We start from the raw sequence: 115,343 nt of genomic DNA on the forward strand, positions 1-115,343 counted from the left end.
ACAACGAGAACAACGTGGGCTTTGTGATTGATCGCTACTCGAAAGGCATCATTGAAGGCCTGACCAACGCTATTAACCTGTTGCGCGCCAGCGCCTGACGCTCTTCCGGGGTGAGCGGCCAGCTCACCCCAGCCAAATCCCTCCCCCGGTTGATACCGGTCAGCATGACAAAACACTTTCCCCGGTATACTCTCGGTACTATTCTGAACATATTCCCCAAGTACGAAGGAGCGCTAAGTTATGTCCACCTATAAGAAAATGCTGGTTGCCATTGATCTGACCGAAGAGGCACCACAGGTTCTGAACAAAGCCAAGGCAATGTGTGATGCCCAGGGAGCGGAGTTGCTGCTGGTTCACGTTGTTGAGCCGGTCGGCTACGCCTATGGTGGCGATATTCCTATGGATCTGTCTGAACTGCAGGATCAGTTGGACAAAGCCGCTCGTGAACAGCTGGGCAAGTATGGGGATGAATATGGTATTGCGGCGGCCAACCAGGTGGTAACCGTCGGCCGGCCAGAATCGGAAATCCACCGGCTGGCCAAGGAGCACAACGTTGATCTGGTGATCGTGGGAAGCCATGGCCGTAAAGGCTTTCAGTTACTGCTTGGCTCAACTGCCAACGGTGTTCTTCACGGCACGGAGTGCGATGTACTGGCCATTCGTATTCATTGATACTCGTGATGGGAGGGGGAAGGCTCTAGCCCTCCCCCTTCATTCTGGCCTGAAGCTTCCTGAGCTGGCTTTCCAGAGAAACGCTGACACTGGAGGCCATTGAGAAAAAGTTGAGCAGTGCTTTCAGATTACTGTCGCCCTTGCAAACAGCGTGTATCCGCTGCCAGAGCGCCTGATTCACCAGCTGCAATCGCTGGTTACGCTCCACCAGACCTTTCAGTTCCCAGTCCGCTTCCTGCTGATTCCGCTTTGCGAAAAGCTGTTGAAGCAGATAATACCCCACACTGCGCATCACAAATTCGTCACTGTTGGCAAACGGCAGGTGGTGGAGTGCCATCGGCTTGAGCTCCGAAAGCACAGGACAGCCACTGGTAGCCATCTTGAGCCCCAGCAGAGAACGCAACGCCTCTTCCAACGTCGTCTGCTTGAAATAGGAGCGGCGCTCGTCCGTCACGGTTACATCCACTTTCTGATACGCGTCTTCCGCCTGAAACGCCTCTACGACCGGCAGAATCTCGGTTGCCGCCGGGCAATATGGGGTCTCGCCAGGCTTCAGCGGGCAGTTCGAACACTGACAATGTTCGAGACGAACCCAGGCCGGCAGTGACTGACCCTGTGGCGGCGAGGAGGACTCCCCACTTACCTTGAACTCGATATCGCGGCCATCCTGAAATTTGAAATTGTAATTTATGTTCATTGGTTCGCCTGTTCTTCCAGCTCCATCCACCGTTCAATCACCGACTCCAGGCGAGACTCCGTTTCCGCCAGTTGTTCCAGAGTGGCCGATACATCTTCCGGTGGGCCTGAATAAAAATCCGGTTCAGAAATTTTATCCTGAAGCTTAGCTACCTGCTGCTCCAGTTGTTCGATTTTGCCGGGCAATTGTTCCAGCTCAAGTTTAAGCTTGTAGCTCAGTTTGACGGGCTTTGATTTTGCCGACTGCCCCACAGTACCGCCATCCTGACCTGGCTTTTTACCGGAACTGTCGGGCTTATCACGCTTATCCTGTTTGTCCAGTCGGCTTCCCGATGTTTCAGAGGGAAAACGACCACCTTGCCGACGCCAATCGGTGTATCCACCCACGTATTCCATCACTGCCCCGGAACCATCCAGGAAGATGGTGTCGGTCACCACGTTATCGAGAAATTCACGGTCGTGGCTGATAACAATCACGGTGCCCTTGAACTCTGAAAGCTGCTCTTCCAGCAATTCCAGGGTTTCGACGTCAAGATCGTTGGTAGGCTCGTCCAGTACCAGAATATTGGCTGGCTTACTGAACAACTTGGCCAGCAAAAGCCTCGCACGCTCACCACCGGAGAACACACGCACAGGAGAGCGTGCCCGTTCCGGGGTAAACAGAAATTCCTGCAAATAACCCAAAACATGCTTGCTCTGACCATTGATATCGATGAATTCCCGGCCCTCAGCCAGGTTATCCAACGCATTTCTCTGGAGATCCAGCTCTCCCCGCAGCTGGTCAAAGTAGGCGACCTGAAGATTCGTTCCCAGCCGGATACTACCCTCAGTGGGTGTCAGCTCACCTAACAACAGGCGTACGAGGGTAGTCTTGCCCGTGCCATTCTCACCAACCAGTCCGATCTTGTCGCCCCGGAGAACGGTGAGATCCATATTGCGAACCACCGGCTCGCCATCGACATAAGAGAATCCGGCATTGCTCGCTTCCGCAACCAGCTTGCCCGAAATATCCGCCTGCTCCACGGCAAAACTGGCGGTGCCACCCCTCACCCGGCGTTGCCTGTGCTCTTCACGCATCGCTTTGAGCGCCCTCACCCGCCCCATATTCCGGGTGCGTCGAGCCTTGATCCCCTGTCGGATCCAGGCTTCTTCCTGCTTCAGGCGTTTGTCAAAAAGCGCGTTCTGGCGCTCCTCTTCTTCCAGCGCTTTTTCCTTCAACTCCAGATACCGGTCATAGCTGGCAGCAAAACTCACCAGCTGCCCCCGGTCCAGCTCCACAACGCGAGTGGCCATTCGCCGGATAAAGGCACGGTCATGACTGACAAACAACATGGCCCCCCGGAACTGCGATAACGCCTCTTCCAGCCAGGCAATGGCGGGCACATCCAGATGGTTGGTTGGCTCATCCAGCAACAGAATATCCGGGTCTGCCACCAACGCCCTGGCCAGAAGCACTCGCCGCTGCCACCCCCCGGAAAGCGTATTCAGTACCCGATCCGGACCCACTCCATACTGCCCCAGAATCGTGGTTACCTTCTGGTCAAGCCGCCAGCCATCCAGAGATTCCAGCCGTTCCTGAACCTTCATCAAACGCTCAAGACTGGATTCGTCCGCCCTTTGAGACAGCCGGTGGAATTCCGCCAACAGGTCACCGGTTTCCGGAAATGCAGAAGCCACCACATCATAGGCCGTACGAGTGTCGTCCGATGGCAAACTCTGAGGCAACACCGACAGCACTGAGCCATCTTCCAGGCGCACCACACCGCCGTCCGGCGTCACTTCCCCGCTGACGATCTTCAGCAGCGTGGATTTCCCCTCACCGTTTCGCCCCAACAGACACACCCGTTCACCGGGCTCGATGGTCAGGCTGGCCTCATCCAGCAATGGATGCATGCCATAGGCGAGCGAAATCCTGTCTAGCGTTAACAGTGGCACTGTATCAATTCTCCTGATTCAAAACGGTTACCTCATCGCCCACAGATATCTCGCCGGGCTTCTGGTGCACGGCATTTTGCCCAAAAATAACGCCGTCCCGGGTCTTTCGATAGCTGGCCAGAGTCTTGAGGGGCTGAGTGGCGGAATCTTTCTCGCCAGTATCCGGGTTGACCGTGGTCATCACACAACGGGAGCAGGGTTTGACAAGATCCAGCCGGCTTTCACCAACGCTGACGCTCCGCCAGGTGTCTTCCGCCCAGGCCCCCGCCCCCTCAACCACAATGTTCGGCCTGAAGCGACGCATATCAACCGGGGATTCGAGACGGGAATTGAGCTCATCCAGAGACGACTGGTTAACCACCAGCAACGGGAAGCCATCGGCAAAACCCACTCGGCGTTCAGCACTGACACGATCAGGATCCACCCTCCGGAAACAGCTATCAGGCATATAAACCAGCCTGAGCGTTTCTCCGCAATAGCGGCTCAAAGCCTCACCAGCGCGGCCGGCTCCGGCAGTGGCAACCAACTGATCACGCCAGACCGTCACTTCCACAGCGTCAGAGCCCACCTCGAGAGGGAAAATCCCCTCGCCAGGCACATCAATAACGACCACTCCCTCTTGCAGATCCGTTGTAACATTGGCGAGCTGAGGCAGCCGACGCTGAGTGACGAAGCGGTTATCCCCATCAACAATCATCCAGCGGCGATCACCTTGCGGGCCGAAATCATCCAAGCTGAAGCGGGACACGTCGATTCCAGCCAACGACTTGACCGGGTAGATATAGAGGGATTTCACCTTCATGGCTTCGCCTTCCTCAGTTGCCGGATTATTCAGGAAATGGCTGCCGAGTATAACTGACGAGACAGAGGTAGTGAGTGATTTTGCGAGGCTATAAACGAAGAAACCCGGCCTGAGGCCGGGTTTCCGAATTCTGGAGCGGGAAACGAGATTCGAACTCGCGACCCCAACCTTGGCAAGGTTGTGCTCTACCAACTGAGCTATTCCCGCTGATTGCTATCGGGCGTTGCCTGACAACGGATGCGTATTCTACTGATAACTCGGGGGCCGTCAACACTTTCGTGAAAAAATCTCACAGCCGCTGATAATCATGGTGCTCGCAGGTCTTCAGGCTCCACCCCTAGGGCCAACTGCACAATTCTGGCCACGGATGCACTCAATACCTCAGCCTCGGTGCCGGGCACTTCCAGCAGCAGATCGTAGCTCATACCCAGCACTACATTGACGATCAGGGTACCGTCCTGACGAGGGCACGGCGAATCCAGTCGTACCAGGAGCTGCTCGAGACCATCAATCCAGGACTGCCGATACCGACGAGCCACCCTGGCCAGACGGCCATCTCTGAGGGCCTCCATCAGAAACACCTGCTCTGCCAGTACCTGCTCCCTCCGGCGTGTAAACTGCTCCTGCATCCAGGCCCGGGCAAAGTCGGTCAGGCGCTGACACAGCTCCGGACGGAACTCAGCGCCGCGGCGCAATTGTTCCGCAGGCACACCATCGAGCACCAGATTCAGGGTGTCGTGGAAGGCTTTCAGTTCCGCACCGGCTTCCTTCGCGTACAGCATGAAGGCATCGCTGATCAACTCGTTGATGTCTCGGAAATAATAGGTGGTTGCTGCCAGGGGTACGCCTGCTTCCCTGGCGACGGAACGATGCTTGATACCTTTGATACCGTCCTTCGCCGCTACCCGGATGGTTGCCTTGAGAATGGCATGACGCCGGATTTCACTTTTCGCACGAGTGGTTCTGCCACCCCGCCCTGGGGCCCTGTTATTGTTGGAGATAGGTTTATTGGCGCCCGGGTTATCGCTCACCGCCGGGTTGGTAGATGACATCCTGTTCTTGCTCCGCTGCTTTTCTTGTTATCGCTGTAAGGGAGTGTGCACGTTATCGACAGTCAATTCGTTGAACCGATCATCAAACTGGCAAGCTCTACTGGCCAAAGCGCGGCCCGCCCTCAAGATAAGCCTGTTCATCCTGCGACGACGCGCGCTTCAGGGCTTTGTTGCGATGAGGAAATCGGCCAAAACGGGCAATAATATCCCGATGATCGCGAGCCGACTGAAGAAAACTGCCCAGAAAGTCTCCCAGAACGCCATCGGTGGTGGCAGACAATTGCTGATAGCATTCTACCGAAAGATCCTGATCCGCCAGCTTTTCGGAATGTTGTAACGGCATATAGAGGAAAGCACGCTGAACCGGCGGCAACTCCAGATCCTGTCCTCGCTGCATCGCGCCGCGACACAATTGCCGGGCCAGACGGTCGTTATCGAAGGCCATGGCGCCCCCGCGAAAAATATTGCGGGTGAACTGATCCAGCAGAAGAATCTCAGCAAGCGAGCCTCCGGCGGCTTTGCGCCAGTGATCCAACCCCTGCTCAGAGGCAAACAGCACCAGAGACAGAAACCTGCGCCGGATTTCCTGATCGAAGGCACGGTCACTGCGAAACCAACGGTTGCGATGATCGCGATCAGGAATACCGTTTTCATCTAATTCACCGAACCAGAAATCCAGAAGCTCTTTCCAATCGAACATCTGACAACTCCCTGATACATTGATTGTCAGGATCACTTTAAACGACCCACTGTCGTCAAGTTTACGGTCGCACCGACACAAACGACCAGATCGGAGATGTTATGACCCAACCACACCAGATTATTTTACTGGCCCACGGCAGCAGCGACGCACGCTGGTGCGAAACCTTCGAGAAACTGGCCGAACCGACCGTAGAGTCAATCAAGAATGCAGCCATTGCCTACATGGAACTGGCAGAACCCTCACTGGATACCATTGTGAACCGGGCCAAAGGGCAAGGCGTGGAGCAATTCACGGTCGTCCCGTTATTTCTCGCTGCGGGCCGCCACTTGCGAAAAGATGTCCCGGCCATGATCGAAAGGCTGGAGGCGGAACACGGCGTTACCATCCGCCTGGCTGAACCAATCGGGAAAAATCCGAGGCTTGGACTGGCCATCCGTGATGTGGTTAATGAGGAACTCGAGCGCTCTGAACACTGACAAAGAACCAACCACGGATTCCGATCGCAGGAGGGAACCCATGGACAAACGTATATTGGTTACCGGCGCCACAGGGTTTATCGGCCACATACTGTGCCGGGAGTTGATTGAACGCGGTTATGGGCTAACGGTTCTCAGCCGTCAGAAGCCGGATTCCGTGCGCTCCATCTGCGGCCGGGCAGAAGTCACGGATGATCTGGAAAAGTTGCGCGCACACCCGGGCTTCGATGCAGTTATCAACCTGGCCGGGGAAGGCATTGCCGACAAACGGTGGAGCCATGCCCGCAAGGAACAGCTGCGTGCCAGCCGCATTGATCTCACCCGCACCCTGGTCGGAGTGGTCAGAACCTGGAGCAACATGCCGGAGGTTCTGGTATCCGGCTCTGCCGTTGGCTTTTATGGTAACCAGGGGGATCACCTGGTTACCGAAGACACAAAACCCCATGATGAGTTCACACACCAACTGTGCCGGGACTGGGAACAGGAGGCGCTGAAGCTTGAAACTGATGGCGTACGCGTTTGCCTGTCCCGCACCGGCGTGGTGGCCGGCCGTAACGGCGGTTTTCTGCAACGCATGATCCTGCCCTTCAAGCTCGGACTTGGCGGAAAACTGGGCTCCGGACGGCAATACATGCCCTGGGTTCACAGGGACGACGTGGTTTCCGGCCTGCTCTGGATGCTGGATACGCCAACGGCAAGCGGCCCCTACAATATGGTCAGCCCGAACCCGGTCACCAATGCGGAATTCACCAGAACGCTTGCACAGGTTCTACACCGCCCTGCCGTTATACCGGCTCCAGCGCCTGCACTGAAACTGATGCTGGGGGAAATCGCCGGGCTGTTACTGACCGGTCAGAAGGCGATACCGGAACGGCTCAAACGTGAGGGTTTTGAATTCCGGCTTGCGGAACTGGAAGCCGCGTTGAGGGAAAGTGTGGGAACATAATTTTTTTAAGAAAAAGCGTTGACAGCCCCAGGCACCTTACTTAATATACGCGCCACCTCGACGAGGCAAGCTTTTGAAAACGTTGCGTCCCCTTCGTCTAGTGGCCTAGGACTCCGCCCTTTCACGGCGGCAACAGGGGTTCGAACCCCCTAGGGGACGCCAATTTCAAAGCTGTCTGCTCGTCAGCTGCCATGACCACCCTGGTGGTGTTTTCCTCCTTTAGCAGCATGGCTCTTCTGATCCTTCATGACGAAGATGCCGACTCCGACGAAGAAGCCAATCATCAGCAATACTGTGGCGATTCCGGCGATTACAACTGCGTCCATATACATGGCTATGTCTCCTGTACCTGTAAAACTTGATTAAGCTCAGGTTACGCCGGCACCGCCTGCCCCGTATTGATCTGCATCAAGCTCATTTCGTCATTGCAATAATTGCCAAAGTGAGACGCCCTGCCCCATTTCTCTCGGTTTATCCTGAGTTTGCAGCGCATTTGCCGTAAACTGCTGCTATAGTCGTAGGCAAGGGAATACAGGTAACAACGTCAGGGATCGCTTCTGTAATTGCTATGTCCGATACTTCCTTGGATGGTCGAAAAATCAAAGACATGCCAGACATTGCGACGCGTTTGAAACGTTTTCGTGCAGCCTCTCCTTTATCATTCCGGCTGGTGGCATGGATCCTTCTGTTCAGCTCTGCCTTTACATTGCTCGCGTCCGGCATTCAGATCTACTCAGACTACCGCGAGGACCTGTCCAAGATAGAACAGCGGATGCAGGTAATTGAGTCCGGTTACCGCTCCAGTCTTGCCCAGAGTCTGTGGGCGCTGGATCAAAAACACCTGCAAACCCAGATGGACGGCATTCTCAGCCTGCCCGATATCGAACATCTACGGCTCCGAATTGAACCAGACTCCGAACTGGTCATGGGCGAACTCCCACGAGACACCGATACCCTCACCCACAGTTTCGAGCTGATCTACCGGGACGATGCGGAATTCCGGCTGGGCGAGCTCACCATCACCGCCAGTCTGCAACGGGTGTATGATGAACTAAGGCGCCGGGTGGGCTTCATTCTTGCCACTCAGTTCCTGATCATATTTGTTGTTTCCATTCTGATTCTGTGGATATTCCGCCATCTGGTCACTCGCCACCTGGCGGACATGGCCGACTACACCCGGGATCTGTCATTGCGAAATCTTTCACGCCCGCTGGAGCTGGATAGGCCGGATACTCCTGCTTACCAGCGCGATGAGTTGGGTATGGTGACCGAAGCCATCAACCAGATGCGCGAACGGCTCACCGATGACGTTGCAAGGCGGGAACGGGATGAAGCCGAAATCCGGAAATTCTCCAAAGCCATCGACCAGAGCCCATCTTCGGTTCTGATCTGCGACCGGCAATGGCGCATTGAATATGCAAACCGGAAATTCAGCCAACTGACGGGGAACAGCCCGTCTGAAATCATCGGCAAGCATCCCTCGTCACTTATTGACCCCGGTGTGGATTCCCACGAAGCCAGACAACTATGGAAATCCATCAGGCTTCAGGTACAGCGCGTGGGCGTTTGGCAAGGCGAAGTCAATAGCACACGGAAAAATGGCGAGCGCTACTGGGAGCAGCTTGTGGTCACCCCTATCAAGGACAATAACGGTGAAACCACCGGTTACCTGATACTCGGTGAAGACATCAGCATCCGAAAACGTTACGAGCAACAGCTGTTGCGGCAAGCGAATTACGACATCCTGACCGGGCTTCCCAACCGCATGCTTGCGCTGGACCGCCTGAAACTGGCGCTGGCCCAGGCAAGGCGTGATGAGTCCAAGGTTGGGGTAATGTTCCTGGATCTGGACAACTTCAAGCACATCAACGATACCCTCGGCCACGACGCCGGTGACACCCTGCTGATTGAAGCCGCACGCCGGATCTCCAGCTGCCTGCGCGGCACCAGTACCGTTGCGCGGCTGGGCGGTGATGAGTTCCTTGTGGTGCTGCCGGGGCTGAACGGGCCGGACGCCTCTTCCCAGGTTGCCGAACGTATTCTGAAAACCTTCGCACCGCCGTTCATGCTCAGCGGCCAGGAAGTGTTTGTCACAACCAGTATTGGCATCGCCACCTTCCCGGACGACTCGGATAACAGCGGCACCCTGCTCCAGCACGCCGATGCGGCCATGTACGAGGCGAAACACAAAGGCAAGAGCGCCTATGCCCGTTTTACTCCGGAGATGAGCGAGGTTTCTCACGAGCGTCTGCAAATGGAATCTCACATGCGCAAGGCCCTGGAGCTGGGTGAATTCGAGCTCTATTTCCAGCCCATTGTCGACACCGCCAGTGGTGGCCTGGTGGCGGCTGAAGCCCTGCTTCGCTGGAACAATCCGGCCATGGGCATGGTGATGCCAGATCGCTTTATTCCGCTGGCCGAGGAAACCGGCCTGATCATTCCGATCGGCGAATGGGTCGTCAAGGAAGCCTGTCAAGCCGCGTACTGTTGGCAGGCGATGACCGGGCGTGAGATCAGCATTGCCGTCAATGTATCACCACGCCAGTTCCGGGACCCCGGGTTTACCGACGCCATCATGCGCGCGCTGAACGACAGCAATTTACGGCCGGAACTGCTGGAACTGGAAATCACGGAACGGCTGATTCTGGACAATTCCATCGAAACCGCTGATATCCTCAAACAACTCGACAAAGTTGGAATCCGCTTGTCGGTCGACGATTTCGGAACTGGCTATTCGGCACTCAGCTATCTGAAAAGCTATCCGTTCGATACCCTGAAAATCGACAAGTCATTTGTTCAGGATGTCCTGAAAGAAAACGAAGATGCTTCCCTTGTCCGCGCGATCATCAACATGGCCCACAGCCTAGGCCTGAAAGTGGTTGCCGAAGGGGTTGAGGAAGAGGACCAGACTCACTTCCTGAAAGCGGAGCATTGCGACTACTCCCAGGGTTACTTCTATAGTCGCCCCCTGCCCGAGCAGGACTTCATTCACTGGCTCGAAACCAATGAGCGGGCCAATCTAAAGTAATCAATACGGCACAACCATGGACGACTCAATCCTGGTCGTAAACTGCGGCAGTTCATCACTGAAACTCGCCCTGTTTGATCACGACCACCAGAAAATCACCTCTGCCCTGGCGGAAAGACTTAACCAATCCGATGCCTTTGCTCGCATCAACGGCGATGAAACACCGGTTCACTTACCTTCCGGTGCCAGCCACAGCCAGGCGCTGGCAGCACTGGTCAACGCATTTAATGACCGGGCTCTGATGACGGGCGAACCCAAGGCTGTTGGCCATCGAGTGGTGCATGGGGGCGAAACCTTCCGTGAGGCTTCGTTGATTGATGATCAAACAGTGTCCGCCATTGAAGCCTGCGCAGCGCTGGCCCCCCTGCATAATCCGGTAAACCTCGCGGGCATTCGCGCCATGCAGGCGCTGTTCCCGAACGTTCCACAGATCGCGGTATTCGATACCGCTTACCATCAGACCCTGCCCGAGCGCGCTTACCGATACGCACTACCGGAACGGTTCTACAGCGACTGGGGAGTGCGTCGTTACGGCTTCCACGGCACCAGTCATTATTTCATGGCACACGAGGCCGCTCGTCTGCTGGACAAGACACCGGCCACCACCTCAATTATCTCTGCCCATCTGGGTAACGGTTGTAGCATCACAGCGATCCAGAATGGGCTCAGCGTCGATACCAGCATGGGCCTGACTCCGCTTGAGGGACTCGTGATGGGCACCCGCAGCGGGGATGTCGATCCCGGGCTGTTCGACTACCTCGCAAGTCGGGGTATGAGTGCCGGTGACGTTCACGAGATGCTGAATAGAGAAAGCGGATTACAGGGACTCTCAGGCCAGACAAACGACATGCGAACCTTGTGTGAGCTGGCTGACCATGGCCACGAACCCTCACAGCTGGCAATTGACGTATTCTGCTTCCGCCTGGCGCGGTATATTGGAGCAATGACCGCGTCCCTGACAAAACTGGACGCTCTGGTCTTTACTGGCGGCATCGGTGAAAACAGTGCCCGCATTCGCCAGGACACAACCCGACATCTGCACCTGCTTGGGATTGAGCTGGATCCGGACCTCAACGAGCATCACGGGCGCTGGAGTGATGGCCGCATCAGTTCCCCGGACTCGCGTTATCCGGCGCTGGTCATTCCCACAAATGAAGAACTGGTGATTGCCCGAGAAGCCGCCCGCCTGGCCGCTGCCGGCACCGAACACTCCGAAGAATGAAACCTGGAACAATCATGGCAAAAAGTCTTTTCATAGCCCCAACCTCTCTTGACTCAGGCCTGACATCCGTATGCCTTGGTCTTCTGCGTGCCCTGGAACGGGAAGGAGTGAGCGTCGGCTTTTACAAACCATTCAGTCAGTCCGTACACAGAGGCGAAGCGCTTCATAACGACGGCAAGGATTCTTCGGTGGCCTTTGTGCGTGCCCGCAGCCACCTCGAACCACCCGACCCGATTCCTCTGAAACAAGCCCAGCAACTGTTGAACCACGGCAAAGCCGACCTGCTGATGGAGAACGTCGTCGGTGAATACCAGAAAGTCGCCAACGAAGCGGATGTGGTCATCATTGAAGGATTGGTTCCGGACAGAACCGAAGCCTATATCGCGCGGCTGAACGTGGAAGTCGCCCGCAATCTCGGTTCCGAAGTGATCCTGGTGAGCACACCGAAGAGCTGCACTGCCAGCGAGCTCGATGATGACCTGGATTTCTCCTCGCGCCTGTTTGCTGCACCGTCGGATCCGGACGTGATTGCGGTCATTCTTAACAAGGTGGGAGAACCACAGAAGTCCGGTATGGCACTGGATCATCCGCCGGCAAGTGAAGCCACCGAAACCGATTATCACACCTCCTGCAAAGTATTCGCGAACGGCCGCTTCCAGTTGCTGGCGCAGATTCCCTGGCAACCCCAACTGCTGGCACCCCGGGTCTCTGATGTGGCGCGAGAGCTTGGTGTTCCGGTACTGCACGATGGGCAAATGCACTCACGGCGGGTGCAGCGGGTATCAGTGTGCGCCAGATCCATCCGCAACATGACCGACACCCTCAAGCCAGGCACTCTGATGGTCACGCCTGGTGATCGCGAGGATATTGTGGTGGCCACGGCCGTTGCCGCCCTCAATGGTGTCCCGCTTGCCGGACTGATGCTGACAGGCGGCCTGATGCCGGACGAACGGGTTATAGAGTTGTGTCGGCGAGCACTGGACACCGGTTTGCCAGTGCTGAGCTCGGAAACCAATACCTACGAGAGCGCCCACCTTTTGGCAAATCTGTCTTCAGCCATTCCCATTGACGACCCGGAGCGTATTGAAGAAGCCATGGAATCTGTGGCCCGGCGAATCAACACCCAGTGGCTGCAGGAGCACCTGAAAGTTCAGCGCCAACGTCGGCTCTCGCCTCCGGCATTCCGTTATCAGCTATCGGAGAGAGCCCGGGCTGCAGCCAAGCGGATCGTCTTGCCAGAAGGCAGTGAACCCAGAACCATTCAGGCAGCCATTATCTGCCATCAACGTAACCTCGCTCATTGCGCGCTGATCGGTGATCCACACGAAATTCGCTCAGTCGCCGCCTCCCAGGGCGTGGAACTGCCAAATGACCTGGAAATCATAGACCCGCAATCGGTGCGCGAGCGTTACGTGGCACCCATGGTGGAGCTGAGAAAGCATAAAGGCCTGACACCGGATATGGCCGAAGCCATGCTGGAGGATAACGTCGTTCTGGGTACCATGATGGTGGCCATGGACGAAGCCGACGGACTGGTATCCGGCGCTATTCATACCACGGCCAACACCGTGCGCCCTGCCCTCCAGCTGATCAAGACCCATGACAACGCCAAGGTGGTGTCATCGGTGTTCTTCATGTTGTTACCGCAACAGGTGCTGGTATATGGCGACTGCGCCATCAACCCAGACCCGAATGCCGAGGAACTGGCCGATATTGCCATACAGAGTGCGGAATCTGCTGAAGCCTTTGGTATTGAACCTGTGGTTGCGATGATCAGCTACAGTACCGGCGAGTCCGGCAGCGGTGAGGATGTCGACAAGGTTCGCGAAGCCACCCGCATTGCCCGGGAACGGCGCCCGGATCTGCTCATTGACGGACCACTGCAATACGATGCTGCGGCGATTGAGAGCGTGGCAAAATCCAAAGCCCCGGGCAGCAAGGTAGCCGGCAAGGCTACCGTGTTTGTGTTCCCGGACCTGAACACGGGCAACACCACCTACAAGGCGGTGCAGCGCAGTGCCAATGTCGTCAGCGTGGGGCCCATGCTCCAGGGCTTGCGAAAACCGGTAAACGACCTGTCCCGCGGGGCCCTGGTGGAAGACATTGTCTTCACCATTGCCCTGACGGCAGTGCAGGCAAAACAGGTCGCGGATGCAGGAGCCGCCTGATCAGGGCTCCTGGCAGGGACTAGCCCCGGCAGATCAGCGTTTAACGCTTTTCTGCCGGGTCTTCTTGATCCGACGGCCTTTCTTCAGGTCGTTGTCCTTCTTGACCTTTTGCCGAGGCGTCAGACGGTCGACCTTGGTTGCAAAGGGGTTCTCGCCTGACTTGAATTCAAACCGTATCGGCGCGCCCACGACTTTCAGCACCTTTCTGAAGGTGTTTTCAAGGTAACGCTTGTAAGCACCGGGCAGTGAATCCACCTGATTACCATGCACCACCACAACCGGCGGGTTGGAGCCACCCTGGTGAGCGTATCGCAGCTTGATGCGGCGACCATGAACCATCGGCGGCTGGTGTTGAGCAACGGCATCCTGAAGGATTGCAGTCAACCGGTTGGTTGGCCACTTTGACATCGCGGATTCATAGCAGGCCTGGACCGACTCATACATGGTTCCCACGCCCGTGCCGTGCAGTGCCGAGATATAATACTTGTCCGCGTAATCTAGGAAATCCAGGCGCCTGGCCACTTGCTCTTTTACCCGGTCACGGTCTTCCGGATCCATGCCGTCCCATTTGTTGATGGCGATCACCAGTGAGCGGCCCGCATCCAGTACAAACCCGATCAGGTGCAAATCCTGGTCTACCAGTCCCTCCCGGGCATCGATCACCAGAATCACGACGTGGGCATCATCAATCGCCTGCAGTGTCTTGATAATGGAGAACTTCTCCACCGCCTCGCGAACATTCTTTCGGCGACGAACCCCGGCAGTGTCAATCAAGGTATACTCATGGCCCTGGCGCTCATAGGGAATGTAAACGCTGTCGCGGGTAGTGCCCGGCATGTCGTACACCACCACCCGATCTTCACCGAGCATGCGGTTAACCAGGGTAGACTTGCCCACATTCGGCCGTCCCACCACACCAATCCGGATACCCGGGTAACGATCCGCCCGGTCCTGGTCTTCCGGATTTTCCGGTTCCGGCAGCAGCGCTTCCAGCAAAGACAGGATGCCGCGGTTATGGGCCGCCGCAATCAGAAACGTGGATTCAAACCCCAGACTGTAGAAGTCCGCTGCCGCCACGTCCGGATCCTGGCCATCGGTCTTGTTAACCACCAGATGAGCCTGTTTGCCCGATTTGCGCAGATAATCCGCGATCATTTCATCGCCGGCGGTCAGTCCTGCCCGACCGTCCACAAGAAACAGGACAATGTCCGCTTCTTCTACCGCCTGCATTGACTGGCGAGCCATTTCGGCGTCAATACCGGCTTCGTCACCGGTCAGGCCGCCCGTATCGATAACGATGAACTTCTGGCCTTCGTAGTTGCCCTCACCGTATTTACGGTCCCGGGTCAGCCCGGGGAAGTCCGCTACGAGAGCATCCCTGGAGCGGGTCATCTGGTTAAACAACGTGGACTTACCAACGTTGGGGCGGCCTACAAGGGCGATAACTGGGGTCATATTGATCTGCTATTCAAGAAACCAGAAACCCGGCACGCAGGCTAAAGCCTGGGCCGGGCATAAACTTGTCGGAGCGTACTCAGTCGTCCTGTTCAATTCTCAGGACGGCCATCTTTCCGCCATTTCCATAAACCAGCAGGTTACCATCTTCGATCACCTGAACTGGTACGCGGATACCGTCACTATCGAACTCACGCTGGCCCTGCAGACTGCCATCGGAGGTCGACAGCACGTGCAGGTAGCCTTCAAAGTCGCCTACCACGAGGTAATCACCGGAGACAGCCGGCCGGGTCAGCTGGCGCCAGGACAGGCTATCCTGAACCCAAAGCTCTCGCCGGTCGCTGCCACGGAGCGCTACGATATCGCCATTGGCGGAGGACAGAAAGATATTGCCGTTACCAATCGCAGGCGAGTAGAAGCTTGATGCCCGGCGGCTCCAGATTTCCTGCCCGGAACGAATATCCACCAGTGCCAGCTTACCCTGATAACCGACGACCATAATGGCCGAATCCAGAACCAGCGGCTGGCCGCCGATATCCACCAGGCGTTCCAGTTCGGTACGACCCTGGGGCTGACCGACCTCATACTGCCACACTGGCTGCCCGTCCGAGGCGGTGAGTGCAATGACACGACCGTTGGCAAACGAGGAGATCACAATGTCGCCGCCCACCAACGGTGCAGCCGCGGTGCGCACGGTCAGTACCGGCACTTGAGCCTCGTATTGCCAGCGGCGTTCTCCGGTCGCTGCGTCGTGGGCAATCACACGACCATCGGTGGTTTGCACCACCACGAGGTTACCGTTGGATTGAGGCGCAGCCAGAACCTCGGTGGGCAGAGGTACCCGCCAGGCCTCGGTACCGTCCTCCGACGACACGGCCACCAGTTCCGCATCCCGGGTGACCAGGTAAAGGTGCCGGGCATCAGCGCCCGGTCCGGCAAAAAACCGTTCATCGTAGTCTTTCTGCCAGATAACCTCACCATCCGCCGGCCTGACCGTCGCAACAATCCCGTCTGCGGAAGCCGCGTAAATCACGTCGCCGGCGTAAAGAGGCGCGATCTGAAGCAGCTGATCGTCATGACCATCACCAACAGACATGCTCCATACCGTATCCAGCTCAACGGTTTCGGTGATTTCAGGTACCGGAGCGGGTTGCTCAAAAGTGTCTGTACTACTGCACCCGGCGATTCCGACCAACAGACCACAAAAAACCGAGCCAAGCCCGACCTTGAGCGCGCGCCCAACGAACATCAAGCGTCCTCCCCGACACCGAGGTCTGACAGCTTCAGTTCAAGAACACCGCTACGACCCTGCTGGCTCTGCTCACGTGCCGCCAGGTACGCCTCACGCGCACCGTCCCGGTCGCCCTTGGCCAACAGAACATCGCCTTTCAGCTCGGAGAAGATGGCCGCGAAGGCATCCGCGTCTGTGGCATTGTCCAGGGTGGCAAGCGCGGCATCGTGTTCGCCAGCGGCAAACTGGGCTCGGGCAAGACGGTTACGAATCACCAGCTCCAGAGCCGGATGACCGGCCGATTTTTCCAGCGCCCAGTTCAGTGATTCAACAGCGGCCGCGGGATCCTCACCTTCAACCATCTGCTGCCGTGCCAGAACCAGATTGCCATAGATGGCATAGGCGCTGTCGCCGTGTTCATCTCGCAGTGTCTCCGCCACAAAACCTACAGTGTCGGCCGACTCATCATCTGCAGAGGAGAACGCGTTCAGCAGGTTGGCAAACTGGTTAGCGGCTTCGGCGCGTTGTTGCGCCTGATGGTTCTGCCAGGCCTGCCATCCAAAGACGATGGCCAGAGCCGCACCAATACCGATGAGCAGCGAGCTTCCGTTATTTTTCCACCAGTCCTTGATTGCCTGGACCTGTTCTTCTTCGGTGCGCAACTCCGCCATGAAAACTCCTGTTATTCGTTAAAACTGCCTGTTTATATAGACTCTGCTTACAACAAACCGGCAAGCACAGCTGCCAGGTCTGCCTGAGCGATTTCCTGCTGGGGCTGATCGTCACGTAACGGTTTAAGCCCCGCCGTGGCCTGAGCGACTTCGTTTTCACCCAGAATCACCGCAAAGCGTGCGCCACTGCGGTCTGCCTTTTTCATCTGACTCTTGAAGCTGCCGCCACCGCAGTGTGAGACGACAATCCGGCCCGGCAATTCATTTCGTAGCGTTTCTGCCAACGCCATCGCCGGTGCTACCGCCTGGTCCCCCATGGCTGTAACGTAAACATCGGCTTGATTGTTCACATGTTCGGGGACCAGTTCCAGGGTTTCCAGTAACAGAATCAGTCGCTCCAGCCCCATGGCGAAGCCCACCGCTACGGTGGGTTTGCCTCCAAGTTGCTCCACCAGACCATCGTAACGGCCACCGGCACAGATCGTGCCTTGGGCACCCAGGCTGTCGGTAATCCACTCGAACACGGTTTTGCCGTAATAGTCCAGTCCGCGCACCAGGGCCGGGTTTACCGTGTAGGCAACGCCTGCCGCATCCAGCATCGCTTTCAGTTGTTCAAAATGCTGGCGCGATTCATCATCCAGATAGTCGTCCAGGCTCGGTGCGCCCTGCAAAATCTCCCGCGTGGCCGGATCCTTGCTGTCCAGTATCCGCAAAGGATTCGTGGTTAACCGGCGTTTGCTGTCATCGTCGAGCTTATCCTGATATTGCTCCAGATAGGCAACCAGGGCCTGACGGTAGACTTTCCGGGAGTCGCTGGTACCGATGGAGTTGATCTCGAGTCTGGCATGGTCGGACAACCCCAGGGCGCTCCACAGGCGCGCCGTCAGGATCAACAGCTCAGCATCAATGTCAGGGCCGGCCATACCGAAGCATTCCACACCAATCTGATGAAACTGGCGGTAACGGCCTTTCTGTGGCCGCTCATGCCGGAACATCGGACCGGTGTACCAAAGCCGCCGGGTCTGATTAAAGAGCAGCCCATGCTCTTCCGCTGCGCGCACGCACCCGGCCGTACCTTCGGGCCGCAGTGTAAGGCTATCGCCGTTGCGGTCTTCAAAGGTATACATCTCTTTTTCGACGATGTCAGTGACTTCACCGATCGATCGTTTGAACAACTCGGTATGTTCGACCACTGGCATACGGATTTCCTGATAGCCGTACTGCCCGAGAACCCGTCGAACGGTGGATTCAACGTACTGCCAGACCGGTGTCTGGTCCGGGAGAATATCGTTCATCCCCCGGATTGCCTGAATCTTTGCCAAAATAATATCCTGATAGGTTTCTGAAATCGGTTCTGATCAGTCTGAGGACTTGGCGATGACTGCGCTGTCCTGGTCCTCGCGCCGTGACACTTCCTCGCGAATCAGGCGCTCAAGGTCGTCCACCAGCGTCGCGTTGTCCAGCTTCTGGTTTGGCTTTCCGGCCATATAGAACAGATTTTTCGGTGTGCCACCGGTCAGACCGATATCCGCTACCTTTGCCTCACCGGGACCATTAACAATACAGCCAATAATGGCCACATCCATGGAGGTGTTCACATCCTCAAGCCGGGCCTCCAGATCATTCATGGTCTGGATAACATCGAAGTTCTGACGGGAACAGCTTGGGCAGGCGATAAAGTTAATGCCGCGGCTGCGTAACCGAAGACTTTTGAGAATGTCGAAGCCGACTTTGATTTCCTGAACCGGGTCGGCGGCAAGGGAAACCCGAATGGTGTCCCCAATGCCATCCATCAACAGCATGCCCAGGCCAATGGAGGACTTGACCGTACCAGAGCGGAATCCACCGGCCTCAGTGATACCCAGGTGCAGCGGTTGCTCAATCTGGGAGGCGATAAGGCGGTAGGCCGCGACGGTCATGAACACTTCAGACGCTTTCAGGCTGACCTTGAAGTCCTGAAAATCGTGTTTGTCCAGGATGTCGATATGACGCATGGCCGACTCTACCAGCGCTTCCGGCGTGGGCTCGCCGTATTTGCGTTGAAGCGCTTTTTCCAGTGAACCTGCGTTTACGCCGATCCTGATCGGAATGTTGCGGTCCCGGGCAGCACTGATTACCGCACTGACCCGATCGTCCCGGCCAATGTTACCGGGATTGATGCGCAGGCAGTCCACACCAAGCTCTGCAACTCGGAGCGCTATCTTGTAGTCAAAATGGATATCGGCCACCAACGGTAACGAGACCTGCTGGCGAATCTTGCCAAAGGCCTCAGCCGCCTCCATGGACGGAACCGACACCCGCACGATATCCGCTCCGGCCTCCTGGATAGCCTTGATCTGTGTGACTGTTGCGTCTACGTCGCAGGTATTGGTATTGGTCATGCTCTGCACCGCAATGGGCGCATCGCCGCCAACGGGAACATTACCTACCATGATCTGACGGGATTTACGTCTTTTGATCGGAGACTCTTGTTTCATGGGATTCAACCAGAAATCTTTGGGAAGAAAATTCTGCTCAGGGCTCGAGCGTAAACTCTGACCGGTTATTTACGACGCGAAAATTACCAAGATCCATCGGTTCGCCCTGAAACTCCAGGGACTCCACCGCGCTCATGGCGCCCACCACAACTCTGAGCGGTGGCTGTCCGCTCACGTCCAGGGCATCGCCCTCTCGGCGTAATGCACTGGCCAGTCGATTGCCCGCACCATCTGTGACCTGAATCCAGCAGTCGTCGCTGAACGTCATGGCCAACCTCACGGTTTCAACCGGGTCCTCCATCACTTCAGACTCGGTCAGAGCGGGATCCGGGGATTGCGCAACAACGGGCGGCTGTTCCACCGAAGGCTGCTCTGACAGCAACTCTTCCTGGCCGAGGCCTCCACTGGCGGTCGGTTCGCTCAGAGCTTCAGTATCCGTCACGGCGCCGTTCTCTGTTTCAACGTTTCCGACTGAACCGGTGCCGGAATCCATCTGTTCCGGTTCGGCCGGCTGTTCAGCCTCTTCGATAACGGAGGGCGCATCTTCCGGTCTAGCACTGGCATCGCTAACGGCCTCGCCACTCCGTGCTTCCAGAGACTCCGAGATACCGTCGGCATTACTTTGAACCGGCTCCGACACCGGTTTTACGAGATAGCTATACGCCAGAAAGCCAACTACCCCGAGGAATGCCAGCAACACAACCAGTTTGGCAATCTGCCGCTTTCGTTTTTTCTTGCGCTCGATATCAACCAGAGGATTGGACTGGTGCTCCTGCTCCCGCTGCTGACGCAGGGGCTCAAGTTCCGAGTCGAGCGCTGCAATCAGGGCGTCTGCATTCAGTTGCACCTGGCGGGCATAGGTTCGAACATACCCTTTGAGAAACAACTCGGTATCAACCTTGCTGTAATCACCTTCCTCGATGGACTGGATTACCGAAGGGCGCAGGTGTTGCTGATCTGCAATGTCTGAAACGCTGAGCCCGAGCTTTTCCCGGGCGCGCCTTAGCTGCTGGCCAACCGAGGCCTCGGAAGCTGGCTGTGACTGCTCCTCACCGGTCATTGGCAATCAGTACCTTATATTGTTGATATTCGACAGATTCCGGATACTCGTTTCTGAGCAATAGTGCCAGGCTCGCTTCCTGATCCCTGTCCTGGAAATGCCGGGCAATCCGGATACCGGTATACAGACTCTCCGGTGAATGCGTCAACCGGGTATTGCGCTGTATCATGGTCTGAAGACGGCTGTAGTATCGAGAGGCCTGAGAAAAGTTATCCTGCTCAACCAGCACCCGAGAGAGAGACAACAGGGTGCGGGCTTCGCCCCGCGTAAGCTCCACGGCACGCCGATAGGCAGCTTCGGCCGATTCCAGCGACCCAAGCCGTTCTTCTGTCAGCCCGAGGTTATAAAAAACGGCTCCCCGGTCTTTGTACTCCGTATCACGTGAGGCTATCCGGAACTGGTCCCGGGCCTCCTCAAACCGTTTGAGGCTATACAGGAAAGCACCGTAATACACTCTTCCGCGGGTATAGTCTCCATCTGAGGCAATGGCATCCCGGAAGCTTTTTTCCGCCAGGCTTTCCTCACCCTCCGCGCTCAGCACCAGGCCCCGGGCAGCAAGTGCCGGTGCGCTTCGGCTGTCGATTTCTAACGCCCGCTCCAGGTGGTCACGGGCACGATCCAGATTCCCCTGACCAATGTAGGCAGTCGCCAGTTGAACATAATTGTTGAGGGCTTTCTGTCGGTCGGCTTCACGGCTGAACCGGCTATCGGTGGTGGTGACACAGCCCGATAACATGACCCCGATAACCAGAACCACAGCGGAAACGAGTTTCACGGTAACGTCCTTTGCCATCAACAAACACCTTCTCCTGTTGTCTCCACCCGACGGTTATCAGGGGTTGACCTGTTGTACTGCGATATAACGTTGGCTTCTGCGCGTCCGGTCTTCGACCCGCCCTACCAACTGACCGCAGGCGGCATCGATATCGTCTCCGCGGGTGGTGCGGATTGTCGTGACATAACCGGCCTCGTTGAGCACGGTCTGGAACCTCCGGGTTGCGTTCATGCTTGGCCGGCGGAAATCACTTTCCGGAAACGGATTGAACGGAATCAGGTTGATCTTGCAGGGCAACCCTTTTAACAACACCACCAGCTCCCGGGCATGTTCCGGTTGATCATTCACTCCCTCAATCACCGTGTACTCAATCGTGGCCTTGCGCTTGTCCGGCAGTCGTGAAAGGTAGCGCCGGGTCGCGGCCAGCAGTTCGGCAATCGGGTATTTCTTGTTCAGAGGAACCAACTGGTTTCTCAATTCATCATTAGGTGCATGGAGTGAGATGGCCAGTGAAACATCGGTAACTTCGCCGAGACGATCCAGTGCTGGCACCACTCCGGATGTACTGAGCGTCACCCGACGCTTTGAGATGCCGTAAGCGAGATCTTCCATCATGAGATTCATGGCATCGACCACGTTCTCAAAATTAAGCAGGGGCTCGCCCATCCCCATCATCACCACGTTGGTGATAGGCCGGTCATTGGGATCGAACGGCATGAACGCCCGTCGTGCAACCCACACCTGGCCAATGATCTCGGCGGCCGTCAGATTGCGGTTAAAACCACGCTTGCCGGTGGAGCAGAAGGTACAGTCGAGACTGCAACCGATTTGCGAGGACACGCAGAGGGTTCCACGCTCGCCATCCGGAATCAGGACGGTTTCAACGCTGTTGCCGTTATCCATGCGCATGACCCATTTCCGGGTACCGTCTTTTGATGTCTCATCATAGACGACCTCGGGGCCACGAATCTCGGCAACTTCCTTGAGCTGTTCGCGCAGCGACTTGCTCATATTGGTCATTTGATCGAAGTCATCAACACCACGCTGATGCATCCACTGGAGAACCTGCTGGGCACGGAAACGCTTTTCCCCCAGGGTTTCAAAAAACGCCTCCAGTTTTGCCTTGGGCATTCCCAGAAGATTGACTTTTTCGGCGGCGCCCGTCATCACATAACCTCGATCAGATAACCAATTCAGGGGCACCCTGCCGGGCACCCCTGAAACAACAACCTCAGCCGCGCGGGCAGATTTCGTTGTCGTTGAAGAAATAAGCCACTTCACGCTCAGCGGAGGCAGCAGAGTCAGAACCATGGACAGCGTTGGCGTCGATGGAGGAAGCAAAATCCGCACGAATGGTGCCAGCTTCCGCTTCTTTAGGGTTGGTAGCACCCATCAGCTCACGATTCTTCAGGATAGCGCCCTCGCCTTCCAGCACCTGAACCACAACCGGGCCAGAGGTCATGAATGCAACCAGATCATTAAAGAACGGGCGCTCTTTGTGCTCGGCGTAAAAGCCCTCAGCCTGCTCCTGAGTAAGGTGCATCATCTTGGCAGCAACGATTTTCAGGTCCGCCTTCTCGAAACGGCTGTAGATTTCGCCGATCACGTTCTTGGCGACTGCGTCGGGCTTGATAATGGAGAGCGTGCGCTCGTTTGCCATGGTATTTCTCCAGTTAGTTCAGGGTTGAAAATTCAGAGGTGGGATTATACGCAGTCAGGGTGCAACTGCCTACCGCACCGAGCGAAGTCGCTCCACAACTTCAACAATCTGGGAACAGGCAAATGCAACCTCCTCTTCGGTGGTGAACCTGCCAAAGGAGAACCTGAGCGCCCGGTGAGCCAGCTCATCGCTGACGCCTATTCCTCGCAATACATAAGAAGGCTCGACCGTTGCTGAAGCGCAGGCGGAGCCCGAGGACACCGCAAGGTTGCGAAGGCCGAGCATCAACGACTCGGCTTCAACACCCTCAAACGACAGATTGACAATACCCGGCACACGATGTTCCCGACTGCCATTAAAGTGAACTCCATCAAGCCCCTCAAGCCCGTCCAGGAACGCCGCGCGCATCTGTTCCAGTTTACTTATTTCGGCATCAAGCCCGGTACGTGCCAGCTCGAAGGCCCGCCCCATGCCCACGATCTGATGCGTGGCCAGTGTGCCCGATCGCATGCCGCGCTCATGTCCGCCGCCATGCATCTGTGCTGCAATGCGAACCTCCGGCGCTCGCCGGACATACAGCGCCCCTACGCCTTTCGGGCCATAAACCTTGTGAGCCGAAAGAGAGAGCAAATCCACCTCAAGATCCGCAACATCCACTGGCAGCTTGCCGGCGGCCTGGGCGGCATCAACATGAAACAGCACGCCACGCTTTCTCAAGCACCGGCCGATTGCGCGGATGTCGGTCAGCGACCCAAGCTCATTGTTGACCATCATCAGGCTGACCAGGGCCGTATTATCCCGAAGGGCGGATTCGACCGCCTCAACGGACACCCTGCCATCAACTCCCGGCTCCAGCCAGGTAACCTCAATGCCCTGCTGCTCCAGCCACTTACAGGTATCAATGACAGCCTTGTGCTCAATGCGGGATGTCACGATATGGGGATTATCGCGTAGCTCCGCCACACCCTTGATGGCAAGATTGTCAGATTCTGTGGCTCCGGAAGTCCAGACAATCTCCCGGGGGTCTGCGTGGATCAGATCCGCCACCTGTCGACGAGCATTTTCAACGGCGGCTTCGGCCTGCCAGCCATAACCATGAGAGCGGGAAGCCGGATTGCCAAACACCCCATCCAGGGTCAGGTACTTCATCATGTCTTCAGCAACGGCGGGATCAACGGGCGTCGTCGCCGCATAGTCCAGATAGACGGGCTTTTTCATAGGCAAAAGAGGTCGGGTTATCAGGCCGTGGCCTGGTCAGTCAGTCTTTGGGTATTGATAGCGTCGGCACTTTCATCAGACTGCTTGCGGTTCTGACGATCAGCCACTTGCCGGATTTCGTGTTTGCGCATCAGATCCCCGAGACTGATTTCACTCAGGAATTGATGAATCTGGTCACTGAGATCAGACCAGAGATGGTGGGTAAGGCATTTCTCGCCGTTCTGGCAGTCACCTTTGTTACCGCAACGCGTAGTATCAAGGGACTCACTCACAGCGTCGACCACTTCGGCCACGAAAACCTCATCTGCGGAGCGACTCAGGCGATAACCGCCACCGGGGCCGCGTACACTTACCACCAATTTCTGCCTGCGCAGTCGAGAGAACAGCTGCTCCAGGTAAGAAAGGGATATTTCCTGTCGGGCTGAAATATCCGCCAGACTCACCGGCCCCTGCCCTGCATGCAGCGCAAGATCCAGCATTGCCGTAACGGCATAGCGGCCTTTCGTGGTCAGTTTCATAACCTCAGCCCCAATGATGGGATTGAATCTCGATTCACTGGAGCGAGTATGAATTGACCAACTAAAACAGTCAAGTATTCAGCCACGCTCCCGCTCATCAGACTCATCGCGAACGCAGTCGAAATCCTCATCATGCAAGGGAGGCAGCTCGCCATTCTGATACTCGGCGTTCACCTTGCGAAGCGCCTTGCACATATTCTCAATCCGATCATCCACCGCATGCATGTGGTCCAGCAATGCCCTGACCGATCTTGCGACCGGGTCCGGCATTTCCTCGGTTACGCCGTAGGCGTCGAAGCCCATACGCTCCTCCATCTCCTTGCGGCGCACGTCGTCTTCACCTTTACGCTTGACGATGACCCTTCCCGGGATGCCTACCACGGTTGCGCCAGGCGGAACCGCCTTAGTTACCACAGAGTTGGAGCCGATCTTCGCACCCTCACCCACTTCAAATGGCCCAAGAATCTTTGCGCCGGCACCCACTACCACACCATTACCGATGGTTGGATGCCGCTTGCCCTTGTTCCAGCTGGTGCCGCCAAGCGTGACGCCCTGGTAGAGCGTGACATCGTCTCCAATCACCGTGGTTTCACCAATCACCACACCCATGCCATGGTCGATAAAGAAGCGGCGACCAATGGTTGCGCCAGGATGAATCTCGATACCGGTAAACCATCTCGCCAGCGTAGAAATCGTCCGCGCCAGCCACTTCAGCCCCATGCTCCACAGCCAGTGGGAGAAGCGATGAAACAACAGCGCGTGCAATCCCGGGTAGTTGGTTAACACCTCAAAGGTGTTCCTGGCCGCCGGATCACGGTGAAATACGCTTTTTACATCTTCCCGTAAACGCTCAAACATGACGTTATTCCTGCCCCTCATCCACGGCACCAGCCGCTGTCGTGTTCCTGCCAACCCCTTCGCGGGCAACGGTGGCCTTCTGAACCGATGTCAGAATACCCCGGAGAATATTGATTTCCATCTGGTCCAGCTTTGCCCGCTGAAACAACCGGCGCAACCGTGTCATCAACTGCCTGGGATTCTCCCGGCGGTGAAAATCCACATCCTGCAATACCTGCTCGAGATGACCGAAAAATCCTTCAACATCATTCACCGTTGCGGGCGGCACATCCCATCCGCGGTCCCCGGGTTCGACCATGGACTCAAGGTAGGGACTGCTTTCCACCTCTTCAAGCCCACGAAGATAATGCATCCGCAATTCATAACAAACCACCTGCACCGCCATTGCCAGATTCAGTGAGCTGTAGTCCGGGTTCGAGGGGATATGGATGTGATAATGGCAGCGCTGAAGCTCTTCATTGGACAACCCATTGCTCTCACGCCCAAACACCAGGGCGACAGGACCACGAGCACTGTTTTCCGCCGCGGTGACGGCAGCCTGGGGCGGGGAAATAACGGGCCAGGGAACCTTCCGCCCGCGTGCACTGGTACCCATCACCAGGACACAGTCTGACAACGCCTCGTCAAGACTGGAAACCACCTGAGCCCGATCCAGCACATCCGACGCCGATGAAGCCCGGGCATAAGAGGCTTCGTCCGGAAACGACTTTGGGTTAACCAGCCATAGATTTCCAAGCCCCATGTTTTTCATGGCGCGGGCGACGGCGCCAATATTGCCCGAGTGGGTAGTTTCCACCAGGACGATGCGAACCTGATCATGGTAGGTATCAGTGCTTTCCACCGGCAGCGCGGGCTTGTTCATGGTCATCGGGCCTGTTACTTCAAGAAAAGTGATAAAAGAGCGGCATGATACCAGAATTACCGGCCAACCTGCTCTCCGGAAATGCCGCAACCCCGTGGTATCCGTGCTTTTGCTAAGCCAAAAAACGTACAAGGCGGGGCAGTTTTTGCTATCATGGCCGGCCTTCACACACCCGGATAATGAACACTCAGATGCAACCAGCAATTAAAATGGCCCTGCGCGTTGCCCGCCAGGGATCTGACTACCTGAAAGCCCATTTCGAGCGCCAGGAGCCTAACGGTAAGGACGAGTCCGAACGCCACCGGCAACTGGAGCGAGTGGAGCAGTCCATTTACGACAACTTCACCGAACAACTGGAAAAGGCCTACAAGGATCATGTGATCGCGCCTCTGGGCGAGTCCGACGCCGGCAACCACGATAAAAGCTGGCACATATTCCCGGTTCTCGGCCGCGACAATTTTGTGCGAGGCATTCCCGAATTTGTTCTTGCCCTGGCCCAGAAAAAGAACAACCGCACCGAAAACCTGCTGCTGGTTAACCCGATTACCGGCGAAGAGTACTCTGCCAGCCGAGGCCACGGCGCTGTCCTGAACAGCCGCCGCGTGCGCACGTCCGAAGTAAAAGTGCCCGCCAAGGCAGCACTGGCCACCAACCTCCTCGACCAGGCCCGCCAGGGCGATGACCCCATGATCTGGGGCGAGATGGCAGCCGTCCTGGCTCGCGACACCGCCATGTTCCGTACCTCGGGCTGCGTGACACTCGATATCGCGCGAGTGTCTGCTGGCCTGCTGGATGCGGCCGTGATCTTCCGACCACAGGCAGCAGATTTTGATCTCGGCGTAACACTGGCCATGGAGTCCGGCGCCCTGACCGGTGACTTCTCCGGCAACCCCGCGGTTGGAGCCGCCAGACAACTGGTCGTCGCCAATCCAAAGCTGTTCCGGGAACTGCTCAAAACGCTGCACCCCTTCCGGGGTCGACTGCCGCGTTAAGAAAGACAGGGCCACAAAAAAACCGCCACTCCTCACGGATGGCGGTTTTTTTGTGGCCTGGAAAAGACCCGGAGCTTACATCCGGTTCAACCACTCCGGCGGCTGCTCCTCTTCTTCCTCACCGGTACCCTCTTTCGCGGGAACCATCAGATCTTCGCGGGTCACGCCCATCACCATCAACATATTCGCGGACACGTAGATGGACGAATAGGTACCGACAACAACACCGATAATCAAGGCAAGCGCAAAGTTATTGATCGCTTCGCCACCCAGGAAATACAGCGCCAGCAACACAACCAGCGTGGTACCAGAAGTATTAATGGTTCGGGTAATGGTCTCGTGGATCGACTGGTTGATAATGTCCCAAGCCTCACCTACGCGCATTTTTCGGAAGTTCTCCCGAATCCGGTCAGCAACAACGATGGTATCGTTCAGGGAATACCCGATAACCGCCAGCAACGCCGCCAGCACCGTCAGGTCGAAGGTCCACTGAAACAGCGCGAACACCCCCAGAACAATGATGACGTCGTGCGCCAGAGGAATCACCGAGGCGATACCAAACTTGAACTGGAAGCGCATACCCACGTAGATCAGTACCACCGCGAGGGCGATCAGCAGCCCCAGCCCACTGTCTTCTTTGAGCTCTTCGCCCACCTGAGAACCGACAAATTCAGAGCTGACCAACTCAAGGTCAGCTCCGTCCGCCGCCAGCACGCCGGCCACTTCCAGCGCCAGTTCGTCATTCCCGGCCTCGGCCATCCGGATCAGTACCGTAGTATCGGCTCCGAAATTCTGAACCGCAAACTGCTCGTACCCCGCCTCGGTAAGGGTGTTTCTGATTCCGTCCAGGCTAGGAGCTTCAGCGTATTCGAGCTCCACCGAGGTTCCCCCGGTAAAGTCCATACCCAGATTCAGGCCACGCACCCCCAACAGCGCAATGGAGGCCACCACCAAAACAATAGAAAGTACGGAAGCTATCTTCCGCAAGCCCATGAAATCAAACGGCTGCTTTTCCATATCAGGCATTTTCAAGCTTCCCCCCGATGGACAATTTCTCGACCCTGCGACCGCCATAAACCAGATTCACTATGCCGCGGCTCACCATCAGGCCCGAGAACATGGAAGTGAGAATACCGATACACAGGGTAACTGCGAAGCCCTTCACCGGTCCGGAGCCCATGGCAAACAGAATGACGGCAACCAGAAGGGTTGTGATATTGGCATCGAAAATCGACACAAAGGCGCGACCATAACCGGCATTAATGGCGCTTTGTGGCGGCACCCCCGCCTTCAGCTCTTCCTTGATACGCTCAAAGATCAGAACGTTCGCATCAACGGCCATACCCACCGTAAGAACGATACCCGCGATACCCGGCAACGTCAGCGTGGCAGATAGGATTGACATGCATGCAACCAGCAACATCAGGTTAAGCGTCAGCGCAACATTGGCCACCAATCCGAAGCCGCGGTAGAACACCAGCATGTAAAGCAACACCAGCCCGAAGCCGAGCATCACCGACATCATCCCGGCATCGATATTCTTCTGCCCCAGGCTTGGCCCGATGGTGCGCTCCTGCACAAAGTACATGGGCGCAGCCAGAGCACCGGCCCTCAGCAGCAGTGCGAGCTCAGCCGCTTCGGGGATGGAATCCAGACCAGTAATCCGGAAGCTGCTCCCCAGCGCTGACTGCACTGTCGCCAGGCTGATAATGCCTTTTTCCACGACCCGGTTTTCAGTTTCAACGATTTCTCCGTTAACTTCCCGGGTCTCGGTTTCGGTGCGGTATTCAATGAACAACACTGCCATACGGCGGCCGATGCTATTGCGTGTCGCCCGATTCATCAGGTCACCACCAACGGAGTCCATGGTGATATTGACCTGCGGCTGGCCATTCTCATCGAACGCCTGCTGGGCATTGGCAACGTTGTTACCAGTGGCAATCACATCCCGCTCAAGACGAGCGGTACGCTGTGGATTATCCCGGAAAGGAAACTGTTCGGTCTCGGCGGACGGCGCATCCTGCCGAGCTTCCATCCGGAATTCCAGGTTAGCCGTCGCGCCAAGTACACGCTTGGCCTGAGCGGTATCCTGCACACCTGGCAGCTCTACAATAATGCGGTCTGCCCCCTGACGCTGAACCAGCGGCTCGGCCACGCCCAGTTCATTCACCCGGTTGCGGATGGTGGTCAGGTTCTGTTCAAGAGCGTATTCCTGGATGTTCCGAACTTCTGCTTCGGACAGTGTCAGCGTCAGCAGAAATTCTTCACCTTCTGTTGTCTCATCCAACAGGAACTCGTTGTACTGATCGCGAACCAGCTCAAACGCCTCGCTACGTGCAGCTTCGTCACGGAAGCTCAGTACAATGCGGGCCTGATCCTCAATGTCGCCACCGCGGTAGCGGATGCGCTCTTCCCTCAGCTCTCGCTTGATCTGACCAGACAACGCTTCCAGACGCTGATTCAAAGCCGTTTCCATATCCACCTCCAACAGGAAGTGAACACCACCACGTAAATCCAGCCCCAGTTTCATTGGGCCTGCTCCAAGGCTACGCAGCCAGCCCGGCGTTGACGGCGCCATATTCAGGGCCACCAGGTATTCGTTGCCAAGAGCCGCCTGAACAGCGGGGCGTGCCCGCAGCTGGTCATCAGAGCTGGTGAGGCGGATCAGCGCGTCACGCTCTTCCAACAGGCTTGATTTTACTTCGATACCTTCCTGCTCAAGCTTGGCAAGGGCGCGATCAAGCACTCGCTGCTCAACTTCGGTGCTGCCACGGGCGCCGGTGATCTGGATAGCGTAATCGTCAGGGAAAAAGTTCGGTAAGGCGTAGATAAAACCAATCACCAGTGCGAACACGATGACCAGGTTTTTCCAGAGAGGATACTTGTTCAGCATGAGAATCCTTCGAGCCGGCAGAAGTGCCGGTCTTGGTGTTTCAGCCAGTCAGAAAATGAACAGGCGCATCTTGGATGCGCCTGGAAACCAGCTCAGATGTCCTTGAGAGTGCCTTTCGGCAGAGCCGCAGCAACGGCAACTTTCTGAACCTTCATTTCAACGTTATCTGCTACTTCCAGAACAATGAAGTCGTCGGTTACTTTGGTAATCTTGCCAGCGACGCCACCAGAGGTAACCACTTCATCACCCTTGTTCAGGCCGGACATCAGGGCCTTATGCTCTTTTGCACGCTTGGACTGCGGACGCCAGATCAGGAAATAGAAAATCAGGATGAAGCCGGCGAAAAAGATGATCTGACCCATCACGCTCATTCCCTGGGCACCCGCTTCCTGAGCCGAGGCCAGAGCAGGCATCAGAGACAGCAAGCCAGCGATGAGCAATTTGACTGATTTCATTCAGGTTCTCCGTTTATTGACAGATTTAAAGCAAAATTTGTTCAGGAATCGCCCAGAGGCGGAACGGTTTCGCCCCGTAAGGCATAGAATTCGCTTACAAAGTCCGACAATGTACCTGCTTCAATGGCCCCACGCAATCCACTCATCAGGTTCTGATAGAACCTCAGGTTATGAATGGTATTGAGCTGCGACCCGAGCATTTCTCCGCACTTATCAAGATGATGCAGGTAGCTCTTGGAAAAATGCTTACAGGTATAGCAGTCACAACGCTCGTCCAGCGGTCCGGTGTCGTGACGGTTTTTGGCATTGCGGATTTTGACAATACCGGTGGAGGTAAACAGATAGCCATTGCGTGCATTACGGGTTGGCATCACACAGTCGAACATATCGACACCGCGGCGCACCGCCTCAACGATATCCTCAGGGCGACCAACGCCCATCAGGTAGCGTGGCTTGTCTTCCGGCATCTTCGGCGGCAGGTGATCCAGGATCCGGATCATGTCTTCTTTCGGCTCGCCCACCGACAGGCCGCCAATGGCATAGCCATCGAAACCAATCTTTTCCAGACCCTCCAGGGACTGATCCCGGAGCGACTCATACATACCGCCCTGTACGATGCCAAACAGCGCCGCCGGATTGCCCTCGTGGGCTCTCTTACTGCGCTCGGCCCAGCGCAGCGAGAGTTCCATGGACTCTTTCGCCTGCTTTTCCGTTGCCGGATACGGCGTGCATTCGTCGAAAATCATCACGATGTCAGAGCCCAGATCACGCTGAACCTGAATCGCGATTTCCGGTGACAGCTCGACTTTGGAACCATCAACCGGAGACCGGAAAGTCACACCCTGCTCGGTAATCTTGCGCATCTCGCCCAGACTGAAAACCTGGAAACCGCCGGAATCCGTCAGAATTGGCCCCTGCCACTGGGTGAAGTCGTGCAGGTCGCCGTGGGCTTTGACCACTTCCGTGCCGGGGCGCAGCATCAGGTGAAACGTATTGCCCAGAATAATATGGGCACCGATTTCCTCGATGTCCCGGGGCAGCATTCCCTTTACAGTGCCATAGGTGCCTACCGGCATGAATGCCGGAGTCTCCACTACGCCTCGGGGAAACGTCAGTCGGCCACGACGGGCCTTGCCATCTTCTCCGAGTTTCTCGAAGGACATAAAACAGGATTCACTCACTGTGATTCTCCACGGGATTCGGTTTGATGTGGCTCGGCGGAATCCGTTCCCAGCATCATGCCCCGGCTGGGCTCCTGAGCGGTAAGAAACATGGCATCGCCGTAGCTGAAAAACCGGTACTTTTGCTCCACCGCCTCGCGATACGCAGACATGATGTTGTTATAGCCTGCAAACGCACTGACCAGCATGATCAGTGTGGACTCCGGCAAATGGAAGTTGGTGATCATGGCGTCCACGGTCTGGAAACGGTAACCAGGGTAGATGAAGATATCCGTATCGCCCCGGAACTCCTGCAAACGCCCTGCCCGGCTGGCCGACTCCAGAGAGCGGACGGAAGTGGTACCCACGGCAACGACCCGGCCACCCCGAGCGCGGGCCTCATTGACGGCGTTTACCGTCTCTTCCGGCACATGGGCGATTTCACTGTGCATGACATGATCTTCGATCTTGTCGACCCGTACCGGCTGAAAGGTGCCAGCGCCAACGTGCAACGTAACGTATGCAAACTCAATGCCCTTCGCTTTCAGGGCAGACAGCACGACATCATCAAAGTGCAGCCCGGCAGTGGGTGCAGCCACGGCGCCCGCCTCCTTGGCATAGACGGTCTGATAGCGCTCACGATCCGACTGCTCATCTTCCCGTTCCATGTAAGGCGGTAAAGGCATGTGACCGATACGCTCGAGCACATCCAGAAACGCCTCATCACCTTCATAGACGAAATGAAAGAGCGCATCTTCCCGCGCCAGCATTCGCAGTGCGGTTCCATCTTCCAGCAATAGTCGCTGGCCTTCCTTGGGAGATTTGGAAGAACGGGTATGGGCGAGCAATTCCTTTTCACCCAGTAAACGCTCAACCAGTATTTCAACTTTGCCACCGGTTTCCTTCTGGCCAAACAACCGGGCCGGAATAACACGGGTATTGTTGAATACCAGGAGGTCCCCGGGCTGGAGCAGATCCGGAAGGTCAGTAAATTTCAGATGACTGGTCTGGCCGGAAAGGCCGTCAAGACTGAGCAGGCGTGAGGCACTGCGTTCTTTAAGCGGATAACGGGCGATAAGCTCGTCCGGCAGATCAAAATGAAAATCGGAGACGTTCATGGGCCGGGCTATTCACGATGCCGCAGGTTGCGGCCTATAAGTGGTAGCGGCGGGCGGACTCGAACCGCCACGGGTTTTACCCCAACGGATTTTGAATCCGTCGTGTCTACCAATTTCACCACGCCGCCATCGGAGAGTGGGAGGGATTATACTGAGCCAGAGCCCGAAAGCAACCAGCCGGCAGGCAAAAATCACCCGCCGGCACAGTGAATTAGAGTCGATCGAACAGGGACAGCTGGGAAACCTGTGCAAACGACTGCTGAGCAGCCTGCAATACGAAGCTCTGGAAACTGAGGTTGCTGATGGCCTCGGCGTAATCGACATCCTGTAGCTGGGAACGAATCTCTTTGGTGTAGAGTTCCGAATCCTCAAGAAACGCGGTGGTGGACTCCACTGCGTTGAGCCGGCCACCAAGCTCGGTTTGCTTGAGAATGATCGACTCCTGGGCGTTATCGAGATTGACCAGGGTTTCGGCGATCAGCGCATCGTACTCGGCACTGCTCTTGGGCGTTGTTTTGGAAATTCCGTCCAGGCCGGCAATCAGGTTCTCGATGGTACCAAAGACAGATTGTTTATCATTCACGCCCAGCGTAAACGTATCGCCATCCTGCGCATCGTTAATCGTTAACTTCACCCCTGCAACCTGAAACTCGTCGCCAACCAGGGCGCCCGCTGGCTCAACGGCCAAAGGATAGGTGGTTCCACCTCGTGTATAGGAGGCTGATATTTCCAGGTCGCCCGCTCCATTGGCGGTGACGGCGATATCAAAATCGTCAGGCACCCTGGGGCTGAAAGCGTCTGTCATATCCTTGGGTGCAACAAACTCGAGATCGGATATATATCCATCCACAGAGGTTGATCCTTTAGCGAAAACCCCTTTGGCTACGTCTACGAAGATGCCTTTACCGTGATCACTGATGGGAACGGTCACACCATCATCAATTTCCAGAACCCGCTGCCCTTCGTCTCCCTGGTAAACCCATTTGCCATCGTCATTCTGGGCAAAGGCGGGAGTGCTGCCCTGGAAGCCACTGAAGATATACTCTCCTGACGCATCCCGGGTATTCGCAATATTGGCGAGCTGACCCAGACGCTCCTTGAGTTCGGCAGAGATGGACTGCCGATCATTGGCAGACAGAGAACCATTACCGGCCTGAACCGTCAGCTCCCTCACCCTCTGGATAATGTCCACGGCGCTGGCCAGGGTGCTTTCTTCCTGCTTCAGCCGGTTATCGGCAAGATTGGCATTCCGACCATAGGTTTCCGAACGCTGAAGCTCCTGGTCAAGCTTCAGAATGCGAGCGGCCGCCACCGGATCATCCGACGGTTTGTTCACTTTCTTACCGGTCGATAGCTGTTGCTGCGTATCAATCAGGTTGCTGTTGATGTCCTGCAGACGATTAATGCCGCCGGAGAAAATCTGTTGTGATGATATTCTGATCATGTGACATCACCTCGCCTTAACGGAAGCTCTGCAGCAACGTGTTAAAAAGATCCTGCGCCACAGACATAACCTGGGCCGATGCGTTGTACGCAGCCTGGTACTGAATCAGCTTGCCAGCCTCTTCGTCCAGATTGACGCCCGAGACCGATTCTCGCTGATTGGTGGACTGCTCCAGCAGCGTTGCACCGGCATCTTTATCCAACTGGCTCTGACGGGTTTTCACCCCGATATCCTCTACCAGGCCGGCATAGCCCTCGGTAAAGTTCTGGGAACCGCCATTCAGGGTATTCTTGGTACCAAGGGCCGCCATCAGCTCGGCGTTTCGGTTATCAGAAACGCCATTGCGGTTGAAGTCGATGGTGAATACATCACCGTCTGCGGGCTCACCTGTTATCTCGAAAACGAAACCCCGATACTGACCATTGGATTCGTCTTCCGGACGAGTACTGAAAATCTGATTGATCTTCTGGGGATCATAGACATCCGGTGTTCCATCCCCATCGTTGTCCACCGCGGCACTGGTAAACAGTACGCCGCTATCGTTGGCAACTTCATAGGTAATATTGCCCGCACCATCATTACTGAAGGTTACGGTAATCGGACCATCTGCAAACTGACCGGAATTCTGGAAGTCATCCAGCAAAGCACCGGTATTGGGATTACGGACATTAAGCATGTTGCCCTGGTTGATCGTGCCGGTGCCCAGATTGCCATCATCGGAACTCGCACGAACGGGGCTGGCAAAAGCAAGATCCTCCTCCCGCCGAATGTTCAATTGCATGTTTTCGGCAGCATTGCGACTAGGCTGAATCAGGTACTTGTCACCTGCGTTGAATTCGCCACCTTCAACACGAATGTTAAAGCCCGGCATGTTGATTTCAGACTGCACCGGGTCTGGAAGCCGGCCCTGTTTCACCGTGTCGCCCGAGATGGTATCGATCAACTCGTAGCTGCGCCCATCACCACTGAACTGCAGCTCCCAGGTACCAGCCGGCAACTGGGAACTGTCGGTAATCTCAACGGCCAGTTGGCCGGTGGTTGTGCGGTCGTTATTGCCGTTCGGCACCACCCTGCTGCGTTGTACGGCGAGGCTGTTCACATCACTGAAGAAGTTACCGCCGAGATCGCCTTCGAGGTCCATCCCGATCTCATGCTGATGGTTTATGGCCGAGGAGATGGCAATCGCCAGCCGGCCGAGCTCATCGAAGGCGGGCTTCAGTGCCATTTCATCAAAGGCACGCAAGCCACCCAGTTTTCCGCCCTGAATCTGTTCATCCACCAGCAGGGTCCGCCCACCACTGGAGAGCGTAAATTCCAGCCGCGTGGGATCTTCCGCACTGCTTCGGGTCGCAAATTCTGCGGCATTGGCGCCGGTAACCAAAGCCAGACCGTTAGACAGGGACACATTCACCTGGCTGCCTTCAACTTCCGTTACCCGAATGCTCACCAGCTCAGACAACTGGCGCAACTTCTCGTCCCGCTTATCCATCAGCTCCAGGGGCTCCTTGCCCTGGGCCAGGCCCGGAGATTCAGAAATAGCCAGGTTCAGTTCAGCGATACTCTTCAGCAGAGTATTGGCATCTTTCACGCCCTGCTGCATCTGGGTTTTTACCGATTCGCGCTGCTGGATGAACTCCTGGTTCAAGCCCTGAAAGCGATTCACCAATTGCTGGGCTTCGCTCAGCACCAACTGGCGTTGTGGCAACGACGTGGGGTCTTCCGCGGCATTCTGCATAGCCGAGAAAAAGTTGTTCAGAGCTTTGTTCAGACCGGTGTCTTCGCCGCCTAACAGGTTATCCAGCCGTGTGAGTTCAGCGTTGAAAGCATTCTGCTCGCCAAACAGTGTGGTGTCCTCACGTAACTGCTGACTCAGATAGGCATCTGCCAGCCGGCGGATATTGGCAACGGATACGCCACTGCCGATGGTCCCTGCACCTGTACGCCGCCCTTCCTGGGTCTCGAACTGGACCTCCTGGCGACTGTAACCTGGAGTGTTTGCGTTGGTTATGTTATTAGCAGTGGTATTGAGCGCCGCCTGGTGCCCCAATACCCCACTCAGACCAATACCGATCAAGCCCGCCATGATCTGTTACTCCTTTACTCTGTCACTGCTCATAGACAGTGTCATCAGAGAATCACGATTCATGATCCGACGGATCTTGGCTCCGTATTCCGGATCGGTTGCATAACCCGCTTCCTGCAGTTTCTCGGCAAATACTTCTGGCTGATCTGCCGATGACAGAACATCGCGGTAACGGGGATTGTTTTGCAGGAAGTCAACGTAGTCCCGGAAGCTGGCTTCATAGTCCGGATAGGCCCGGAAATCTGCCCGTTCCTTCATCGCCACGCCACCCCGGAATTCGGTAGTGGTAATGCTCACAGCGTCACCGCTCCAACGACTGTCTGCCTTGATGCCAAACAGGTTGAAACTCGGCTGCGAACCATCACCTTTGATCATGTGTTTGCCCCAACCGGTTTCGAGCGCCGCCTGGGCAATCATCAGGCGCGGATCAATGCCGGTCTCCTTTCCGATCTGCTCTGCGAACGGCATCAGCTGCTCAACAAAATGCTCTGGCGACTCAAATACCTCCGGCAGCTTGCCGGGTTTCTGCGCTGGCTCTGCTTTTACCTTCGCAGCTACATCCGCCACCTCTGCCATTCGCTCCGGCAACTCTCTGGAAATCGCCGGCATACTGCGGTCGTAATCGGTAATGACACCCTTGTGACCCGCCAGTTTCTCTCCATCCTCACCGAGCCCCGGAATCTGTTGACTCAGTTGCCGGACCAGCGCTTCCGCCAGCCCGGTACCGGTACCACCGGCCATACTTAAGCTGATCTGGCTGTCGAACATATCCCGGTACATCTGGCTTTCATTGCTGTTCAGGTAGTTTCCCTCGGCAAATACCTCACCTGCCTTGCGCATGGATTTGAGCATCTCTGACAGGAACAGGCTCTCGAACTGCTTCGCAACCTGCTCCAGTGCAGCCTGTTTGTCAGTTCGAGCCTGGGTCTTCAGCGCATTCAGACCACTGAAATCGGTGTAGACCTGGGCTTGCTGTAGTCTTGGATCCTGCATGGCGATACCTAGATCACAATCAATTCGGCACGAAGCGCGCCAGCCTGTTTGAGTGCTTCAAGCACCGCCATCACATCGCCTGGCGCCGCCCCTACCTGGTTTACAGCCTGAACAATTTCGTTAAGCGTGGTTGCCGGGCCGAACTGGAACATCCGTGCCGGGTCTTCCGTCACAGCGATCTGGGTATTCTGCTGAACGGCTGTATCACCCTGAGCCAGAGGATTGGGCTGCACCACCTCGGGGTTTTCCTGAATAGTCACGGTCAGGTTGCCATGGGTAATGGCAGCCGGGCTTACTTTTACATTCTGGCCGACCACGATGGTACCGGTGCGGCTATTGATCACCACTCTTGCGGCTTCCTGAGCCGGATCGACCTCAATGTTCTCCAGAATGGACAGAAAACTGACTCTCTGTGATGGGTCCCTGGGTGCCCGCACCGATATAGAAGTGGCATCGTGTGCATAAGCCATGTCCGGGCCCAGACGACCATTGATCGCCTCAACCACACGGCGGGCCGTGGTAAAGTCGGAACGCAGCAGATTGAAGGTGATGGTATCGCCCCGGTTGAACGGCGATTCCACCTCTCGCTCAATGGTAGCGCCGTTGGGAATTCTGCCGACGCTGGGTACGTTCACGGTAATCCGGGAACCATCCTGGCCCTGGGCGCCAAAACCGCCCACCACCAGGCTGCCTTGTGCCATGGCATATACCTGACCGTCTGCGCCTTTCAACGGTGTCATCAACAAGGTTCCACCACGCAGGCTATCGGCATTTCCGATGGATGAAACCGTGATGTCCAGCTCCTGCCCGGCTTTGGCAAAGGCTGGCAAAGTCGCGCTTACGGTTACGGCCGCCACATTGGCCAGATTCGGGTTCACGCCATCCGGCAAGGTTATTCCGAACTGGTTCATCATGTTGCGGAAGGTCTGGTTGGTAAACGGCGCTTTGTCGCCGGTACCGTCAAGACCGACCACCAGGCCATAACCAATCAACTGGTTATTGCGCACACCTTTCACCTTGGCCAGGTCTTTCAGGCGGTCAGCCATCACCGGCGCCACACACAGGGCCGTAAGGGCAAAAACAGCAATCAGTTTGCGGATCATAGCGGCCACCACTCACTGTTAAAGAAGCGAGCCAGCCAGCCCATCTGGTTGGCCTGGTCAAAATCACCGGTACCGCCGTAGGCAAACCGGGCATCTGCAACACGATTGGAGGCAACGGTATTATCCGGCTGGATATCCTGTGGCCGAACCAGACCGGTCAACCGGATGTATTCATCCCCATTGGTGAGAGACAACCACTTCTCACCGCGGACACGAAGCACACCATTAGGCAGAACCTCGGTGACTGTTACGGTAATACTGCCAGCCAGGCTGTTGCTCTGGTCTGCTTCGGCGGAGCCTTCAAAGTCCCGCTCAAAATTGGCAGAAGCGTTCAGGCCGATATTTGTCTTTCCAAAGATGCTCGGTTCAGGGATGCTCAGTTCCTGATCCTTGGTAATGGAGGTTTCAGCGTTCTTGCTGGCGCTGGTGGATTCCTGCAGCAATACCGTGAGCACGTCACCCACGTTGAGTGCCTTGGTATCGCCGTACAGATTGTAATTCCTGGACACCTGGTAAATTGCCCCGGAATCCGGGTTGCGCTGCATCATTGATTGAGCACGAACCGGAGCGTAGGCCGGATCGTCCGGCATAGCCCGGGGGCGAGACATGGCGGTGCATCCCTGCAGCACAATCAGCACACCCACCAGTGCCAGGGTGGCCAGCCGTTCAGTGTGTAAACTGCGTTGAATGCGTTTCATGGCTTAACCGATATTGTTGGTGATGAACTGAAGCATCTGGTCTGTGGTCGAAACCACCTTGGAGTTCATTTCATAGGCACGCTGGGTCGTAATCATGTTCACCAGTTCTTCCACCACCTCTACGTTGGAGGATTCAATGGTGCCCTGCTCAATGGACCCGAGACCTGAAGTCCGGCTTCACCTTCAGCCGGATCACCACTGGCATTGGTCTGCTTGAACAGATTGTTCCCGATGGCCTGCAAGCCCTGCGGGTTGATGAAGTCCACCAGGGTGATCTGCCCGAGATTGACGGGCGCAGCCTGGTCATCGGTAATAGCGGTGACCGTCCCATCTTTGCCAATGGTGATATTGGTGGCGTTCTCCGGGACATTGATATTCGGCTGAAGCGGAAAACCATCCGGTGTGACCACATCGCCATCAGAGTTCAGTTGAAACTGGCCATCCCGGGTATAGGCGATCTGTCCGTCCGGCATCTGAATCTGAAAGAATCCCCGACCATTCACCGCCATATCCAGAGGCTGTTCAGTTATCTGCAGGTTGCCCTGGCTGAATTGCTTGGCAGTGCCAACAATCCGGACCCCGGTCCCCAGCTGCAGGCCAGAGGGCAACTGCGTGTTCTCAGTGCTCTGCCCGCCGGGCTGACGGTTTATCTGATACAGCAGATCCTGGAACACCGCCCTATCCCGCTTGAAGCCGGTGGTATTCACATTGGCCAGGTTGTTGGAAATGGTGGACATGTTGGTGTCCTGCGCGCTCAACCCGGTTTTACTGACCCAAAGTGCTGGATGCATTGTTTTACTCCTTGCCTGCCGGTGGACGATGCGGCGATCTTTTGCCGCTCTCCGCCAACCGATGGCGTTTGATCATCGTTATCAGAGGTTCTGCAACAGTCGTGCCGTAGCCTCGGAATTTTCATTGGCGGTCGACATCACCTTTACCTGCATCTCGTATTGGCGAGACAACTGCAGGTTGGAGATCATTTCCTCCACCGCATTCACGTTTGAACTTTCGAGAAAACCAGTGGCGACACGCATGGCTGCATCCGGTGGCTCTGGACCATCCAGAGCCTGATCCGGCTTGCGTCGAATGAACCCATCCAGACCTTTCTCAAGTGCATCTGCCGGTGGGTTGACAAGCTTCAGTCGGTCAACATCCACCAACTGATCCGGCGGCCCACCTACCGGCACAATGGAGATGGTGCCGTCCGAGCCAACCTGAAGATTGTCAAAAGGAGGAAGAGCCACCGGCCCACCGTTACCCAGAACCAGCTCACCACTCGCCAGCCGCACAAGTCCGTTCACGTCGACCTGTAAGCTACCGGTACGGGTGAATACCTCTTCGCCCAGATTGTTTTGAACGGCGAGCCAGCCACCGCCGTCTACCGCCACATCCAGCTTGCGGCCGGTCTCCATTAAAGCGCCGGGCGAGAGATCAGTGCCGGGCCGCTCGGTCATGGCGTAGGCGCGGGTGGGATGGTGCTCACCGAACACGGGCATACTGCGGGCCTGGGCAAAATCCTTCTTGAACCCGGTGGTATTGACGTTAGCCAGGTTGTTGGCATGGGCACGCTGGGCCAGCATGTTCTGCTTGGCGCCAGACATTCCAATATAGAGGGCTTTGTCCATGGGCAAACTCCTGCCGGAATTTTGACTGTTTCCAGTCTTCCTGCAGGAGTCATGCCATGTTCGCTAGGGCGCGAAATTATCGGAGGTTGATGATGGTCTGGGTGACCGCATCGGAGGTTTCAATGGTTTTGGCGTTGGCCTGGTAGTTGCGCTGGGCAATGATCAGGTTCACCAGCTCTGCCGAAAGATCCACATTGGAGTCCTCTACGGAGCTGGCCTTGATGGAACCAAGCGTGCCGGTATCCGGAGCACCAATCACCGGCTGGCCGGATTCAAAGGTTTCCACCCATGTGGTGTCACCCACCGGAGAAAGACCGTCAGTGTTATTGAACGCAGCCAGGGCCACCTGACCCAGAGACTTGGACTGACCATTGGTATACCGGGCGAAGATCACGCCCTGGTCGGACACATCGAGGCCTGAAAGACGGCCGGTGGTGTAGCCGTTCTGCTGCTGATCGTTAACACCAAATGCCGCGCCATATTGGGTGGTATTGGCCAGATTGACAACGAACGCAGAACTGGTGGCCGGCTCAGGAATCGGGCTGACCACATCACCGGGATTTGCCGGTGGGCCGTCAGCACCGTTCGGATCACCGCTTGGATCCTTTGGCACCCAGTCGGTAATAATCAACTCACCGTTCGGATCACCGTTGATGGATTCCAACTGGCCATCCTGGTCAAACAAGGCAGTGTACGGCGTCTGGTCGGTACCACCCACCAGTTCACCGTCAATCTGGAGGTAGATAGACCACTGGCTCTGACCCACCCCGTTACCCGGAGATGGCTCTTTTACATAGAACTGTGTCAATTCGTGGGAATTACCCAGGCTGTCAAATATGGTGGTCGACGTTGCGTGGTTGTATGTACGCTGGTCGATGGGATTGAATTCGTTGGTTACGGTAAACGGTGTCGCATTGAAGGCGACTTCAAACGCGTTGCTACCTGAATCAGTGGTCACCTGCTCAACATTGCGATCGGTGGTAACGAACACCTCACCGTCATATTGCTGGTTGTTGGTGAGCGGAGTACCTGTGGGAGCATCGCCGTAGGCTACCTCCAGCGGCTGCCCACCACTATGGATAATTCGCAAAACATCGGGGGTTGAGGGGTCTTCGTCATCATCGACAACCGAGGCCGAGATCGCATTGTCGCTGGTGTCGTTAATGGCTTCCGCCACATCTTCCAGGGAGGATACATTTTCCAGATTCAGCGGGATCGGTGCAGATCCGTCTATCCGGATTTCAAGCCGGAAATTGGTGGCGCTGCTCACATCGCTATCGGTCAAACCGGTCAGGGAAGCTGCGGTTCTGGCAGTGGCCGTTACTCCCGGCGCAGCATTAATGGCAATGGCAGCATCACTGGCAGAAGCCGTGGCATCAATCTGCGGTACCGTGTAATCACTGGTGCCGTCGGAGTAGCCGAAGGTAAAGCCGGAACCTTGAAGATCTGCAAGCGCGATCGGATCAAAATCCCGGATGCGACGCTCAAGCACAGTCTCTCGGGAATCCAGATTCAGATCGGTCTGGAGGTTCGTTGTGCGACGGGGCGCCAGGTTGTCGGTTTCAATCTGAAGGTCACCACGGATGCCAGACAGGTTGCCATCATCATCAGCGGTATAACCCTGCACCCTCATATTCTGGTTATTAACAACATAGCCTTCTTTATCAATCCCGAACTGGCCAGCCCGGGAGTAACGGATTTCACCGCCATTGTTCAGAATAAAGAAGCCATCACCACTGATAGCCATATCCAGGCCGTTATCGGTGAAGCTGATATTGCCCTGACCGAATGACTGCTTTACGTCCTGCACCCGCACGCCGTCGCCAATCGGATTGGTACCGGCACTCAGGAAACCACTGGCGTACAAATCACCGAACTGTACCTTGCTGCTTTTGAAGCCGACGGTACTGGCGTTGGCGATGTTGTTACCGGTGACATCCAGATCCACCGAAGCGGCGCGCAGACCACTCAAACCTGTGTTAAATGCCATGACTTATACCTCCTGGTCTGACACCGGATCAGTTGATTTGTTTGACTTCAGACAGCGGAATGGAGCCCATTCCGGCCAGATTCAGAGTAATGGAACCACCCTGCCCCAACGACACACTGTCGACATTGGCGCTCACCATGGTCGCCAACTGCTCCGATCCGGAGGGATAGGAGCCCTGCGCCACAATCGAGTAGGGGCCGGGCGGCAAAGGATTGCCGTTGCCGTCTTGCCCATCCCACTGGAACGAAACCACACCAGCCTGGCTGCTGCCCATATCAATCTGGCGAACTAACTCACCGCTTTGATTCATGACCGACAGTCGCAGCCCACCCGTGGAAGCCGGCACCTGAATGGTGCCAGTTATCTCGCCTTCGCTACCCAAAATGCCCACACTGGAGGGTGCCAGAACGGTTTTGCCTACCATCGCCGAGGCCTGCAAGGCCTGGCTGGACCGGAACTGACCAACCACATCGTCGACACTGCCCGACAGATTCTGCATTTCTTCCAGTGAACTGAACTGGGCCAACTGGGCGATAAAATCGCCGTTGTCCTGCGGCTCCAGTGGGTTCTGATTCTTGAGCTGCGCCAGCATCAGCTCCATAAACGCGTCTTTACCCAGCTCGTTGCCACCAGGGGTCTTGCCCTCCTGGTTCAGTTGGTACTGGCTCAGCACGTCTGAGGCGGCTGCGGAATTCACTGCACTCATGGCTTAATCCTCACTTGTTACTGCTGACCCAGTGTCAGAATTCGCTGCATCATGGATTTGGCGGTGTTCATGACATCCACATTCATCTGAAAACTGCGGGACGACGACATCATGTCCGCCATTTCCTCAACCACGTTCACGTTGGGGTAATAAACGTACCCTTCCTCGTTCGCGGCAGGGTGATTCGGCTCATAGCGCATCTGCAGTTCTGCATCGCTCTCGACAATCCCCTCAACGCGAACACCTGCCCCGGGCCCCTCTTCGGAACCCATACCAAATCCCTGCTGATCAGGGTTCAGCATGGCCTGCTGAATAGCGGCAAACACCGGTTTGCGGGCACGGTACGTTGTATCCGTGCTCGAACTGGCGGTTTCTGCGTTGGCAATGTTAGACGCGGTGGTGTTGAGCCGCAGTGACTGTGCGGTCATGCCGGAACCGGCGATGTCGAAAATGTTACCCAGTGACATGACAATCTCCTTAAATCTCGTACGGACTGCGGCTTATTCGCCCTTCAGCGCCTTGGTCAGGCCGGAAAACCGACTACTCAGGAACTGGAAGCTGGCCTGGTAATCCATGGCGTTGCGCATGAAACGGGTCTGCTCGGCCTGCGCATCCACGGTATTGCCATCAATTGATGGCTGGTGCGGGGTACGGTACAGCAGCTCGCCGTCAGCGCCGGGGCTGGAGGTGTCCATATGACCACTGTGGGTCGTGGTCATACCAAAGCCCGTCATGGAATCCTGCGCCTTCTGCATCATCGCCTGGAAATCCACGTCGCGGGCCTTGTAGCCCGGGGTGTCGGCATTTGCCAGGTTGTTCGCCAGCACTTCGGCCCGCTTGACCCGCGCCTGCAGCGCGTGCTCATGAATACCAAGCGCTTTGTCGAATGTAATAGCCATTACTGCCTCCAGATCTTTGCACCGACCAGGCTGAACCTGTGAACTTGCCGGTTTTGCGTTCTGAAGTGATTAAAGCAAGCAGAGTGCCAGAATTGAAAAAGCCCGCTGTAATGCGGGCTTCGAAGAGGACTGTCTAATAAATGAGCGGCAAATTCCGGTTAAACGCAACGAGGGCGGCAACGGGTTTCCCCAGGCGGACTTACCGCTGATCGAGGCTCAGACTTGCCAGGGGGAAGTGCGCCCTGGCGCGGCCCACCTTGAGACATACTCTTTGGTATCCGGCCGGGGCACCGATGGTTTCTCACTGGCAACGGTACCGGTATAGAGGAAACCGACAATGGACTCGCCCGGCAGCAGCCCAAGACCGTCATGCAGCGACGAATGATAAGCTACAGGCCCGGTTCGCCACATGGCGCCGTAGCCGGCATCATTCAGCGCCAGGGAGATAAAACTCATACCAGCCGCTGCCGACATTACCTGCTCCACCTCCGGCACCTTCGGATGATGACGGGGCGACGCAATACCGACAATAATCATGGGTGCACGAGCCGGAGCATTCCGGGCCTTCTCACGCTCCTTATCAGAAGCCTCCGGCGGGCAGCATTCAGCAAACAGGTCGCCCAGAGCTGCCAGGCCTTCCCCCTCTATCACGAGATAACGCCAGGGCCTCAACAACGCATGATCCGGGGCCCGGGCCGCGCACCGGAAGGCCTGATCAACCACAGACACCGGTGGTGCCGGTGCCTGCAAACGGGGCTCCGAAGCACGATCCAGAATAAAACGGGTTATCGAACTCATACAGTCTCGCTGTTGATTGGTTGCATGATTTTCGGTTGGGCCGGAAGCGGCCCCGATGAATTGTGAGTTCTACGTAATGCTGTTAATCTTTAGTCGTAGTTCAAACCAACAATTATAAAGAACCGGCAACATACAATGAGCGACCAGCGGGCATTTCGCAACTTTGCAGAATTCTACCCGGACCACCTGGATGATCACAGTGGCGCTGACTGCCTCCGCTTTCATTTTATTGAGTGCAAGCTTGCTCTGAGTGTTGTCTTGTGGGCTGTTTATTGCCTTATGGGAGACTGGGGAATGTTTCGCGACATACTTATCGGAAGGATCCGGTTCTGAAAATGATGAGCGCACCCGCTGAATTACGCAGCGTAACCGGCAATACCGGCAAGCTGGGGCAAGGCGACATCTACGACCACACGGTGGCGATTCCACCGATGCCCGATTACAACGGTCGGATACTGGCCTACACCGCCACTGCCGCCATTATTGTCACGGGTGTCCTTCAGGATGTGTTTCCCCAATTGCTTCTCTGGATGGTGGCTGGCGCTCTGATCTGGCCTCATCTCGCGCACGTGCTTACACGGCGAACCTTCCTGCGACGTTCAGCCCGGATTCGGCAAAAAATGCTGTTCCTCGACTGCATAATCGGAGGCAGCTTTATTGGCTTGATCGGATTGATCGCCATTCCGTCGGTATCGGTTGTCCTGATGCTGATGTTCAGCTGTCTGATCGTGGGCGGCGTCAGGCAATGGTTGTTCGGCACAGCGCTCATGTCGGCCGCCATGGCCGCCACAGTGGCGGCAACCGGCACCGCCGCCGATCTGGAAGCCCCCCTGCTCACCAGCATCGTCGCCATTTTGGCCACAGGCACGTACATCTGCGTTACCGCCTATTACTCACACCAACAGGCCCGGGCCCTGCTGCTGGCAAAGACCCAGATTCAGAACCAGCGGGAACAGTCCATCGCCCTGTCCCACAAGCTCTCGAAATACCTGTCGCCTCAGGTCTGGCAGTCCATCTTTACCGGGGAACGGGATGTTCGGCTTGAAACCCAGCGCAAGAAACTCGCAGTGTTTTTCTCAGACATAAAAGGCTTTACTGAACTGTCGGAGGAGATGGAGCCGGAAGCCCTTACCGAGCTTCTGAATCACTACTTCAACGAAATGTCAGAGGTCGCCCTGAAATACGGCGGCACCATCGACAAGTTTGTCGGCGATTCCATCATGGTGTTCTTTGGCGATCCGACCAGTCGCGGCCAGAAAGAAGATGCGTTCTCGTGTGTGTCCATGGCCATCGAGATGCGCAAACACATGAAGATCATGCGCCAGAAATGGCGCAGCCAGGGCATCAAGACGCCCCTGGAAATCCGCATGGGCATCAGTACCGGCTACACCACGGTTGGTAACTTCGGCGCCGAAAACCGGATGGATTACACCATTATCGGCAAGGAAGTGAACCTCGCCAGCCGACTGGAGTCCCTGGCGGAACCAGGCGAGATTCTGGTGTCGTATGAGACCTTCTCGCTGATCAAAGACCGCATTATGTGCCGGGACAAGGGCGAGATTACCGTAAAAGGCTTTGGCAAGCCGGTGCCCATCTACGAGGTGGTGGATTTCCGGCGCGACATGGGGCCTCACCGTAGCTTCCTGGAACACGAACACAGCGGCTTTGCCATGTACCTGGATTCCGATAAGGTCACCGAACGTGAGCGCAAAGCCATACTCAGCGCCCTCGAAGACGCAGCCGACCGACTGCGTCAGGAAGACGATACCGAATAGCCGAGCCTGCTACTGCCTAACCAGCCGCGGCCCCGGACCATCTTCAGCACACGTGCTGCGCCAGGGGTTGATATCCAGGCCACCACGCCGGGTGTAACGGGCGCACACCATCAAGGATTCCGGCTGACACCTCGCCATCAAGTCAGTAAAGATGGTTTCAACACAATGTTCGTGAAAATCCTGTTTCTGACGGAAGCTCACGATATAGCGCAGCAACCCTGCCCGATCAATCTTCCTCCCGGAATAGCGAATCAGTACCGTGGCCCAGTCGGGTTGGCCGGTCACTGGACAGTTGCTTTTCAGAAGATGTGAACACAAGCCTTCACTGACCACCGGCTCGCTGGTTGTCAGCGACTCAGGCGCATAGTCGTAGGCCACCTGCTCTAGCGTTTCATCATCGATCAACTCGTATCCTTCGGGCCGGCCGATTGCAGGCGCTGAGTCATCCACACTCAGAAGCGTCACATCCACCGCCGCACCACAGGCACTCGAAAGATCCTGGGTAATGGTCTCGGCCACTTGATCCGGAGACGAGAACACCGCCTGATTCAGAGAGTTCAGATACAACTTCAGGGATTTGCTCTCAATAATGGCAGGCGATGCCGCAGGAAACCGGATTTCTCCCCAGGCCACGGCCGGTACACCGCCAGGCTTCAGCCAGGAGATTTCCCACGCCTGCCACATGTCCTCGCCAAACCAGGGCCAGCGACCATCGTCCAGGCCGATTCGCCGGCGGTTTTCTTCCCGGGCCACCGGGAACAGCAGAGACGGATCATACTGATCAGGGTATTCACTGGACTTGCCCAGTGGCGCGTTATCAAGAGCCATATCAGTTCCGGAATTTAATCAGTGTCGAATGCCCTTGCCACGGGCAAGCATGCGCAAGGCTACCGCCGCCAGCAAGACGATGAAAACCAGAATCATACCAAGAGACACGAACGGATTAACGTCCGAAACACCCAGTATGCCGAAGCGAAAACCGTTAACCATATACAGGATCGGATTCGCCATGGACACGCCCTGCCAGAACGACGGCAGCATGTCGATGCTGTAGAACACACCCCCAAGGTACGTTAGCGGAGTAAGCACAAAGGTCGGGACAATGGAAATGTCATCAAACTTGGTCGCCAGCATGGCGTTGATAAAGCCACCCAGAGAGAACAATGCCGATGTGAGAATCACCGTGATAACCACCATCAGCAGGTTATGGATACTTAACTGAGTGAATGCCAGCGACAGCAAGGTGACGATCAGGCCGATACTCAGGCCTCGGGCCATACCACCAGCCACATAGCCCGCCAGGATGGTCCAGTTCGGCACCGGCGACACCAGCAATTCCTCAATACTGCGCTGGAACTTCATAGAGAAAAACGACGACACCACATTGGAGTAGGAATTGGTGATCACCGCCATCATGATCAGGCCCGGCACAATGAACTGCATATAGTCGTAGCCGCCCATTTCACCGATGCGGGAACCAATCAGGTTGCCAAAAATAATAAAATACAGCGTCATCGTGACGGCCGGCGGCAACAGCGTCTGCGGCCAGATCCGGGTAAAGCGCCGAACCTCGCGGGTAACGATGGTTGTAAAGGCTGTCCACAGTGCTTGCGGTGTCATGCTGTCACCTCGCTGGCTTTCTCTGCCTCCCGGGCATTCTCCTCAACCATGCGAACGAACAGCTCTTCCAGCCGGTTGGCCTTGGTTCGCATGCTCAGCACACGAATACCCAGATTCTCCAGTTCGATAAACAGAGCGTTCAAACCCTGTCCCTTGGCAACTTCCACTTCAAGCGCACCATCGTCATCCAGGCTGGCTTTGAATGCAGTCAGCTCAGGGGCTTTTTCTAACGGCTGCTCGGTATCCAGTACAAAGGTTTCTACACTGAGCTGTTGCAGCAGTTCCCGCTTGCTGGTGTGCCGGATGATTTCCCCATGATCAATAATGGCAATGTTGCGGCACAGGGCTTCCGCCTCCTCCAGATAGTGGGTGGTCAGAATGATGGTAGTCCCCTGACGATTCATCTCCTCCAGGAATTGCCACATGGAGCGACGCAATTCGATATCCACACCGGCTGTCGGCTCATCAAGAATCAGCAATCTGGGCTCATGTACCAGTGCCCGGGCGATCATCAGGCGGCGTTTCATACCACCGGATAACATCCTGGCCGGTGTGTTGCGCTTGTCCCAGAGCCCGAGCTTCTTCAGATACTTTTCCGCAGACACCCGTGCGGTTTTCAGGGGTATGCCGTAATAACCAGCCTGCGTGGTGACGATATCTTCCACCTTCTCGAACTGGTTAAAATTGAATTCCTGTGGAACCACACCCAGGGAGAGCTTGGCGCTTGAGAGGTCTGTATCGATATCATGGCCGAACACTCTGACCTTGCCGCCCGACTTGTTTACCAGAGAGGAAACAATCCCAAGAGTGGTCGACTTGCCGGCCCCGTTTGGGCCCAGCAAGGCGAAAAAATCGCCTTCCCGAACGTGCAGATCAATGCCTTTGAGGGCCTGAAAACCATCGCTGTAGTTCTTGGTCAGCCCTTCAATGTCCAGTGCGTAGGTCATACACCCCACCGTTGTTCAGAAACCGGGCTCCAGAGGAGCTAAAAAGATAGAGAGCTATTTGATTGAGGCAACGCCGGAAAATTCAAGGGACGAAGCCAATTAAAGCCAGGTGCCCCAAACCCTCAAACTGCGACAGGATTCCCGATATAGCCGAAGTGCCATCCCTATAATGCGGTTACAACAACTTACAAATCGGACACCGGCCACCGGATGCTCCAGGTCAACGCGAAGGGATTGTACGAAACGCCATGAAACTCGTTCACCTAACCCGCTTTATTCTGCCACTCTCTGCAGCCATCGCCCTGACCGGCTGCTTCGATAGTGGCAGCAGCTCCGGATCCGACGATACCCGCACCGGGCGAATTCATTTCCAGGGCGTTGGTGGGCTGACCTACCAGACTGCCAGTCAGTCCGGAAAGACCAACACACGTGGCGAGTTCCGCTATTACCCCGGCGAGACACTCTCGGTCAAAGTAGGCAATCTCCCTATCGCAGAAGGGATTCCGGCAAGGGAATACGTGACCTTCCTGGAATTTCAGGAAGACACCCGCGCGGCCCTGCAAACCCCGGCCGTTGACGATGAAGGACTGAACAGCCACCAGGTCCGTGAACAGCTATTGTTTGAGAACAACACACTGATGAACCTGTCCCGCTTCCTTCTGGCCCTGAACTGGACCGAGAACGTAGACGACGACGAGGGCATCGACATCCGCGAGCGAGTCATCAACCAGCTCAACGAGGCGCTTGATGATCCTAACCTGCCGAACACCATAGATTTCAATGTCAGCATCGGCGAGTTTACCGCCGAGAATTCGCCGGCCAACCAGATCCTGGCGGAGATCTGCTTCCACCCGAAAGACGACCCACTGTGCGGTGAGCCGCCAACCCAGGAGGAAATCGACAACGCCGATGACCGCCCTGTAGATGGTGAGCTGGATCCTGATGTCGACTACAAGGAAGATCTGGAGGCGCTCCGGGAACGAATTCTCCAGTCTGTGCGCAACATGGATGAATTCGACAACGAACAGGCCCGCAATTACCTTCGCAGAGAGCTCGCCGCTATAACCCGGAAGTTATCAAGGCAGTACTACCTGTCACCGGAAGACGCCACACACGCCGCCGGCGACACCAGCATCCAGTCCGTGAAAGTCAAAAAGATCAGGGGGGACGCTCAACTGGCCCAGCTGCAGGCCCAAAGCACACGCCCAACCGACGTTTATGTTAACGCCGAAAGCTGGCAAGAGGCAGAAGTGGAGTACGTGGTCGACGGCCCCACAGGCGGTGAATCAGAAATTCTGGTGAACTTCCGGCCGGAGGGCACCTATCGCTGGGTGCGCAAGCAGATACGCATACTTATCGATTAATCAGTTTACCCAGGGACCAACGGGACTCGGCACCTGTTACATCGTAGCCAGCCGGGTCCAGGCCCTCGGTGCCGTGAGGCAAACACTCGCGCACGGTCAGTAACTCCGAGGCGCCTCGGGACTCATTGTGCCGGGCCAGATCAACAATCTTTGCGGATTTCAGCGGCCGATGCTCGGCGTCCTGCATGACCATCACGCTGGGCCACAGCCTCCTTCCCGGTGAGTGGGATACCACAATGCCACGCTGGCCATCAGAAAGCTCCACCAGAGTACCGGTCGGATACACGCCCACACCCTGGATAAAAGCCTCAACAAGATCTTCCTGAAATTCGATATTGCGCATATCGTACAACAGCGATACCGCTTTTGCCGGTGTCATGGGATCCTGATCATCCCTGGGCGCAATCAAAGACTCAAAGAATTCTGCAATACCTGCAACTTTTGCCAGCAGCGGAATACGGTCGCCACGAATTCCCTGTGGAAAGCCGGAACCATTGTGCCGCTCGCGGTGCCCCTGAACCACGCTCATAACGGCTCTGGAGAGACCCGCGCCTTCCAGCATCTGACAACCACGTTCGACATAGGTGCGATAAGTCGCGTATTCTTCAGTGGATAGACGGTGCTCTCGGGCCAGCATCTCTTTAGGCAATGCGGTCTTACCCACCTGCGACAAAAGACACCCTACCCCGAGATGGTTCAAGAGCCCTTCGTTCAATCCTAGCTGCCGGCCACACACCAGGGCCCATACTGCGGTATTCAGGGCATGCCGATACACAAAATCATCATACTGGCGGGTGCGGCTCAGCCACAAAAGCGCGTTCGGCTGGCGAACGACGCTCTCTACCATGCGGCGGGTGACCTCCGCAGCCGGGCGCAAATCCGGCATCTGGTCATCCTGGATGGTCTCGAACATCCGGCTTAGCGCCAGTTCCGCATCACTGAGAAGTTTGCGGGATACTTTGAGCTCTTTTCTGAGAGGCACTTCGTTCTTGTAGGCAACCGGTTCGCGAATACTCAGTGGCGCCAGCTGCAATTGCTCACGACCACCGGAACGGGCGTTGGAGCGTCGGGCAAAAGGGCGAACCTTGTCTGGCCCGAGGGTGATTTCCTCGCGGGTTTCCGCCACATCGACCATCACCCACTTACAGTGGGAGACAACGGCTTTCAGATCGTTTTCGGAACGGAGGTAAAAGCCCTGGATGGGAAACGGTGTTTGATGCCAGGGGCGATCAAGATCAGACACGAACATGCCGATCTCAAGATCATGTGCCGCAATTTTTTTCTGACGAACGCCCACTAGACACCTCAGGAACAGGGATTCTTTGACAGTTCCCAGTTTGCCACGTTAACGGCAAGACACCATTACTATTTGGTAGCGAACCGTCACCAAAGCGCAACAAGTCGTAACTCAGATTTTCACTCGGCAACGAAATGTATCACTGTGACAAAGCTCACAGGAAAAAGCAGACAGACTTCAATCTTCCAGGCACTGAGTCTCGTCAAAATCCGGCAGACGCGCATTCAAAGAGCCCCGGGGCACCTTCCTGGCATAAACCGTATAGGCGACTGCAGACGGACGAATGTAATCAACATTCACCTCTTCACCACCCCTCATCAGGGTTGCCCTCGCAGGCTGGCAGGAAACCAGAAGCTCAAAGCGGCTGCCGACATCGGCCACCCGGCCCCCTCCCTGAGGCGTTTTTACCGTAAGACAGGAAGACTGCCCTGTGGCCGGCGAACCTGTTGCCGCCAAGACATCCAGCGAGGGGTCTCCACAAGCACGAATGCCATCACCACAATCACCAGCACTGTCATGACTGCTGTCGGCAATACGCCAGACCCGATCACTACACTGGGTTTCCAGTTTCATGGTGGTGGCCTGATTACGGCCCGGCCACCACTCTGGATACTCCGCGCTTTGCCAGTTCACCCGCACCTGCCGGGTTTCACCCGCGGAATTCTCCGCGGGGAACATGGCATAGTGAGTATAGTAGCTGGCGCATCCTGATAGCATTGCCATCGGCACAACAAACACCGAGACCATCAATCTGAAGTACGCAGGTGAACTCATCAGGCAAAACCTTTTCTTTTAACTGCGCCCATTATCTCCATCATGAGATTCCCTTTCGTCAACTATTCGGCAGTATCGGCAAACTGCAACCCGAACCCGTCAACCGTGCGACGCACCACCACCATGTCCAGAATGGGGGCCGGCACAGGAAGCCCCTGCACCTGAACGCTTACGCAATCGCCCAAGGAGGGCTCGAAAACCTGTTCACCCACAACGATGAAAACGCCGCCGTCTGAGATGTCACGGGTAGAGAAGACGAATTCTCCCAACTGTTCATGGACCAACTTCACTTTTGCGCTCATTGCCGTGCGGCTATGCTCTCTGCGATCACTACCGACCATGCTCGGAAACCCTGCTATTTGCTGCCTTCTTATAGTGTTCTGAAGCATAACACTATTTTCTGAAAAATATCCCCGAAGGGTTATTGACTCATTCGCGGTTAGCAATGAGAATAGTTGTCGTTTTTAACTGCCTGTCACATTCGATTACAGGCGAATGTTCACCTTTTAGCAACGCGACAGAAAGGATCACCACTATGCGAATGAAACTTGCCGCAACTGCCGCCATCGCTCTGGCCGCCATGCCGCTGTCTGCCTCTGCCGACGGCGAGGTCAATATCTACTCCTACCGTCAGGCTTACCTGCTGGAACCGCTGCTCAACGCCTTCACCGAAGAAACAGGCATTGAAGCGAACGTTGTCTTTGCCAAGCAGGGTCTGGCCGAGCGCCTTGAGCGTGAAGGCCGCAACAGCCCGGCAGACGTGGTGATGACGGTCGACATTTCACGCATCAACGAACTGGTTGAGAAAGACCTCGTTGCCGGCGTTGAGACCGACACGCTGCAGGAGAACATTCCGGAGAACCTGCGCCACCCGGAAGGTAAGTGGTACGCCCTGACCACTCGTGGTCGCCTGATCTTCGCATCCAAAGATCGCGTTGAAGAGGGTGAGATCACCACATACGAGCAACTGGCTGATGACAAGTGGGAAGGCCGCATCTGTACCCGCAGCGGCAAGCACCCGTACAACATCGCCCTGATCTCCTCCATGATCGCCCACCACGGTGAAGAAAAGACCGAAGAGTGGCTGCAAGGCGTCAAGGAAAACCTGGCACGCAAACCCCAGGGTGGCGATCGCGACCAGATCAAAGCCATCGCTGAAGGCGTCTGCGACATTTCCATTGGCAACAGCTACTACTACGGCAACATGCTGATGGACGAAAACCAGCGCCCGATCGCCGAACAGGTTAACCTGGTATTCCCGAATGCCGAAGGTCGTGGCACTCACGTAAACATCAGTGGCATTTCCCTCACCAAGAGCGCGCCGAACAAGGACAATGCCATCAAGCTGATGGAATTCCTGTCCTCACCGGAAGCCCAGCGCATCTACGCGGAAGCCAACACCGAGTACCCGGCGAACCCGGAAGTGAAGCCTTCTGGCCTGGTAGCCGAGTGGGGTGAGATCAACCCGGACGATCTGTCACTGCAGGAAATCGCCAACAACCGCGAAGCGGCTGTGAAGCTGGTTGACCGCGTTGACTATGACGGCTGATCAGCCTCACACCAACCGGTAAACCGAAGGGTGTCCTGTCCAGGGCACCCTTTTTTGTTGGCCACAAACATGACCGCAGTCATTGCAGGGAAGCAACGCACTATCTAAAATCGCAACACTTCTCATCACCACTACGCTAACAGGATCACCATGACCGAGGTCGTTTCCAGTGCAAACCCGGGGCTCTCGCAACCGCTACTGGCAAAACGCACCTCAAAACGGTGGCTGATCAGCGCCGTCCTTACCACCGCTATTGTCGCGCTTCCAGTGCTGTCGGTGATCTTCCTGGCCCTGTTCCCGGACGAGAACATCTGGCCTCATCTGATTGAAACCACCCTGCCCCGCTACCTGACCACCACCATCAAGTTGATGATCGGTGTGGGCGCGCTAACCCTGTTGATCGGACTGGCCACCGCCTGGGCCGTGACCATGTGCGAGTTCCCGGGCCGGAAATTCTTTGAATGGGCTCTGCTGCTACCTTTTGCCGTACCGGCCTACGTGATTGCCTATGTCTACACCAGCCTGCTGGATTACGCCGGCCCCGTGCAGCGAGGCCTGCGTGAGTGGTTTGGCTGGCAGAACGCCAGCGATTACTGGTTTCCGGAAATCCGCAGCCTGGAAGGCGCCATCCTGATGATCGGACTGGTACTCTACCCCTATGTGTACCTGCTGGGGCGAGCTGCCTTTCTTGAACAATCACCCTCACTGTTTGCCGTCAGCCGCAGCCTGGGTCATTCGGCACTGAGCACTTTCTTTCGGGTAGTTCTGCCCATTGCCCGGCCAGCCATTGCCGTGGGCCTGTCCCTGGTGCTGATGGAAACCCTGAACGATTTCGGCACCGTCGATTTCTTTGCCGTGCAAACCCTCACCCGCGGCCTGTTCGATACCTGGATGAACCTGGGTAACCTGGGCGGCGCCGCCCAGATCGCGACCACCATGCTCATTTTCGTGGTGATCCTGGTAACCCTGGAACGTTTTTCACGGCGCCGCCAGCAACAATACGCGGCCCGCGACAACCGTGACCCGATTCACCGCTTCACCATGTCTTTCCCGCGCCAGATGATCTGTGTCGTCGTCTGCGCCGTGCCACTGATATTTGGCTTCATAATCCCCGGTGCCACCCTGGGCTATTACGCCTGGGAATACTTTGATGTCAGCTGGAACCCGGATTTTATTCAGAACACGTTTAACAGCCTGTTCCTGTCCAGCGCGGCAGCGCTCACCACCCTGATCATCGGCGTTACGCTGGCCTATAGCCGCCGTCTGCACAACACCCGTGGCATGCAGATCCTGATGCGCCTATCCAGTCTCGGTTACGCCATGCCCGGCGCAGTGCTGGCCGTGGGCGTCATCGTACCGCTGGCCGGCTTCGACAACTGGCTGGATTCCCTGATGCGGGATTATCTTGGCGTGAGCACCGGCCTGCTGCTGAGTGGAACGGCCTTTGCCCTGATTTTTGCCTACACCGTGCGTTTTCTGGCGGTGTCTGCCGGCAGTGTGGAGAGCGCCCTCCAGAAAATCACCCCCAGCATGGACATGGCCTCCCGCTCCCTGGGCCACACTCCGGGCAAAACCCTGATCAACGTACACCTCCCGATGCTGCGTGGAACCCTGGTCACCGCCGCCCTGGTAGTGTTTGTCGACTGCATGAAGGAACTGCCGGCCACCCTGATTCTTCGGCCCTTTAATTACGAGACCCTGGCCACCTACGTGTACCAGTTTGCCTCAGACGAACAGCTCTATCACAGCGCCCTTCCCGCCCTGATTATTGTGGTCGCCGGTATCATCCCCATCATTCTGATGAACCGGTCCATCTCCAATTCCAGAACCATGGCCTGACGGCCAGAAATATCGGAACGCCAGAAACAAGAAGGCCCGGCAGTTTGCCGGGCCTTCTTGCGCTTACCTTGTAAGCCGTCGCCTTTACTGCCAGATAACCGGCTGCTTCTTGGCGTACCAGCTGTCCACTTTCGCCTGATAGGCGTCTTCCACCACGTTACGCTTAAGCTTGAGCGTCGGCGTCAGGAAGCTGTTCTCGATGGACCACTCATCGCTGACCACCGTAATGAAAGCCAGCTGCTCGTGGGGATCTACAGTTTTGTTTACGTCCTGAATCAGCTGCCTGAAGCTTTCTTCCAACTCCTTGCGGAAGCTCTCATCAGCAGCTTTCGGGCGAATCTCCTCACCCAGAACCACCAACGCGTGGGGCTGGGTCTGGTTGGCACCAGACACACACACCATTTCGATGGCATCGTGAGACATCAGGCGATTCTCGATCGGCGCCGGCGCAATGTACTTGCCCTTGCTGGTCTTGAAGATCTCCTTGATTCGGCCGGTCAGCTTGAGGCGGCCCATCTCGTCAATCTCGCCCTTGTCACCCGTACGCAGGAAGCCGTCCTCGGTGAAAGCTTCAGCGGTTTTCTCCTCGTCCTTGTAATACCCCATCATGGTGGCCGGGCTCTTGACCAGCACCTCGCCCTGATCGCTGATCTTCACCTCAACGCCAGGCAGGGCTTCACCGACATAACCGGTACGGGTACGGCCCGGCTTGTTCATGTGAGAGTAGGCAAAGTTTTCGGACATGCCATAGCCTTCCAGCAGTTCCAGACCGAGATTGCGGTACCAGTCCAAAACATCGTTGGACAACGGCGCGGAACCGGAACCGGCCAGCTTCACCTTGTCCAGGCCCAGGCCTTTCAGCACCTTCTTCTTGATCAGCTTGTTCACTACCGGAATCTTCAGCAGGCGATCCAGCTTCTGCTTGGGCACTTTCTGTAAGACACCATGCTGGAACTTAACCCACAGGCGCGGAACCGAGAGGAAGAGCGTTGGCCGTGCCCGCTGAAGATCCTGAACGAAGGTGTCCAGAGACTCTGCAAAATAAAGCTGGAAGCCGGAATACAAAGAGCCCAGCTCCACAAAGGTGCGCTCAAACACATGAGCCAGCGGCAGGTAGGACAACATGCGCTCACCCGGCCCGACACCCAGAGTCTCGATACCGCCAGCAGCGGCGAACGCCATGTTATTGAAGCTGAGCATAACGCCTTTCGGTCGACCGGTACTGCCAGAGGTATACACGATGGTGGCCAGCTCTTCCGGATCACGCCTGGTTTTGCCTTCCAGCGGCGGGTACTTGGCAACAATGTCGTCCCAGGTCTCGAAATCGTTGGGCGGGCTCAGCGGATAGGAAATGCAGCGAACCGATTCCGGCACACCGGATTTCATGCTGTCCCAGTCATCCAGTTTACCCACGAACAACACATCGCACTCAGCGTGGTTGAGGATGTAGTTCACGGTATCGGCGTTCAGGGTGGGATACAGCGGCACGGAAATGTGCCCGGCCATCCAGATGGCCCAGTCTGTCATCACCCACTGGGCACAGTTCTTGGAAATCAGACCGATCCGGCTTTTCTCCGGCAGGTTCAGTGATTTCAGGTAAGCCGCCATCCGGCGTGCCTCATCAACAGCGCGGCCCCAGGTGTACTCAACCACCTTACCGTCGCCAATGGGCTGCGTCATATAAAGGGAATTAGGGCTGGTGGCCTCCCAGTGGTAGACCATATCCAGGGGGAGCTTTTTCGTTGTGTCCATGGACCTTCCTGATTTGTCGTTATAGTTTCGGATTCGCTTTGTCGCGTTCTCGTATTATTAGACTTTAGTAGCCTATTTCAACACACCAGAGCCCGTCAAAACGTGATCCGTGCAAAATAATTTGCATCTGCAACCACTCAAACGATCGTCGCAACAAACTGCGCCTTCCCCTACACCGATTGTCGCATGGCTGTGTTAAACTTGCGCACCTTGAATTTTTGCCCCCGGTTTCACGGGAAAAAACAGTAACTGACTCGGAGATGGGCATATGGCCAAGAAATCCCTGCGCACGCTGATCGGCGCCTCGCTGCTTGCCGCAGCAAGCCTGGTTCAAGCGGACGACCCCCGTGTTGTTGCCATCACACAGATTGTTGAACACCCGGCACTGGATGCCGTACATGAGGGCGTTAAGGACGAACTGGCCGAGCGAGGCTATCGCGAAGGCGAAAACCTGCGCCTGATGCACGAGAGTGCCCAGGGCAACTCAGCCATTGCCTCACAGATTGCCCGCAAGTTTGTGGGTGAAAACCCGGATGTAATCGTGGCCATTGCCACACCGTCTGCACAAACCGTTGCCGCTGCAGCGCGTAACGTGCCCGTGGTCTTCTCTGCCGTGACCGATCCGGTTGCCGCCAAACTGGTACAAAGCTGGGAAGCCCCTGGTGCCAACATCACCGGGGTAAGCGATATGCTGCCCATCGAGAAGCACCTGGACATGCTGCAGCGTGCAATGCCCGACGCCAAGCGCATCGGTACCGTTTACAACCCTGGCGAAGCCAACGCCGCCGCGCTGATTGAACTGCTGGAAGAACGCCTGCAGGCCCGCGGTCTGGAGCTGGTTAAAGGTGCGGCCACCAAGACTTCTGAAGTGCTGGGCGCAGCCCGCTCCCTGGTAGGCAAGGCCGACGCTATCTACCTGACCACCGATAACACCGTGATCAGTGCCGCCGAAGCGGTTATTTCCGTTGGCGAACGGGCCAAGATCCCGGTTTTTGCTGCCGACACTGCCACCGTTGAGCGTGGCGCGGTAGCCGCTTTGGGCTTCAACTATTACAACCACGGCCGCCAGACTGGCGCCATGGTCGCACGCGTACTGGAAGGTGCCGGCACAGCCGACATGCCGGTTGAAACCATGGAAGAACTGGATCTGTACGTGAACCCCGAGGCCGCCGAGCGCATGGGCGTCACTCTGCCCGAAGACCTCATCCAGGAAGCCGTCAAAGTCGTCAAAAACGACAAATAACGCCTGACCAACACGGGCGGACCCCAAAAGGGCCCGCCCGTTTTCTTTCACGGTGAAAAACTACCCATGCTCAGTGAAATCGCATTCTACGGTGCTCTCGAAACCGGCCTGATCTACGGCCTGGTTGCCTTTGGTATCTATCTCTCTTTCCGTGTTCTCGACTTCCCCGACCTGACGGTGGATGGCAGCTTCCCCCTGGGCGCCGCCGTCGCCGCCATGTTGATTATTGAAGGCTGGAATCCCTGGCTGGCAACTGGCTGTGCGGTACTGGCCGGCATGGCCGCCGGTGCCGTAACCGCCATCCTGAATGTCAAACTCAACATTCTGAACCTGCTGGCCTCCATCCTTACCATGATTGCGCTCTACTCCGTAAACCTGCGCATCATGGGCCGGCCGAACGTGGCCTTACTCACAGAAGAAACCGTACTGACTCCCTGGTACGACCTGGGCCTGGCTTTCCATCAGGTGCCGGTGTTGCTGTTTACCCTGGTCGCTATTGTGTCCCTGATTCTGTTGTGGCGTTTCATGAAATCCGAGACTGGCCTGGCCATGCGCGCCACTGGCGCCAACGCCCGCATGGCTCGCGCCCAGGGCATTGCGACCGGCGGCATGATCATACTCGGAGTTGCTCTGTCCAACGGTCTGGTGGGTCTGGCCGGTGCTCTGTTTGCCCAGAGCCAGGGCGCAGCAGACGTCACCATGGGTGTAGGCGTAATCGTGATCGGCCTCGCCTCACTGATTGGCGGTGAAGCCGTCATCACCCCCTCCACCGTGGTACGCGCCCTGCTGGCGTGTGTGGTGGGCGCCATCATCTACCGACTGGCCATTGCCTTTGCCCTGAATGCCGATGTCCTCGGCCTGCAGGCACAGGATCTGAATCTGATTACCGCGGTTCTGGTTACCCTGGCCATCGTACTGCCTGGCGTTCGCACCAAGATCGCCAGTCGTTTCACCAGCAAAAAGGCCTGAGGAGGCACTATGATCAGCGCAACCGATCTGCGGCTTACCTTTGGCAAAGGCACCCCGCTGGAAAATCCGGCCCTTCGGGGCATGAGCCTGACGGTAAACCAGGGCGAATTCGTGACGGTCATCGGCAGCAACGGCGCCGGAAAATCCACCTTCCTGAACGCCCTCGCCGGCGAAGTCATGGTGGACAGCGGCCAGATTATCGTCGACAACCTGGACGTTACCCGGCTGCCCACCCATAAACGGGCGGCGCGGGTTGCCCGGGTGTTCCAGGACCCCCTGGCCGGCACCTGTGAAAACCTGTCCATTGAAGAAAACCTGGCGCTGGCCATCAAACGTGGCCAAAGCCGGGGCCTGACCAGCGCGGTGAAAAAGCAGTACCTGGGCCAGTTCCGGGAAAGCCTTGCCACCTTGAAACTGGGCCTGGAAAACCGCCTGGGCGACAAAATGGGCCTGCTCTCCGGTGGCCAACGCCAGGCCGTCAGCCTGCTGATGGCCAGCCTCACGCCCTCCAGCATTCTGCTGCTGGATGAGCACACCGCTGCGCTGGACCCGAAAACCGCCAACTTCGTGCTGGAACTGACCCAGCAGATCATCGAGGAACAGAAGCTCACCGCCCTGATGGTCACCCACAGCATGAAACAGGCACTGGAAGTCGGCAGCCGCACCGTGATGCTGCACCAGGGCCAGGTGGTATTCGATATTGCCGGCAAAGACCGGGATGGACTGGAAGTGAAAGACCTGCTGGGCCTGTTCGAGAAACAGCGCGGCCTGGAGGTGGACGACGACAGTCTGCTGTTGGGTTGAAACACCCGACAGACAAAAACGGGGCCTACGCGGCCCCGTTTTTGTTTCTACTTAGCCGTTTTAGTGGCCGTAGATCACCATCTGGGTATTGGTAATGGCCAGGTCGTCCATAAAGATGCTGCCAATGGACGTACCACCCACCAGCACACTGCCAATGGTCATGTCAGCGCGGAACGAATCCATATCGACCGCAAGGCTGTCGACACCCAGGCTGTTAGAGCCCTTGTAGATATCGAGGTCCACCTTTGCGAACAGGTCCGGAATGTTCTTGTTGCGAACCGGATCATAGGTATCACCGGTCAGGCGCAGATCCCGGATGCCCACCGCCAGGAACGGTGCATCGAACTCCAGGTTATCAATCGCTATATCGGCGCGCAGGTTCATCACGTCGGTATCCGCATCAATCTCGATATTGGCGCCGCCCATCAGAATGTCAGCGGTGAAATTATCAAGGATGGTGGTGGAGTCTGTGGTGCCAACCAGATTCCACTGGTCGGTGGAGACCCGCACATCCACCGCGCCGAACATCTGCGGCAGCACGTTGATGATGGCATCGCCGTCACTGAGTACATCGATTTCAATGCGGATGTTGTCCAGCAGGTCGGTTTGCTGGGCAGCGCCGCCCATCAGGTTAACGCCCAGTTCCGGAAACAGGTCGGTCCGGTTGGTACCGCCCACGAAGATGTTGTTGATCTCAAGCGACCCCTCATCGGTGTAGATGAACCGATCAATGTTCAGCTTGGTCTCCAGTTCAATGGTCACACCCGCCTGGCCGGTGATGTTTCCCATCGTGGTTTCATCCAACGGTTGAAACGCCAGGGCCGCAGGGGGCGCCCCGGCAATACACAGCGCAAGAACGGTAGGTTTCAGGCCTTTCATTGTTCTTTTCCTTTTATAGTCGTTATCACTTCCTGTGGGCCACTGCAGTATTACGACGCCACTATCATACTCTACCGACACGTCGTTTTTGGATACGTGCAGAAGTCACAAAAACCTGCATTCCAGAACTTTTCAGGCGCACACTTTTTAACCACAAGATGTAGTGACATGCAGAGAATCCGTTAATGGCGCGGCTTCCCGCAGATTCAAGAATTTTTCCATTGATTTTCTTTGCCCACAAGCGCCAATCAATAGTTGCTCTCTTATTCACAGAACACTATATCCTGTTATACTTCCCAAAAAATAAGCCCATATATAGGGCCAGCTACGCCAACACCTACTGATTGTCAAGCAGTAGAAATGCCAGCAGACACAAGGCTGGCTGCAGTGATCAACACAGAATTCCGGTTATGGAAGGCAGTCTTCCCGGCCAGGCACGGACACCATATATAGTGATTCTACTGGCCAGATAACCCATGAAGTACCAGAAACACACAGGGGTAAGGCGCTGAGGACGGCGTCTTCAAAAAAGAGACATACTGAAAACCGAGGGTGGCAATGAACGCTAAGGCACAGGCAGTGATCACAACGATTCCCATGCAGGAAGCTTCGCTGGATATCTGGAGCAGCAAGTACCAGCTCAAGACCAAGACCGGCGAGCCTGTCGACAAAGACATCAACGCAACCTACGAGCGCGTGGCCAAGGCCCTGGCCGAGGTTGAGAAAAAGAATGTACGCGACAAGTACATGAAGGAATTCCTGTGGGCCCTGCAAAACGGCGCCATCCCCGCCGGCCGCATTACTTCCAACGCCGGAGCCGAAGCCCACAAGCCGGCCACCTCCACCATTAACTGCACCGTATCCGGCACCATCCAGGATTCCATGAACGATATCCTGGAGAAAAACCACGAAGCGGGCCTCACCCTCAAGGCCGGCTGTGGTATCGGTTACGAATTCTCGACCCTGCGCCCACGCGGTGCCTATGTCGCCGGCGCGGGTGCCACCACCTCCGGCCCGCTGTCGTTCATGGATATCTTCGACCGCATGTGCTTCACCGTGTCTTCCGCTGGTGGCCGCCGCGGTGCCCAGATGGCCACCTTCGACGTACACCACCCGGACGTGATCGAATTCATCCAGGCCAAGCGTGAAGACGGCCGCCTGCGCCAGTTCAACCTGTCCCTGCTGATCACCGAAGACTTCATCGAAGCCGTGCGCAACGGCGACGACTGGCACCTGTCCTTCCCGGTTACCCAGAAAGAAGCCGACGACGAAGGCCTGGACCTGACCGACGCCAGCCAGTTCGTCTACCGTGACTTCCCGGTACAGGAAGGCTACGTGGTGAACAACGAAGGCAAGGTCGCCTGCCGCATCTACAAAACGGTCAAAGCCCAGTTCATCTGGGACACCATCATGACCAGCACCTACGACTACGCCGAGCCAGGGTTCATCCTGATCGACAAGGTCAACCAGATGAACAACAACTGGTTCTGCGAAGACATCCGCGCCACCAACCCCTGTGGCGAGCAGCCCCTGCCCCCGTACGGCAGCTGCCTGCTGGGCTCCGTGAACCTCACCAAGTTCGTTGAGTACCCGTTCACCGAGAAAGCCAGCTTCAACTACGAGAAGTACCGCAAAGTGGTGGGCACCTTTACCCGCATGCTGGACAACGTAGTCGAAATCAACGGCCTGCCCCTGGGCGAACAGCGCCACGAGATCACCTACAAGCGTCGCCACGGTATGGGCATTCTGGGCCTGGGCTCCACCCTCGCCATGCTGCGCATGCCTTACGGCTCTGACGAGTCCGTGAAGTTCACCGAAGAAGTGGTTCGTGAAATGGCGGTAGAAGGCTGGCGCCAGTCCCTGGCCCTGGCCGAAGAGAAAGGCCCGGCGCCAATCATGGACGACGAGTTTGAAGTAACGCCGAAGATGATGACCAAGTGCCCGAAACTGGCCGAAGACGGCATCAAGGTGGGCGACAAGGTCAAAGGCAAGGTACTGCACGCCAAGTACAGTGCCTACATGGGCCGTATTGCCGAAGTAGAGCCTGAGCTGGTAGCCAAACTGGCCGAGAAAGGTGGCCGCTTCACCCACCACACCTCCATTGCCCCGACCGGCACCATCAGCCTGTCCCTGGCCAACAACGCCAGTAACGGCATTGAACCGAGCTTCTCTCACCACTACGCCCGGAATATCATTCGTGAAGGCCGTAAAACCAAAGAGAAGGTAGACGTATTCAGCTTCGAACTGCTGGCCTACCGCCACCTGGTGAACCCGGGCGCCATGCCGTTCTCCGATGAAGAAGACAAGAAGCTGCCCAGCTACTTCACTACCTCCGACGACGTAACGCCCACGCAACACGTCGACATCCAGGCTGCGGCACAGAAATGGGTAGATTCCTCCATTTCCAAAACCGCTAACGTTCCAACAGAATTCCCGTACCAGGATTTCAAGGACATCTACCTGTACGCCTACGACAAGGGTCTGAAAGGCTGCACCACCTTCCGCTTCAACCCGGAAGCGTTCCAGGGCGTACTGGTTAAAGAGAAAGACCTTGAGAACACAATGTATGAGTTCACCCTGGACGACGGCAGCAAAGTGACCCTGCGCGGCAACGAACAGGTAGAGTACGACGGCGAAATTCACACCGCCGCCAACCTCTTCGACGCGCTGAAAGAAGGCACTTACGGCAAGTATTAATCCGGGAACCGACAGACAGGAATTACGAACATGACAGTGAAAATCAGCAACAAGATCGTCGGCTACCGGGTAAAGAAAGCCGACACCGAGACGACGGGTGAGCACCAGGCGCCGGTGAAAGCCGACACCAAGCCGGTGGAGATGAACGAGAACATCGAACGCCCGGATTTCCTCCTGGGCACCACCTACAAGATCAAGCCGCCGGTGGCCGAGCACGCGATGTACATTACCATCAATGACATCCTGCTGAACGAAGACACCGATCACGAAAGCCGGCAGCCGTATGAAGTGTTCATCAACTCCAAATCGATGGAACACTTCCAGTGGGTTATCGCCCTCACTCGCGTTATCTCAGCGGTGTTCCGCAAAGGTGGTGACGTCACCTTCCTGGTGGAAGAGCTGCGCAGCGTTTACGACCCCAACGGCGGTTACTTCAAGAAGGGCGGTGTGTTCATGCCTTCACTTGTAGCCGAAATTGGCGCCGTGATCGAGAAGCACCTGAAGGCCATCGGCCTGCTGGAAAGCGACGAGCTGAGCGAGACCACCAAGCGCATCCTCGCTGAAAAGCGCGCAGAGTTTGAGGCCAGCCAGAACAAGGCCACCAACGACGACAGCGGCAGCGACTACCCCGCCAACGCCACCATGTGCGGCAAATGCAGCACCAAAGCGGTGATTGTGATGGACGGCTGCGCTACCTGCCTGTCTTGCGGCGACAGCAAGTGCGGTTAAGGTGATTGACCGCTGAGTGATGAAAAGGCCCGGTTGCGGAAGCTTCCGGGCCTTGCTGTTTAAACGCAGCAAACACAAGGAATGTTCATAGATCATGGCAAGGAATCAAGGCCAAGGTGGGCCGATTGAATCACGGCTAATCAGCTTATTGGCATCGTTGTTTTTCTCTATCCCAACAGCAGCCCTCATTTGGCTCTGGTTCAATTTGGAGTTAGCCATTTACTGGGATTCCTTTCTCAGTAGTGGTTACCTTGTCGCCTGTATTATTGTCTTCGCTGTGTTGGCCATACTGCTCCCGCAATTGTTTCCATCCATTCTCGCGTCCATTTGGCGGGGTTACATGTTTGATGCAGTCAGCGCACGCTTTGATCAGTTTTAATAGTGGCGTTATGAAGGAAATTCTTGTTGTTGGTTGTGTCTTGTTTTTGGCGGCTTGTAAATCAAGCAATTCCGATAATGACCAGCCAGATGTTGGCGCCGAAACAATCGCTCCTGAGGTAGGAAGCTGGATCAGGGCCTGCTCCCCAATTGATGATGTGATCACAGCAGAAATATTTTATGACGGCGAGTTATCCGCTCGGTGGGTAGAGCGACTCGACATCACAGAAAACGCTATAGTGGTCTCTCGATCCGTTTATGTTGATGAGATGTGCGAGACGCCTCTGTCCTTCGAGGACGGGCCGGGAATTGTACTTCAGTGTTTCGGGGAAACTCGTCAAAGAGTGCTGGTACAAGGCGTATACGAGGTACTGAGCTTCCCCTACATTGATGACCGGTACAATCCCCAGGTTCCCGGAAGTTGTGATTTGCCAGCTGAGCCGGGCATGAACGTTTATCCGGTGGGTGATGTGCTCTACAGGGCTTACTATACGGACGCGATGAGCAGTGAACCCTCGGAACTGGTGGTCGATTTCAATCAGGTTTTTGAAAGGGTCCAGTGATCTGAATCGACCATTTTTCACCGGAAAGGGAACAATCTTTGGAAAGGAAAACCGTGCCTGCGTCAGCCCCTCTGGTCAGCATCATCACCCCCACCTTCAACCGTGAGCGCACCATCACGCAAGCGGTCGAGTCTGTCCTGGCCCAATCCTATCCCCACTGGGAGCTGATCATCGTTGATGATGGCTCCCGGGATAGCACCCGCGAGAAGCTGGCCAGTTACCTGGACGATGAACGCATCCACTACCATTTTCAGGAGAACCAGGGCCAGAGCATTGCCCGGAACCTGGCGCTTCAATATGCCCGAGGCGAATTGCTGTGTTTTCTGGATTCCGATGACCTGTGGGTGCCTGAAAAGCTGGAGAAGCAAGTGGCGCTTATGGAGGCTCACCCGGAGGTGGATGTCCTTCACAGTGATGAAATCATGATCGACGAGCAGGGCACGGAGTTGTCCCGCAAGAATATGCGCCGGTACTCGGGCCGGATTGCCCGCCAGATGCTGGTGGACAACAGCGTGAGCATCAACACGGTAATGGCGCGGCGGAAATGCTTCGATGCCATGGGCGGGTTTTCCGGTCGCTACGGCGTTGCCGACGATTACGACATCTGGCTGCGTTTTTCAGCCCGTTTCACCTTCCTGTATGTGCCCGAGTACTGGGGTTATTACCGGGTGATGGCAGACCAGATTTCCAGCGACAAGAAACGCCGATTTGCCGCCAACGAAGCGATCATTCGTGATTTTATCGAGGAATACGGAAGTACACTCCAACCCGGTGACATCCGCTGGGGCCTGGCCCGCTTCTACTGCCGGAAAGCCCGTCATTTTGCATCAGCAGGAGACTCGGCGACGGCCTGGGGCGCGGTTGCTCAGGCGTTGCGGTATGCTCCGCTGGATTCCGTGGTATGGCGCGCCGTTTATCGGGTGATCTTTCCGGGCAAAGGTGGCTAGAGCAATGAACCAAACACGATGGCAAACCCTGATGAGCGCTCTGGGGCTCCCGCCTTCAGAAGAGTGTTATCACGCACTCCATGCCGCCTACTCAGAGAAGCACCGGTTCTACCATACCGTCGATCACATTGATGCCATGCTTACCCACTTTGACGGCGTAAAGGAAATCGCTGAAAAACCGGAAGAGCTGGAGCTGGCCATCTGGTTCCACGATGCCGTCTACAAGCCCCTGTCGAAGACTAACGAGCTGGACAGCGCAAACTGGGCACAGACGTTCCTGGCTGCTCACAGTTACGGTAAGGCAGGCATCGAGCGCGTGCACAACCTCATCATGGCCACCCTGCACAATGGCAACATCAAGACTCCGGACGAGCAGCTGATTGTGGATATCGACCTTGCTATTCTGGGCGCCCCGCCTGACGTGCACGATCAGTTTGAGCGTAACGTACGCAAGGAATACAGGCTGGTGCCCGGGTTTATCTACCGCAAGAAGCGTAAGGAGCTGCTTCGGTCCTTTCTGAGTAGTGGCAGCATTTATAACCTTGAGCTGTTTAACGAAAGATACGAAGATCAAGCAAAACAGAACCTCCACAGGGCCATTAGCACGTTATAAACTGCCCTGCGTAATCAGCGGATAAAAAGGACTTTCCATGACTCTCGGATGGGTAATTGCCGGCACAATCGGCCAGGTGCTTCTGGCCTACATGCTGTTTATTCTGGGCGTATTCGGTTTCAGCGCCGTGGGTAACACCCACCGCCCCACTCCGTTCGATTTCTCGGTACTCAACTCGGCCCTGTATACAGCGCCTGCAAGCTGTCTGATCAGTGCGGTGGTTGTTATTGGTCTCTACCGCTCTGGCGCGGGTGAAATGTCCTATCTCTGGTACGCGGCGCCGGTTCTGTTGTTTGCAAGCTACTGCCTGTACGTCAAGCTGTGTATCAAACGCCAGTGAGTGGCGTTATGTCGAAAATCTTCAATACCCGCTCGCCCGCAGTGATTATCGTGAAACTCCAACACCATTGGAGGACATGAACGATGACTGCACGCGCGAACTATATCGGCCTGGCACCCAAAGCCATGCAGATCCTGTTGAATCAGGAAGCCTATCTGAAAGAGCAGTTCAGCGACTCCAGCATCCTGAGCACGGCGTTGTGGGAGCTGCTAAAGCTGCGGGTTTCACAGATTAACCAGTGCGCCTTTTGCGTGGACATGCACAGTAAAGATGCCCTGGCCCAGGGCGAGACAGTGGAGCGTTTGATTGGCTTGAGCGCTTGGCGGGATATGCCGATGTACTCAGCCACAGAGCGCGCGGCTCTTGAGTGGGCGGAGCATCTTACCCAAAGCAAGCCGGTGGACGACCACTACTATGACAAACTGGCAACGGCCCTTGGCGAAAAAGGGCTGGTTGATGTAACCATCGCGGTGAACGCAATCAACAGCTGGAACCGGATCGTCAAAACCTTCAAGCCAGAGGTAGGCAACTATAAACCCCAGTAGCCTTGGCAAACCTGCATTCGACTTTCAGTTGTCCTGTCCATCGGGCCCGCTTTCGGCCTTTGTTCAGGGGGTTTGGTCTGCAGCTGTCTCAGAATCGGTAGCGGAACCTGTGGTAAAGCTGTTGCATTCTGAGGCGTGCAGCAGCATCTGGTTCAGTCTTGCGGGGGACGTACGAATCGGGGATATAGCAATTCCTGAAGGGGTGGTTGTTTTGCCGGTAGAGAAGGTGGCCGCCCAGGTATCACTGGCGCCGGGATCAGAGCTCGCGGGGATTCGCTTTCAGCCTGCCATCGGCTATGGCCTGATCCGCCAGCACTTTGGCCGGCCCACGGTACTGAACCGTGACCCGAGGCAATTGCCCGGTCTCATTCCGCTCTTTTCCCGCCTTAAAACCTGTTGCAACAACGTAAGCCGCGTGAGCACGATGCAGAGCTGGGCTGAGAACAACTTCCGGCTAACCCGGCTCATTCCCGGCGCTCTGCAGCAGGCTCTGGACTGTATAAGAGACGATGCGGAACCGGGCTCGCTCGCGCAACACCTGGAAATCAGTCAGCGCCATGTGGAACGCCTTTTCAAACACTGGATGGAAATGACGCCCAAACAGTACCAGCGCATTCTTCGGGTGAAACGGGCCATCAATTACATTCGTGAGCATGGCCAGGTTAACCTGGCCGAAGTCGCTCACCAGTTCGGCTTCAGTGACCAGGCCCATATGACCCGGGAGTTTCGTACGATTGCGCGCATCACGCCGGGCCAGGTGTAATCACTGAAAATGAGGCATGAGGACTGGAATCTCCCCGCTTATTTTTCGTAGCCTGTTATCAGGTTCATTGGCAGCCTCCCGACCAGGTCAGATCAGCAAATCAGGAGTTGTATCTCATGAAGGGAATCAGAAGCGCCTGCGCGCTTATTATCCTCACGTGTCTCTCGGCACTGACTCAAGCCGCCACCGCCGTCGAAATGGCCAGGCAAGCGTATTTCCTGATCGAGCGCGACCCTCTCGATCTCGATCAACGAGATGAAGCCAGTTACCTGATTCAGCGCGCCAATGTGTTGGACGGCGACGAGCCATGGGTGGCGGTTGCCCAATCCCGCCTGACTCTGGTGAGCGGCTACAAGGTTGGGCAACGACACGATCGCCGGGCCTACGAAGAAAGCGCCGTCAGTACCGCAAGGCAACAGGCAGAACGCGCAGTTCGTAATGGGCCGAACCTGGCCATGGCACACGTTCAGTTGGCCATGGTGCTCATTATTCAAGGCGAACTGCGTACGGCCTGGGATCATTTGAATACCGCAGACTCACTGGATGAACAGAGCTTCTACCCCTGGTACCTGCGGACGGTTATCGCGATACACCACAAAGACGAAAAATTCGCCGCAGAGGGTTTCAAAGAAATCGAGAGCAGAGCATCCCAGAAGTATCAGAAACGCCTGTTGCTTCATGAGCGCATGCGGTTGGCCAAGGCCACTAAAAACCTCGAGGAGCGGGATCGGCTGCATCGAAAAATGATCGAGCTGGACCCTGACTATGCCTACGCCTGGGGCAATTACGGTTCATTTTTACTGGGCCAGAAACATTACCGGGAAGCCGTGCATAACCTGGAGCGAGCCGTAGAGTTGAAACCCTACGGGCTCGCGGTGAGCCAGTTAGCGGAGGCACGCAGGAAGCTGAATCAAGCGTTCTGATTTGCTTCAAACAGTCCAAACAACATCCTCATAATCAAATCGCACCTTCGGTAACTGCGCCGTGGTGTCCCAGACACTGCGATACCCCAGCGCCACGATGGCGGTGCTCTCCAGGCCAAGTTCCGGCAGTCCCAGCACTTCGTCGTAGGCTTTATGGTCGAAACCGGTCATGGGGCAGCTGTCGATCTGCATGGTGGCGGCAGCCGTCAGAAGGGTGCCCAGGGCAATGTAGGCTTGCTGATGTGCCCAGACTTGTTTCTCGGCCGCTGTTTTGCCCGAAAGCGCCTGTTTCATATGTTCCACATACCCGGCAATGTCGCTGGCCGGGACACCGCGGGTCTTCACGAACTGGTCTACGTAGCGATCAACGGTGTGGTCGCCAATCTCTGTCTGAGCCGCGAAAACGATCAGGTGGGAGCAGTCCAGCACCTTTTGCTGGCCGAATGAGTGCGCCAGCAATGCCTGCCTCACCGGCCTGCTCTCCACTATCAAGAGCTTGTACGGCTGCAGACCGTATGACGAGGCGCTTTTCCGTACCGCGTCCAATAGAGTTTCGACAGCACGGGTATCGAGCTTTTCCGGTGAAAATTCGCGAACGGCGTAGCGCCAGTCCAGGGCTTGGTGGATATTCATGGTGATGACTCCCTTAGCAGTGACGTGTTGCTGGCTACTCTAGGGCACGGTTATCTATCGAAAAACAGAGAATCCTGAAGAAAACTCTTTCCAATATGGAAACAGTTTTCCAACAACGGTCACCGGGTAATCGTGACCGCTCATTCCCAATACGGCTTGTCGCCGAGGTGTTGATCAATATGCTCCAGCAACAACCGCACTTTGGTGGGCTGTTTTCGCCCCGGGGGAAACAGCGCGAACACGGTATAGGGCTGGGGTGGGTATTCGGGAAGTAAGGCCACCAGCGCCCCATTATCCAGATCCTGTTGCACCAGGAAGCCCGGCACCAACCCCACCCCCGCGCCGTTCAGCAGGCTTTGCCGTATGGCCAGACTGCTGTCGGTACGGTAGTTGCCGCTCACGACGACTTCTTTATCGCCCAATGCCCATACCCGGGGCCGGTCATGAAGATTGAACATCAGGCAATTCTGTTCGGCCAGGTCGGCGGGTGCATGAATGGCGGGCGAATGCTCCAGGTAGCCCGGCGCAGCACAGACAATATTCCGGGACTGCCTTAGCGGTTTGGCCAGCAGGCTTGAATCCGCCAGAGTGCTGCGAATGCGAATGGCCATGTCCACACCCTGCTCCACCAGGTCCACCATGCGGTCACTGAGCTGAAGGTCGATCTCGATCTCCGGATACCGGGCCAGAAAGCTGTCGATGGCCCCGGTGATGTGGGTAAGCCCGAAAGACATGGGAACGTTCAGGCGGATCAGGCCACGGGGTTCCGCCTGAAATCCGCGAGCCTCCAACTCGGCATCCTCCAACTCATCCAGCAAAGCCTGGGTGCGCTTCAGAAAAGCCAGACCAGCATCCGTCAGGCTCATGCGGCGGGTGGTACGGTTGATCAGGCGAGTATCAAGATCCTTCTCCAGAAACGCGATGTGTTTGCTAACGGTGGCTGCGGTGATATCCAGGTCGTCGGCGGCCCGGGTGAAACTGCCCAGTTCTGCCACGCGCCTGAAGATGTTCATTGCGACCAGTTTGTCCGTGGCCATGGCTCGCCCCTCATTATTTCCAATTTGGAAGGAGTATTATTCGAATTAGACTGATTATCAAATCAATCCGAAAGCGCACACTGGTGGTCACCAGACATTTTTCACACATCGGAGTGCCAGCCATGCTTGCCACCACATCAAGATTCAGCCTTCCCCTCCAGGCCGTACTCTGGGGTTTACTGCTAATCAATGGCTTTCTAATTGCACTAATGCTGGCGCTGGCCAAGGCCGCAACGTCTCTCGGCCTGCCGGCCGTTGCCTACGCCTTCTGGCAAACACTCATTGCGGGCGTCGTGCTGCTGTTATGCACGGGGGAGCGCCGAGCGATTCATCAAGCAAGATTCGCCCGCTATTTTCTGGTCAGCGGCCTGACCGGCATTGCCGTGCCCAACTCCATCGGTTTCTTTCTGGTGACAAAGCTGGGGGCCGGCTACACGGGAATTATGTATGCCCTTCCGCCTATCTTTACCTTCCTGTTAGCGTGGGGCCTGGGGCTGGAAAACCGTAACTGGCTCAAGCTCGCCGGGTTGTCCATCGCGGTGATGGCCTGCGGCTGGATTGTGGTTCAACGCCATGCTGAAATGAGCAACACCAGTCCACTCTTGTTTGTTCTTGGGCTGGCCATTCCTGTGATGTTGTCTGTGGGGAACGTATATCGCTCTGTAGCCTGGCCAGCAAAAGCCAAACCGATGATTCTTGCGGCCGGTACCCTGCTGGCGTCTGCCCTGGCGCTGGCTCTGTTCGCCGCTATGACAAACACCGAACTGCTTCCATCAGGCACATCGCCTCAGTTGATTGGCATTCTGATGCTGCAGGGGCTACTCACGGCCCTTACCTATCTGGTCGCCTTTGAACTGCAACGGCGCGCAGGCCCGGTGTTTTACAGTCAGTTAGGCGCTGTCGCCGCCGTGTTCGGGCTGTTGATCGGCGTCGTCTGGTTCGGGGAGCAGTATTCTTCGGCCATCTGGCTTGGGGTATTTCTGGTGATTCTCGGCTTACGAATCAGCAACCGTGCGGCGGCACCTGCTCCATCCTGAACGGAGCATTTTTCAGGCATTCAGGGTTACCCGATCGGCTGGCGTAACTTGCGAAGGAAGTTAAAACAGAATAGCTTGAACACCTCTGGTTAAACCTTGAATGGAGCTCAATCATGCAAAGGATCGCATCACTCAAATTCGGTTTGCTTGGCCTTACAACCCTGTCTTTGCTTCCCGGCATGACCCAGGCCGGCGGCCCGTCTCCCGAACACTTCCTCAATGACCGCTCAATGGTCCTGGAGATTCGCTATTGCGAATGCCAGGCCACAGAACCGGGCAACGCTCCGACCGAATTACGCTCGGCGTTTCTGGAACAATCGCGCCTTCTGAAAGTTGACGTAGACCCTGAAGGCACGGGATTTGTATCGTCACCGGAAATAACATTGGGTTTTGAGCTCAAGGCGCGGCCGGAATCCCCCAGCGACTTCACCTTCAAGTTCGCCGGCCATTACGATCCCGTAAGCCAGAACGTTACCGGCACTGGAGAGGTATTGCTAACGAAGGATCAGTGGCTGAATCTGTTCAGCTCCAGGCATGAGAGAGAAAACAACACGGAATACCGGGATGTTGCGGTAAGGCTAGTTTCCGGAGACTTGTAAGCCAGTTAGTAGTGTTACACTTGCAACCCGCCATTAAGACCAACTTTAAACGGGTTCCAAGAGACACTCATGGTTAAATCGATCGCTTTGGCGGGGCTTCTTGTCCTGCTCCTGGGGCTGATTATCTTTCAGTACATCATAACCTCGGTGCCCAGCCTGGAACCGCCCATCACGGTAAGTGACGCCCGGCGCGTAGATGACAACAACTCCTTGCTGGTGTCGCTCACCGGAAGCGAAGGCCGGCGTTTCACCCTGGGGCTGCGTGGCGATATAGAAGAGAAACCGGAGGAAGCCGCGCTGTTTTTCATCAGCCGCCCGACCCTGGTGCCCTACGTGTACTGGCCAGGGTTCCGCAGTAATGACGAAAAACGGGTTCTGAATTTGCTGACGTCTTGGGAAAAAAACCGAAAGGCGCCTTCTGAAGAGTCAGAACACGCGGCGTATCAGATTTATTCAGTGTTAAAGGATCGAAACTAACCCCGGACTCCAGCCCGGGGTTAACTTCAAGCTCCGGTTTACGAACAGGACCCGCAGCAGGTACCGCCCTCGCCGTGCCCACCCTTTTTTGGCTCGTCGTTCTGCGTCTCTGCAATACCACTTGCCTCGATGTGTTCAACGCCATTGCTTTCAGTTTCTGCGTCTTCTTTCTTGAAAATATTCACGAATGACAGGGCCATCTGGATACCTCGGTTTGCTACTGGATTTAACATTCATTTTTTATGTATGTTATTGGGTAGACATCCGTCCGGTCAAGCAGTTTACATCTCAGGTAACCTCAAATCTGATTCCCTTGCCGGAGCCTCTGTACAGAGTCATGCGGAAGACAATACCATCGGGGTTTCCCCAAGACTCAGAGAACTCGACGGAAGCCGCGCAGATTGCAGGCAGTCTTACCTCATTCAATTTGCTCAAAGGAAGAAGCCACTACTATGAAAACCATAGGTCTCATCGGTGGAATGAGCTGGGAATCCACCCAAACCTACTATCAGTTGATCAACCAGAAAGTGCGAGACGGGCTGGGCGGGCTGCACTCAGCGCGACTGGTTCTCTACAGTGTGGATTTTGCCGAGATCGAAGCCCTGCAACATCAGGGGGACTGGGCGGCGACCGGGGAAATTCTTGGTGCGGTCGGAAAGGCGTTGGCCGCGGCAGGGGCCGATTTCATTGTGTTGTGCACGAACACCATGCACAAAGTGGCAGATAGTATTGATAAGGCTTCTGGCCTGCCGATGCTTCACATCGCCGATGCGACAGCTGAGGCGCTTCATCGCGATGGGATCGATTGTGTCGGCCTTCTCGGCACAAAATTCACCATGGAACAGTCGTTCTACAAGGAGCGTCTGGAGAACCGCGGCATCCGGGTTTTAGTGCCGGGTGACGCGCAGAGGGAATTCGTGCATACCGTCATTTATGACGAGCTATGCCGTGGTATTATCGGCCAGCCTTCTAAACAGGGCTATCTGCAGGTGCTGGACTCACTGGCCGCACGAGGAGCGCAAGGCGTAATACTGGGTTGTACCGAAATTGGCTTATTGGTGCAGCAGGCTGATACTGCCATTTCGCTTTACGACACCACCCGCATCCACGCGGAGCAAGCCGTGGCGCACGCCTTAGCGTGACCAGCACAGCCGTTTCAGCCACCACAGTTTATTTAGCTCCTCATTCACTTGGTGATGGTTTTAACACGTTCTATGAAAAGCTGGCTGCTTCTTGGTCTGGCCATTGTGGCCGAAGTGATTGCTACCTCGGCACTGAAATCCAGCGAAGGATTCACCCGGTTGATGCCGAGCGTTGTGGTCGTGATCGGTTACAGTGTGGCCTTCTATTTTCTGGCGCTGGCTATCAAGGTGATCCCTGTGGGGATAGCCTATGCCGTCTGGGCCGGGCTGGGCATTGTATTAATTTCGCTCATTGGTTGGTTACTGCTCGGGCAAAAGCTGGATTTTCCTGCGGTTGTCGGTATGCTGCTGATTGTAGCCGGCGTTTTGGTTATCAACCTGCTTTCCAACACAGGTGCACACTGAACCGACATGAGTACCGTAACTTCGATCACTATTCGTAAATACCGGATTCAGGATCTGAGCCCGGTGGTTCGCCTGTTCACCGATTCCGTGCACGAGCTCACGGCAGGTGCCTACGACGAAACCCAGCGTTATGCCTGGGCTTCACGGACGCCACATCTGGATACCTGGCGCGAACGGCTGGAGTCTCTGGAAACCCTGGTGGCAGAAGAAGGCTCGGATCTCGCCGGTTTCATTTCCTATGAAAAAGACGGCCACATCGACCTCGTGTTTACTGCCCCGAATTATGCTCGTCGCGGCATTGCTTCTGCCCTTTATCACGAGGCAGAGCAGCAGCTCAAAGAGCTGGGCGTCACAGAACTCAAGACCGAGGCCAGCGTGGTCGCCCGGCCCTTCTTCGAGCGCCACGGTTTTGAGGTGGTGGATGAACAGCGTGTCACGGTCCGTGGCGCCCAGTTTCTGCGTTATCTGATGCGCAAAAAACTCGACGCCTGACCTGGATTCAAGCGGGCTCTTCAGCCTCTTCGGCCAGAGTCCGCACCCGCTCAAAGTCCTCCTCGGTAAACACACCATTCACGCCAGATATGGCGGCAAGCTCCATGCCGTGCTTGAGCCCGAGCTTGTAGATCTCCCGCACCTTCTCCCATTCAATATTTCGGCCGAGAGTGAAGTTCTCGAATCTTGCTTCCAGCGCCAGCACAATCGTCTCCGCCAGACAGGCGTAAGCGATGCCCCGGGGCAAGCCGATGTCCTTCATGCGCACGTCTCCCGGTAGCTGGATTTCCCCGGATTCGATTACCAGCACATCCGGCCGCTTCGCCACATCTTCCGCCGGGATATCCAATGGCCGGGCCACATCGGTGATCACGCAGCCGGGTTTCACCTGCATGATATCCAGAATGCGTTTACCGGCCCCGGACGTAGCGGTGACCACCATATCCATTCCTGAAAGATCCCGATCCGTGGTGGCAGAGACGTGAACGATGGCCCCAGGAGTTTCCAGTTCGATACTCTCCTTCAGCGCCAGCAACTTGGCTGCCTCCGGGGCCACCATGTAGATTTCATCCACGGCTTTTGCCAGCAGGCGCGCGCACACGGAACCAATGGCGCCTGTGGCCCCGACCACCATCGCCTTACCCGCCATTTTGCCGCTCTTGCCAATACTCACGCGGCCGACTTTTTTGGCGGCGTCGTGGGCGGCCCAGAGCGCGCCGGAGGCACTGTAGCTGTTACCCGTGGTGATTGGTAACGGTGCTCGTTTGGCCACGGTGATGCCGGCGTCACCCACCACTTTGGTGAACGCACCCAGTCCCATAATCTGGGCCCCAAGTTTCTTGGCCAGTTTTGCCGCTGCCAACAACCGGCTGTAGGTAAACTCCGGGCCGTGGGCCATGATTTCCCTGGGTGTGCCACCTACGGTGATCAACCAACCCTCGGCTTCGTCTCCGGTGGGGGATTTGATGCCGCTTACCTTGGAGTAAATGAAAGGCGGTGTGTAAGCGACAGCCTTTTCCACCAGGTTCATCACGGTGGGTGGAGAGACATTGGCAATCCAGTCCAGCGGTGGGGTTTTGGTCAGGTACTGCTGAGACAGCGGATGAATCACGAAGGCGAAGCGGTTTACCCGCCGATAGCCGTTGGGATATAGAATCCGCGGCTCAATTCCCAGGGTTTGAATAACGTCCAGGAAGTCGTCTGCGCCCAGCTGCTCCGGCGTGCGGGACAAGGCCGCGCTTATCATCGCTTCCATCACATTCACGCCCACGGGCCGGCCTTCCAGCCAGGGACTGTAGTCCACTACCATGGCGACTTTCCGGGAGCGGAACCAGTCCAGGGCAGACTCCGTAACCCGGGAGGTGATCACGGTTTTACCGTCCAGTTCCTTTTCCGAGAAAGCCTCCAGATCCCCCATGGCACCTACAATCACATGGGAATCCTTCACCGACTCATGTAAAGAGCCACGAATAAGCTTTTCGCCCATGCGGTAAATTGGCGTTTTGTGCAGAGCTTCAATGAGCTTGACCGCCGCAGGACGGAAGGTTACCGGAGCAGTAAGCGAGGTATAGGTTTCGAGCTGACGCAGGGAAGTCAGCAGTCTCGGTACGCCAAAATCCAGGTAGGGATCGGCAAAAAACAGGTTATCGGTGTGTTCAGACAACGCCTTGGCAATTCGGTAGCCGGCCTGGCCGTTCAGAAACAGTACCCGGGCGTTGTCAAAAAAGTGCCCCAGCTCAGTCTGTGTATGGCGTACCGCCCATTCCTGCAAGATACCCCGGAGGCCGGCACCGGTCGTCACCGGTTTGTCCGGAATACAGGCCTCAAGGCGAGCCGTGTCAGGATGTTCCAGCTGCTCACGGCCCACCTGGTAGTGATCGTGAATCATGCTCAGGCCAATGGCATCGGCCTCCCCGCAAACGGAATCCAGCACCGCCTCGGCACGTTCCAGGTTGCCATCCGTGCCTACCCGAATAATCCGGAATGGCTGTTCCAGAAATGTGGTTTCCAGTTCGTAATCGTATTCCGATGATCCCTGGCTGACACTAACGACCGTTTTCATGGCGGGGGCATCCTTGTTGTTTTGTTATGCAATCAGTTTAGAAGATGGAGCGCTCAGCTGCTTTAGCTCAGATCAAATAGCAGGCACAAATTAACCGGCTAAACTCATGCTGTGTCGAAACCTCAAACCCCAGTCCGATTCAGGGAGGCTCCATGACCACTCAGGAAGAACTTAACGCCACCATTGCCGATCTCGTGCAACCGGGCAAAGGCATTCTGGCCGCAGATGAAAGCTCCCCGACCATTGCCAAACGCTTCAAAGCCGTAGGCGTTGAATCCACGGAAGCCACGCGGCGCGAATACCGCAGCATTATTTTCTCCACGCCCGGACTTGGCGAGCACATCAGTGGCGTGATTCTTTTCGAAGAGACCCTGGAACAGCTGAGCCTGGAAGACATTGCTATCCCCAAGCTCCTTGCCAGCCAGGGCATCGTGCCCGGCATCAAGGTCGATCAGGGCAAAGGCCCGCTGGTGAATGCCCCGGGGGACGAGATTACCTACGGACTGGATGGCCTGGCAGCCCGGCTTGAACACTACAAGGCCATGGGTGCCCGCTTCGCCAAGTGGCGGGATGTGTTCCATATCTCGGACACTCTGCCCTCGTTCCAGGCCATCAAGTCCAACGCCGAGGTGCTGGCCCGCTACGCCGCCGTGTGCCAGTCGATGGGTATTGTGCCGATTGTTGAGCCGGAGGTACTGATTGACGGAAATCACACTATCGAGCGGGCTGCAGAGGTGAGCGAAGACGTATTGCTGGAAGTGTTCAAGGCCCTGCACCGGCACCGGGTGAACCTGGAATGCATGGTACTGAAGCCCAGTATGGTGACACCAGGCAAGGAATCCGGCAAAGCCTCGCCTGAACAGGTTGCCGAAGCAACACTGAGCGTATTCCGGCGAGTGGTGCCGGCGGCCGTCCCCGGGATATTTTTTCTCTCCGGAGGCCAGACACCTGAAGAATCCACCGAGAACCTCAATGCTCTGAACAGCATGGGCTACCATCCCTGGGAGCTGAGTTTCTCCTATGGCCGGGCTCTCCAGGAACCTGCCCAGAAAGCCTGGGCCGGAAAGCTGGAGAATGCCGGGTCGGCACAGGCGGCCATGAAAAAACGGGCCAGACTCAATGGCCTGGCCCGTTCCGGTGATTATCTAGGCTCAATGGAAGCTGATAATTAGGCCGCGTTGGTGTGGCGCTGCGGCAGGTCTAATGGCTGATCCAGGCAGGCCAGCATGGGCGCAACTTCCCGGATTTTACGAGCCTGGGGCCAAAGGGCCTCGGCTTCGGCAAAGCCCTGACGCAGGTAATTGAGCCATTGCTTGATGCGGCCGGTGACGTATTTGTCTTCCAGGCGGATTTGCAGAGCAGCGGCGTATTCCCGCACCAGAACCACGACCTCGGCCCAGCTCATGGGCTCCCGTGTTTCTCCACTCTGGGAGGCCTTGATCTGGGCCGCTAGGTCTGGCCTGGCGATCAGGCCACGGCCGATCATTACATCGTCGCAGCCGGAGACTTTCCGGCAGCGCCAGTAGTCTTCCACGGTCCAGATTTCGCCGTTGGCGATTACGTGATTTTTGACCGCTTCGCGTACCTTGGCGATTTCTTCCCAGTAAGCGGGCGGCTTGTAGCCATCTACCTTGCTGCGGGCGTGAATGACAATCTCAGAAGCACCGGCCGCTTCCAGAGCCTGGCCACAGGCCACGCCCATGGAACGGTCGTCGTAACCCAATCGCATCTTGGCCGTTACCGGAATATCCGCAGGCACGGCTTTACGAACGGCTGCGGTGATTTCATACATCAGCTCGGGCTCGCGCATCAGCACGCAACCACCTTTGTGCTTGTTCACGGTTTTGGCGGGGCAGCCGAAATTGATGTCCACCTGCCCTGCTCCCAGCTCGGCTGCCTTGGCACCATGGCGGCCCATCATGTCGGCGTTGGAGCCCAGCAGTTGAACGGCCACGGGTGTTCCAACTTCTGTGAGCGCACTGTTGTGCAGTTCCGGAGCGTACTTGTAAAAAATTCGGGGCGGCAGCATGCCGTGGGTCACGCGAATAAATTCCGTCACGCACCGGTCAATCCCGCCGACCTTGGTCAGGGTTTCACGAATGGGTGCGTCGACCAGCCCTTCCATCGGGGCAAGGATGATTCGCATGAAGGCTCCAGAAACTGAGAGAAGTGAATCAGAATACGGCTGATCAAAAATCAGGCGGAGCGGATTGTAAGGAATTCGGGGGGAAATAGGTAGCCGGGCATCCCGAAACAGGACGCCCGGCTAATCACTGCAGGTTTACTTCTTCACGTCGAAGCGGTCGTTGTTCATCACCTTGGTCCAGGCGGCAACGAAGTCGTTCACGAACTTCTCCTGATTGTCGTCCTGAGCGTACACCTCGGCGTATGAACGCAGGATGGAGTTAGAGCCAAACACCAGGTCTACACGGGAAGCCGTCCACTTGGTGCTACCACTCTTGCGATCCACGATGTCGTAGACATTGCTGCCCTTCGGCACCCAACGGTACGCCATGTCGGTCAGGTTCACGAAGAAGTCGTTGGTGAGCTGGCCTTCGCGATCGGTGAACACACCGTGCTTGGTGCCACCATGGTTGGTACCCAGTACGCGCATACCACCGACCAGTACCGTCATTTCCGGTGCGGTCAGGCCCATCAGCTGCGCCCGATCCAGCAGCATTTCTTCCGGTTTGACCACGTATTCCTTCTTCTGCCAGTTACGGAAGCCATCCGCCAGCGGCTCCAGCGGCTCAAAAGATTCCGCATCCGTCATCTCATCGGTGGCATCGCCACGACCTTTCAGGAAAGGCACGTGTACCGGATAACCTGCCGCTCTGGCAGCCTTTTCGATACCCAGATTACCGCCAAGCACAATGACATCGGCAATGCTGGCACCGGTATCAGCGGAGATCTTTTCGTAAACCTTCAGCACCTTGGCCAGACGCTGGGGCTCGTTGCCTTCCCAGTCTTTCTGGGGGGCCAGGCGAATACGGGCACCATTGGCACCACCGCGCATGTCAGAGCCACGGAAAGTACGGGCGCTGTCCCAGGCCGTTGTGATCAGCTCGTTAAGGGTCAGGCCGGCTTCGTCAATCTTCTCTTTAACCACTTCCTCGATATAGTTGGTCTCTCCCTGGGGAATAGGATCCTGCCAGATCAGATCTTCGGCCGGCACATCCGGGCCGATGTAACGGGACTTCGGCCCCATATCCCGGTGGGTCAGCTTGAACCAGGCGCGGGCGAAGCAGTCCTTGAAGTACTCCGGGTCCTTCATGAACTTTTCACAGATCGGCCGGAAAGTCGGGTGCATCTTCATGGCCATATCCGCATCGGTCATGATCGGATTGTGGCGTTTGGAAGGATCCGTGGCGTCTACCGGCTTGTGCTCTTCCTTGATATCAATCGGTTCCCACTGATTGGCACCGGCCGGGCTCTTTCTCAGCTCCCACTCATAGCCAAACAGCAACTCGAAATAACCCATGTCAAACTGGGTTGGGTTCGTGGTCCAGGCACCTTCAATACCAGAAGTGATGGCGTTAGCCGCTTTTCCACCCATATTCGGGTTGTGCCAGCCAAGGCCCTGCTCGTGCACGTCGGCACCTTCAGGCTCGGGGCCAAGTGCCTCGGCGTCACCATTACCATGGGTTTTACCAACGGTGTGCCCGCCTGCCGTCAGGGCGGCGGTTTCTTCGGCATTCATCGCCATACGGGCGAACGTTTCCAGCACCTGGTCGCCGGATTTGATCGGATCGGATACACCGTTAACACCCTCAGGGTTCACGTAAATCAGACCCATCTGCACCGCTGCCAGAGGGTTTTCCATGGTGTCTGGCTTTTCTACGTTGTCATAACGTTCGTCGGACGGTGCCAGCCACTCCTTCTCTGCACCCCAGTAGATGTCTTTCTCCGGGTGCCAGATGTCTGCACGGCCGTACGAGAAACCGAAAGTCTTGAAGCCCATGGATTCATAGGCAACGTTGCCGGCCAAAATAAACAGATCGGCCCAACTAACCTTGTTGCCATACTTTTTCTTCAGCGGCCAAAGCAGGCGACGGGCCTTGTCCAGGTTGCCGTTATCAGGCCAGGAATTCAGCGGAGCGAAGCGCTGGTTACCGGTACCACCGCCGCCACGACCATCGGCCAGTCGGTAGGTACCCGCTGCGTGCCAGGCAAGCCGGATCATCAAACCACCGTAATGCCCCCAGTCTGCCGGCCACCAATCCTGGCTGTTGGTCATCAAATCGTGCATGTCCTTTTCGAGGGCTTCGTAGTCGAGCTTTTTGACCTCTTCGCGATAATCGAAGTCTTCCCCCATGGGGTTGGTCTTGTGGTCGTGCTGGTGCAGGATGTCCAGGTTCAGGGCCTCGGGCCACCAGTTGGTATTGTCCTGAGCGTGGGCGGTACTGCCGCCGTGCATAACCGGGCACTTACCACCAGAATTGGTCTCACTCATCGTACTCTCCTGCTTCTGCGTCATTGGCAAAAAGGCGATTCTTATTCAAGAGCAACTATCAATATAGATCATCCACGGTTGGCTGCTTGAATGTTTCCTACCGCCAGAATAGTTAAAGGCTATCGTTTTTCCCGCTGCACTGGGAACCTGTAACTCACTGGGCAATCGCATAATTCCCGCAGTAATCGGCCAGAATTCCCAGGAAGTCACGCCACGCAACCGGTGTGAGATAGGACAACGCTGACATTGGGTAACTCCTGTGTTAACGAGAACACCATTACCTTACCGCCGACGCTATTAAAAGGAACAATTAATTAAAAATAAATTTGCGAGAGTTTTTGTTTATCGATTAAAGGCGCTCGATAGAGGTGAACTTTCCGGCATCGTCAAACAGGATGCGAAAGCTGCCGCGTACGCCGTCATTGAGGAAGAAACGGGAGAGAATACGGGCCGGGAACCGGACAGAACGTCCGTCCCGGGCCCTGGTGTGAACATCGGTGGCCACGCCCTGATAGAGCTTGATCCACTCATCAGGGCTGATACTGATGTCCACAATGATCTGCTGCATTGGCGCGTCTGTCTCAGTTGGCCAGTTCAAGCAACAGTCGGTTCAGGCGGCTAACATAGGCGCCAGGGTCTTTCAGCTGTTCACCACTGGCCAGGGTGGCCTGGTCGAACAGAACGGCAGACAGCTCCCTGAAGCGCTCTTCGCCCTTTTCGGCTTCGAGTCGCTGCACCAGCGGATGATCCACGTTGATTTCAAAGATCGGTTTGCTCTCCGGCACTTTCTGTCCGGCAGCTTCCATGATCTTCTTCATCTGGGCGCCCATATCGAACTGCCCCACCACCAGGCATGCCGGTGAATCGGTCAGGCGATTGGTTACCCGTACTTCCTGCACCTGGTCTTCCAGAGCGGTCTTGATGCGCTCCAGCAGGTCCTTGTGCTCTTTTGCAGCTTCTTCCTGGTGCTTCTTGTCTTCCTCGGTTTCCACTTCACCCAGGTCGAGATCACCACGGGCCACGTCCTGGAACTGCTTGCCGTCGTATTCGTTCAGGTAGCCCATCATCCACTCGTCGATGCGATCGGAGAGGATAAGCACTTCGATGCCTTTCTTGCGGAATACTTCCAGGTGCGGACTACTCTTGGCCGCAGCAAAATTGTCACCGGTGATGTAGTAGATCTTGTTCTGGCCTTCCTTCATCCGGCTGATGTAATCATCCAGAGACACGTTCTGAGTGGCTTCGCCGGTATGGGTGGTGGCAAAGCGCAACAGTCCCGCAATTTTTTCGCGGTTGCTGAAGTCCTCTGCCGGACCTTCTTTCAGCACGGTGCCAAACTCATCCCAGAAGCCCTGGTACTCATCGCCGTCTTTCTTGGCCAGCTTGGACAGCATGTCCAGCACCCGCTTGGTCATGGCGGTGCGGATGCTCTCGACGGTGCTGTCGTTCTGCAGGATTTCCCGCGATACGTTCAGGGACAGATCGTTGGAATCTATCACGCCCTTGGCGAACCGCAGGTACAGCGGCAGGAACTGCTCGGCGTCATCCATGATGAACACGCGCTGCACGTACAGTTTCAGGCCACGGGGCGCTTCCCGGTTGTACAGGTCGAACGGCGCGCGCTTGGGTATATACAGCAGGCTGGTGTAGTCCAGCTTGCCTTCTACCTTATTGTGGGACCAGGTCAGCGGGTCTTCAAAATCGTGGGCGATGTGTTTGTAGAACTCCTTGTACTCTTCGTCTTTGATCTCAGTACGAGGCAATGTCCACAGGGCGGTGGCATCGTTTACCGTCTCTTCTTCGCCCTTCTTGTCCTCTTCTTCCGATTCGGACTTCATTACCACCGGGAATGAGATGTGGTCAGAGTACTTCTTCACCAGGCTGCGAAGCTTCCAGCCATCGGCAAACTCTTTATCCTCGGATTTCAGGTGCAGCACGATTTCGGTACCACGCTGCTCACGAGTCGCCGGCTCGATGGTGAACTCGCCATCGCCCTTGGATTCCCAGTGCACGCCGTTGTCGGCAGGCTCGCCCGCCTTGCGGGTGAATACTTCCACTTTGTCCGCCACGATGAACGCGGAGTAGAAACCAACACCGAACTGACCGATCAGCTTGCTGTCTTTTTTCTCGTCGCCAGACAGTTGTTTGAGGAACTCGGCGGTGCCGGACTTGGCGATGGTGCCCAGGTTGGCGATCACATCGTCACGGGTCATACCGATGCCGTTGTCGGCGATGGTGATGGTGCCGGCATCTTTATCGTAATCCAGGCGAATCTTGAGATCCGAATCGCCTTCAAACAGCTTGTCGTCTTTCAGGGCAGCGAAGCGCAGTTTGTCTTCGGCGTCTGAGGCGTTAGAGATAAGCTCACGAAGGAAGATCTCTTTGTTCGAGTACAGAGAGTGGATCATCAGGTGAAGCAGTTGCTTCACTTCAGTCTGGAATCCCAGGGTCTCTTTGTTGGCTTCTACCGTCATGGCTGGTTTGGTCTCCTGCTGTGTCACAAATAAAGAAACAGTTTTATGAGCAAGAGAGTGGGGGTTGGCCGGAGTATTTCAACCCCGGCGAGCACCCAAAATCAGTCTTCGAGCAGGAAGTGAGCGCGGGCGGTAGCGATGGGCTGGGAGCGAGACTTCTGCCAGGCGGAGATCATCACATTGGCCACGCGGTTACCCTGGCGGGTAAGCCGGCACTCGGCGTACGTTTCCCGGTTCAGGCCGGCCCGAAGATAGTCGAGGGAGAAATCGACAATTCGGGGCATGCGGAAGGTGTCCTGGGACATAATCAGATAAATAGCCGCAGACATTTCCATAAAACCACCAATCACACCGCCATGAATGGCGGGCAGGATCGGATTGCCCAGGTTCTCTTCCTTTGCGGGCAGGCGGAAGATCAGGTCATCACCAAATCGGTCGCACTGCAGGCCAATCCAGCTGGCGTACGGGATACTCTCCATCATCCGCGAGAAGTCGCCGGTTTCCTGGGTGTAGCGCAGAATTTCCGGGTCGGTCATTCCTCACCTCCGGTGATCAGGTCGCGATAGGATTTCGGCGTGGCTTCTTTGCCAATGCGCATGAAGGTGCCCACGCAATTGGCGATGGTTTCACCCCCCTCCTGATAGGCCTCGCAGCGCGTAAAGATGATGTTACGGGTGATCTTGTAGGTCTCTGCCCTGGCGTACACCGGCTTCCGGGGCTCCGCCGGGCGCATGTAATCCACTCTGAGATCCAGGGTCGGACACAGCTCAAATTCATCCAGACCACAGATCATTACCGAACCGGAGGCGGTGTCCATCAGGGTCGTGATAGCGCCACCATGGATAACTCCAGTGTCCGGGTTGCCAATAATCTTGTCGCTGTAAGGCAGCTCCATAACCAGATAGCCTTCACCCGCCTCCGTTGCGTTCAGACCCAGTTCCCTTGCCTGGTTGAGCGTACTGATAAACCGGTTAACCCGGTTTATTCGGGTTTCATCATTCATTCAGGACTGTCCTGCAGATCAGTTCTTGGATTTTACGTCCGCATCGGCACGGGCGGGTATGGCTTCTTCGAAGACCTTGCCGTCGCGCAGGGCGGATAATGCATCTGAGTGGAATTCCCGGCGGTAGAGTACGTACACCACCAGGGTTGAGGCAGCCATAAAGGCCACCGGATGAATGAACCAGGCCACCACAGCCAGGGCATAGTAGTAAGAACGCAAGCCAAGGTTAAACGCGTCGCCGGCCAGGTTACAGATGTTGCCGGCGCTGCGGGCAAAGGCCTCTCGCGCTGCCGGACTGGTCTTGCTGTCGTCTGGTAGCGGCGCACTGCCAATCATGACGGCCACGAAATTGTACATTCTCATGGACCAGGTGAACTTGAAAAACGCGTAAATAAAGACCACCAGCAACACCACCAATCGCAATTCCCAGATTTCACGACTGGGCACAGCGGAAAATGGCATGGTGGCAAAAATTTCCATAGCCTCGCTGGTGTAGCCGAGGGCGGTGATAATACCGGCGAGAATCAGCAGACAGCTGGACGCAAAAAACGCTCCGTTGCGTTCCAGGTTACCGACAACCGAGGCGTCTGAAATACGGTTTTCACGCTTGAGCATGACCCGCATCCAGTCTTCGCGGTATAAATCCAGGGTGTTCGACAGACACGAGCGAGAGTTGGCGCGATTGCGCGAATACCAGGTGTACCCTCCCCAGCAGACAAAAAACCAGATCAGTGCCAGAAATTCCAGATAGTAGCTCATTGGGTGGTTAAAAAGCCTGGATTGGGGAGATAAATAGGGCGAAAACTTCCGTTATGATACGCCAAGGGGAGCGCGCCGACCACTGTCTGTCGGGCGGTGCCGACGTCGGAAACCGGTCTGTGCTATAAACTTACCCCAACGTTAAGGAGACATAAGTGAGACCCGGAATGTTGACCAGATATATCGCGATAGCGGCAATCGCCCTCACACTGACAGGGCTGGGTGGGTGTTCTGTGAACCCGGTAACCGGAGAGAAGCAGCTGTCTCTGATTTCAGAGAACCAGGAGCTGGCACTGGGAGCGGAACAGTACACACCCACACAACAGACCCAGGGCGGCCGCTTCTACATCGACCCGGAACTTTCCATTTATGTGCGTGATGTGGGCCAGAAGCTGGCGCGCGTGAGTGACCGGCCAGACCTTCCTTATGAATTTGTCGTGCTCAATAACAGCGTGCCCAATGCCTGGGCCCTGCCCGGCGGCAAGATCGCCATCAACCGCGGCCTGCTGGTGGAGCTGGAGGATGAAGCCCAGTTGGCATCGGTGCTGGGCCACGAGATTGTTCATGCAGCAGCCCGCCACAGCGTGCAGCGGATGCAGCAGGGCATGTTGATCAGCGCCGGGGTGGCCGGACTGGGCTTCGCCCTTTCCGATAATGAATGGGCCGGGTTGATCATGGGTGGTGCAGCTCTGGGTGCACAGCTGGCGCTGGCCCAGTACAGCCAGGGAGACGAACTGGAATCCGATGCCTACGGTATCCGATACATGAAAGAAGCCGGCTATGATCCACAAGCCGCCGTAGAGCTCCAACAGCTGTTTCTGAAGCTATCGGAAGGCCGTCAGAGCGGATGGCTGGATGGCCTGTTCGCCACTCACCCTCCCTCTGCCAAGCGGGTTCAGGAAAACCAGGAGCTGGTTCAGAAGATCGGTGCCGGCGGTTATCGCGGCCGGGACGTTTACCAGCGCCGTATCGCCAAGCTCAAGGAACTTCAGCCAGCCTACGATGCTCACGATGAAGCCATGAAGCTGGCCTCAGAAGGCAAGTATGAAGCGGCTCTCGATCAGGTAAACAAGGCCATCAAGCTGGAACCGCGAGAAGCCATGTTCTTTGCGCTGCGCGGCCGAATCTATCGGGGCATGGAACAACCGGAGAAGGCCAAAGCCGATTTCGACAAGGCCGTGTCACTCTATCCGGAGATGTTCCAGTATCAGCTGTACAGCGGTTTGAACGAACTGGAGCTGAACAACCTTGGCAAGGCAAAAAGCCATCTGGAGAAAGCCAATCAGGTGGTACCCACTTCCATTGCCTATCTCCGACTAGGTGATATCGCGCGGCAACAGGGCCAACGCAGGGAGGCAGCAGCCTATTACTCCACCGCCGCTGAGGCCGGTGGTGATGTGGGGGCTGAAGCTCAGCGCAAGCTGGCCGAACTCAACGAATAGCTGTTTGCAGTGTCAAAAAAAGCCGGGCGCCAATACGCCCGGTTTTTTTATGGTTGTCACATTTGCTGACCTGACACAAAAACCGCGTCAACGATTGCATTGACTTCTAGAGCAATAACTCTAAAAATCAGATTAACCAACAACAATCGGATGGCGACCATGATCGTAAAACGACTTCAGCCAATGATGTCCCACGCACGACGCAGCTATGTTGAGCTGATGTTCCAGGTGATGGGGCGCGCACTGCAGGCAATCAGCGAGGTGGATGAAGCCACCCGAAACGAAACCTGCGAACTGCCGGAGGGCTTCCTGTTCGAGATGCAGGTTATGCCCAACGGGCCAAAACTCATCGTTGAACACACCGGCAACGGTAAATTGCTCTTCCACGGGGATGAAGCTCCACGCCCCGTTGACCTCTCGATCCAGTTCAAGCATATCGCCCATGCCTTCCTGGTACTGTCGTTTCAGGAGAAGACCTCCGTTGCCTTTGCCAACGACCGCATGCTGGTGGATGGGGATGTGAGTTACGCGGTGCGGATGACCCGGGTTCTCAACCGACTGGAATCATTCATCCTGCCCCGACTAATTGCCGAAAGGGCGGTCAAAGAATATCCGGCAACCATCAAACTGCCTGAAAAACTCATCAGTGCCGCCCGCATTTATCTGAAAGTCGCCACCCAATTCGTCGAGACAGTGAGAGCATAATGACCAACAAATACTACGAGTTCTTTTGCCCGGTAAAAGTGATTGCCGGTAAAGCCGCGCTGGAACACATTCCCTATGAACTGACTGGCCTGGCAGCCAAACGGCCTATGATTGTCACGGATAAAGGGGTGCGCGCGGCCGGCTTGCTCGAGCCGGTAATTGCCGCCTGCGAAGAAAGCGGGCTGGAGATTGTATCCATTTACGATGATGTGCCACCGGATTCCTCCACGTCGGTGGTGAAAGACATTGCCAGCGTTTACCGCAAGGAAAAATGCGACTCGATCATTGCGGTGGGCGGCGGCTCCGCCATTGATACCGGCAAGGCGGTCAATATTCTGGTATCCGAAGGCGGCGATAATATCGCCAAATACAGTGGCGCCGGTGTTCTCAAGCACCCGCTCAAGCCGTTCTTTGTTGTGCCCACCACGGCGGGTACCGGTTCCGAGGTAACCTCGGTGGCGGTCATCACCGATGAGAAAAAAGGCGTAAAACTTCCGTTTACCTCATCATTCCTGCTGCCTAACGCCGCCATCATCGACCCGCGTATGACCCTGACCCTGCCGCCCCACATTACGGCGGCCACCGCTATGGACGCGCTCACCCATGCTACGGAAGCGTTCACCTGCATGGCCAAAAACCCCCTGAGCGACGCGTACGCCACGGCAGCAGTCAAGAAGGTGAGCCAATCCCTGCTTTCAGTCATGGATAATCCGAAAGACAGTGATGGCCGACTGGAACTGGCTCAGGCGTCAACCATGGCGGGCATTGCCTTTTCCAACTCCATGGTGGGCCTGGTCCACTCTCTGGGACATGCTACCGGAGCCATCTGCCACCTGCCCCACGGACTGTGCATGAGCCTGTACCTGCCCTATGTGCTTGAGTTCAACCTTGAGAGCATTCGGGAGCCTTTGGGCGAGTTGCTGCTGTACCTGGAAGGTCCGGACGTCTACTCCGCCACCCCTGCGAGCCGACGTGCCGAGGCCAGTATTTCAGCCATTCGAAAACTGCGGGATGCCCTCTACAAGCGCTGCGAACTGCCCCGGACGTTGAAAGAAACCGGCAAAGTACTGGAAAATCAGCTGGAAAGCATTGCCAAGCTGGCCCTGGACGACGGCTCGATCATGTTCAACCCCCGGGAAGTGAGCCACGAAGATGCCATGGCGGTGCTTCGTCGCGCCTGGGCCTGATACCTCGGAGGCATATCTCGCCCCGGCCCTCTCTGGCCGGGGTTAGCCTAAAGTCAGATTCACAATGATTGAAATAAAATAGTAAGAAGGTAATATTTAGCGGGCATTCTGGCAGGGAGTTGGCCGGGTATCGATCTAACCAGCGTATGGGCCTGTCCTATCCAGAGTTCCGCCATGAAGAAACTCCTTTTCAAGCTCTCCTTTACCGCGATCCTGTTGAGCCTGCTAACCACTTTCAGTGGCAATGCCGCTGCCGAAGTGGACAATCAGGAGCGGGTGTTCCGCTTCAACATCTCTCCTAACGGGTACCCACCTTATCTGATCGTTGATGGCAGCAAGCCCTCCGGTATTATGTGGGACGTTGTAAACCTGATTGTCCCTCGCCTGGGCTACGACGTGGAACCGGTAAAAATCCCCAGAAAACGGGTAGACCCTATGCTTGCCGACGGCTACATTGACGGCACGCCAAGGGCCATAGAGTGGACGGAAGAGCCGGAGAAGTTCCTGTTTACCGACCCGGTCGTTCACGTGGAGGAAGTATTCTTCTTCCCGAAGAGCTCTGAGCTTGAATACAAACACCCCGCAGACCTCTACGGCAAGACGATTGTCACGCCACTGGGATACTACTATCCCTTTCTCGAGCCCTATTTCAAAGATCATCGCATTAAGCGATTTGACGTCTCCAGAGATCGGGAGATTTTCACCTTTGTGCTGCATGGCGAGCAGTTTCACGCAGCGCTTGCGGATCGGTTGGTCGGGCAATGGATTCTCAGGAACGAAGGACTGACCGAGCACTTTCGCTCTTCTGTGGAAGGAATCAGCCAGTTCGGCTTCCGGATCATGCTGCGTAAAGACTGGAAAGCGTTTGCCGAGGCCTTCAACCAGGAGCTGGCAAATATCCAGGAGAATGGCGAACTCGACGCCATTCTCTCAAACTATCGCTAAAACCCGATCACTCGAGGCGACGAAGCAGTAGCATCGGCGATACGCTAAGCACTGGTCGTAATTGCCAGCGGCCAAACAGCGCCAACAGAATGGCTGCAATCAGTGGTACTGGCAGCACCACCTGCCAGTGCCAGCGGAAAGTGCCCTCGAACATTCCGGCCTGGAGCGCATATACCGCCCCTTCCGCCGCAATCACACCGAGCGTACCGGCAAAGAACCCCAACAGTGCGAATTCCAGCATAGTACTGCGTGCCAACAACGACTGCTGGCCGCCCAGGGTTCGCAGCAACGCTCCTTCCCTCTGACGATCCCGCAGGGTGGCACTGACAACCGCTGCCATCACCACAAGAGCGGCCGCGAGAATCAGCGCCAGGATTGCCTCAATGGCCTGAGTTACCTGCTGCACAATCTGCTGGATGCGATCAATGATATGGTCTATCTCCAGCACCGAGACCGTCGGGAACTGGCGCGAGAAGTCGTTCAGAGCCAGTTTATTGTCCGGGTTCAGATAGAACGCGGTAATCCAGGTGGCGGGCATGTCAGTCAGACCGCCATCGGGCGGAAAGGCCATGTAGAAATTGGGTTTCATGCTGTCCCACTGCACAGTACGAATACTCGTGACTGGCTCGGTCACCTTGCTGGAGCCGATGGTGAAGGTCAGCCGATCACCCAGCTGCAAACCGAGTTTCTCCGCCAGCTCAGCTTCTACCGAAACCCCCTCGGTTTCGCCCGGCCCGAACCACTGGCCATCCACAATCCGGTTGTCTTCCGGCAGCTCCGCCATCCAGGTCAGATTCAGCTCCCGGTTCAGCGCACCAACCCGCTCATCCTTGCTGATCGCTTCTTTCACCGGCTCGCCGTTGAGTTCGGTCAGGCGACCGCGAACCATCGGATAAAGCGTCTCCAGGGGCGCGCCGTGAGTGGCCCAGAATTCCTCAACATCATCCACCGCATCAGGGGCAATGTTGATCAGGAAATGGTTTGGCGCGTCGTCCGGCAGTTGGGCCTGCCAGTCGTCCAGCAGCGAGGAACGCACCAACACCAGCGTAGCCGCCAGCATCAGGGTCATGGCAAAGACCGCCATCTGCGCCATACTGGCACGACGGTGCCGATATAAGCCCACCAGGGCCAGGCGCCAGGAGTTGCCGCCACCCTTCACTCTGCGCAACAGGGCGACCATGCCCCACCCCAGCAGACCGAGCACACCCAGCAGCACTACCAGCCCGCCCAAAAGTGCGGCCACCAGCATCAGCTCGCCGGCGTACATCCATACCAACCCAAACACGGCGACCACCGCCAGCAGGATATCCGGAATGGCTTCCCGGCCGGTTTCGCCGGGCTGGGAGCGTAATACCCGCATGGCGGGAACATTACGCAGGCGGCGAATGGGCGGATAGGCAAACGCGAATAGAGAAACCAGTGCCGTCAGCAAGGCGGGCGTTAATGCCGCCGGATCCAGATAAAAATCCACCGGCCGTTCCAGCACGTCACTGAGCAAGCGCACCAGCAGCCAGAACAACGGCAACGCCACCGCCAGACCGCCCAACACACCGACGACACCCCACAGAGTGAGGCGCCGCAGGTAGAGCTCACCAATGCCCCGGCTGGATAATCCAAGGGTTTTCAGCAATGCCACCGTGTCCCTCTGAGACAGAGCGTATTGCCGGCTGGCTACGGCAACGGCTACCGCCGCCAGCAACACCGCAAGACTGCCGCCCAGCAGCAGAAAGCGTTCGGCCCGCTCCAGGGAGCGCGAGAAGGTTTCACCGTCTCTGACCCCTTCCCACTCGTGACTGGGCTCCAGCTGTGGTTCCAGCCACTGGTAGTAGTCATCAAGCACACCTTCGTCACCGGCAAACAGGTAGACGTATTCCACCCGGCTACCTTCCTGGACCACACCGGTGGCGGCAACATCATCCACATGCATCATCACCCGTGGCGCCAATGATGAGAGCCGGAAGCCCCCATCCGGCTCGCGGATCAGCAAGCGAGTAATTTCCAGCTTCAGATTGCCGACTTCCAGAGTATCGCCGATGTCCAGTTCGAGCAGACGCAGCAACCGTGGATTCACCCACACCTGGCCGGGGCCGGGGCCCTGACTGACAATCTGTCTCGGCTCTTCAGCACCGGGCTGGATCTCGATTTCGCCGCGCAACGGATATTCGTCACTCACCGCCTTGACCGAGACCAGCTGAAATCCGCTTTCTCCGAAGACCATGGTGGAGAACTCCACCATGCGCCCGGTTTCCAGGCCTCGGGACTGGGCATTCTCTAACCATTCCTGTGGGATCGGACGGCCGTTCTCGGCTTCCAGTTGCCGGTCTGCCGCCAGAAAAGAACTGGCAGACGATACCAGGGTTCGCTGCAGCTGACTGGCGAACAGCGCAATCGTGGCCACGGTGGCAACAGCAATAATCAGCGCAACCAGCACCACACGAACGTCGCGTTCGCGCCAGTCACGGCTCACAGACATGAGTTTTTTTGAGGCTCCCATCAGTGTGCCGGCTCCCCGGCCAGATCCGGCTCAGTCAGCATGCCCGCCTCGATGTGCAGCTGCCGGCCGCAACGTTCGGCAAGGTGTTCATCATGGGTAACCATCACCAGTGTGGTGCCCTGCTCCCGGTTCAGATCCATCAGCAGGTCAGACACCGCCTGCCCGGTCCGGTTATCCAGATTGCCCGTCGGCTCATCGGCAAACAGAATGGCGGGGTCGGATGCAAAGGCACGCGCAATCGCGACCCGCTGCTGCTCGCCACCGGACAACTGACGAGGGGTATGGTTCAGCCGCTCCCCCAAACCTACCCGATCAAGCAATTCTCTGGCCCGCTGCTCCGGTGCCTCCGTGCCGCCCAGTTCCAGCGGCAGCATCACATTTTCCAGCGCGGTCAACGCCGGCAGCAACTGGAACGACTGGAACACAAACCCGACCCGACGGGCCCGGAGCTTGGCACGCTCATCTTCACTCAGCTTGCTGATGACCGCACCATCCAGTTCAACGGTGCCTTCCGTGGGTGTATCCAGGCCCGCAAGCAAGCCAAGCAAAGTCGTTTTGCCGGAACCGGAGCGACCAACGATGGCTACGGACTCTCCCCGATTGATTTCCAGACTGACCCCCTGCAAGATCGTGAGCGTATCGGTTTCCAGGCTGACCCGATGGGTCAGATCAGTCACCCGCAACATAAGGTTGCTATCGGTATTACTGAGATCCGTCATCTGGTTCACGGTAACTCCATTGTCTGTATCGTTGAATCTGTAAAGGGTATATGAATTTACTATGCATACGATATCGCTGTACGTCAGATCAATCGTACTCTCGGCTCTGCTCTTGCTCACCTTGCCTGCGCTGGCCAGCCAGAACACAGTGCTGGTGGTGGGTGACAGCCTGAGTGCCGCCTATGGCGTACCCTCGGAAACCGCGTGGGTAGAGCTGCTGCGGGATCGCATCGAGAGCCAGGATCTGGACTGGACCGTAGTAAACGCCAGCATCAGCGGTGAAACCACCGACGGTGGCCTGCGGCGCCTGCCAGGCCTGCTGGAAGCCCACGACCCAACCATTGTCGTCATTGAGCTGGGCGGCAATGATGGTTTGCGAGGCTTCCCTCCCAACGTAATCGAATCCAACCTGGCCAATATGATCGAACAGGTGCGTGATACCGGCGCCACCCCTTTGCTGGTGGGCATGCAGATCCCGCCTAACTACGGCCAGCGCTACACCACCATGTTCGCCGATATCTTTCCGACCCTGTCTGACCGCTACAATACGGTTTTGGTTCCCTTCTTCCTGGACGGTATCTACGATCAGGACGGGTTGATGCAAGGTGATGGCATTCACCCGACGGAAGAAGCGCAACCCCGGCTGCTGGATAATATCTGGCCCAAGCTGGAACCGCTGCTGAACAACCAGGCCAGCAGCTGATATCTCAGATTGCCTGCCGGACAAACCCCAAAGCTCGGCGTTCAGACCAGTAGTAACCGTCCCGGGCATGTTGGACAAACCCCACATGCCCGCCCCACTTCGGGATTTCCATCTGGACGTAATGTCCCAATACCCGGCGACTGTCCGGAAAACAGCGGGCCGAAAGGAACGGGTCATCTGCTGCATTCACTACCAGAGCTGGCACCCGGATATCACTCAACCGAAACAGAGCAGAACACCGGGCCCAATAGTCGGCCGCGTCCTGGAATCCATGCAGTGGTGCCGTATAGCGATTATCGAATTCGTGAAAACTCCGGATATTTTCAAAACCGCTAACGTCTATCAGATCAGGGAACTTTTCAGCTTTTTCCCGCATCTTGACCTGCAGATCGGTTAAAAATCGCTGCATGTAGATACGCCGGCTGGGCAATGCGAGCACGTCCGCACTGCCCGCCAGGTCCAGAGGCACGGAGTAGGTCACCGCACCGCTGATACGGCTGTCCACACGCTCGCCCTGCTCGCCCAGGTACAGCAGCGTGAGGTTGCCGCCCATACTGAAACCTGACAGGAACAGGTTCTGATACCGCCGCCCCAGCGCATGACTGACAACGGCATGCAGATCCGAAGTGGCGCCACTGTGGTAGAAGCGCGGCTGGTGGTTCATCACCCCGCCGCAAGACCGAAAGTTCCATGCCAGCACGTCCCAGCCATCGGCCATCAATGCCCTGGCCAGGCCAAGCACGTATGGCCGGCGGCTGTGACCTTCCAGCCCATGGGAAATCACCGCCAGCCGGTTACTGCCCTGGCGATACCAGTCCAGATGCAGTTCGTCGTCATCGTCGGTGGCGAGTATGTCGGTTTCCGGTTCCGGCAGAGTCACTTTCCGGAACAGGGTCGGCCACACCGACTGGATGTGGCCATTACGCAACCACACCGGCGGACGATAGGGTTCGAGCTTAGCTTTGTGCAAATTTTGACCTTTCATTTCAGGGGGTTGACGAACCTGATCAAAGTACTTAATATGCGCGCCACATTGATGCTGTTCCCCGATAGCTCAGTTGGTAGAGCAACGGACTGTTAATCCGTTTGTCGCTGGTTCGAGCCCAGCTCGGGGAGCCACTTATTCCGAAAGGCCGCTGATCAAACATCAGCGGTCTTTTCTTTTGGGCCTCAGAAAACCTCGGCCCGCTGCATGAACTCTCGCAATACCTGGAACAGTGTATAGCCATCCCGTGTACCGATCATTTCACGAATCGAGTGCATGGCAAACTGAGGCACGCCGATATCCAGCGTGGTCACGCCCAGATTTCCCGCAGTCAACGGCCCGATCGTGCTGCCACACCCCATGTCACTGCGCACCACAAACGTCTGGTGCGGCAACCCCAATTCATCGCTGATGTGGCGATAAAGCGCGGCGGAACGGCTGTTGGTGGCGTAACGCTGATTGTGGTTTACCTTGATGACCGGCCCCTGATTGAGCAGCGGGCCATGATTCTCATCATGACGGTCCATGTAGTTTGGATGGATACCGTGGGCGTTATCCGCGGAAATCATCATGGAACGAGCAATGGCACGGCTTTTCCCGGCGCCACACCAGCGGTCCAGCACCGCCGTGAGAAACGGCCCCTGGGCACCTTCGGCGGACATACTGCCCACTTCCTCATGGTCATTGCAGACCAGTAGTGCCGGCTCGTCACCAGAGGTTTCCAGCAGGGCCTGCAGGCCGATATAACAACTGAGCAGATTATCGAGCCGTGCGGAGGCCAGGAACTCTTCACGCAGCCCCACCAGAGCTGCACCCTGTGCATCGTAAAAACTCAGTTCATAGCCCAGAATCTTGCTGGTCTGCAGCCCGGATTCTTTGGCAATCTGCTGTTTCAGCAACTCGGCAAAGGTGGTGGTATCGGTTTCCGGCACCTGCATAACCACCGGCGGAAGATCAGTCTGGGCATTAACGGTGCGACTGCTGTTCGCCTCCCGGTCCAGATGGATGGCCAGGCTCGGAATGATCGCCACCGGCTTGCGGAAATTCACCAGGGTGTCCCGTACTTTGCCGTTGTCGTCCAATACCGTCACACGGCCGGCCAAAGAAAGATCCCGGTCAAACCAGGGGTTCAGCAATACGCCCCCATACACTTCCACACCCAACTGGAAAAAGCCCTTGCGGCGAATCTCAGGGTTCGGTTTGACCTTCAGGCAGGGGCTGTCGGTATGAGCTCCCACCATCCGGATGCCGGAACTGACCACATCCTTGGTGCCGGTACGGAAGGCAACAATAGACGAGCCATTACGGGTTACGTAGTAGCCCTGCCCTGGCTGCAACGACCATTCTTCGCGCTCGTCCAGCGGTTGAAATCCCGCTGCTTCAAGACGCGTTTTCATGGTATTGACCGCATGCCACGGAGTCGGCGAGGCATTCAAAAACTCAATCAAGTCTTTATTGAATTCAGTGTGTTCCATGATCTTCCTGATTGCATGATAATGGCGGCTACAGTATGGCATGAAGCCGCGCCGGCTCCTACCGGGTACGCTGCGCACCGCCATAAGCACTCACCGAAGATTCCGGAGTTCACTGTGTCGCTACCCCGCTTTCTGGATATCGAATACTGCCAGACCGACGACGCCCTGTTTCCCACGGCCATCGCCTGGTCCCTTGCAGACGGCCAGATGAAAACCGTGGTAATTGCACCGGAGGATGCCTGGTTGCCCGAAGATGGCGACCTGGGCGATGTAGACCTGCTGTATCTGGAAGAACAGGGGGTCCCCCTGCTGGAACTGGCCAGGGAGCTGCACGAGGATCTGCCGGACCAGACCGTATACGTGGATGGACTGGATCCGGACGAAATCCTGATAGACCTGATCTTCAGTGCCGTTCGCCAGGAGGCCCCGTTTGAAATCGCCCCCATTTCCGAGCTGATTACCGGCCTGGACAGCGAAGCACTGGAAGACCGCCGCCGGCAGTTGCTCTTTGATGAAGGGCTTGAACCGCAGCTGCCGGAAAACGGCGTATATTCCCTGCTGTTGCTGGCCCGTGAGGAAGGCTACCTGGAGGATTGAGGTCCGGCCCCTGATCACGGGGAACTGTGACATGAGTCCGCGTAACATTGCGTTACACAAGGCAGAATCGGGCGTCAGTACCGTTACTGACAGGAAGCCTGATAATAATGAACAAGGTCACACCCCGTTTCCTCACATCCAGCCTGATAGCGCTTGGCCTGTTTTCTTGCGCCGCCTTTGGCCAGGAGACCCCTCGCTCCGATAAACACTATGTCGGACTGTTGGCGACAGCCATTGAACACCGCTCCATCGGGCAGTCCGACGAGGATGGCTGGGGCCAGGCAGCGACACTGGTGATTGGCGGCCACCTGAGCGACCTGATTCATGCAGAGGTGAGGCTGGGGGGCGGCTTGGCAGACGCCGAGATTTCCCGTGGCGACCTGAGCCTGGCCGTCGACTACTTCGGCAGCTGGTACATGGGCCTGCACTACCCCATCGGTGAGCTTGGCAATGTCTATGCCCAGGCTGGCTTTACCCATGTCAGCGGGGAGGCAACCCTCGACAACCGGGATGCCGACGCCAATGCCCAGTTTCGGGATATCGAGGGCGATTACCCGAGCAGCAGTTTCAGCTTCAGCTGGCTGGCCGGCCTGGACCTGGAACTGATGGATAACACCTACCTGGTTTTCGAGGGCGGCAAGCTGTTTGAAGACACGGACACCAGCGCCAATGCCTTCCAGTTCTCCTCAGGTATCCGTTACGAGTTCTGATGCCGGATATGCCAGCACCGATGGATTTTCGGGTTGCGCTGAAAATCCTTGTCCAGAGTGCTGGCACTCACCTCTTTCACTTCAAACTCTGACTCCAGCGCCTCATCCAGCCTGAACTTACGGAAGTTATTGGAGAAAATCAGCAGGCCATCACTGGACAGTCGTGCCATGCACTGCCGCACCAGATCGGCATGATCGCGCTGAATATCGAGAACGCCAGCCATCCGGGCTGAGTTTGAGAAGGTGGGCGGGTCCATGAAAATCAGATCAAAGGTCTGATTCGCGGTTTTTCGGTCTGCCAGCCAGGCCAGACAGTCTGCCTGTTCGACGACATGCTTGCGCGGATCTGCCGAGTTGAGAGCCAGGTTATCCTGAGCCCAGCTGACGTAGGTTTTGGACATGTCCAGGCTCAGGGTGCGGCTGGCTCCGCCAACCGCTGCGTGCACGGTCGCTGCGCCGGTATAACAGAACAGGTTCAGAAAACGCTTGCCCCTGGCATGTTGCTGGATCCAGTAACGTACCGGGCGATGATCCAGGAACAGGCCGGTATCCAGATAGTCTTTCAGGTTCACCTTCAGGGCGCAGCCGTGCTCGTGCACGTTAAAGTACTCGCCGGTCGCCGCCTGTTTTTCATATTGCCGGGTACCGGTCTGGCGCTGACGTTGCTTGCACACCAGATCCTCCGGCGCGACCTCAAGCACTTCCGGGATCACCGCCATGGCTTCGGCAAGGCGCTCTCTGGCTGCCTTTTCGTCAACGGATTTCGGGGCCAGGTATTCCTGAACATGTACCCGCCCCTCGTAGATATCGATCGCCAGGGCATATTCCGGCATATCGGCATCGTATAGGCGGTAACAGCCAATGTTCTGCTTCCTGGCCCACTGGCCAATCGTTTTCAGATTCTTCTTGAGACGGTTACGCAGCATGTCTGCCCGTTCGGCGTTGGCGATGCGGGGCATAATCTGCCCCGGCGCGGCCGGATCACGGGGCGTGCGGGCATTCTCCGGCTGTACTTCAAACAGCAACAGCTGCGCCGGCAGTTTGCCATTGAACAACTTGTACTGCTTGAAACTTCGCAAACCAAGAGACTTCCCGAACTCAGGCGCACCGGTGAACACGCCCAGGCGCCATCCGATCAGCTCACGGGCCACAACCTCTCCAAGGCTCTGGTACAGGGCCGCCAGTTCCTTGCGCTCACTCAACCGCTCACCGTAGGGCGGGTTGGTCAGCACCAGGCCAGTATCGCTCCAGTCATTCTCGCGAGTGAATTCGGAGATCGGCCTGGCTTCTACGCGAACGATACCTTCCAGGCCAGCTCGCAGGATGTTCTTCTCCGCGGTTGAAATCACGCGGCCATCCTGATCAAAGCCAGAAAAAATGGGAATGCGCCCCTGCTTGCCCTCATGGGCCCGACGCTCCGCTTCCTGGCGCAGCGACAGCCAGAGCTCGGGCTGGTGTCCTGGCCACTTTTCGAACCCGAACCGCTCCTGCTTCCGCCCCGGCGCAATGTCCAGCGCCATCAACGCAGCTTCAACCACCAGCGTACCGGAACCGCACATCGGGTCCACAAAGTCACCACCGTTAGCGGCAATCTCGGGCCACCCTGCCCGCAGCAGCAAAGCCGCTGCAAGGTTTTCTTTCAAGGGCGCGATACCCTTTTCGGTTCGGTAGCCCCGCATATGAAGGCTGTGGCCACTCAGATCAATCCCCAACGACAAGCGGCCCCGGTTCAACCGCGCCGATACCGTGACATCCGGGTCTTTCGGCGCAACCGAGGGCCTGGGTGCACCGGCACCCCGAATGCTGTCAACAACGCCATCTTTCACTTTCTGGGCGCCAAACTGAGTGTTCCGGATGGCTTCGTTCTGGCCAAGAAACGTTACCCTGAAGCTCCCCCCCGCGGGTATATGGGCCTGCCAGTCAAGATCCACGACACCGGCATAAAGTTCGTCGGCGCTCCGGGCATCCACATCCGCCACATTCAGAATCACCCTGTTCGCCAAACGGGACCACAGACAGGCCCGATAGCCGCTCTCCAGCTCGCCCTCAACCCAGACACCGGCGGGTGCATTCCGCACAAGGTTCAGGCCGAATTCTTTCAATTCATCGGCCAGGAGGTACTCGACGCCTTTGGGGCAGGTTACGAAAAAGACATGCTTGGACAAGATCAACTCCTGGTCTTCTGAATAGGGCCGGTAAGTTTCCGGAATGGCAGTAAAAGCCTTTTAGCGACTGTCATCGTTATTTCACAAAAATATAAAAGAAGCGCCATATAGATGAAATAAATAGTGTACACCGGCGCGAGATTCGTCTTACCTTGTAGTTGACGCGTCGTTCCGGAGGCCGAATAAAAGTCTCCGTCAACAGGATCCTGACTGCTCTGACCGGAGCTGGCAATAGTGGGTTGTCCCGGAGAGGCTCCCGACTGCCAAGGTCACTGCAGATGTGTACACGCTTGTTCTGTTAATCCATCAGTGAGGAACGGCATGAAAAGACAGAAGAGAGACATGTACGCTCGTGCATTCAAGCGGGGTTATCTCGCTGGCGTGTCCGGCAAATCCAAAGACAGCTGCCCGTTAGAACAACCGGAAGTCCGCCAGGAATGGCTGAACGGGTGGCGAGAAGGCCGCACAGATAACTGGGAGGGCATGACCGGCGTCTCCGGCATCCATAAACTGGCCAACGTAACCGCAACATAATGGCCAACCCCGTTTAACCCTGATCTGTTTTTTTCAATTTTTACACACAAATCACAATCAGAGCAGTAACCAGAGCAACCCAAACGGGGCCTCCCGCCCCGTACCATGCGAAGAAGCGCTACGGGGTTTATTCCCCGCAAGGGCCCGCTCAGCGGGCCCACCTTCTTTCTGCCTCAGCTGATTTCTTTCCGGATCGCTTCCACTGCTTCGTTGATCAGTGACGGGCCACGATAAATAAACCCGGTATAGATCTGCACCAGCTTTGCGCCTGCGCGAATCTTCTCTGCCGCACTGTCGCCATCCGTGATGCCGCCCACGCCAATAATCGGCAGCCGATCGCCCAGCTCAGCATACAGCCCCTGAATCACTTTCACAGACGCTTCCCGTACCGGTGCACCGCTGAGACCGCCCGCCTCCTGCTCGTGAGCGTGCCCCTTCACCGCCTCCCGGCTGATCGTGGTGTTGGTGGCAATCACACCATCCAGGCCAGCTTCGAGCAATGCTGCAGCCACAAAGCGAATGCCCTGCTCATCCATATCCGGGGCGATCTTTACAGCCACCGGCACATAGCGGCCATGCTTTTGCTCACACGCTGCCTGCTCTTCCTTTATGGCGTGCAAAAGCTGCTTGAGCGAATCGCCAAACTGCAGATCCCGGAGGCCCGGCGTATTGGGAGAAGATACATTAACGGTGATGTAGTCGGCATAGGGGTAAACAGCCGCTATTCCTTTACGGTAGTCCTGTTCAGACTGCTCATTCGGGGTGTCTTTGTTCTTGCCGACATTAATGCCCAGTACGCCCCGGTAACGGCGGTGGCGGACATTGGTAATGAGGTGTTCCAGGCCTTCATTATTGAACCCCATGCGGTTAATGATGGCCTGGTGCTCCGGCAACCGGAACATTCGGGGTTTTGGATTACCGGGCTGTGCCAGAGGCGTAACAGTGCCCACTTCGATAAACCCGAAACCAAGAGCACCAAGAGCATCAATGTGGTCGGCGTTTTTGTCCAGCCCAGCAGCCAATCCAACCGGATTCGGGAATTCCAGGCCCATCACGTTTACCGGGCAAGGCTCCGGCTGTCGGGTAAATGTATTCAGGATGCCCAGTTTTTGAGCAACATCCAGGCTGCCAAGGGCAACATTATGGGCCCGCTCCGGTGGCAATCGGAACAGCAGGTTTCTCAGAAGGCCGTACATCGTCAAACTCCTTTCTCCGGGTGGCAGGAGTATACCGAAAGTTTTCCACACCATCTTGTGTAAACCCCAATTAGTCCCGAAAACCCCGCCCTGTATAGCCTCCCGACGCTTTTCCACGGAATCTGTGGATAACCCTGTTGAAAATTGCCGAGCAAGCGCCCCGACCCCTTGATAACTGCGCCAGCCTACAAATTGATCATTTTTTGATCAGTTATTTTCCCTTTATTTATCAATAGCTTAAATAGATAAAATTATCATTTGACGGCTTTGGTAACAAAATGCTAACGGGTAACCAATTCGTCATGATGTGCATAAATCGATCACAGCCAGGCCATTAATTCCACCCATTTCTACGTTTAATCCCGTTATACTGCCCTCATCGCGAAAAGCCCGGAGTGAATCCAATGGAACAGCCTGATCAACCCAGCCAGCAGCGCCAGAATAATCTCGAATCCGAGAAGCATGCGGCGACCCGGGTCACGATCATTGGCATGATTCTCGATGCCGTTCTGGGCATCATAAAAGTCATTGGCGGCACTCTTTTTAATTCCCAGGCGCTACTGGTGGATGGTATCCATTCATTTACCGATGTGGCATCGGATTGGGTGGTTCTGGCGGTCATGCGTCTGTCCCGTAAGGAGCCAGATGCGGACCATCCTTACGGACACCAGCGAATCGAAACCCTCGGCACTCTGGTACTGGGCAGCATTCTTATTGCCGTGGGCGCGGCCCTGGCCTGGGAGAACATTCTCAGGCTCCTGTCCGGTGAAGCGCAGCTGGTTCCGGGCTGGCCAGTGCTGGTAGCGGCCGCGGCCTCGGTAGCAGGCAAGGAATGGATCTACCGTTATACTCGCCATGTTGGCATGAAAATCCGCTCAGACCTGATCATTGCCAACGCCTGGCACAGCCGTACCGATGCATTTTCGTCAGTGGTCGTTCTGGTATCTACCATCGGTGCCATGCTGGGTTTCGTCTGGCTCGACGTGGTAGCCGCCGTCCTCATTGCAGCCATCATTGTGCACATCGGCTGGAAATTCACCTGGGACAGCGTGAAAGAACTGGTCGATACAGGTCTGTCCGAAGATGATACCCGGATGTTGAAAACCATTGCCCTGGAAACGGATGGCGTGCGAAATGTTCATGAACTGCGCAGCCGGCGGATGGGGCACGACATCCTGCTGGACGTACACCTGGTAGTTCGCCCGGAAATCAGCGTTTCCGAAGGGCATCAGATTGGTATGAAGGTGGTCACGGGCATGCGGGATGCCCTGGAGAACATTCGGGACATCAACTTCCATATCGACGCCGAGAATGATGAAAAAGTGCCCCACGCCACCGACCCGGGGCTACCCGATCGCGAAGCACTTCGTCGCCTGCTGACAGAGAAGCTGGGAGAGCTACCACCACAAAGCCGGCTCCGGCTTCATTACCTCAAGAATCGCATCCACCTGGAAATCTTCCTGGATGAAAACCATTCCGGGCCACACCTGACCACGGAACAGGTTCGAGCGGTTCTGGCAGACTACCCCTGGTTTGGCAGCGTCCGGGTCTGGGTCGCTGCCAACTGACGCGCCGGTTTAACGGCGCCGGTTCTCCTCCATGCGCGACAGAAATTCCTGCATCACCAGGGTATACAGCTCTCCGCCCAGAAACTTGTCTTCCACACCCGAGTCGATACTCGGGTTGTCATTCACTTCAATCACCGCCACCCGATTCCCGGCTTGTTTGATGTCGACACCGTAAAGCCCATTACCGATCAACCGGGTCGAATTCAATGCCGCCTGGATGACATTGCGAGGCACCTCGTAGGTGGGCATGGTTTCAAAACCGCCACTTTCCACTGTGGCACCACCGTGCTGGTAAATCTGCCAGTGACCTTTCACCATCAGATATTTACAGGCATAGATGGCCCGGCCGCCAAGCACACCAATGCGCCAATCGTAATCCGTGTAGAAGTACTCCTGAGCCAATACCAACGCAGACTGTTTGAACAGGTCTTTCAGCCCTGCCCGAAGTTCCTTTTCGTCCTTGGCTTTGATCACACCACGGGAAAAGGCGCCATCCGGAATTTTGATGACCACAGGAAAGCCCAGTTCATTACTCACCTGCTGTACCGCATCCTTCTGATCCTTTGAAAGGATCAGCGTTTTCGGTGTTGGCACCTTGTTGTTTTTAAGCAGGTCCGCCAGAAACACCTTGTTGGTACAACGCAGAATCGACACCGGGTCGTCAATTACCACCATCCCCTCGGCCTCTGCCTTGCGAGCAAACCGATAAGTGTGGTGATCAATAGCGGTGGTTTCACGAATAAACAGACCATCATATTCCGGCAGGCGCATGTAATCCCGGCGGGTAATGCGCTCCACGTTAATTCCCAGCTTTCTGCCAGCACGCTCAAAACGCTTCAGAGCCATCTCATCGCTCGGAGGCAACTCTTCCTCGGGGTTCACCAGCATAGCCAGATCAAAACGGTAGCGGCGACGGGTGCGCGGTTTGCGCCAGATCATGCTGCTGAAGCGATCCAGGGCGGCCGCAAACAAATCCTGCTCGCGCTCGTCAAGATCCGCCGGTGCCGCCGGCTTCATGGTTTCGATCTGCCATTGTTTTCGGTGACGGAACACCACTTCCAGAATCGGGCACGGAAACCGCTCGAACAGGGCACGGGCCACGGGCTTCAGGTCTGGATGTTCGGCCTGGCCAAAATAGGTTCGGATTCGTACTTCATGGGTAGCGTCCCGGTCATCGGTGGCGGGATCGATTTCGGAGGCTGATTTTTCCAGCCACTGGATGACACTGCTGTCCAGCTCTTCGAGTTCAAGCGAAAACAGTCCCTTACGGCTCAGGTCGTTGAGCGTCATAACCGATGGCACCACGTGGTGCCCGCGCGCTTCCGCAAGCAACGAACAGTAGTAGCCCCGGCTCAGATACCTGGCACTCTGACACAGGTTTATCACCCGCACGCGGCTGTTAACCGGGGCGGTAAACTGAAGGTATTGATCGAAAGTAAGCACGTCTTCGCTGGGGTAGTACGGTGCCCAGTCTTTGGCGCGATCTACAACGATGAGCAATCGGGACATAAAGCGGCATTCCTCCCTGAAGGTAGAGCCTGATAATTCCGGCAACAATACGCCCCATCCCCTTGCCAGACAATCGCCTGAAGATGCGTGCTTTTACGCATCATCCGCTGCTATGACGGGATGGCATCTGTCTACCATAATAGCGGCAATGAGCGTGGCCGCCAGGCGCTCCCTTTTTCTCGTTGACCGGGTTTACCAGACCATGACCGATGTAATGCTCCGCCAAGCCCATGCCAGTGATCTGGATGCCCTCGTTCAGCTGGAGAACCGCTGCTTTACCGAGGACAGGATATCCCGGCGCAGCTTCCGCCGCTTTCTGGAGATGCCCAGGGACCGACTAGTTATCGCCGAACTGAACGGCGAACTGGTGGGCTACTGCCTGGTGCTGATGAATGCAGCCACCCGGCTGGCTCGGATTTACTCGATTGCAGTCTCACCCGTTGCCCGCGGCCGCGGTGTGGGTGAAAGACTGGTCCGTGAGGCGGAGAAGGAAGCGGTTGAGGCTGATCGCATCATCATGCGGCTGGAAGTGCGTGAAGACAACACCGGAGCCATTGCCCTGTATCGTCGGCTGGGATATCGGCAGTTTGGCACCTACCGGGACTACTACGAAGACCACGGCGATGCCTTACGGTTCGAGCGGCGGATCCTCTACTACGAGCCCTCTCGCGAATTTCTTCCGGTGCCCTATTACCCCCAGACCACCGAGTTCACCTGCGGTCCGTCTGCATTAATCATGGCGATGGCGGCCCTTGACGAACAGCAACCAGTAAGCACGTTGGAGGAGCTGAAAATCTGGCGTGAAGCCACCACCATCTTCATGCTGGCCGGGCATGGCGGTTGTGGCCCCCATGGGCTTGCACTATCTGCCTGGCACCGGGGCTTCGAGGCCAGCGCCTGGATCAGCCAGGAAGGCGCGCTGTTCAAAGATACGGTCCGCAACGAAGATAAAAAGCGGGTACTGGAACTGGTGCACGAGGGGTTCCTGCACGATATCGGGCAGACAGAAATCCAGCTGCATCACGACCCGCTAACCCTGGAGGCAATGGAGAAGGCCCTGCAGGACGGGCGCATCCCTGTCATCCTGATCAGCACCTGGCAACTGAACCGGAGCCGGGTGCCGCACTGGGTAACCGTATGTGCCATCGACGAGGATTTCGTGTACCTGCATGACCCGGAAATCGATACCGAGGAAGGGGAAACCGTGGCCGACAAGCAATACCTGCCCATCGACCGACGGGTATTCGACAAGATGTCGCGCTATGGCCGCAACCAGCCCCTGCAGGCGGCAGTGATTGTCGGCCCCAAACGCCACTGATCAGCCGGTCCGCAGGGCCGCTTCCTTCAGTTCCGAAATCTGATCCCGCAGTCGTGCCGCGGTCTCGAAATCCAGATCCGCGGCGGCTTTGTACATCTCGTCTTCCAGTTTCGCCACTTCCTTGAGGACATCTTCCGGCGAGCGATTGCCTACCTTTACGCGATAATCCTCGGCTTCTTCAGCTGCCTTCTGCCCGGGACGCTCCGCTTTGCGCCGGCCACGACCACCGCCGCCCGCGGCACCCTCCATAATATCCGCGATCTTCTTGTTAAGACCGGTGGGGGTAATACCATGCTCCTCGTTGTGTGCCATCTGCTTGGCACGACGACGCTCGGTCTCATCAATGGCCCGCTGCATGGAACCGGTGATCCTGTCGCCATACAGAATGGCCTTGCCGTTCACGTTACGGGCGGCCCGACCAATGGTCTGTATGAGCGAACGCTCTGAGCGCAGGAAGCCTTCTTTATCCGCATCCAGTATTGCCACCAGTGACACTTCCGGCATATCCAGCCCCTCCCGGAGCAGGTTGATGCCCACCAGCACGTCAAACTCGCCCCGCCGCAGATCCCGAATAATCTCCACTCGCTCTACGGTATCAATGTCCGAATGCAGATAACGCACGCGAATGTCGTGCTCCATCAGGAAGTCGGTCAGATCCTCGGCCATGCGCTTGGTAAGTGTTGTGACCAGCACCCGCTCATTCACCTCCACGCGCTGGTGAATCTCAGACAGCAGATCATCCACCTGGGTAGACGCGGGCCGAACCTCAATCTCCGGGTCCAGCAGCCCGGTCGGTCGTACCACCTGCTCCACCACCTGGCCAGCATGCTCGGCCTCATAATTCCCCGGTGTGGCCGAGACAAAGATCATCTGCGGCGCAATTCGCTCCCACTCCTCAAACCGCATGGGGCGGTTGTCCAGTGCTGATGGCAGACGGAAACCGTACTCCACCAGGGTTTCCTTACGGGACCGGTCCCCTTTGTACATGGCGCCAATCTGCGGAATGGTCACGTGGGACTCGTCCACTACCAGCAAAGCGTTGGGTGGCAGGTAGTCAAACAGCGTGGGTGGCGCTTCACCGGGATTCCGCCCGGAGAGATAGCGGGAGTAGTTCTCGATACCATTGCAGTAACCGAGCTCCAGCATCATCTCGATGTCGTAGCGGGTACGCTCCTCCAGCCGCTGAGCTTCCACCAGCCGGTTGTTATCCCTCAACTGCTGCAGCCGAACATCAAGCTCCTGCTTGATGTGCTCGACCGCATCCAGCACGGTCTGCCGGGGGGTGACATAGTGGGACTTCGGGTAAATGGTCACGCGCGGCACCCGCCTGAGCACCTCTCCGGTAAGCGGGTCAAAATAGCTCAGGTTCTCCACTTCATCATCGAACAGTTCGATGCGAATGGCTTCCTTCTCGGATTCTGCCGGGAAGACATCAATGACATCGCCCCGCACCCGATAATTGGCGCGATGGAACTCGATGTCATTGCGGGTGTACTGCAGTTCGGCCAGCCGCCGCAGGATATACCGTTGATCCATCTGGTCACCCCGGTCCAGGTGCAGCATCATTTTCAGATAGGATTGCGGATCACCCAGACCGTAGATGGAAGAAACCGTCGCGACAATGATGGCATCCGGGCGCTCCAGCAAAGCCTTGGTGGCCGACAGCCGCATCTGCTCAATGTGCTCATTGATGGAGGCGTCTTTTTCGATAAAGGTATCGGAAGACGGTACGTAGGCCTCCGGCTGGTAGTAATCGTAGTAGGAGACGAAGTACTCCACCGCGTTATCGGGGAAGAACTCCTTGAACTCGCCATAGAGCTGGGCTGCCAGGGTCTTGTTGTGGGCCATGATGATGGTTGGCCGCTGAACCTGCTGAACCACATTGGCAATGGTGAAAGTCTTGCCAGAACCGGTTACCCCGAGCAGCGTTTGATGGGCAAGCCCGGATTCAATGCCATCTACCAGTCCCGCAATCGCTTTGGGCTGGTCGCCGGCAGGTTGGTAGGGCGAGTCGACGCGAAAAGCCCCTTCCCTTGCACTGGATGCTTTGTTGGCCATATCTGGCGTTTTAACCTCCGGACACCGGAAACGACGGAATATTTGCGTCGCATCCTCAAGAAATTTAGCGTTCTGGCAGCTTCATGATACCATCTGTGCGATCGACGGCTGGGTGAAAAATCAGCCAGTAACTTTGGCTCCAGTTGCCCGGCCGATCGCAGCCCAATAAGACGCAGCTTTAAGGAGCTCAAGTTTGGACCTTCAACTTTCCAGCCGAGTACAGGCGATCAAGCCTTCCCCCACCCTCGCAGTTACCAACAAAGCCGCAGAACTCCGCGCGGCCGGCCAGGATATTATCGGCCTCGGTGCTGGCGAGCCTGACTTCGACACCCCCGATCACATCAAACAGGCGGCTATCGACGCCATCAAAAACGGCCAGACCAAGTACACCGCCGTGGATGGTACGCCCGCGCTGAAGAAAGCGATTATTGCGAAGTTCAAACGGGACAACGGCCTGGAATACGAAGCCAACCAGATACTGGTAAGCAGTGGTGGCAAACAGAGCTTTTTCAACCTCGCCCTGGCGACACTGAATGAAGGCGACGAGGCCATCATTCCCGCACCCTACTGGGTTTCCTACCCGGATATGGTGCTGGTGGCCGAAGGCAAACCGGTGATCATCGAAACCACCGCAGAGACTCGCTTCAAGATCACGCCGGAACAGCTGGAAAACGCCATTACTGAGCGCACCCGCCTGTTCGTGATCAACAGCCCGTCCAACCCCAGTGGCATGGCTTACACCATGGAAGAGCTGCAGGCCATCGGTGAGGTGCTTAAAAAGCACCCGAACATCATGGTCGCCACAGATGATATGTACGAGCCGATCCTGTGGACTGGCAAGCCGTTCTGCAACATCCTGAACGCCTGCCCGGAGCTGTATGATCGCACCTTCGTACTGAACGGTGTCTCCAAGGCCTACTCCATGACTGGCTGGCGCATCGGCTATGCCGCTGGCCCGGCAAAAATCATCGGTGCCATGAAGAAGATCCAGTCCCAGAGCACCTCGAACCCCTGCTCTATCTCCCAGGCCGCCGCAACAGCCGCTCTGGATGGAGATCAGGCGTGCGTGGGCGAGATGGTCAAGGCTTTCAGGGAACGCCACGACTGGCTAGTAGCGGCCTTGAACAAGCTGCCTGGTGTGGACTGCCTGAACGGCGACGGCACGTTTTATGTCTTCCCGAGCTTCCAGGGTGCAATCGATGCCACTGACGGCGTGAGCACCGATGTGGAATTCGCCGAGAAGCTGCTGACCGAGGCCGGCGTGGCTCTGGTTCCGGGCTCTGCGTTTGGCTGCCCGGGGCACATGCGGCTGAGCTTTGCCACCAGCATGGATAACCTGCAGAAGGCGGTCGAGCGTTTGCAGAAGGCTCTTGGCTAAAATTTTAAGCTGAGGGGTTGACGGGGCGGTATGGCCAACATAATATACGCGCCTCGTCACACGACGACGTTCCCCGATAGCTCAGTTGGTAGAGCAACGGACTGTTAATCCGTTTGTCGCTGGTTCGAGCCCAGCTCGGGGAGCCACTATTTCGAAAGCCCGCTAGTTCTCTGAATTAGCGGGCTTTTTCGTGCGTTACGCTATGCTCAAGGCACCGAACCCAGCCTGCTTGTAATAAGCCGTGGCGTGATGGGAAGTCCTTTCCAAAAACCGCTACAAGCACATCCATGTGCGCTTCTCTCCGGCCATCCATGGCCTCCGAAATTTTTGGAAAGGACTTCCCATCACACCAATCAAGCCAAGGCGTAATAGTCAAAAAACTGCGTGCATTAAGTACCTGATAAACACACATCAGAAACCATCGAACTTCAATGCTGAAAAAACAACAGCAAGCTTCTCCGTTCTATTTAGTTAGCGTTACCACTATGGATGATGTGCTATGGATGGTGTTCCCTCCCGAAAATGTCGGAGGCCATGGATGGCCGGAGAGAAGCGCACATGGATGTGCTCGTAGCGGTTTTCGGGAGGGAACACCATCCATGGCGCCCGCACCAAACTAGCAGGCTAGGAATCGATAACTAACCCCAAACCAGACATCAAGATGAAACCACCTCGGCATAGATAGCTTTCAAAGCAGCCAAGGGGTCCGGCGCCTGGGTAATCGGGCGACCAATCACCAGGTAGTCAGATCCAGCCTTAAGGGCATCGGTCGGGGTCATGATGCGTTGCTGGTCCCCTTTGTCTGCGGTCAGCGGTCGAATTCCCGGCGTGATCAGTTGGAAGTCACTGCCCTGCTCCGCTTTCAGACGCGGGGCTTCCTGAGCCGAGCAAACCACGCCGTCCAGGCCGCTGTTTTTGGTCAGGGTTGCCAGACGGGAAACATGGGCTTCTGCCGAACTGGTTATACCGATACCAGCAAGGTCCTCGTCAGACATGCTGGTCAACACGGTAACCGCGATCAGGAGCGGGCGATCATTGCCGAACGATTCCAGGCGCTCTCGGCAGGCTACCATCATCTTCTCGCCGCCTGAGGCATGCACATTCACCATCCACACGCCCAGCTCTGCAGCGGCAGCCACAGCAGCCGAGGTGGTATTAGGGATATCGTGAAATTTCAGATCCAGGAAAATATCAAACCCGCGACTCTGGAGCGCTTTTACCAGATCCGGGCCTGAGCGCGTAAACAGCTCCTTGCCCACTTTCAGGCGGCATTTTGCCGGATCAAGCTGATCAGCCAGGGCCAAGGCGGGATTCTGGGAAGGAAAGTCGAGCGCGACGATGATTTTCGGGTCGTTCAGGTTTTGCACGTTCAGGTTCCTGGGTAGAAAGGTAATCGGGATGGGTCAAAGCGAGGTTATTCCGCCTCTACGCCCTGAATGGGACGCACGGTTTCCCACTGTTTGCAGCTTGGGCACAGCCAGTGTAACTGTTGGCCGGAGAATCCGCAGCTTACGCAACGGTAGACCGGGCGGTTTGCGAGAATCAGGTGCCCTATTCTGCTGACAAGGCGCCCCTCATCGGTGGTCATGCCTTTTTCATAGCCCGCCATCTCCACCAACCGCAAAAGCCCTCGCACGGAGGGCCTGGTCTCCAGCTCCATGCGCAGTAGATCAATGGCCGCCGGCCGGCCGGAGGAACGCTCAACTGACTCCACCAGGGCCAGCAGCAGGCTGGTACTGGGATACTGCTCATAGAGCTTACGAAGCTTTTTATAAAGGCGTGAAACATCACCATGCTCACGCTCCAGCTTCATCAACCGGTCTATCGCTTCCGGACCGAACTCCGGATTCTGGTCGAAAATTTTCAGGGACTGGTTTGCCGCCTCCCGAAAATTGCCCTGCCGAATCTGGAGCTTCATCAGCAGCAGGGTTGCCCGCACACAGGAGCGGTCGTAATCCAGCGCTTCTTTCGCCAGCTTCTGCGCTGTCCAGCGGTCGTCGTTACGGCTCAGGGCGCCATCAGACAATTCGCAGGTAATGTAGGCCAGCGCTTTGAAGGTAGCAGGATCCGCATCACCACGAGTGAGGGTTTTTGCCACCTGGGCCGCCTTCTCCCACTCTCTCTCCTGCTGATAGAGCTCAATCAACGCAATGGCTGAGCGGCGCCCGTACTCGCGGTCGCCCATCAACTGGTGAAACAATGCTTCGGCCCGGTCGAGCAATCCGGCATTCAGATAGTCCATTGCCAGCTCCTGGGTAACCTGGGGCGAATAACGGGCCGGGAGCTCAGGTCTGGCAAGAAGATTCTGGTGAATCAGAATGGCGCGGTCTGTCTCTCCCTTGTTCCGGAAATGGCTGCCAATGGAGAGATGCAAGCTGACGGTGTCTTTGTTGACGGCAAGGGATTGAACGAAGTTCTCGACGGCCTGATCAGAGTAGTTGGTAAAGAGAAACTGCAGACGGTCCCGAACGGAATCCTCGTCCATAATGGCTCGGGAGGCGCGGCCAGAGCGGTTTCCGTATCGACCTACAGCCCAGCCAGCGGCAACGGCCGCCGTCAGAAGCAGCCACTGAAACAGCATGTCCATCAAAGTGCCCGGTCGTTTTGTGCCCTGGATTTTTCGAGTGCGTGCTCTGTCCGCTCAAGACGCTTCTGCAGATGACGGCGCGATACAGACGTCCGGACGGTAGCCATGGTAGTCACAAGCACCCCAACCAGTGCACCAATCACAAACGCCATGATGATCCAGACAGCAACGCCATGGGGCTGGGTTTCGAACAACAGGAAGTTGAGCGAGACCGCCATCTGATTATTCAGGGAAAACACCAGCGCCAGAAGAATCAGAACCAGAACCAGCAAGGTAATTAGGATCTTCCGCAGTCCTGCCATGTCTTAAGCGCTCCCAACGGGTCAGATGCCCGGTATGTGAGGTTTCGTGTGTTAATTGCCTTCTCGGGGCCTCAGAAACCTTTTTTCATGCTGTCGTTGACCTGCTCTCGCAGCTCTTTGCCGGGCTTGAAGTGCGGCACAAACTTGGCTGGCAGTTGCACGGCGTCTCCGGTTTTCGGGTTACGTCCGGTGCGGGCAGCCCGATGATGCAGGGAAAAACTGCCAAATCCACGGATCTCAATTCGCTGGCCGTCGGCAAGGGACTGAGACATATGCTCGATGATGCTTTTCACCGCGAGCTCAACATCCTTTACGGAGAGCTGAGTCTGCTTCGAAGCGATCAGTTCAACCAGTTCGGACTTCGTCATGAGGCTTTTCCCTCTGTCGTTATTATTCCGCAGCAAATTACCGGGTTCCAATGCCTCTAGTTTAGCCAAACCAGAAAAAAACACAAAAAAAACGGGCTCTTAGAGCCCGTTTTTTTGACACCAACCGGAAACTTAGTCCTTGTTAGCGTTCTGCTGCTGCATCTGCTCCTTGATCAGGTCACCGATGGTGGTGGCACCTGAGGATTCTGCAGCCTTACTGCGTACGTTTTCCAGGGCCTGCTTGTCGTCCTCAACGTCTTTGGACTTGACAGACAGGTTGATCACGCGGTTTTTGCGATCGATGCTGATGATCTTCGCTTCAACTTCTTCGCCTTCCTTCAGAACGTTACGCGCGTCTTCTACGCGGTCACGGCTGATTTCAGAGGCTTTCAGTACCGCTTCAACTTCTTCGTTCAGGGCAATGGTGGCGCCTTTGGCGTCAACCGCAGATACGGTGCCCTTAACGATGGAGCCCTTGTCGTTCAGCTGAACGAACTCGGCAAACGGATCGCTTTCCAGCTGTTTGATGCCCAGGGAGATGCGCTCGCGCTCTGGATCAACAGACAGGATAACGGTTTCAACTTCGTCGCCCTTCTTGTATTCGCGAACGGCTTCTTCGCCAGTCTCGTTCCAGCTGATGTCAGACAGGTGAACCAGACCATCGATGCCACCGTCCAGGCCGATGAAGATACCGAAGTCCGTGATGGACTTGATCTTGCCGGAGATACGGTCGCCCTTGTTGAAGTTGCTGGAGAAATCTTCCCACGGGTTGGCAACGCACTGCTTGATGCCCAGAGAGATACGACGACGCTCTTCGTCAATATCCAGGATCATCACTTCTACTTCGTCACCTACCTGAACAACCTTGGACGGATGGATGTTCTTGTTGGTCCAATCCATTTCGGATACGTGGACCAGACCTTCAACACCCTCTTCCAGCTCGGCAAAGCAGCCGTAGTCGGTCAGGTTGGTTACGCGAGCAGTAACCTTGGAACCTTCCGGGTAACGACCTTTGATGTCGACCCAGGGATCTTCGCCCAGCTGCTTCAGACCCAGAGACACACGGTTGCGCT

At 56.4% G+C, this 115,343-nt stretch carries 110 protein-coding genes, 5 tRNA genes and 1 pseudogene (2 of these 116 only partly in view); 45 read left to right on the plus strand and 71 right to left on the minus strand.

The window, feature by feature from the left end:
• Positions 1-98 carry the 3' portion of a hypothetical protein gene (locus tag MARHY_RS10135; protein ID WP_014421725.1) on the plus strand. It extends 721 nt beyond the left edge of the window, so only the last 98 of its 819 coding nucleotides appear in the window; its start codon lies off the left edge, out of view; it ends in the stop codon at positions 96-98.
• A 142-nt stretch (positions 99-240) separates the two neighbouring features.
• Positions 241-672: a universal stress protein gene (locus MARHY_RS10140; protein WP_011784651.1), complete on the plus strand. Its 432-nt coding sequence runs from the start codon at positions 241-243 to the stop codon at positions 670-672.
• 25 nt (positions 673-697) lie between these two features.
• Here MARHY_RS10140 and MARHY_RS10145 read toward each other — a convergent pair whose 3' ends face one another.
• The 6 genes from MARHY_RS10145 to MARHY_RS10170 all read right to left on the minus strand — a co-directional run bounded on the left by MARHY_RS10145 (position 698) and on the right by MARHY_RS10170 (position 5,857).
• A complete protein-coding gene (locus MARHY_RS10145) occupies positions 698-1,369 on the minus strand; it encodes a DUF6901 family protein (RefSeq protein ID WP_011784650.1) in 672 nt (223 codons plus the stop codon).
• Positions 1,366-3,303: an ATP-binding cassette domain-containing protein gene (locus MARHY_RS10150; RefSeq protein ID WP_041654765.1), complete on the minus strand. Its 1,938-nt coding sequence runs from the start codon at positions 3,301-3,303 to the stop codon at positions 1,366-1,368. Before MARHY_RS10150 ends, MARHY_RS10145 begins: the two co-directional genes overlap by 4 nt.
• A 4-nt stretch (positions 3,304-3,307) precedes the next feature.
• The gene (locus MARHY_RS10155; protein ID WP_014421727.1) at positions 3,308-4,105 is read right to left on the minus strand and encodes an MOSC domain-containing protein; all 798 of its coding nucleotides are present in this window, start codon (positions 4,103-4,105) and stop codon (positions 3,308-3,310) included.
• A gap of 131 nt (positions 4,106-4,236) precedes the next feature.
• Positions 4,237-4,312 (minus strand) — tRNA-Gly (locus MARHY_RS10160).
• Between the two features lie 98 nt (positions 4,313-4,410).
• Positions 4,411-5,157 carry a TetR/AcrR family transcriptional regulator gene (locus MARHY_RS10165; RefSeq protein ID WP_014421728.1) on the minus strand — a complete coding sequence of 249 codons (747 nt, stop codon included), beginning with the start codon at positions 5,155-5,157 and terminating at the stop codon, positions 4,411-4,413.
• 97 nt (positions 5,158-5,254) lie between these two features.
• The gene (locus tag MARHY_RS10170; protein WP_014421729.1) at positions 5,255-5,857 is read right to left on the minus strand and encodes a DUF924 family protein; all 603 of its coding nucleotides are present in this window, start codon (positions 5,855-5,857) and stop codon (positions 5,255-5,257) included.
• Between the two features lie 101 nt (positions 5,858-5,958).
• Between MARHY_RS10170 and MARHY_RS10175 the strand changes: the two genes are divergently transcribed.
• The 3 genes from MARHY_RS10175 (at position 5,959) to MARHY_RS10185 (ending at position 7,444) form a co-directional block, all read left to right on the plus strand.
• Positions 5,959-6,336 (plus strand): sirohydrochlorin chelatase, encoded by a 378-nt coding sequence (locus MARHY_RS10175; protein WP_014421730.1) that lies wholly within the window; start codon positions 5,959-5,961, stop codon positions 6,334-6,336.
• 40 nt (positions 6,337-6,376) lie between these two features.
• Positions 6,377-7,282, plus strand: coding sequence for a TIGR01777 family oxidoreductase (locus MARHY_RS10180; RefSeq protein ID WP_014421731.1), 906 nt, complete (start codon positions 6,377-6,379; stop codon positions 7,280-7,282).
• Positions 7,283-7,368: 86 nt separating this feature from the next.
• A tRNA-Glu gene (locus MARHY_RS10185) sits at positions 7,369-7,444 on the plus strand.
• 20 nt (positions 7,445-7,464) lie between these two features.
• On the opposite strand, the gene ccoM is transcribed toward MARHY_RS10185, so the two are convergent.
• On the minus strand, positions 7,465-7,614 hold the full coding sequence (ccoM, locus tag MARHY_RS19095; RefSeq protein WP_022992482.1) for a cytochrome c oxidase subunit CcoM: 150 nt from the start codon (positions 7,612-7,614) through the stop codon (positions 7,465-7,467).
• Positions 7,615-7,850: 236 nt separating this feature from the next.
• On the opposite strand from ccoM, the gene MARHY_RS10190 reads away from it, so the two are divergent.
• The 3 genes from MARHY_RS10190 to pta are packed head-to-tail and all read left to right on the plus strand — an operon-like array spanning position 7,851 to position 13,700.
• A complete protein-coding gene (locus MARHY_RS10190; RefSeq protein ID WP_014421733.1) occupies positions 7,851-10,310 on the plus strand; it encodes a bifunctional diguanylate cyclase/phosphodiesterase in 2,460 nt (819 codons plus the stop codon).
• Positions 10,311-10,326: 16 nt separating this feature from the next.
• Positions 10,327-11,532: an acetate/propionate family kinase gene (locus tag MARHY_RS10195; protein ID WP_014421734.1), complete on the plus strand. Its 1,206-nt coding sequence runs from the start codon at positions 10,327-10,329 to the stop codon at positions 11,530-11,532.
• Positions 11,533-11,546: 14 nt separating this feature from the next.
• The gene (gene pta / locus MARHY_RS10200) at positions 11,547-13,700 is read left to right on the plus strand and encodes a phosphate acetyltransferase (RefSeq protein ID WP_041654767.1); all 2,154 of its coding nucleotides are present in this window, start codon (positions 11,547-11,549) and stop codon (positions 13,698-13,700) included.
• A 33-nt stretch (positions 13,701-13,733) separates the two neighbouring features.
• Here the strand turns inward: pta and der are convergent, their stop codons facing one another.
• The 13 genes from der to trmJ form a co-directional block, all read right to left on the minus strand.
• Positions 13,734-15,155 carry a ribosome biogenesis GTPase Der gene (der, locus tag MARHY_RS10205; protein ID WP_011784640.1) on the minus strand — a complete coding sequence of 474 codons (1,422 nt, stop codon included), beginning with the start codon at positions 15,153-15,155 and terminating at the stop codon, positions 13,734-13,736.
• 79 nt (positions 15,156-15,234) lie between these two features.
• Entirely contained in the window at positions 15,235-16,404 is a 1,170-nt protein-coding gene (gene bamB / locus MARHY_RS10210; protein ID WP_014421736.1) for an outer membrane protein assembly factor BamB, read from the minus strand.
• A complete protein-coding gene (locus MARHY_RS10215; protein WP_014421737.1) occupies positions 16,404-17,057 on the minus strand; it encodes a YfgM family protein in 654 nt (217 codons plus the stop codon). Before MARHY_RS10215 ends, bamB begins: the two co-directional genes overlap by 1 nt.
• A gap of 47 nt (positions 17,058-17,104) precedes the next feature.
• A complete protein-coding gene (hisS, locus tag MARHY_RS10220) occupies positions 17,105-18,382 on the minus strand; it encodes a histidine--tRNA ligase (RefSeq protein WP_197536004.1) in 1,278 nt (425 codons plus the stop codon).
• Positions 18,383-18,415: 33 nt separating this feature from the next.
• A complete protein-coding gene (ispG, locus tag MARHY_RS10225) occupies positions 18,416-19,534 on the minus strand; it encodes a flavodoxin-dependent (E)-4-hydroxy-3-methylbut-2-enyl-diphosphate synthase (protein ID WP_011784636.1) in 1,119 nt (372 codons plus the stop codon).
• 37 nt (positions 19,535-19,571) lie between these two features.
• Entirely contained in the window at positions 19,572-20,594 is a 1,023-nt protein-coding gene (locus MARHY_RS10230; RefSeq protein ID WP_014421738.1) for a RodZ domain-containing protein, read from the minus strand.
• Positions 20,584-21,387 (minus strand): type IV pilus biogenesis/stability protein PilW, encoded by an 804-nt coding sequence (pilW, locus tag MARHY_RS10235; RefSeq protein WP_023011061.1) that lies wholly within the window; start codon positions 21,385-21,387, stop codon positions 20,584-20,586. Before pilW ends, MARHY_RS10230 begins: the two co-directional genes overlap by 11 nt.
• Before the next feature lie 39 nt (positions 21,388-21,426).
• Complete coding sequence (gene rlmN, locus MARHY_RS10240) at positions 21,427-22,536, minus strand: dual-specificity RNA methyltransferase RlmN (RefSeq protein ID WP_011784633.1); 1,110 nt, start codon at positions 22,534-22,536, stop codon at positions 21,427-21,429.
• Positions 22,537-22,600: 64 nt separating this feature from the next.
• A complete protein-coding gene (gene ndk, locus MARHY_RS10245) occupies positions 22,601-23,029 on the minus strand; it encodes a nucleoside-diphosphate kinase (protein ID WP_011784632.1) in 429 nt (142 codons plus the stop codon).
• Between the two features lie 69 nt (positions 23,030-23,098).
• A complete protein-coding gene (locus MARHY_RS10250) occupies positions 23,099-24,247 on the minus strand; it encodes an IscS subfamily cysteine desulfurase (protein ID WP_014421740.1) in 1,149 nt (382 codons plus the stop codon).
• Positions 24,248-24,267: 20 nt separating this feature from the next.
• Positions 24,268-24,765 (minus strand): Fe-S cluster assembly transcriptional regulator IscR, encoded by a 498-nt coding sequence (gene iscR, locus MARHY_RS10255; RefSeq protein ID WP_011784630.1) that lies wholly within the window; start codon positions 24,763-24,765, stop codon positions 24,268-24,270.
• Between the two features lie 78 nt (positions 24,766-24,843).
• Positions 24,844-25,623 (minus strand): serine O-acetyltransferase, encoded by a 780-nt coding sequence (cysE, locus tag MARHY_RS10260; RefSeq protein ID WP_014421741.1) that lies wholly within the window; start codon positions 25,621-25,623, stop codon positions 24,844-24,846.
• A 4-nt stretch (positions 25,624-25,627) separates the two neighbouring features.
• The gene (trmJ, locus tag MARHY_RS10265; RefSeq protein WP_049756923.1) at positions 25,628-26,485 is read right to left on the minus strand and encodes a tRNA (cytosine(32)/uridine(32)-2'-O)-methyltransferase TrmJ; all 858 of its coding nucleotides are present in this window, start codon (positions 26,483-26,485) and stop codon (positions 25,628-25,630) included.
• 191 nt (positions 26,486-26,676) lie between these two features.
• Here trmJ and MARHY_RS10270 point away from each other — a divergent pair, with 191 nt between their 5' ends.
• Positions 26,677-27,477, plus strand: coding sequence for an inositol monophosphatase family protein (locus MARHY_RS10270; protein WP_041654773.1), 801 nt, complete (start codon positions 26,677-26,679; stop codon positions 27,475-27,477).
• Between the two features lie 75 nt (positions 27,478-27,552).
• Here MARHY_RS10270 and secF read toward each other — a convergent pair whose 3' ends face one another.
• The 18 genes and pseudogenes from secF to MARHY_RS10360 all read right to left on the minus strand — a co-directional run bounded on the left by secF (position 27,553) and on the right by MARHY_RS10360 (position 45,442).
• Positions 27,553-28,503, minus strand: coding sequence for a protein translocase subunit SecF (gene secF, locus MARHY_RS10275; protein ID WP_041654775.1), 951 nt, complete (start codon positions 28,501-28,503; stop codon positions 27,553-27,555).
• On the minus strand, positions 28,496-30,370 hold the full coding sequence (secD, locus tag MARHY_RS10280; RefSeq protein WP_014421744.1) for a protein translocase subunit SecD: 1,875 nt from the start codon (positions 30,368-30,370) through the stop codon (positions 28,496-28,498). Before secD ends, secF begins: the two co-directional genes overlap by 8 nt.
• A gap of 92 nt (positions 30,371-30,462) precedes the next feature.
• Positions 30,463-30,825: a preprotein translocase subunit YajC gene (gene yajC / locus MARHY_RS10285; protein WP_011784624.1), complete on the minus strand. Its 363-nt coding sequence runs from the start codon at positions 30,823-30,825 to the stop codon at positions 30,463-30,465.
• A 41-nt stretch (positions 30,826-30,866) separates the two neighbouring features.
• A complete protein-coding gene (gene tgt, locus MARHY_RS10290) occupies positions 30,867-31,988 on the minus strand; it encodes a tRNA guanosine(34) transglycosylase Tgt (protein WP_014421745.1) in 1,122 nt (373 codons plus the stop codon).
• 14 nt (positions 31,989-32,002) lie between these two features.
• A complete protein-coding gene (queA, locus tag MARHY_RS10295) occupies positions 32,003-33,103 on the minus strand; it encodes a tRNA preQ1(34) S-adenosylmethionine ribosyltransferase-isomerase QueA (RefSeq protein WP_014421746.1) in 1,101 nt (366 codons plus the stop codon).
• Between the two features lie 41 nt (positions 33,104-33,144).
• Positions 33,145-33,231: transfer RNA gene (locus tag MARHY_RS10300), tRNA-Leu, on the minus strand.
• Positions 33,232-33,314: 83 nt separating this feature from the next.
• The gene (flgL, locus tag MARHY_RS10305) at positions 33,315-34,547 is read right to left on the minus strand and encodes a flagellar hook-associated protein FlgL (RefSeq protein ID WP_014421747.1); all 1,233 of its coding nucleotides are present in this window, start codon (positions 34,545-34,547) and stop codon (positions 33,315-33,317) included.
• A gap of 16 nt (positions 34,548-34,563) precedes the next feature.
• The gene (gene flgK / locus MARHY_RS10310; protein WP_014421748.1) at positions 34,564-36,630 is read right to left on the minus strand and encodes a flagellar hook-associated protein FlgK; all 2,067 of its coding nucleotides are present in this window, start codon (positions 36,628-36,630) and stop codon (positions 34,564-34,566) included.
• A gap of 6 nt (positions 36,631-36,636) precedes the next feature.
• A complete protein-coding gene (flgJ, locus tag MARHY_RS10315) occupies positions 36,637-37,623 on the minus strand; it encodes a flagellar assembly peptidoglycan hydrolase FlgJ (RefSeq protein WP_014421749.1) in 987 nt (328 codons plus the stop codon).
• 8 nt (positions 37,624-37,631) lie between these two features.
• Positions 37,632-38,726: a flagellar basal body P-ring protein FlgI gene (locus tag MARHY_RS10320; protein WP_014421750.1), complete on the minus strand. Its 1,095-nt coding sequence runs from the start codon at positions 38,724-38,726 to the stop codon at positions 37,632-37,634.
• Positions 38,723-39,424 (minus strand): flagellar basal body L-ring protein FlgH, encoded by a 702-nt coding sequence (flgH, locus tag MARHY_RS10325; RefSeq protein ID WP_014421751.1) that lies wholly within the window; start codon positions 39,422-39,424, stop codon positions 38,723-38,725. The genes MARHY_RS10320 and flgH overlap by 4 nt, the downstream gene beginning before the upstream one ends.
• 3 nt (positions 39,425-39,427) lie before the next feature.
• Positions 39,428-40,215, minus strand: a pseudogene (gene flgG / locus MARHY_RS10330) (flagellar basal-body rod protein FlgG).
• 81 nt (positions 40,216-40,296) lie between these two features.
• On the minus strand, positions 40,297-41,049 hold the full coding sequence (locus MARHY_RS10335) for a flagellar basal body rod protein FlgF (protein WP_014421754.1): 753 nt from the start codon (positions 41,047-41,049) through the stop codon (positions 40,297-40,299).
• 76 nt (positions 41,050-41,125) lie between these two features.
• A complete protein-coding gene (locus MARHY_RS10340) occupies positions 41,126-43,039 on the minus strand; it encodes a flagellar hook protein FlgE (RefSeq protein WP_014421755.1) in 1,914 nt (637 codons plus the stop codon).
• Between the two features lie 28 nt (positions 43,040-43,067).
• Positions 43,068-43,745: a flagellar hook assembly protein FlgD gene (locus MARHY_RS10345; protein ID WP_011784613.1), complete on the minus strand. Its 678-nt coding sequence runs from the start codon at positions 43,743-43,745 to the stop codon at positions 43,068-43,070.
• Between the two features lie 17 nt (positions 43,746-43,762).
• Complete coding sequence (gene flgC, locus MARHY_RS10350) at positions 43,763-44,212, minus strand: flagellar basal body rod protein FlgC (protein ID WP_011784612.1); 450 nt, start codon at positions 44,210-44,212, stop codon at positions 43,763-43,765.
• 33 nt (positions 44,213-44,245) lie between these two features.
• Positions 44,246-44,644: a flagellar basal body rod protein FlgB gene (gene flgB, locus MARHY_RS10355; protein WP_011784611.1), complete on the minus strand. Its 399-nt coding sequence runs from the start codon at positions 44,642-44,644 to the stop codon at positions 44,246-44,248.
• Positions 44,645-44,860: 216 nt separating this feature from the next.
• Positions 44,861-45,442: a nitroreductase family protein gene (locus tag MARHY_RS10360; RefSeq protein WP_014421756.1), complete on the minus strand. Its 582-nt coding sequence runs from the start codon at positions 45,440-45,442 to the stop codon at positions 44,861-44,863.
• A gap of 335 nt (positions 45,443-45,777) precedes the next feature.
• Here MARHY_RS10360 and MARHY_RS10370 point away from each other — a divergent pair, with 335 nt between their 5' ends.
• Positions 45,778-47,217, plus strand: coding sequence for an adenylate/guanylate cyclase domain-containing protein (locus tag MARHY_RS10370; protein WP_011784609.1), 1,440 nt, complete (start codon positions 45,778-45,780; stop codon positions 47,215-47,217).
• A 9-nt stretch (positions 47,218-47,226) separates the two neighbouring features.
• On the opposite strand, the gene queF is transcribed toward MARHY_RS10370, so the two are convergent.
• From queF to MARHY_RS10385, 3 genes are read right to left on the minus strand one after another with little or no spacing between them, the layout of a single operon-like run.
• A complete protein-coding gene (gene queF, locus MARHY_RS10375; protein ID WP_014421759.1) occupies positions 47,227-48,045 on the minus strand; it encodes an NADPH-dependent 7-cyano-7-deazaguanine reductase QueF in 819 nt (272 codons plus the stop codon).
• Positions 48,046-48,063: 18 nt separating this feature from the next.
• A complete protein-coding gene (locus MARHY_RS10380) occupies positions 48,064-48,837 on the minus strand; it encodes an ABC transporter permease (RefSeq protein WP_011784607.1) in 774 nt (257 codons plus the stop codon).
• Positions 48,834-49,784 (minus strand): ABC transporter ATP-binding protein, encoded by a 951-nt coding sequence (locus MARHY_RS10385; RefSeq protein ID WP_014421760.1) that lies wholly within the window; start codon positions 49,782-49,784, stop codon positions 48,834-48,836. Before MARHY_RS10385 ends, MARHY_RS10380 begins: the two co-directional genes overlap by 4 nt.
• 248 nt (positions 49,785-50,032) lie before the next feature.
• Between MARHY_RS10385 and MARHY_RS10390 the strand changes: the two genes are divergently transcribed.
• On the plus strand, positions 50,033-51,148 hold the full coding sequence (locus MARHY_RS10390) for a hypothetical protein (protein ID WP_014421761.1): 1,116 nt from the start codon (positions 50,033-50,035) through the stop codon (positions 51,146-51,148).
• Here the strand turns inward: MARHY_RS10390 and MARHY_RS10395 are convergent.
• From MARHY_RS10395 to MARHY_RS10405, 3 genes are all read right to left on the minus strand, one after another.
• Positions 51,138-52,445, minus strand: a complete 1,308-nt coding sequence (locus MARHY_RS10395) for an HD-GYP domain-containing protein (protein ID WP_014421762.1) — start codon at positions 52,443-52,445, stop codon at positions 51,138-51,140. The two genes, MARHY_RS10390 and MARHY_RS10395, sit on opposite strands and share 11 nt — an antisense overlap.
• Before the next feature lie 177 nt (positions 52,446-52,622).
• Complete coding sequence (locus MARHY_RS10400; protein WP_041654778.1) at positions 52,623-53,219, minus strand: hypothetical protein; 597 nt, start codon at positions 53,217-53,219, stop codon at positions 52,623-52,625.
• A 62-nt stretch (positions 53,220-53,281) separates the two neighbouring features.
• Positions 53,282-53,560, minus strand: coding sequence for a PilZ domain-containing protein (locus MARHY_RS10405; protein ID WP_014421764.1), 279 nt, complete (start codon positions 53,558-53,560; stop codon positions 53,282-53,284).
• A 194-nt stretch (positions 53,561-53,754) separates the two neighbouring features.
• On the opposite strand from MARHY_RS10405, the gene MARHY_RS10410 reads away from it, so the two are divergent.
• Together MARHY_RS10410 and MARHY_RS10415 are read left to right on the plus strand one after the other, a co-directional pair.
• Positions 53,755-54,768 carry a Fe(3+) ABC transporter substrate-binding protein gene (locus MARHY_RS10410; protein ID WP_014421765.1) on the plus strand — a complete coding sequence of 338 codons (1,014 nt, stop codon included), beginning with the start codon at positions 53,755-53,757 and terminating at the stop codon, positions 54,766-54,768.
• A gap of 150 nt (positions 54,769-54,918) precedes the next feature.
• The gene (locus tag MARHY_RS10415; RefSeq protein ID WP_014421766.1) at positions 54,919-56,607 is read left to right on the plus strand and encodes an ABC transporter permease; all 1,689 of its coding nucleotides are present in this window, start codon (positions 54,919-54,921) and stop codon (positions 56,605-56,607) included.
• Between the two features lie 84 nt (positions 56,608-56,691).
• On the opposite strand, the gene MARHY_RS10420 is transcribed toward MARHY_RS10415, so the two are convergent.
• Positions 56,692-58,359, minus strand: coding sequence for an AMP-binding protein (locus MARHY_RS10420; protein WP_014421767.1), 1,668 nt, complete (start codon positions 58,357-58,359; stop codon positions 56,692-56,694).
• A gap of 268 nt (positions 58,360-58,627) precedes the next feature.
• On the opposite strand from MARHY_RS10420, the gene MARHY_RS10425 reads away from it, so the two are divergent.
• The 3 genes from MARHY_RS10425 (at position 58,628) to MARHY_RS10435 (ending at position 61,375) form a co-directional block, all read left to right on the plus strand.
• Entirely contained in the window at positions 58,628-59,602 is a 975-nt protein-coding gene (locus MARHY_RS10425; protein WP_014421768.1) for an ABC transporter substrate-binding protein, read from the plus strand.
• A gap of 66 nt (positions 59,603-59,668) precedes the next feature.
• Positions 59,669-60,571, plus strand: coding sequence for an ABC transporter permease (locus MARHY_RS10430; protein ID WP_014421769.1), 903 nt, complete (start codon positions 59,669-59,671; stop codon positions 60,569-60,571).
• Between the two features lie 9 nt (positions 60,572-60,580).
• Positions 60,581-61,375 carry an ABC transporter ATP-binding protein gene (locus MARHY_RS10435; protein WP_011784596.1) on the plus strand — a complete coding sequence of 265 codons (795 nt, stop codon included), beginning with the start codon at positions 60,581-60,583 and terminating at the stop codon, positions 61,373-61,375.
• 60 nt (positions 61,376-61,435) lie between these two features.
• Here MARHY_RS10435 and MARHY_RS10440 read toward each other — a convergent pair whose 3' ends face one another.
• Positions 61,436-62,254, minus strand: a complete 819-nt coding sequence (locus MARHY_RS10440) for a DUF6160 family protein (RefSeq protein WP_014421770.1) — start codon at positions 62,252-62,254, stop codon at positions 61,436-61,438.
• 64 nt (positions 62,255-62,318) lie between these two features.
• Positions 62,319-62,525: a hypothetical protein gene (locus tag MARHY_RS18760; RefSeq protein WP_014421771.1), complete on the minus strand. Its 207-nt coding sequence runs from the start codon at positions 62,523-62,525 to the stop codon at positions 62,319-62,321.
• 287 nt (positions 62,526-62,812) lie between these two features.
• On the opposite strand from MARHY_RS18760, the gene MARHY_RS10445 reads away from it, so the two are divergent.
• The 9 genes from MARHY_RS10445 (at position 62,813) to MARHY_RS10490 (ending at position 70,752) form a co-directional block, all read left to right on the plus strand.
• Positions 62,813-64,951: an adenosylcobalamin-dependent ribonucleoside-diphosphate reductase gene (locus MARHY_RS10445; RefSeq protein WP_014421772.1), complete on the plus strand. Its 2,139-nt coding sequence runs from the start codon at positions 62,813-62,815 to the stop codon at positions 64,949-64,951.
• Between the two features lie 30 nt (positions 64,952-64,981).
• On the plus strand, positions 64,982-65,680 hold the full coding sequence (locus tag MARHY_RS10450; RefSeq protein WP_014421773.1) for a TSCPD domain-containing protein: 699 nt from the start codon (positions 64,982-64,984) through the stop codon (positions 65,678-65,680).
• Positions 65,681-66,069: 389 nt separating this feature from the next.
• Positions 66,070-66,621 carry a hypothetical protein gene (locus MARHY_RS10460; RefSeq protein ID WP_014421775.1) on the plus strand — a complete coding sequence of 184 codons (552 nt, stop codon included), beginning with the start codon at positions 66,070-66,072 and terminating at the stop codon, positions 66,619-66,621.
• Positions 66,622-66,674: 53 nt separating this feature from the next.
• Positions 66,675-67,568, plus strand: a complete 894-nt coding sequence (locus MARHY_RS10465; protein ID WP_158011924.1) for a glycosyltransferase family 2 protein — start codon at positions 66,675-66,677, stop codon at positions 67,566-67,568.
• 4 nt (positions 67,569-67,572) lie between these two features.
• A complete protein-coding gene (locus MARHY_RS10470) occupies positions 67,573-68,181 on the plus strand; it encodes an HD domain-containing protein (RefSeq protein WP_014421777.1) in 609 nt (202 codons plus the stop codon).
• Positions 68,182-68,218: 37 nt separating this feature from the next.
• The gene (locus MARHY_RS10475) at positions 68,219-68,521 is read left to right on the plus strand and encodes a hypothetical protein (RefSeq protein WP_014421778.1); all 303 of its coding nucleotides are present in this window, start codon (positions 68,219-68,221) and stop codon (positions 68,519-68,521) included.
• Positions 68,522-68,604: 83 nt separating this feature from the next.
• Positions 68,605-69,066, plus strand: a complete 462-nt coding sequence (locus tag MARHY_RS10480; protein ID WP_014421779.1) for a carboxymuconolactone decarboxylase family protein — start codon at positions 68,605-68,607, stop codon at positions 69,064-69,066.
• Between the two features lie 202 nt (positions 69,067-69,268).
• Positions 69,269-69,829, plus strand: a complete 561-nt coding sequence (locus tag MARHY_RS10485; protein ID WP_407635399.1) for a helix-turn-helix domain-containing protein — start codon at positions 69,269-69,271, stop codon at positions 69,827-69,829.
• A gap of 116 nt (positions 69,830-69,945) precedes the next feature.
• Positions 69,946-70,752 carry a tetratricopeptide repeat protein gene (locus tag MARHY_RS10490; protein ID WP_014421781.1) on the plus strand — a complete coding sequence of 269 codons (807 nt, stop codon included), beginning with the start codon at positions 69,946-69,948 and terminating at the stop codon, positions 70,750-70,752.
• Between the two features lie 6 nt (positions 70,753-70,758).
• Here the strand turns inward: MARHY_RS10490 and MARHY_RS10495 are convergent, their stop codons facing one another.
• The gene (locus MARHY_RS10495; RefSeq protein WP_014421782.1) at positions 70,759-71,385 is read right to left on the minus strand and encodes an NAD(P)H-dependent oxidoreductase; all 627 of its coding nucleotides are present in this window, start codon (positions 71,383-71,385) and stop codon (positions 70,759-70,761) included.
• Between the two features lie 140 nt (positions 71,386-71,525).
• Entirely contained in the window at positions 71,526-72,422 is an 897-nt protein-coding gene (locus MARHY_RS10500; RefSeq protein WP_014421783.1) for a LysR family transcriptional regulator, read from the minus strand.
• A gap of 122 nt (positions 72,423-72,544) precedes the next feature.
• Here MARHY_RS10500 and MARHY_RS10505 point away from each other — a divergent pair, with 122 nt between their 5' ends.
• The 3 genes from MARHY_RS10505 to MARHY_RS10515 all read left to right on the plus strand — a co-directional run bounded on the left by MARHY_RS10505 (position 72,545) and on the right by MARHY_RS10515 (position 74,535).
• A complete protein-coding gene (locus MARHY_RS10505; protein WP_014421784.1) occupies positions 72,545-73,459 on the plus strand; it encodes a DMT family transporter in 915 nt (304 codons plus the stop codon).
• A 113-nt stretch (positions 73,460-73,572) separates the two neighbouring features.
• Positions 73,573-74,058, plus strand: coding sequence for a hypothetical protein (locus MARHY_RS10510; RefSeq protein ID WP_014421785.1), 486 nt, complete (start codon positions 73,573-73,575; stop codon positions 74,056-74,058).
• A gap of 69 nt (positions 74,059-74,127) precedes the next feature.
• On the plus strand, positions 74,128-74,535 hold the full coding sequence (locus tag MARHY_RS10515) for a hypothetical protein (protein WP_011784573.1): 408 nt from the start codon (positions 74,128-74,130) through the stop codon (positions 74,533-74,535).
• Between the two features lie 38 nt (positions 74,536-74,573).
• On the opposite strand, the gene MARHY_RS19100 is transcribed toward MARHY_RS10515, so the two are convergent.
• Positions 74,574-74,768 (minus strand): CCGSCS motif protein, encoded by a 195-nt coding sequence (locus MARHY_RS19100; protein ID WP_081496569.1) that lies wholly within the window; start codon positions 74,766-74,768, stop codon positions 74,574-74,576.
• A gap of 219 nt (positions 74,769-74,987) precedes the next feature.
• Between MARHY_RS19100 and MARHY_RS10520 the strand changes: the two genes are divergently transcribed.
• The 3 genes from MARHY_RS10520 to MARHY_RS10530 all read left to right on the plus strand — a co-directional run bounded on the left by MARHY_RS10520 (position 74,988) and on the right by MARHY_RS10530 (position 76,574).
• Complete coding sequence (locus MARHY_RS10520) at positions 74,988-75,677, plus strand: aspartate/glutamate racemase family protein (protein ID WP_014421787.1); 690 nt, start codon at positions 74,988-74,990, stop codon at positions 75,675-75,677.
• Between the two features lie 72 nt (positions 75,678-75,749).
• The gene (locus MARHY_RS10525; protein WP_014421788.1) at positions 75,750-76,082 is read left to right on the plus strand and encodes an SMR family transporter; all 333 of its coding nucleotides are present in this window, start codon (positions 75,750-75,752) and stop codon (positions 76,080-76,082) included.
• Between the two features lie 6 nt (positions 76,083-76,088).
• Positions 76,089-76,574, plus strand: coding sequence for a GNAT family N-acetyltransferase (locus MARHY_RS10530; protein WP_014421789.1), 486 nt, complete (start codon positions 76,089-76,091; stop codon positions 76,572-76,574).
• A 7-nt stretch (positions 76,575-76,581) separates the two neighbouring features.
• Here the strand turns inward: MARHY_RS10530 and MARHY_RS10535 are convergent, their stop codons facing one another.
• Positions 76,582-78,636, minus strand: a complete 2,055-nt coding sequence (locus tag MARHY_RS10535) for a DUF8754 domain-containing protein (protein ID WP_014421790.1) — start codon at positions 78,634-78,636, stop codon at positions 76,582-76,584.
• Positions 78,637-78,788: 152 nt separating this feature from the next.
• Between MARHY_RS10535 and MARHY_RS10540 the strand changes: the two genes are divergently transcribed.
• The gene (locus MARHY_RS10540; RefSeq protein WP_014421791.1) at positions 78,789-79,808 is read left to right on the plus strand and encodes a class I fructose-bisphosphate aldolase; all 1,020 of its coding nucleotides are present in this window, start codon (positions 78,789-78,791) and stop codon (positions 79,806-79,808) included.
• Here the strand turns inward: MARHY_RS10540 and MARHY_RS10545 are convergent.
• The 7 genes from MARHY_RS10545 to MARHY_RS10575 form a co-directional block, all read right to left on the minus strand.
• Positions 79,805-80,782 carry a tRNA dihydrouridine synthase gene (locus MARHY_RS10545; protein ID WP_014421792.1) on the minus strand — a complete coding sequence of 326 codons (978 nt, stop codon included), beginning with the start codon at positions 80,780-80,782 and terminating at the stop codon, positions 79,805-79,807. The two genes, MARHY_RS10540 and MARHY_RS10545, sit on opposite strands and share 4 nt — an antisense overlap.
• Positions 80,783-80,917: 135 nt before the next feature.
• Entirely contained in the window at positions 80,918-83,089 is a 2,172-nt protein-coding gene (katG, locus tag MARHY_RS10550; RefSeq protein WP_014421793.1) for a catalase/peroxidase HPI, read from the minus strand.
• A gap of 349 nt (positions 83,090-83,438) precedes the next feature.
• Positions 83,439-83,657, minus strand: a complete 219-nt coding sequence (locus MARHY_RS10555) for a DUF2835 domain-containing protein (protein WP_014421794.1) — start codon at positions 83,655-83,657, stop codon at positions 83,439-83,441.
• Between the two features lie 13 nt (positions 83,658-83,670).
• Entirely contained in the window at positions 83,671-85,563 is a 1,893-nt protein-coding gene (htpG, locus tag MARHY_RS10560) for a molecular chaperone HtpG (protein ID WP_014421795.1), read from the minus strand.
• Between the two features lie 101 nt (positions 85,564-85,664).
• Positions 85,665-86,099, minus strand: coding sequence for a PaaI family thioesterase (locus tag MARHY_RS10565; protein WP_011784563.1), 435 nt, complete (start codon positions 86,097-86,099; stop codon positions 85,665-85,667).
• Positions 86,096-86,566: a PaaI family thioesterase gene (locus MARHY_RS10570; RefSeq protein WP_014421797.1), complete on the minus strand. Its 471-nt coding sequence runs from the start codon at positions 86,564-86,566 to the stop codon at positions 86,096-86,098. The genes MARHY_RS10565 and MARHY_RS10570 overlap by 4 nt, the downstream gene beginning before the upstream one ends.
• A gap of 18 nt (positions 86,567-86,584) precedes the next feature.
• Positions 86,585-87,325 (minus strand): DUF599 domain-containing protein, encoded by a 741-nt coding sequence (locus tag MARHY_RS10575; RefSeq protein ID WP_014421798.1) that lies wholly within the window; start codon positions 87,323-87,325, stop codon positions 86,585-86,587.
• Between the two features lie 167 nt (positions 87,326-87,492).
• Between MARHY_RS10575 and MARHY_RS10580 the strand changes: the two genes are divergently transcribed.
• The 4 genes from MARHY_RS10580 (at position 87,493) to MARHY_RS10595 (ending at position 91,604) form a co-directional block, all read left to right on the plus strand.
• Entirely contained in the window at positions 87,493-88,767 is a 1,275-nt protein-coding gene (locus MARHY_RS10580; protein WP_041654787.1) for a M48 family metalloprotease, read from the plus strand.
• Between the two features lie 159 nt (positions 88,768-88,926).
• Positions 88,927-89,472, plus strand: a complete 546-nt coding sequence (locus MARHY_RS10585) for a hypothetical protein (protein WP_014421800.1) — start codon at positions 88,927-88,929, stop codon at positions 89,470-89,472.
• Positions 89,472-90,659 (plus strand): iron-containing alcohol dehydrogenase, encoded by a 1,188-nt coding sequence (locus tag MARHY_RS10590; protein WP_014421801.1) that lies wholly within the window; start codon positions 89,472-89,474, stop codon positions 90,657-90,659. Before MARHY_RS10585 ends, MARHY_RS10590 begins: the two co-directional genes overlap by 1 nt.
• 174 nt (positions 90,660-90,833) lie before the next feature.
• Entirely contained in the window at positions 90,834-91,604 is a 771-nt protein-coding gene (locus MARHY_RS10595) for a substrate-binding periplasmic protein (protein ID WP_011784557.1), read from the plus strand.
• Positions 91,605-91,611: 7 nt separating this feature from the next.
• Here the strand turns inward: MARHY_RS10595 and MARHY_RS10600 are convergent, their stop codons facing one another.
• Positions 91,612-94,098, minus strand: coding sequence for an ABC transporter permease (locus tag MARHY_RS10600; RefSeq protein ID WP_041654790.1), 2,487 nt, complete (start codon positions 94,096-94,098; stop codon positions 91,612-91,614).
• Positions 94,098-94,817 carry an ABC transporter ATP-binding protein gene (locus tag MARHY_RS10605; RefSeq protein ID WP_081496594.1) on the minus strand — a complete coding sequence of 240 codons (720 nt, stop codon included), beginning with the start codon at positions 94,815-94,817 and terminating at the stop codon, positions 94,098-94,100. The genes MARHY_RS10600 and MARHY_RS10605 overlap by 1 nt, the downstream gene beginning before the upstream one ends.
• A gap of 61 nt (positions 94,818-94,878) precedes the next feature.
• Here MARHY_RS10605 and MARHY_RS10610 point away from each other — a divergent pair, with 61 nt between their 5' ends.
• The gene (locus MARHY_RS10610) at positions 94,879-95,520 is read left to right on the plus strand and encodes an arylesterase (RefSeq protein ID WP_014421804.1); all 642 of its coding nucleotides are present in this window, start codon (positions 94,879-94,881) and stop codon (positions 95,518-95,520) included.
• Positions 95,521-95,524: 4 nt separating this feature from the next.
• Here MARHY_RS10610 and MARHY_RS10615 read toward each other — a convergent pair whose 3' ends face one another.
• Positions 95,525-96,490, minus strand: a complete 966-nt coding sequence (locus MARHY_RS10615; RefSeq protein ID WP_014421805.1) for a YheT family hydrolase — start codon at positions 96,488-96,490, stop codon at positions 95,525-95,527.
• Between the two features lie 73 nt (positions 96,491-96,563).
• Here MARHY_RS10615 and MARHY_RS10620 point away from each other — a divergent pair.
• A tRNA-Asn gene (locus MARHY_RS10620) sits at positions 96,564-96,639 on the plus strand.
• Positions 96,640-96,690: 51 nt separating this feature from the next.
• Here the strand turns inward: MARHY_RS10620 and MARHY_RS10625 are convergent.
• Positions 96,691-97,980 carry a M18 family aminopeptidase gene (locus tag MARHY_RS10625; protein ID WP_014421806.1) on the minus strand — a complete coding sequence of 430 codons (1,290 nt, stop codon included), beginning with the start codon at positions 97,978-97,980 and terminating at the stop codon, positions 96,691-96,693.
• A gap of 114 nt (positions 97,981-98,094) precedes the next feature.
• On the opposite strand from MARHY_RS10625, the gene MARHY_RS10630 reads away from it, so the two are divergent.
• Positions 98,095-98,577: a hypothetical protein gene (locus tag MARHY_RS10630; RefSeq protein WP_014421807.1), complete on the plus strand. Its 483-nt coding sequence runs from the start codon at positions 98,095-98,097 to the stop codon at positions 98,575-98,577.
• Between the two features lie 107 nt (positions 98,578-98,684).
• Entirely contained in the window at positions 98,685-99,287 is a 603-nt protein-coding gene (locus tag MARHY_RS10635; RefSeq protein ID WP_022992549.1) for an outer membrane beta-barrel protein, read from the plus strand.
• On the opposite strand, the gene rlmKL is transcribed toward MARHY_RS10635, so the two are convergent.
• On the minus strand, positions 99,275-101,452 hold the full coding sequence (rlmKL, locus tag MARHY_RS10640) for a bifunctional 23S rRNA (guanine(2069)-N(7))-methyltransferase RlmK/23S rRNA (guanine(2445)-N(2))-methyltransferase RlmL (protein WP_041654791.1): 2,178 nt from the start codon (positions 101,450-101,452) through the stop codon (positions 99,275-99,277). The genes MARHY_RS10635 and rlmKL overlap by 13 nt on opposite strands.
• Before the next feature lie 321 nt (positions 101,453-101,773).
• Between rlmKL and rmf the strand changes: the two genes are divergently transcribed.
• Positions 101,774-101,986, plus strand: a complete 213-nt coding sequence (gene rmf, locus MARHY_RS10645; protein ID WP_011784548.1) for a ribosome modulation factor — start codon at positions 101,774-101,776, stop codon at positions 101,984-101,986.
• Between the two features lie 173 nt (positions 101,987-102,159).
• Here rmf and MARHY_RS10650 read toward each other — a convergent pair whose 3' ends face one another.
• A complete protein-coding gene (locus MARHY_RS10650; RefSeq protein WP_014421811.1) occupies positions 102,160-103,182 on the minus strand; it encodes a quinone-dependent dihydroorotate dehydrogenase in 1,023 nt (340 codons plus the stop codon).
• A gap of 404 nt (positions 103,183-103,586) precedes the next feature.
• On the opposite strand from MARHY_RS10650, the gene MARHY_RS10655 reads away from it, so the two are divergent.
• Entirely contained in the window at positions 103,587-104,750 is a 1,164-nt protein-coding gene (locus MARHY_RS10655) for a cation diffusion facilitator family transporter (RefSeq protein WP_014421812.1), read from the plus strand.
• Positions 104,751-104,759: 9 nt separating this feature from the next.
• Here the strand turns inward: MARHY_RS10655 and MARHY_RS10660 are convergent, their stop codons facing one another.
• Positions 104,760-106,259, minus strand: coding sequence for a RimK family ATP-grasp domain-containing protein (locus tag MARHY_RS10660; protein WP_014421813.1), 1,500 nt, complete (start codon positions 106,257-106,259; stop codon positions 104,760-104,762).
• A gap of 202 nt (positions 106,260-106,461) precedes the next feature.
• Between MARHY_RS10660 and rimI the strand changes: the two genes are divergently transcribed.
• Positions 106,462-107,577, plus strand: coding sequence for a ribosomal protein S18-alanine N-acetyltransferase (gene rimI, locus MARHY_RS10665; RefSeq protein WP_041655538.1), 1,116 nt, complete (start codon positions 106,462-106,464; stop codon positions 107,575-107,577).
• Here rimI and uvrB read toward each other — a convergent pair whose 3' ends face one another.
• Positions 107,578-109,635: an excinuclease ABC subunit UvrB gene (gene uvrB, locus MARHY_RS10670; protein WP_014421815.1), complete on the minus strand. Its 2,058-nt coding sequence runs from the start codon at positions 109,633-109,635 to the stop codon at positions 107,578-107,580.
• A gap of 193 nt (positions 109,636-109,828) precedes the next feature.
• On the opposite strand from uvrB, the gene MARHY_RS10675 reads away from it, so the two are divergent.
• Entirely contained in the window at positions 109,829-111,013 is a 1,185-nt protein-coding gene (locus MARHY_RS10675; RefSeq protein WP_014421816.1) for a pyridoxal phosphate-dependent aminotransferase, read from the plus strand.
• A 70-nt stretch (positions 111,014-111,083) separates the two neighbouring features.
• Positions 111,084-111,159, plus strand: a tRNA-Asn gene (locus MARHY_RS10680).
• 510 nt (positions 111,160-111,669) lie between these two features.
• On the opposite strand, the gene pyrF is transcribed toward MARHY_RS10680, so the two are convergent.
• The 5 genes from pyrF to rpsA all read right to left on the minus strand — a co-directional run.
• Entirely contained in the window at positions 111,670-112,380 is a 711-nt protein-coding gene (gene pyrF, locus MARHY_RS10685) for an orotidine-5'-phosphate decarboxylase (protein WP_014421818.1), read from the minus strand.
• 47 nt (positions 112,381-112,427) lie between these two features.
• Positions 112,428-113,600 carry a lipopolysaccharide assembly protein LapB gene (lapB, locus tag MARHY_RS10690; RefSeq protein WP_014421819.1) on the minus strand — a complete coding sequence of 391 codons (1,173 nt, stop codon included), beginning with the start codon at positions 113,598-113,600 and terminating at the stop codon, positions 112,428-112,430.
• Positions 113,600-113,902 (minus strand): LapA family protein, encoded by a 303-nt coding sequence (locus MARHY_RS10695; protein WP_011784539.1) that lies wholly within the window; start codon positions 113,900-113,902, stop codon positions 113,600-113,602. Before MARHY_RS10695 ends, lapB begins: the two co-directional genes overlap by 1 nt.
• A gap of 71 nt (positions 113,903-113,973) precedes the next feature.
• Positions 113,974-114,270 carry an integration host factor subunit beta gene (locus MARHY_RS10700; protein ID WP_011784538.1) on the minus strand — a complete coding sequence of 99 codons (297 nt, stop codon included), beginning with the start codon at positions 114,268-114,270 and terminating at the stop codon, positions 113,974-113,976.
• Positions 114,271-114,402: 132 nt separating this feature from the next.
• On the minus strand, positions 114,403-115,343 hold the 3' portion of the coding sequence (gene rpsA, locus MARHY_RS10705) for a 30S ribosomal protein S1 (RefSeq protein WP_011784537.1). The gene runs 751 nt beyond the window's last position; 941 of the gene's 1,692 nt are visible here — the last part of the coding sequence; the start codon falls outside the window, past its right edge; it ends in the stop codon at positions 114,403-114,405.

This window comes from Marinobacter nauticus ATCC 49840 (assembly GCF_000284615.1).
GTDB classification, from domain to species: domain Bacteria; phylum Pseudomonadota; class Gammaproteobacteria; order Pseudomonadales; family Oleiphilaceae; genus Marinobacter; species Marinobacter nauticus.

Coding starts and splice junctions, on each gene's coding strand:
- MARHY_RS10140 (WP_011784651.1), top strand. CDS start 241: ATGTCCACCTATAAGAAAATGCTGGTTGCCATTGATCTGACCGAAGAG.
- MARHY_RS10145 (WP_011784650.1), bottom strand. CDS start 1,369: ATGAACATAAATTACAATTTCAAATTTCAGGATGGCCGCGATATCGAG.
- MARHY_RS10155 (WP_014421727.1), bottom strand. CDS start 4,105: ATGAAGGTGAAATCCCTCTATATCTACCCGGTCAAGTCGTTGGCTGGA.
- MARHY_RS10165 (WP_014421728.1), bottom strand. CDS start 5,157: ATGTCATCTACCAACCCGGCGGTGAGCGATAACCCGGGCGCCAATAAA.
- MARHY_RS10170 (WP_014421729.1), bottom strand. CDS start 5,857: ATGTTCGATTGGAAAGAGCTTCTGGATTTCTGGTTCGGTGAATTAGAT.
- MARHY_RS10175 (WP_014421730.1), top strand. CDS start 5,959: ATGACCCAACCACACCAGATTATTTTACTGGCCCACGGCAGCAGCGAC.
- MARHY_RS10180 (WP_014421731.1), top strand. CDS start 6,377: ATGGACAAACGTATATTGGTTACCGGCGCCACAGGGTTTATCGGCCAC.
- ccoM (WP_022992482.1), bottom strand. CDS start 7,614: ATGTATATGGACGCAGTTGTAATCGCCGGAATCGCCACAGTATTGCTG.
- MARHY_RS10190 (WP_014421733.1), top strand. CDS start 7,851: ATGTCCGATACTTCCTTGGATGGTCGAAAAATCAAAGACATGCCAGAC.
- MARHY_RS10195 (WP_014421734.1), top strand. CDS start 10,327: ATGGACGACTCAATCCTGGTCGTAAACTGCGGCAGTTCATCACTGAAA.
- pta (WP_041654767.1), top strand. CDS start 11,547: ATGGCAAAAAGTCTTTTCATAGCCCCAACCTCTCTTGACTCAGGCCTG.
- der (WP_011784640.1), bottom strand. CDS start 15,155: ATGACCCCAGTTATCGCCCTTGTAGGCCGCCCCAACGTTGGTAAGTCC.
- bamB (WP_014421736.1), bottom strand. CDS start 16,404: ATGTTCGTTGGGCGCGCGCTCAAGGTCGGGCTTGGCTCGGTTTTTTGT.
- MARHY_RS10215 (WP_014421737.1), bottom strand. CDS start 17,057: ATGGCGGAGTTGCGCACCGAAGAAGAACAGGTCCAGGCAATCAAGGAC.
- ispG (WP_011784636.1), bottom strand. CDS start 19,534: ATGAAACAAGAGTCTCCGATCAAAAGACGTAAATCCCGTCAGATCATG.
- MARHY_RS10230 (WP_014421738.1), bottom strand. CDS start 20,594: ATGACCGGTGAGGAGCAGTCACAGCCAGCTTCCGAGGCCTCGGTTGGC.
- pilW (WP_023011061.1), bottom strand. CDS start 21,387: ATGGCAAAGGACGTTACCGTGAAACTCGTTTCCGCTGTGGTTCTGGTT.
- rlmN (WP_011784633.1), bottom strand. CDS start 22,536: ATGACGGGCGCCGCCGAAAAAGTCAATCTTCTGGGAATGCCCAAGGCA.
- ndk (WP_011784632.1), bottom strand. CDS start 23,029: ATGGCAAACGAGCGCACGCTCTCCATTATCAAGCCCGACGCAGTCGCC.
- MARHY_RS10250 (WP_014421740.1), bottom strand. CDS start 24,247: ATGAAAAAGCCCGTCTATCTGGACTATGCGGCGACGACGCCCGTTGAT.
- iscR (WP_011784630.1), bottom strand. CDS start 24,765: ATGAAACTGACCACGAAAGGCCGCTATGCCGTTACGGCAATGCTGGAT.
- cysE (WP_014421741.1), bottom strand. CDS start 25,623: ATGTTTGAGCGTTTACGGGAAGATGTAAAAAGCGTATTTCACCGTGAT.
- trmJ (WP_049756923.1), bottom strand. CDS start 26,485: ATGAACAAGCCCGCGCTGCCGGTGGAAAGCACTGATACCTACCATGAT.
- MARHY_RS10270 (WP_041654773.1), top strand. CDS start 26,677: ATGCAACCAGCAATTAAAATGGCCCTGCGCGTTGCCCGCCAGGGATCT.
- secF (WP_041654775.1), bottom strand. CDS start 28,503: ATGCCTGATATGGAAAAGCAGCCGTTTGATTTCATGGGCTTGCGGAAG.
- secD (WP_014421744.1), bottom strand. CDS start 30,370: ATGCTGAACAAGTATCCTCTCTGGAAAAACCTGGTCATCGTGTTCGCA.
- yajC (WP_011784624.1), bottom strand. CDS start 30,825: ATGAAATCAGTCAAATTGCTCATCGCTGGCTTGCTGTCTCTGATGCCT.
- tgt (WP_014421745.1), bottom strand. CDS start 31,988: ATGTCCTTCGAGAAACTCGGAGAAGATGGCAAGGCCCGTCGTGGCCGA.
- queA (WP_014421746.1), bottom strand. CDS start 33,103: ATGAACGTCTCCGATTTTCATTTTGATCTGCCGGACGAGCTTATCGCC.
- flgL (WP_014421747.1), bottom strand. CDS start 34,547: ATGATCAGAATATCATCACAACAGATTTTCTCCGGCGGCATTAATCGT.
- flgK (WP_014421748.1), bottom strand. CDS start 36,630: ATGGCGGGCTTGATCGGTATTGGTCTGAGTGGGGTATTGGGGCACCAG.
- flgJ (WP_014421749.1), bottom strand. CDS start 37,623: ATGCAGGATCCAAGACTACAGCAAGCCCAGGTCTACACCGATTTCAGT.
- MARHY_RS10320 (WP_014421750.1), bottom strand. CDS start 38,726: ATGATCCGCAAACTGATTGCTGTTTTTGCCCTTACGGCCCTGTGTGTG.
- flgH (WP_014421751.1), bottom strand. CDS start 39,424: ATGAAACGCATTCAACGCAGTTTACACACTGAACGGCTGGCCACCCTG.
- MARHY_RS10335 (WP_014421754.1), bottom strand. CDS start 41,049: ATGGACAAAGCCCTCTATATTGGAATGTCTGGCGCCAAGCAGAACATG.
- MARHY_RS10340 (WP_014421755.1), bottom strand. CDS start 43,039: ATGGCATTTAACACAGGTTTGAGTGGTCTGCGCGCCGCTTCGGTGGAT.
- MARHY_RS10345 (WP_011784613.1), bottom strand. CDS start 43,745: ATGAGTGCAGTGAATTCCGCAGCCGCCTCAGACGTGCTGAGCCAGTAC.
- flgC (WP_011784612.1), bottom strand. CDS start 44,212: ATGTCACTGGGTAACATTTTCGACATCGCCGGTTCCGGCATGACCGCA.
- flgB (WP_011784611.1), bottom strand. CDS start 44,644: ATGGCTATTACATTCGACAAAGCGCTTGGTATTCATGAGCACGCGCTG.
- MARHY_RS10360 (WP_014421756.1), bottom strand. CDS start 45,442: ATGAGTTCGATAACCCGTTTTATTCTGGATCGTGCTTCGGAGCCCCGT.
- MARHY_RS10370 (WP_011784609.1), top strand. CDS start 45,778: ATGATGAGCGCACCCGCTGAATTACGCAGCGTAACCGGCAATACCGGC.
- queF (WP_014421759.1), bottom strand. CDS start 48,045: ATGGCTCTTGATAACGCGCCACTGGGCAAGTCCAGTGAATACCCTGAT.
- MARHY_RS10380 (WP_011784607.1), bottom strand. CDS start 48,837: ATGACACCGCAAGCACTGTGGACAGCCTTTACAACCATCGTTACCCGC.
- MARHY_RS10385 (WP_014421760.1), bottom strand. CDS start 49,784: ATGACCTACGCACTGGACATTGAAGGGCTGACCAAGAACTACAGCGAT.
- MARHY_RS10390 (WP_014421761.1), top strand. CDS start 50,033: ATGAAACTCGTTCACCTAACCCGCTTTATTCTGCCACTCTCTGCAGCC.
- MARHY_RS10400 (WP_041654778.1), bottom strand. CDS start 53,219: ATGAGTTCACCTGCGTACTTCAGATTGATGGTCTCGGTGTTTGTTGTG.
- MARHY_RS10405 (WP_014421764.1), bottom strand. CDS start 53,560: ATGGTCGGTAGTGATCGCAGAGAGCATAGCCGCACGGCAATGAGCGCA.
- MARHY_RS10410 (WP_014421765.1), top strand. CDS start 53,755: ATGCGAATGAAACTTGCCGCAACTGCCGCCATCGCTCTGGCCGCCATG.
- MARHY_RS10415 (WP_014421766.1), top strand. CDS start 54,919: ATGACCGAGGTCGTTTCCAGTGCAAACCCGGGGCTCTCGCAACCGCTA.
- MARHY_RS10420 (WP_014421767.1), bottom strand. CDS start 58,359: ATGGACACAACGAAAAAGCTCCCCCTGGATATGGTCTACCACTGGGAG.
- MARHY_RS10425 (WP_014421768.1), top strand. CDS start 58,628: ATGGCCAAGAAATCCCTGCGCACGCTGATCGGCGCCTCGCTGCTTGCC.
- MARHY_RS10430 (WP_014421769.1), top strand. CDS start 59,669: ATGCTCAGTGAAATCGCATTCTACGGTGCTCTCGAAACCGGCCTGATC.
- MARHY_RS10435 (WP_011784596.1), top strand. CDS start 60,581: ATGATCAGCGCAACCGATCTGCGGCTTACCTTTGGCAAAGGCACCCCG.
- MARHY_RS10440 (WP_014421770.1), bottom strand. CDS start 62,254: ATGAAAGGCCTGAAACCTACCGTTCTTGCGCTGTGTATTGCCGGGGCG.
- MARHY_RS10445 (WP_014421772.1), top strand. CDS start 62,813: ATGAACGCTAAGGCACAGGCAGTGATCACAACGATTCCCATGCAGGAA.
- MARHY_RS10450 (WP_014421773.1), top strand. CDS start 64,982: ATGACAGTGAAAATCAGCAACAAGATCGTCGGCTACCGGGTAAAGAAA.
- MARHY_RS10460 (WP_014421775.1), top strand. CDS start 66,070: ATGAAGGAAATTCTTGTTGTTGGTTGTGTCTTGTTTTTGGCGGCTTGT.
- MARHY_RS10470 (WP_014421777.1), top strand. CDS start 67,573: ATGAACCAAACACGATGGCAAACCCTGATGAGCGCTCTGGGGCTCCCG.
- MARHY_RS10475 (WP_014421778.1), top strand. CDS start 68,219: ATGACTCTCGGATGGGTAATTGCCGGCACAATCGGCCAGGTGCTTCTG.
- MARHY_RS10480 (WP_014421779.1), top strand. CDS start 68,605: ATGACTGCACGCGCGAACTATATCGGCCTGGCACCCAAAGCCATGCAG.
- MARHY_RS10490 (WP_014421781.1), top strand. CDS start 69,946: ATGAAGGGAATCAGAAGCGCCTGCGCGCTTATTATCCTCACGTGTCTC.
- MARHY_RS10495 (WP_014421782.1), bottom strand. CDS start 71,385: ATGAATATCCACCAAGCCCTGGACTGGCGCTACGCCGTTCGCGAATTT.
- MARHY_RS10500 (WP_014421783.1), bottom strand. CDS start 72,422: ATGGCCACGGACAAACTGGTCGCAATGAACATCTTCAGGCGCGTGGCA.
- MARHY_RS10505 (WP_014421784.1), top strand. CDS start 72,545: ATGCTTGCCACCACATCAAGATTCAGCCTTCCCCTCCAGGCCGTACTC.
- MARHY_RS10510 (WP_014421785.1), top strand. CDS start 73,573: ATGCAAAGGATCGCATCACTCAAATTCGGTTTGCTTGGCCTTACAACC.
- MARHY_RS10515 (WP_011784573.1), top strand. CDS start 74,128: ATGGTTAAATCGATCGCTTTGGCGGGGCTTCTTGTCCTGCTCCTGGGG.
- MARHY_RS19100 (WP_081496569.1), bottom strand. CDS start 74,768: ATGTTAAATCCAGTAGCAAACCGAGGTATCCAGATGGCCCTGTCATTC.
- MARHY_RS10520 (WP_014421787.1), top strand. CDS start 74,988: ATGAAAACCATAGGTCTCATCGGTGGAATGAGCTGGGAATCCACCCAA.
- MARHY_RS10525 (WP_014421788.1), top strand. CDS start 75,750: ATGAAAAGCTGGCTGCTTCTTGGTCTGGCCATTGTGGCCGAAGTGATT.
- MARHY_RS10530 (WP_014421789.1), top strand. CDS start 76,089: ATGAGTACCGTAACTTCGATCACTATTCGTAAATACCGGATTCAGGAT.
- MARHY_RS10535 (WP_014421790.1), bottom strand. CDS start 78,636: ATGAAAACGGTCGTTAGTGTCAGCCAGGGATCATCGGAATACGATTAC.
- MARHY_RS10540 (WP_014421791.1), top strand. CDS start 78,789: ATGACCACTCAGGAAGAACTTAACGCCACCATTGCCGATCTCGTGCAA.
- MARHY_RS10545 (WP_014421792.1), bottom strand. CDS start 80,782: ATGCGAATCATCCTTGCCCCGATGGAAGGGCTGGTCGACGCACCCATT.
- katG (WP_014421793.1), bottom strand. CDS start 83,089: ATGAGTGAGACCAATTCTGGTGGTAAGTGCCCGGTTATGCACGGCGGC.
- MARHY_RS10555 (WP_014421794.1), bottom strand. CDS start 83,657: ATGCAGCAGATCATTGTGGACATCAGTATCAGCCCTGATGAGTGGATC.
- htpG (WP_014421795.1), bottom strand. CDS start 85,563: ATGACGGTAGAAGCCAACAAAGAGACCCTGGGATTCCAGACTGAAGTG.
- MARHY_RS10565 (WP_011784563.1), bottom strand. CDS start 86,099: ATGACCGACCCGGAAATTCTGCGCTACACCCAGGAAACCGGCGACTTC.
- MARHY_RS10570 (WP_014421797.1), bottom strand. CDS start 86,566: ATGAATGATGAAACCCGAATAAACCGGGTTAACCGGTTTATCAGTACG.
- MARHY_RS10575 (WP_014421798.1), bottom strand. CDS start 87,325: ATGAGCTACTATCTGGAATTTCTGGCACTGATCTGGTTTTTTGTCTGC.
- MARHY_RS10580 (WP_041654787.1), top strand. CDS start 87,493: ATGTTGACCAGATATATCGCGATAGCGGCAATCGCCCTCACACTGACA.
- MARHY_RS10585 (WP_014421800.1), top strand. CDS start 88,927: ATGATCGTAAAACGACTTCAGCCAATGATGTCCCACGCACGACGCAGC.
- MARHY_RS10590 (WP_014421801.1), top strand. CDS start 89,472: ATGACCAACAAATACTACGAGTTCTTTTGCCCGGTAAAAGTGATTGCC.
- MARHY_RS10595 (WP_011784557.1), top strand. CDS start 90,834: ATGAAGAAACTCCTTTTCAAGCTCTCCTTTACCGCGATCCTGTTGAGC.
- MARHY_RS10600 (WP_041654790.1), bottom strand. CDS start 94,098: ATGGGAGCCTCAAAAAAACTCATGTCTGTGAGCCGTGACTGGCGCGAA.
- MARHY_RS10605 (WP_081496594.1), bottom strand. CDS start 94,817: ATGACGGATCTCAGTAATACCGATAGCAACCTTATGTTGCGGGTGACT.
- MARHY_RS10610 (WP_014421804.1), top strand. CDS start 94,879: ATGCATACGATATCGCTGTACGTCAGATCAATCGTACTCTCGGCTCTG.
- MARHY_RS10625 (WP_014421806.1), bottom strand. CDS start 97,980: ATGGAACACACTGAATTCAATAAAGACTTGATTGAGTTTTTGAATGCC.
- MARHY_RS10635 (WP_022992549.1), top strand. CDS start 98,685: ATGAACAAGGTCACACCCCGTTTCCTCACATCCAGCCTGATAGCGCTT.
- rmf (WP_011784548.1), top strand. CDS start 101,774: ATGAAAAGACAGAAGAGAGACATGTACGCTCGTGCATTCAAGCGGGGT.
- MARHY_RS10650 (WP_014421811.1), bottom strand. CDS start 103,182: ATGTACGGCCTTCTGAGAAACCTGCTGTTCCGATTGCCACCGGAGCGG.
- MARHY_RS10655 (WP_014421812.1), top strand. CDS start 103,587: ATGGAACAGCCTGATCAACCCAGCCAGCAGCGCCAGAATAATCTCGAA.
- MARHY_RS10660 (WP_014421813.1), bottom strand. CDS start 106,259: ATGTCCCGATTGCTCATCGTTGTAGATCGCGCCAAAGACTGGGCACCG.
- rimI (WP_041655538.1), top strand. CDS start 106,462: ATGACCGATGTAATGCTCCGCCAAGCCCATGCCAGTGATCTGGATGCC.
- uvrB (WP_014421815.1), bottom strand. CDS start 109,635: ATGGCCAACAAAGCATCCAGTGCAAGGGAAGGGGCTTTTCGCGTCGAC.
- lapB (WP_014421819.1), bottom strand. CDS start 113,600: ATGGACATGCTGTTTCAGTGGCTGCTTCTGACGGCGGCCGTTGCCGCT.
- MARHY_RS10695 (WP_011784539.1), bottom strand. CDS start 113,902: ATGGCAGGACTGCGGAAGATCCTAATTACCTTGCTGGTTCTGGTTCTG.
- MARHY_RS10700 (WP_011784538.1), bottom strand. CDS start 114,270: ATGACGAAGTCCGAACTGGTTGAACTGATCGCTTCGAAGCAGACTCAG.